The organism is Flavobacterium sangjuense (assembly GCF_004797125.1).
In the GTDB taxonomy this organism is placed as follows: Bacteria; Bacteroidota; Bacteroidia; order Flavobacteriales; family Flavobacteriaceae; genus Flavobacterium; species Flavobacterium sangjuense.
On the sequence record NZ_CP038810.1, the window covers coordinates 2710556 to 2825898 of the forward strand.

At 35.5% G+C, this 115343-nt stretch carries 66 protein-coding genes (2 of these 66 running past the window's edge); 30 read left to right on the top strand and 36 right to left on the bottom strand.

All coding sequences use genetic code 11. The features are described from left to right. Together GS03_RS11800 and GS03_RS11805 are read right to left on the bottom strand one after the other, a co-directional pair. A protein-coding gene (locus GS03_RS11800; protein ID WP_136152746.1) for an Eco57I restriction-modification methylase domain-containing protein crosses the window boundary here: on the bottom strand, nucleotides 1–154 show its start. It extends 2321 nt beyond the left edge of the window; the window shows 154 of its 2475 coding nt (coding positions 1–154); its start codon is at nucleotides 152–154; the stop codon falls past the left edge of the window. Beyond that, complete coding sequence (locus GS03_RS11805; protein ID WP_136152747.1) at nucleotides 147–2777, bottom strand: Eco57I restriction-modification methylase domain-containing protein; 2631 nt, start codon at nucleotides 2775–2777, stop codon at nucleotides 147–149. Before GS03_RS11805 ends, GS03_RS11800 begins: the two co-directional genes overlap by 8 nt. A 412-nt stretch (nucleotides 2778–3189) precedes the next feature. On the opposite strand from GS03_RS11805, the gene GS03_RS11810 reads away from it, so the two are divergent. Together GS03_RS11810 and GS03_RS11815 are read left to right on the top strand one after the other, a co-directional pair. After that, nucleotides 3190–4437: a phospholipase D-like domain-containing protein gene (locus GS03_RS11810; protein WP_136152748.1), complete on the top strand. Its 1248-nt coding sequence runs from the start codon at nucleotides 3190–3192 to the stop codon at nucleotides 4435–4437. Between the two features lie 29 nt (nucleotides 4438–4466). Beyond that, nucleotides 4467–5330 carry a DUF4238 domain-containing protein gene (locus tag GS03_RS11815; protein ID WP_136152749.1) on the top strand — a complete coding sequence of 288 codons (864 nt, stop codon included), beginning with the start codon at nucleotides 4467–4469 and terminating at the stop codon, nucleotides 5328–5330. Between the two features lie 347 nt (nucleotides 5331–5677). Here GS03_RS11815 and GS03_RS11820 read toward each other — a convergent pair whose 3' ends face one another. From GS03_RS11820 to GS03_RS11830, 3 genes are read right to left on the bottom strand one after another with little or no spacing between them, the layout of a single operon-like run. Then, nucleotides 5678–6496 carry an ImmA/IrrE family metallo-endopeptidase gene (locus GS03_RS11820; protein ID WP_136152750.1) on the bottom strand — a complete coding sequence of 273 codons (819 nt, stop codon included), beginning with the start codon at nucleotides 6494–6496 and terminating at the stop codon, nucleotides 5678–5680. Further along, the gene (locus tag GS03_RS11825) at nucleotides 6471–6815 is read right to left on the bottom strand and encodes a hypothetical protein (RefSeq protein WP_136152751.1); all 345 of its coding nucleotides are present in this window, start codon (nucleotides 6813–6815) and stop codon (nucleotides 6471–6473) included. Before GS03_RS11825 ends, GS03_RS11820 begins: the two co-directional genes overlap by 26 nt. Beyond that, nucleotides 6802–7470, bottom strand: coding sequence for a hypothetical protein (locus tag GS03_RS11830; RefSeq protein WP_136152752.1), 669 nt, complete (start codon nucleotides 7468–7470; stop codon nucleotides 6802–6804). Before GS03_RS11830 ends, GS03_RS11825 begins: the two co-directional genes overlap by 14 nt. 220 nt (nucleotides 7471–7690) lie before the next feature. Here GS03_RS11830 and GS03_RS11835 point away from each other — a divergent pair, with 220 nt between their 5' ends. The 13 genes from GS03_RS11835 (at nucleotide 7691) to GS03_RS11895 (ending at nucleotide 27803) form a co-directional block, all read left to right on the top strand. After that, nucleotides 7691–8674: a CBASS oligonucleotide cyclase gene (locus tag GS03_RS11835; RefSeq protein ID WP_136152753.1), complete on the top strand. Its 984-nt coding sequence runs from the start codon at nucleotides 7691–7693 to the stop codon at nucleotides 8672–8674. Nucleotides 8675–8685: 11 nt separating this feature from the next. Beyond that, nucleotides 8686–9201 (top strand): HORMA-1 domain-containing protein, encoded by a 516-nt coding sequence (locus GS03_RS11840; protein ID WP_136152754.1) that lies wholly within the window; start codon nucleotides 8686–8688, stop codon nucleotides 9199–9201. Continuing rightward, nucleotides 9201–10085, top strand: coding sequence for an AAA family ATPase (locus GS03_RS11845; protein ID WP_136152755.1), 885 nt, complete (start codon nucleotides 9201–9203; stop codon nucleotides 10083–10085). The genes GS03_RS11840 and GS03_RS11845 overlap by 1 nt, the downstream gene beginning before the upstream one ends. Continuing rightward, nucleotides 10082–10927 (top strand): SMODS-associated NUDIX domain-containing protein, encoded by an 846-nt coding sequence (locus tag GS03_RS11850; protein WP_136152756.1) that lies wholly within the window; start codon nucleotides 10082–10084, stop codon nucleotides 10925–10927. The genes GS03_RS11845 and GS03_RS11850 overlap by 4 nt, the downstream gene beginning before the upstream one ends. Before the next feature lie 39 nt (nucleotides 10928–10966). After that, a complete protein-coding gene (locus GS03_RS11855; protein ID WP_246034080.1) occupies nucleotides 10967–11851 on the top strand; it encodes a DUF5677 domain-containing protein in 885 nt (294 codons plus the stop codon). A 267-nt stretch (nucleotides 11852–12118) separates the two neighbouring features. Continuing rightward, nucleotides 12119–13489 carry a hypothetical protein gene (locus GS03_RS11860; protein WP_136152757.1) on the top strand — a complete coding sequence of 457 codons (1371 nt, stop codon included), beginning with the start codon at nucleotides 12119–12121 and terminating at the stop codon, nucleotides 13487–13489. After that, entirely contained in the window at nucleotides 13462–14139 is a 678-nt protein-coding gene (locus GS03_RS11865; protein ID WP_136152758.1) for a condensin complex protein MksE, read from the top strand. The genes GS03_RS11860 and GS03_RS11865 overlap by 28 nt, the downstream gene beginning before the upstream one ends. Then, complete coding sequence (locus tag GS03_RS11870; RefSeq protein ID WP_136152759.1) at nucleotides 14136–17288, top strand: hypothetical protein; 3153 nt, start codon at nucleotides 14136–14138, stop codon at nucleotides 17286–17288. Before GS03_RS11865 ends, GS03_RS11870 begins: the two co-directional genes overlap by 4 nt. After that, nucleotides 17285–18199 (top strand): Wadjet anti-phage system protein JetD domain-containing protein, encoded by a 915-nt coding sequence (locus GS03_RS11875; RefSeq protein ID WP_136152760.1) that lies wholly within the window; start codon nucleotides 17285–17287, stop codon nucleotides 18197–18199. The genes GS03_RS11870 and GS03_RS11875 overlap by 4 nt, the downstream gene beginning before the upstream one ends. 504 nt (nucleotides 18200–18703) lie before the next feature. Then, complete coding sequence (locus tag GS03_RS11880; protein WP_136152761.1) at nucleotides 18704–20386, top strand: T9SS type A sorting domain-containing protein; 1683 nt, start codon at nucleotides 18704–18706, stop codon at nucleotides 20384–20386. A gap of 51 nt (nucleotides 20387–20437) precedes the next feature. After that, the gene (locus GS03_RS11885; protein ID WP_136152762.1) at nucleotides 20438–23812 is read left to right on the top strand and encodes an RHS repeat protein; all 3375 of its coding nucleotides are present in this window, start codon (nucleotides 20438–20440) and stop codon (nucleotides 23810–23812) included. A 5-nt stretch (nucleotides 23813–23817) separates the two neighbouring features. Next, on the top strand, nucleotides 23818–27345 hold the full coding sequence (locus GS03_RS11890; RefSeq protein ID WP_136152763.1) for a DUF6443 domain-containing protein: 3528 nt from the start codon (nucleotides 23818–23820) through the stop codon (nucleotides 27343–27345). After that, a complete protein-coding gene (locus GS03_RS11895) occupies nucleotides 27342–27803 on the top strand; it encodes a hypothetical protein (protein WP_136152764.1) in 462 nt (153 codons plus the stop codon). Before GS03_RS11890 ends, GS03_RS11895 begins: the two co-directional genes overlap by 4 nt. A gap of 693 nt (nucleotides 27804–28496) precedes the next feature. Here the strand turns inward: GS03_RS11895 and GS03_RS11900 are convergent. From GS03_RS11900 to GS03_RS11925, 6 genes are read right to left on the bottom strand one after another with little or no spacing between them, the layout of a single operon-like run. Next, the gene (locus GS03_RS11900; protein ID WP_136152765.1) at nucleotides 28497–29225 is read right to left on the bottom strand and encodes a rhamnogalacturonan acetylesterase; all 729 of its coding nucleotides are present in this window, start codon (nucleotides 29223–29225) and stop codon (nucleotides 28497–28499) included. Nucleotides 29226–29235: 10 nt separating this feature from the next. Then, nucleotides 29236–30600, bottom strand: coding sequence for a glycoside hydrolase family 28 protein (locus GS03_RS11905; protein ID WP_136152766.1), 1365 nt, complete (start codon nucleotides 30598–30600; stop codon nucleotides 29236–29238). 2 nt (nucleotides 30601–30602) lie between these two features. Next, nucleotides 30603–31607, bottom strand: a complete 1005-nt coding sequence (locus GS03_RS11910; protein ID WP_136152767.1) for a pectinesterase family protein — start codon at nucleotides 31605–31607, stop codon at nucleotides 30603–30605. Nucleotides 31608–31610: 3 nt separating this feature from the next. Then, nucleotides 31611–32786, bottom strand: a complete 1176-nt coding sequence (locus GS03_RS11915; RefSeq protein ID WP_136152768.1) for a glycoside hydrolase family 88/105 protein — start codon at nucleotides 32784–32786, stop codon at nucleotides 31611–31613. Nucleotides 32787–32800: 14 nt separating this feature from the next. After that, the gene (locus GS03_RS11920) at nucleotides 32801–33772 is read right to left on the bottom strand and encodes a DUF4861 family protein (RefSeq protein WP_136152769.1); all 972 of its coding nucleotides are present in this window, start codon (nucleotides 33770–33772) and stop codon (nucleotides 32801–32803) included. 13 nt (nucleotides 33773–33785) lie between these two features. Continuing rightward, nucleotides 33786–34721 carry an alpha/beta hydrolase family protein gene (locus tag GS03_RS11925; protein WP_136152770.1) on the bottom strand — a complete coding sequence of 312 codons (936 nt, stop codon included), beginning with the start codon at nucleotides 34719–34721 and terminating at the stop codon, nucleotides 33786–33788. A 310-nt stretch (nucleotides 34722–35031) separates the two neighbouring features. Here GS03_RS11925 and GS03_RS11930 point away from each other — a divergent pair, with 310 nt between their 5' ends. Then, entirely contained in the window at nucleotides 35032–37509 is a 2478-nt protein-coding gene (locus GS03_RS11930) for a pectate lyase family protein (RefSeq protein ID WP_136152771.1), read from the top strand. 71 nt (nucleotides 37510–37580) lie between these two features. Beyond that, on the top strand, nucleotides 37581–39116 hold the full coding sequence (locus tag GS03_RS11935; RefSeq protein ID WP_168710303.1) for a right-handed parallel beta-helix repeat-containing protein: 1536 nt from the start codon (nucleotides 37581–37583) through the stop codon (nucleotides 39114–39116). An 84-nt stretch (nucleotides 39117–39200) separates the two neighbouring features. On the opposite strand, the gene GS03_RS11940 is transcribed toward GS03_RS11935, so the two are convergent. From GS03_RS11940 to GS03_RS11980, 9 genes are all read right to left on the bottom strand, one after another. After that, the gene (locus GS03_RS11940; protein ID WP_168710304.1) at nucleotides 39201–40031 is read right to left on the bottom strand and encodes a T9SS type A sorting domain-containing protein; all 831 of its coding nucleotides are present in this window, start codon (nucleotides 40029–40031) and stop codon (nucleotides 39201–39203) included. A gap of 320 nt (nucleotides 40032–40351) precedes the next feature. Continuing rightward, nucleotides 40352–41689, bottom strand: a complete 1338-nt coding sequence (locus GS03_RS11945) for a pectate lyase family protein (RefSeq protein ID WP_136152773.1) — start codon at nucleotides 41687–41689, stop codon at nucleotides 40352–40354. Between the two features lie 89 nt (nucleotides 41690–41778). After that, the gene (locus GS03_RS11950; RefSeq protein ID WP_136152774.1) at nucleotides 41779–45438 is read right to left on the bottom strand and encodes a T9SS type A sorting domain-containing protein; all 3660 of its coding nucleotides are present in this window, start codon (nucleotides 45436–45438) and stop codon (nucleotides 41779–41781) included. Between the two features lie 76 nt (nucleotides 45439–45514). Next, nucleotides 45515–46624 (bottom strand): pectate lyase, encoded by a 1110-nt coding sequence (gene pelA, locus GS03_RS11955; protein WP_136152775.1) that lies wholly within the window; start codon nucleotides 46622–46624, stop codon nucleotides 45515–45517. A gap of 3 nt (nucleotides 46625–46627) precedes the next feature. After that, on the bottom strand, nucleotides 46628–48253 hold the full coding sequence (locus tag GS03_RS11960; RefSeq protein ID WP_246034082.1) for a glycoside hydrolase family 43 protein: 1626 nt from the start codon (nucleotides 48251–48253) through the stop codon (nucleotides 46628–46630). An 18-nt stretch (nucleotides 48254–48271) separates the two neighbouring features. After that, nucleotides 48272–49486 carry a glycoside hydrolase family 88/105 protein gene (locus GS03_RS11965; RefSeq protein WP_136152777.1) on the bottom strand — a complete coding sequence of 405 codons (1215 nt, stop codon included), beginning with the start codon at nucleotides 49484–49486 and terminating at the stop codon, nucleotides 48272–48274. 98 nt (nucleotides 49487–49584) lie between these two features. Beyond that, nucleotides 49585–51393, bottom strand: a complete 1809-nt coding sequence (locus tag GS03_RS11970; RefSeq protein WP_136152778.1) for a RagB/SusD family nutrient uptake outer membrane protein — start codon at nucleotides 51391–51393, stop codon at nucleotides 49585–49587. Between the two features lie 19 nt (nucleotides 51394–51412). Continuing rightward, entirely contained in the window at nucleotides 51413–54592 is a 3180-nt protein-coding gene (locus GS03_RS11975; protein WP_246034084.1) for a SusC/RagA family TonB-linked outer membrane protein, read from the bottom strand. Between the two features lie 71 nt (nucleotides 54593–54663). Further along, complete coding sequence (locus GS03_RS11980; protein WP_136152780.1) at nucleotides 54664–56085, bottom strand: glycoside hydrolase family 28 protein; 1422 nt, start codon at nucleotides 56083–56085, stop codon at nucleotides 54664–54666. Between the two features lie 318 nt (nucleotides 56086–56403). Between GS03_RS11980 and GS03_RS11985 the strand changes: the two genes are divergently transcribed. Next, nucleotides 56404–57432 (top strand): LacI family DNA-binding transcriptional regulator, encoded by a 1029-nt coding sequence (locus GS03_RS11985; RefSeq protein ID WP_136152781.1) that lies wholly within the window; start codon nucleotides 56404–56406, stop codon nucleotides 57430–57432. Nucleotides 57433–57466: 34 nt separating this feature from the next. Here GS03_RS11985 and GS03_RS11990 read toward each other — a convergent pair whose 3' ends face one another. The 11 genes from GS03_RS11990 to GS03_RS12040 are packed head-to-tail and all read right to left on the bottom strand — an operon-like array spanning nucleotide 57467 to nucleotide 68667. Then, complete coding sequence (locus tag GS03_RS11990) at nucleotides 57467–59080, bottom strand: UxaA family hydrolase (protein ID WP_136152782.1); 1614 nt, start codon at nucleotides 59078–59080, stop codon at nucleotides 57467–57469. A 10-nt stretch (nucleotides 59081–59090) separates the two neighbouring features. Continuing rightward, a complete protein-coding gene (locus GS03_RS11995) occupies nucleotides 59091–60539 on the bottom strand; it encodes a tagaturonate reductase (protein WP_136152783.1) in 1449 nt (482 codons plus the stop codon). A gap of 28 nt (nucleotides 60540–60567) precedes the next feature. Further along, nucleotides 60568–61227, bottom strand: a complete 660-nt coding sequence (locus GS03_RS12000) for a beta/alpha barrel domain-containing protein (protein WP_136152784.1) — start codon at nucleotides 61225–61227, stop codon at nucleotides 60568–60570. A 3-nt stretch (nucleotides 61228–61230) separates the two neighbouring features. Further along, nucleotides 61231–61680 carry a YhcH/YjgK/YiaL family protein gene (locus GS03_RS12005; RefSeq protein ID WP_136152785.1) on the bottom strand — a complete coding sequence of 150 codons (450 nt, stop codon included), beginning with the start codon at nucleotides 61678–61680 and terminating at the stop codon, nucleotides 61231–61233. Between the two features lie 6 nt (nucleotides 61681–61686). Next, the gene (locus tag GS03_RS12010; RefSeq protein WP_136152786.1) at nucleotides 61687–62736 is read right to left on the bottom strand and encodes a sugar kinase; all 1050 of its coding nucleotides are present in this window, start codon (nucleotides 62734–62736) and stop codon (nucleotides 61687–61689) included. Between the two features lie 45 nt (nucleotides 62737–62781). Next, nucleotides 62782–63786: a sugar kinase gene (locus GS03_RS12015; RefSeq protein ID WP_136152787.1), complete on the bottom strand. Its 1005-nt coding sequence runs from the start codon at nucleotides 63784–63786 to the stop codon at nucleotides 62782–62784. 11 nt (nucleotides 63787–63797) lie between these two features. Further along, nucleotides 63798–64136: a cupin domain-containing protein gene (locus tag GS03_RS12020; protein ID WP_136152788.1), complete on the bottom strand. Its 339-nt coding sequence runs from the start codon at nucleotides 64134–64136 to the stop codon at nucleotides 63798–63800. A 3-nt stretch (nucleotides 64137–64139) separates the two neighbouring features. Further along, nucleotides 64140–65540 (bottom strand): glucuronate isomerase, encoded by a 1401-nt coding sequence (gene uxaC / locus GS03_RS12025; protein ID WP_136152789.1) that lies wholly within the window; start codon nucleotides 65538–65540, stop codon nucleotides 64140–64142. Between the two features lie 12 nt (nucleotides 65541–65552). Beyond that, on the bottom strand, nucleotides 65553–66338 hold the full coding sequence (locus GS03_RS12030) for a gluconate 5-dehydrogenase (RefSeq protein ID WP_136152790.1): 786 nt from the start codon (nucleotides 66336–66338) through the stop codon (nucleotides 65553–65555). A gap of 4 nt (nucleotides 66339–66342) precedes the next feature. Further along, nucleotides 66343–67182: a 5-dehydro-4-deoxy-D-glucuronate isomerase gene (gene kduI / locus GS03_RS12035; RefSeq protein WP_136152791.1), complete on the bottom strand. Its 840-nt coding sequence runs from the start codon at nucleotides 67180–67182 to the stop codon at nucleotides 66343–66345. 39 nt (nucleotides 67183–67221) lie between these two features. Further along, a complete protein-coding gene (locus tag GS03_RS12040) occupies nucleotides 67222–68667 on the bottom strand; it encodes an MFS transporter (protein WP_136152792.1) in 1446 nt (481 codons plus the stop codon). A 186-nt stretch (nucleotides 68668–68853) separates the two neighbouring features. On the opposite strand from GS03_RS12040, the gene GS03_RS12045 reads away from it, so the two are divergent. The 11 genes from GS03_RS12045 to GS03_RS12095 all read left to right on the top strand — a co-directional run bounded on the left by GS03_RS12045 (nucleotide 68854) and on the right by GS03_RS12095 (nucleotide 89820). After that, nucleotides 68854–69792, top strand: coding sequence for an alpha/beta hydrolase (locus tag GS03_RS12045; protein WP_136152793.1), 939 nt, complete (start codon nucleotides 68854–68856; stop codon nucleotides 69790–69792). 459 nt (nucleotides 69793–70251) lie between these two features. Then, the gene (locus GS03_RS12050) at nucleotides 70252–71799 is read left to right on the top strand and encodes a T9SS type A sorting domain-containing protein (protein ID WP_136152794.1); all 1548 of its coding nucleotides are present in this window, start codon (nucleotides 70252–70254) and stop codon (nucleotides 71797–71799) included. A gap of 196 nt (nucleotides 71800–71995) precedes the next feature. After that, nucleotides 71996–74815 (top strand): triple tyrosine motif-containing protein, encoded by a 2820-nt coding sequence (locus GS03_RS12055; RefSeq protein WP_168710305.1) that lies wholly within the window; start codon nucleotides 71996–71998, stop codon nucleotides 74813–74815. Nucleotides 74816–75102: 287 nt separating this feature from the next. After that, nucleotides 75103–78234 carry a glycoside hydrolase family 2 TIM barrel-domain containing protein gene (locus GS03_RS12060; RefSeq protein ID WP_136152795.1) on the top strand — a complete coding sequence of 1044 codons (3132 nt, stop codon included), beginning with the start codon at nucleotides 75103–75105 and terminating at the stop codon, nucleotides 78232–78234. 23 nt (nucleotides 78235–78257) lie between these two features. Then, nucleotides 78258–80123, top strand: coding sequence for a glycosyl hydrolase family 16 (locus GS03_RS12065; RefSeq protein ID WP_210726615.1), 1866 nt, complete (start codon nucleotides 78258–78260; stop codon nucleotides 80121–80123). Nucleotides 80124–80196: 73 nt separating this feature from the next. Then, nucleotides 80197–81033, top strand: a complete 837-nt coding sequence (locus GS03_RS12070; RefSeq protein ID WP_136152796.1) for a glycoside hydrolase family 16 protein — start codon at nucleotides 80197–80199, stop codon at nucleotides 81031–81033. A gap of 91 nt (nucleotides 81034–81124) precedes the next feature. Beyond that, nucleotides 81125–82630 carry a glycoside hydrolase family 30 protein gene (locus GS03_RS12075; RefSeq protein ID WP_394346354.1) on the top strand — a complete coding sequence of 502 codons (1506 nt, stop codon included), beginning with the start codon at nucleotides 81125–81127 and terminating at the stop codon, nucleotides 82628–82630. 28 nt (nucleotides 82631–82658) lie between these two features. Continuing rightward, a complete protein-coding gene (locus tag GS03_RS12080) occupies nucleotides 82659–86084 on the top strand; it encodes a hypothetical protein (RefSeq protein ID WP_136152798.1) in 3426 nt (1141 codons plus the stop codon). Nucleotides 86085–86088: 4 nt separating this feature from the next. Next, nucleotides 86089–87363 (top strand): glycosyl hydrolase family 17 protein, encoded by a 1275-nt coding sequence (locus tag GS03_RS12085; RefSeq protein WP_136152799.1) that lies wholly within the window; start codon nucleotides 86089–86091, stop codon nucleotides 87361–87363. A gap of 55 nt (nucleotides 87364–87418) precedes the next feature. Then, nucleotides 87419–88864, top strand: coding sequence for an MFS transporter (locus tag GS03_RS12090; RefSeq protein WP_136152800.1), 1446 nt, complete (start codon nucleotides 87419–87421; stop codon nucleotides 88862–88864). A 17-nt stretch (nucleotides 88865–88881) separates the two neighbouring features. Then, nucleotides 88882–89820, top strand: coding sequence for a glycoside hydrolase family 17 protein (locus GS03_RS12095; protein WP_136152801.1), 939 nt, complete (start codon nucleotides 88882–88884; stop codon nucleotides 89818–89820). Nucleotides 89821–89965: 145 nt separating this feature from the next. Here GS03_RS12095 and GS03_RS12100 read toward each other — a convergent pair whose 3' ends face one another. Beyond that, nucleotides 89966–94333 carry a T9SS type A sorting domain-containing protein gene (locus GS03_RS12100; RefSeq protein ID WP_136152802.1) on the bottom strand — a complete coding sequence of 1456 codons (4368 nt, stop codon included), beginning with the start codon at nucleotides 94331–94333 and terminating at the stop codon, nucleotides 89966–89968. Between the two features lie 284 nt (nucleotides 94334–94617). Between GS03_RS12100 and lysA the strand changes: the two genes are divergently transcribed. After that, a complete protein-coding gene (gene lysA / locus GS03_RS12105) occupies nucleotides 94618–95823 on the top strand; it encodes a diaminopimelate decarboxylase (RefSeq protein ID WP_136152803.1) in 1206 nt (401 codons plus the stop codon). Between the two features lie 314 nt (nucleotides 95824–96137). Here lysA and GS03_RS12110 read toward each other — a convergent pair whose 3' ends face one another. From GS03_RS12110 to GS03_RS12125, 4 genes are all read right to left on the bottom strand, one after another. Continuing rightward, on the bottom strand, nucleotides 96138–104147 hold the full coding sequence (locus GS03_RS12110; RefSeq protein WP_136152804.1) for a T9SS type B sorting domain-containing protein: 8010 nt from the start codon (nucleotides 104145–104147) through the stop codon (nucleotides 96138–96140). Nucleotides 104148–104276: 129 nt separating this feature from the next. Further along, nucleotides 104277–106160, bottom strand: a complete 1884-nt coding sequence (locus GS03_RS12115; RefSeq protein ID WP_136152805.1) for an OmpA family protein — start codon at nucleotides 106158–106160, stop codon at nucleotides 104277–104279. Nucleotides 106161–106170: 10 nt separating this feature from the next. Continuing rightward, nucleotides 106171–107106, bottom strand: a complete 936-nt coding sequence (locus tag GS03_RS12120) for a PorP/SprF family type IX secretion system membrane protein (protein WP_136152806.1) — start codon at nucleotides 107104–107106, stop codon at nucleotides 106171–106173. A gap of 44 nt (nucleotides 107107–107150) precedes the next feature. Then, nucleotides 107151–115343, bottom strand: partial view of a choice-of-anchor J domain-containing protein gene (locus GS03_RS12125; RefSeq protein WP_136152807.1) — the 3' portion only. It continues 582 nt past the right edge of the window; 8193 of the gene's 8775 nt are visible here — the last part of the coding sequence; its start codon lies off the right edge, out of view; the stop codon is at nucleotides 107151–107153.

The following is a 115343-nucleotide window of genomic DNA, read 5'->3' on the forward strand; positions in this document are numbered from 1 at the left end:
GGTTTTTCAGGAAAAATAGAGCAGCAGTAAAAAGCGCCTTCACCTTAAACCGTTCTTTGTTAAGTTCAATAGGATTAACATTCTCCTTATTGGCAAAACAGTTTGAAAGATAGGCTTTTAAAACGTTCGAATATATTACTAATGCCTTATCCATGGTGAGCCTGTCCTACAGTTAATGAGTCATTACAATAAGAAACTAAGGGTTTATTGAAGAAACTGCTTTTATGATGTATTTGAAGAATCCAGATAACTCGTTCACTCAAATTATCATAATCCCTCAAAAAAGCATATTTAGACTGTAATAATGCGATCAAATTTGATAACATGATAATATCAAACTTATAAATCGATATTTTCTTTACCCCTATCTCATTCAGGATTATTTTATGAAGCAGATCATTGAAATATTTATCCTTGGTATTTTTAAATTGGGAAATGTTTAAGGTAATAAATTCAAATAAAGCTTTTGGATTAACATTAAGCTTATACGATAAATCTTCAAAAATACTTTCGCTTCCAACAGAATAACCGTTTATCGCCCTGCTGGTCGAAAGGCAGTTCCAGTCAATACTGGCAGAAATGAGTAAATCCATTGCTTCAGCAGTACATTTAAAAGATTTTTTAGTATTAAAAAAAGGAGACTCTCCAACAACACTTTGCAATTCCTTCAATTCAGTCGCATTAAAATTGTAGTGCTTTCTAATTTCCTTTTCAATTTTAGATTCAAGAAACAAGCGCTTATAGTCACTTTCCATATCCGCAATAATTAAATTTTCAATATGGGATGCTATATTTTTGATACTCAAATAATCATAATGTTGAAACTCAAAGTTCGGTAATTTATTCTTCAGATACTTTTCCTTTAATTCCAGACATTCTTTACTAATCTTAGCAATGAATTTTGAATCCAAAATATTAGTTGCAACTGGGATTTTAGAAATATAACCGGCACTAATTGTAAATTTAGGATTGATTAGTTTTAAAAGAAAAGTTGCTACCCTCGAATTCAAAAAAGCAAGGTGCGCATACTTATCCCCATTTAATACTTGAATACCTGGGCCTGAAGCAATAAAAACTTGATTCTCTATAAGGATTCTCACATTTAATCCCAAGGTACCTGTATCACTGTACACAAGTTGAGTGGATGGTATTTTGTCAATATTTCTTAAGGCACTTCCTTTGTTGGCTTTTATTATTTCCGCGTTCTCTCCCCAGTGCACCTTGTAATAATTAAGACCCGCCCATTTGCTGAATCCACCGCCTTTGCTGACTAATTTCCAGTCCGGGCTTCCATTTACTTCCCATGCATATTTTACAAATTCTGAGTTGTTTCCGGTTGAGGTTCCCTGCATTGGCTTTCCAAACGCTGAATAAAGTGGGAGTCCTTCAATATTTTCAAAACGATGCTCCAATTGATAATTAAATTCAAGATGGCTGTTTTTTAAAAACTGGTTTTGATTCAGTTCAAACGTTAATTCAGGTGAAATATTTTTTTGCAATATGGAGTACTTTTTTTCAGAAATATTTCTATACTTCAAATTATAAAATCGTGAAGTCTTTATTTCAGAATTTCCTATAACGCATAAGGCAACATTGGTTTTTTCGCCATTGATATCTTCAAAGGCATTAGTCCCTAAATCAATACATTCTTTAAGGGTTTGTTTAGCTAAAAATAACTTTCTAAATTCCTTAAGTGACGATAAATACATCCAACTATTTTGTGCAACTAGCCCTAAAACATCATTCTCATTCATAAGCTGTATCGCTCTTTGAATAAATGAAACACACAAATCACCCCTGCTTTCAGGATAGTTTTTGATTAAATAAGACTTCAACGCGGTATCCATATCTCTTTTACCCATAAATGGTGGATTAGTGACAAATACCTTTGTTTTTTCCTCCTTTTTAATCTTAGATAATTGAGATTTAAATGTTGATTTATGAATTGTATTGGAGGTAACATCCGGATTTAAAAAACCTAAAGTATCATCAGGAATACCACCATATATTTTAATTGAAGTTGTTGCACTAGGAATAGCATAGCCGCAGGCTTTCACAAACAAAGACAATGAAGCAATTTTAGAAAGGTTACTATCTAAATCATATCCAATAATGGCATTAGTAAGGATACAGTCAACAATTTCGGTGTCAGACCAATTAGGGAATTTCTTTTTATAAATCCTAAATAAACATTCAAACGAATAATTTAGAAAATTTCCTCCTCCCGATGCAGGATCAATTATCACAATACTATCAATATTCGTATGGTTAAAATCAGACAAGCATTCATTTACCAAATACTTAACCATATAGTTATCAGTAAAAAACTGGGTAGTATATAATAAATCTGAATTTTGAATTTTGACATTGTCTTTCCCAATCTTACTGAAGGCAGCTTTCTCTAAATCTTTTTTCAAAAATTGGTACGCCCAGGAAATAATGTTATCAAAATCATCGTCTTCATCATCAAACACAAATTTTAATTTTTCTATAATAGTGCGGAATAATTCAGGATTTATATGGGATTCCGTTACATGTAATGCAACAACTAAGTCAGGAAAACGTTTCTTTATAATTTCAAGTTCTGGGCTAAATGCAGTGTAATATTCCGAAAATGTTCTAAACTCTTCTAAAGATGTAGTCCGTCTTTTTTTTAATATAAAACTAGCTAATAAAATAGAGAAAAAAAGGCTCAGGTTTTGCACTGATATCTTCTTTTCAGTTGGGCTAAATTCATTAATGAAATAAGTAAGAAGACTTTTGAGTTTCTGTTTCACAAGTATTTTTTATATTATTTTAATGCCACTACACTTTTCTAAATTAAAGAAACATTTAGCAAATTATTCAGCAAATTTAGGTTTATTATAAACAAATTCTAGGCACTTGGAATTCTTTATTTCTCTCTCTAATAGTGTCTGTCTGAAAGGATTTTATAACAAGCTGACAGTAAGCAATGTTGAAAAGTAAGTAGATTAATTTTATAAAATTGATGATGGAACTGCTATAGGGCACAAAGAACTTCACAAGAATTATCGAATGAATTATTCAATTCCTGAATCCTAGGCTATCTTATGTAAATAAAAGTATAGTTTAGTTATTTTAAACAAATCTGCATAATATAAATATCTTACATATCTTTGATTGTGTATGAGGAAAAGTCTTTATCAAAAATTATAAATCCCAAAAAACATGATTATACATTCCAACGTTAAGGAGAGCATTAAAAAGGAGTTGGTCAACGCAAAATCTATATGGGTAGCTTCCGCAATGATTAGTTATAAAGGTTGGTTATTTCTGCAGCAAAATCTACCAAAAGAGGCAAGCCAAAATTATTTAATAGGGATTGATCTTGCTACTGACCCAAAAGTATTTGAAGCTATTTATACTGATACCAATCTAAATGCCCGGGTTTATGAAACAAAATATACTTTTCATCCAAAAGTGTATTTAATTCAAAAAACAGATAATTCTTTTACCGCCTTTATTGGGTCATCCAATACGACAAATTGGGGTTTGGAAAAAAATGTTGAAATGAATTTTCAAATTAATGATGTAGCAGAATGTCAGAAATTGTTAGTATGGTTCAAAAACCTATATTTAAAAGGTCACATGATCGATCAAAAATTTATCAACGAATATAAAATCAAATTTAAAAAGGCAGCGGGTAAGGCTAAGGAAATTGAAAGAGAGATTAACAATATAAAAGCAGGTTTTTTTAATGACGGAGAAATGTTTTTTTCAAAAAATCAGCATGAAATATTTAATGGTAGATACCACCGTGTTAATACTCCTGACATTAAAAAAATCAGGCGGGAAGTCAGGGAAAAATTCCTCAAATTACATCAACTGATCTACCCTCAGTTTAAAGCTTACGGATTATCAGACTTGTATAGTCATCATCAATCCAGAGAAATAGTCAGTAGGCATTTCTTTAATCCCTGGAGCGGGAACTATATTAATGCAATGTGGTTGCATTACGGAAAATCATTAAATCACTTAAAAACATATACAACAAAAGATAAGTCAATAAATAAGCCGGATTCCTTTATCAATAACATTCGGATGCAGGTAATAATCCATGAAGATGATATAGGGATATGGTTAGTTTTGGGTAGAAACAATGGCAGCAGGAAAGACAGGGAACATTTCAGGCAGCAAATGCAAAACAAAGTTTTTCAGCAAAAATTTTTCGACGCTTTAAAAAAACTAGGGAACGAATATTGGATTAATGTACCTGATGCTCCTGCTATACAAAATTTCAAGACTCCTGCTGACTTGGTTAAAGAGACTAATAAAGAAACACTGGAACAATACTTCATCATTGGCTGTAACATTCATTTGCAGGACAAAAGACTTTCTACAGAGAATATTTCGTCTACTGTACTTAAGGAATTTAGTAAACTGTATCTTTTGTATGAGATGATGAGGCATGTATAAGACTAAGCATACTCGCAAATAAAGATAAAATGGAAACATCAAAAAGACACCATTACATCCCACAATTTTTGATAAAGAATTTCAGCGATGACGACAACAAATTATGGGTTTATAACAAAGAAGAAAAAAGGATCTTAAAAAGTAAACAAAGCCCAAAAGCAATATTTTTCGATTGGGAAAGGAATCTGTTTGATATCAATGGAACACCCGGAGATAACATAGAGAAAATGTATAGGGATGTTGATGATTTATTAGCCAAGACATTAGAAAAAATCCTATCAACATTAACAATGACAGGAAGAGAACAGACACTGATGCTTTTTTTAGTTTCATTAATGAAATGGAGAATACCTAAAGTAGATGATAATTTTTATGACTTGGTAAAAGGAGTTCCTATTGAAAATTTAGGTTTTGCCTTTCGCCATATAGATCCTGCCACAAAAATTAGCACTGATGAAATAAATAGAATCAACGATCTCGAAATCATAAAAGAAACAAAGCGTCTGCTTTTACCCATACAACCTCTAATTAATGAAGAAACAGTTTCTGAAATCCATAAAAATTGTTTTTTAGTTTCACACGACGGATATCCTGCATTACTGGGAGATTGTCCCATTATTGAATCCCAAAACTCTGATTTTAAAATGCTCGAGGATTTTATATTCCCACTGAGTTCAAAAGAAACCTTTATTTGCAAAAGAGGAGCCGAAAAATCTATATTAAGTCCTCTTTTTTATATTCAAAAAGACTTAACAATTTTTCATTTATCAAAAAAATATGTGGCGTGCAAAAGTCGGGAACACTTAGAGAATATCGTTAATATATATACTAAGCTAGAGATCGAAAATAAAACGCATTTATTGACAAAATATGTTTTTGAATTTATTAAATAATAGTTTCTACACATTCTATTAATGATGCTCTAAGTGAAGCTGTAAAAATAATAGCATCTAATCCTGAAGGTGTGTCTATGAATCATATAATGAGAGGAACAGAAAAATCAAGTGCAACAGTAAAAAGTCATTTACAAATACTAAGACGACTTTATTTTATTAAATTCAATGCTGCCAAAACAGGCAAATATATTGTAATACAACAAAAGAATAAATTAAATAAAAGAAAGTAAATTCAACTAGTAACTTGAAAAATACACTTTTATTTTTAACCAATTAAGATATATAAATATTTAAAAGAGCTATTTAAAAAATATTGGTTGGAAAAATAGGAAAAGAATAGTCCGTTATTTAAACCATAAAAGGCTAATCACATAACTGTAATTATCTGAATAAAAACATTGTTCATACATTGTTCTATTAGCACGATTATCATTGTCAAATGGATAAAACCAATCATCAGATGAAAGTTCTTGAATAGCAGTGTGCTTACTATCGACTGTTGTGAAAAATTCACTGGCTACAGTAGTTCTTGGTAAAGCACCTCCCACTTTAAATTTAAATGGCCATTGCGGAAAATCATCACTTCGTAAAAACCATTTTGCAATATTATCTTGCGAGATAACTGCAAAAATTTCATGAGTCCCAATCTTACTGAATCTAATCAATGTAGCAATGATACTAGTTTGAAATGCTTCCGACAATTTAAAAATGGTATCAAATGAAAAGTTTTTACCTCCTGAAACATTTCTGAATTTCTCCCTTGGCATTAATAAAACACTGGCAAAATAATCTGCTTCTAGTTCCATTAAATTTTTCTGATTGATATTATGAAAGGAGGCATGAGGTTCAAGTAAACCATATTTTAATCCTAGCCTATGCTGCTCAATGAAAAAATGCCCTAATTCATGTGCAAAAGTGTAGCGACCCCGTTTGGAGAATTGATTATTCCCATTATCGATATTTATATGTATATGGAAATTTAAATCTTCAGTGTCGTAAAGTAACATTCCATCAAAAGCATCTTCATAATGGTCGAAATAATGTGAAACATCCTCGTCCTTTGCGATTTCTTCCAAAAGAGTAAGATTTCCATTTGAAAAGTCACTCGCTATAAATTCTGCAAGTTTTTCTATTTCATTAATCCGATGATTTGGTATCACCATTTTTTTTGGAATTGTTTTGATTATTCTTTATTTTATTCAAAATATGTTCTGGCAACTTACTCCCATTACGAGCAACCATTCTATATTCCGTAAGCTCTTCAGGTTTTACAGATTCGGGAATCTGAATACTTTTTGGGCTTTCCTCTCCTCTAATGATTTTTGCTGGGTCAATTTCTAATCCGGTTAAACCATAGTCAATATGTCCAAAAAGCGTCTCGAACCTAGACAACTCAACTTCATTTCTTGGAAAAAGAAATCCGGTTGACGCTAACCATTCGGTAACATTTTCTGGTGTTATATGTTTTTTACTTTGAGCCATATAATTTCAAATAAGTGTCCACAATATCAAATGAATCTTTTTTATAGCTTCTAATAGTTGCCTGAGATAAATCAAGTTCGCTTCTTAAACTTTCAAGTAATTTCCTCGGAAGCTTATAACCGTCTTTTTCATGCATCTTGTACGTTAAATAAATTATTTTATGTTTAGGCGATAATCTGTCAAGTGCATTTTGTATAATCTCTTGAATTCTTTTTAATTCTCTTAGTTTTGAAGGCTGCATATTAGATTGCTCCATATCTGGAAAATCTTTTATAATTTCTTCATCACCTATATAAGGGCTTAAATCATTTCCAAGTATTTCATTTTTAAAACCTGGCAGAAGATTCTGCGCAATTCTAAAAAGAAAAAAAAGAACACAGGTGTCAATTTCTTTATTACACTTATCCTTATTAAAACTTCCTGCGTATTTTCTAAATCTATCGAATACCTTTTCTCCAAGTTGAACAGTATAATCTTGATCTAAATTCCACTGTTTACAAATAGGAATTAATTTTTTTAACAGTTGAAGCTGAAACCTAAAACAAAATACCATAAAAGCGTCATCAGCCGTGCTTGAATAAGCTGGATCGCTTGACCATTGAATATATTCAATGAGATTTTCGGTAGATTCATTTTGTAATTTCTGCCACGCCATGTATTGCTTCTGTATAATACTACCTAAAACCGTGGTAACGATTTTAGTAGTAATAGTAGAACACAAAGTTATAAATTAAAATGAGCCTAACTATGATAATTATCAATAAATTACTTACAGATAAAATAAATGCTCCTTAAAATAAAGATGTTATGTCAGTATGGCAGATTACAATATAAGGAATAATATTTGAATAAACTTTTAACATAAAATTAATAAGATGAAATATACAAACGACGATTTAGGGTTCTTTGTTGATAAAATTAAGCTAAAACCTGAGGATATGCCAAAATATAGGACTCAGATAAATAATCTTAAAGAAAAATTGGAGAACAGAATTAAAAATGATGACAGTCACGGATTAAAAGTGACTAAATATATTTTAGCGGGCTCTTGGAAAAAACATACGATTTTAAAACCAACCGGAGATTATCCAATAGATATTGATTTGGTTTTATTTGTTGGCGGTGATGATAACATTCAAAATGATTTAAACAAACTTTTCGAATACATCATTACTTATCTGGAAGAAATCTATCCCCAAAAAGATATAAGAAAAGTAGTTGATGCGAAGGGAAACACTAAATCTATTACAATTATTTTTAGCGGTTCTGGCTTAGAGGTGGATATTGTTCCTGTGGTTCCAATTTCTTCACCTGCTGAATATGTTTGGCAACCTTCTAGAAGAGGAGGTTCAAAATACATAACAAGTATTTCAAAACAGTTAGATTTCTCTGTAAACAACAGAAAAAACAATCCTTCTTACACTAGTATTGTTAGGGCTCTAAAATGGTGGAGGAATGAAAAGGAACTAAAACCAACAGATGATGAGCCAGGATTATCTTCTTATGTTGTCGAATTGATAGTTGCCTACCTGGATATAAATCATGGAGTAGAAAGCAATATCGAAGAAGCAATAATTAGATTCTTTCAATTTCTGAGTGGCCGCAGTTTTCCGGTAATTTCTTTTAAGAATGCAATTAATACCGTTCCGGCATATTACACATCAAGTATTTATGTTGGAGATGATACCAATAACGAAAATAATGTCTCAAAAAGGATGACTGATGCTAAGTGGAAAGAAATTGTTGATGAAGCTTCCGATGCGTTTGATTCTTTGAATATTGCACAGTCCAAACGAAATGAAGGAGATACCTTGACTGAATGGAAACATGTTTTCGGTTCAAGTTTTAATATTAAGTAAAAAAGGAAAATATGTACGGAACAAATACAATAACAGGAACTTATACCGTAATCGATATAAGAAAAACGTTTGAAGGCTGTGAGGCTGACATCAGAACGATTGCTAGAAGAACAGATAAATGGTCGATGGCATACGTGGATAACTTATTCCATGATATTATTGAACTTGCTGAAAACGGTTATTTAGAGACGGTTACAATAACCTTGAATAATACGACTACCGGAACAGCAATAAGAGCTGCAAAATTTACTGTAAACTCAAATGGCACCGCTACATCAAGCGAAAGAGCTGGAAGTAATAATGATTGGGAAAATTTAAGTAATACAAATTTATCAGTCATTTTATCGTACACTTCAAAGTGGCATAATTTATCGGCTATTGAGCAAAATAGTTTTCAGAAAACCCACTCTTTTAAAATTGGGTGGGTTTCATCCAATGTAAATACAAACTTCCCGCATTTAAATAGTAATAACGCGCAACTATATGCCAGTAAAGGGTATGAACTGCAAAAAACAAATTTTAAATAATGGCTTCAATCTTTGATAACGCAACGGTTCTTCCTAGTGCTTCAATACAGGAAAAGACAAAAAATCTAGTTGGATTTGAAAAAAAATTTAATCGGATTTACACCAATCTTAAATTATTGCTAGACCAAGAGGGATTAATAACTTGGAGTAAAAAATTTCATAATGTTCAATTACCTGTAATTGATCAGATAAAAGATAAATATCCATTGATTATTTTAGCCGGAGACGCCGGTACAGGAAAAACAATTGCAGCAGAATCTATTGCTGACAGAATGGTAAGAGAGCTTAATAAAGAGGGCCATTTCCTAAAACTGAGTACTAGGGTGCGTGGTGAAGGTTTACATGGTCAAATGGGAAATTTGGTAAATGATGCATTTGCCGAATTAAAAACTCAGGCTGGTAAAAAAAGATTGGCATTTTTACTCATTGACGAGGCTGATGCAATTGCAACAACACGTTCAACTATGCAAATGCATCAAGAAGAAAAAGCAGCAGTAAACACACTAATTCAAAAGATTGATGAAATTAGAGAATTGGATGGTAGAGCTATTGTATTTATGTCTACAAACAGGTTACATTTTCTTGATGAAGCAATTCTAAGAAGAGCTGCAATAATTTTAGAATTTGAAAGACCGGATAAAGAGGAAAGAATTGCATTATTTGAAATGGGTTTAAAAGGAATTGACTTTTCAAAAGAACAGTTAGAATCATTAGCTAATTTGACTGGGCCAGAACAAAATGATGGATTAGGACATTCTTTCTCTGATATAAGATTACGCGTCTTACCGGAGGCTTTAGCAAATTCGTTTCCTGATAAAGCCTTAACTTACGAAATTTTAAGCGAAACAATAACCAAGATACAACCAAGTCCAAAAATAATATGATGCGATATATAATTAAATTTTGTTTAGGTGTAGTATTGATAATTGTCGGATACTATTTTGTATCCGACAATTTACAACCGGAAATTATCGGAGCTGGAATTCTTTTGTTGGTTGACTTACTAATTTTAGATGCTTTTTATGATTTAATTATTAATTGGAAAAGAATCTTTTTAGTGCTAAAGTGTAAATATTTGGGTTTTAGCAATCAATATATAAGATTTTCAATGTCATACCTATATCGGATTAAAGTCAATGATAAATACCTATTAGTTAAAAGTTCAAATTTTCCTCATTATCAACTTGTGGGTGGTAAATACAAAAGACTGAAGAGTACTCAAAGTTTATTACGAAAAGAGTTTGATGCTAAAGATGATATAAAACTGGCAACTAGTGGCCTTATGAAACATGATTATGCTTTATTTGTACCTGCAAAAAAAGCAATTAAATTTCTTGATTGGTTCAATACCAAACAAGACAGGGAGATTTCACATTGGCGAGAATTTTATGAGGAATTGGTTGATGGAAAAGGAAAAATCCTTTCAAGAGAAAATTTTCCATATGTGAATTATAATTATGTTGGTACAATAACAACTCCTATTAAACGGACTCCTGGGTGGAATTGTTACGAGATATTACAATATGATATTTTAGATTTAATTCCAAATAGTAAACAAAAAAAAGAACTTGAAGCTCTTTTAGAAAAAGGTGATACAGACTATATAAAATGGGCGGACACTGAATTAATAAATTCTTTAGGGCATTGTAATAAAACACAAAAATTACTTTATAAAATTGGAGGTCATACAAAGTGGGCGTTAAATATGAAATGGTCCAAAGATTAGATTAAATATACATTTATAAAGGTTATTAACCAAAAACATATGGACATCAATGAACTATTGTATCATAATCCGCTCACATTTTATGAGCACATATTATTAGGTCCGCTGACTCATGTCTACTATGGAAAAAAGCAAACCAATGTCCCAAGTTGGATGAATTATTCGAATCTGTTAATTGATAAATTTGCTATTCATTCGTCGTCATTTTTTCATTTATCAGAAGGAATTATTGAACACAAAGGTTCTACTGATAAGATTAAAATCAAAGGCTACGATTTATTTACTGTAAATTCAGTGTTCAGAGTAATGATAGAAACTTACATTACTTTCAATCATATTTTTGTTGAATCTAAATCAGAGTATGAAAAACAATTTCGATTTTACCTATGGAAAATTGATGGTCTGTTTGAAAAAAAGAAGTTCAAAATCGACTATGAAAGCCTACCTGAACTAAAACCGGTTCAAGAAAAAGACAAACAGGAACTTTCAGAAATGCTAGAATTAGTAAAGAAAAATCCATTTTATAATTCATTAGAACCTTCAGAACTGGCAAAAATATATGATCCTGAAAAACGAAAATCATTATGGAAATTCGCAATCGCTGAAAATAACAAAATAAGACCTTTGAAAATTATTGAGCTTGTCGAGCAAATTTGTAAAACAGATGCTTTTATTAATGCTTATAAATACTCCTCAGTTCATTCACATTCTGGTTTTATTTCAATAGAACATTTTGAAAAAACAAGAAGTAAACCAATTTCAGACAAATATACAGATCCCTTAACCAGATTGGCGATATATTTAACAGCACTCATAATTGAAGATATTTGCATAATTGATGAAAATGCCAGAATTCAATTTTTATCGTTACCGGCATTTTTTCAGGATTTTATAACGGGTATAAATAAAAGCATTAGAGCCTAAGTTGTTTTTAATGCATGGGCACTATAATCATTTTACCTCTATAACCCACAAAAAATAATTTTCAGTTGAAATATAAAAATAGCCTTTGTTTATTTTAACACTTTTTCCCTACTTTTGAGATAATAAAGTTTTATTATTTCATTTAAGACAATACCACTTCAGTCTTTGGAAACTCGGGTTGCATTATGCAACTCATTTTTAATTGATTATTCAATAATAAATAAACAAGTAAACCATACCTTATTTAATTGTTTTCAGAAAATAGAAATGAATCAAAATCTGCAAAATATTCTTCAATCCTATGATATCCTTCTTCCTTCCAAAGAGGACGGCATGATTATATTTATGTTAGATCAAAAGATTAAGGAACAAGAAATAGCTGAGCAATTTTCATACAATGACTTTAAACAAACCGTAAAAGAACTAGCTGAATTTGCATTGGGTGCAGTGCCGCATTCTGAAGCTATACTTAAGAACTTACTTAATAATTTTATAGAACGTCCACCAGATCAAAAACACACTTACAAATTGACTGAATACGCTATGAAATTTATTAGTTTGGTTGATCAGAAACTTAACAACCCATATAGAAAGTTTCCTCTTCGAGAAAGTTTTGAGAAGTATACCAATTTTCAAGCGAAGGACATACAGATTATTGATCAATTCGAAAGTTGGTTTCAGCAAGGATTTAACAATACTACTAAACAGAATATTATTGATCATCTTGAAGCGTTAAAAGATGACGTTAATCAGTCAATAAGAGAGCTCAACCAACTGTTATATGAGGAAAATAGCGATATCCTGCAAACAATCTCAAAATTTACAGAGATATTCAAAGGCCTGACTGAAAAGACAGAAGAAATTCGTGATACACTTCGTCTAGGTAATAATCTTGAAAGGGAGATTGACAAGGTAGTGACCCATTTTTACGATATCTCTGACAACGTTGATAGGATAACACCAGATATTCAAAGTCAGTATAAGCAGTTGTTACAAGACTATAATAAATCAGTTTCAATACATAAAGAGGTTAGAAATTTTTTTATCGTTATCGATTCAAAAATAGGTCAGCTAAGGGAAAAAATTGTTTTTGCCAGTAATAAACTCAACGACCTGCAGCATAATTTCCGTTATCAAAGCAATTACAAGATTAACATAAAACGTTTTATGGAATTAGTATTGTCAGAATGCCAATATCACAAAGAGGGACCAATTTTACCAGTAGAATTTCCTATCAAAACGATTCCGAGCGAATCCTTTAAATACACGGCTGTGCCCTATGTAGAGACATTTTTTCCTATAAAAAAAATGGTTCAAAATGTGTCAGTGGACGGGCCATACCAACAATCAGAAAAAGAAAAAATTGAAAAAGAAATTTCACAGCAACAGCGAATTACTGCACTTGTGAGCCATTACAAGGAATTACTTTCAAAAGAAAAAGAAATGGATTTTACTCAACAATTTCACCTTATTCTAGAACGCGATCAAGATATAGAGATAGCGCTGAATGTTAGCTACGAATTATTAATTTTTGCACACCACTCCGACGAATACAGGTTGGTCATTGACCCTAAATTGCTGAAAGAATCAACTAAAACCAAGATATACTCATGGCAGACGAACATAATTCAAAAGTAGATTTTTCCTTCTTAGCAGAGGAGTCAGCTCAAAATCATTTTGGGGACCTCAATATTGAACTCCTAAGAGGAGCTCATATACAAATGGATGCATTTTATCTTTATCAACTATTGCAAGATAAAGAAATTGAATTGCGATTTTACTATAGTTCTCTTTATGGATTGGAACTGAAGCGTGATGTAAGTGGCAATGAAGTTTATTATTATCTTGATTTTTCAGATCAAGGCAAAGGAAAACTTTCAAAACAGGAAAGGTATCGAGAACTCTCTCCTTTAAATATTGTTATGGGTATTTTGCTATTGAAAACTTATTATGATAAATATTTCGATCATCAGAAAATCATCCATTTGTCCGATATTGAACAACAAATTAACGATTCCGAATACAGCAGTCTGCTAAAATCAATGTTTTTTGAAGAAGAACGTGAATTTTATTCCGAGGCAGAATGGTTAGTAGTAAAGAAAAATATAGTAAGATGCCTTAGGGAATTTGAGATTTTGGGTTGGATTTCACGTGTTCCTATCCAAGGCCAAGAGATATTATCGTTCTGCATTAGGGAAAGTATACATCGTTTCGCAAAACTTTATGAGAAAGAGTTAGTACATTTTGAAGAATTTGTTAGGGCATATAAAAAACAATCAGGAAAATGAATTATCCAAAAATATACTCACTCTCCACAGTAGGAATTGTTAAACATTATAATCAGGATTATCTATTCCATCCTGAAAGGACCGACTTTACCGGTAACAATGGAGTAGGTAAATCAATACTCGCCGATTTAATTCAATTGATATTTATCTCTGATGACCATTTGATAGAATTCGGAACAGAAAGTATGGACAAGGAAGGAAGGAGTGCCTATACGCTTCCAAAAGACACAAATGAAGCGTATGCATTTATGAATATTGAGGTGGAAAAAGATGCTTTTGTCACTATTGGTGTTTGTATTCCCAATAAAAGAAGTAAGAGACTCAAACCTTTTATCATTTTGAAAGATCTTAATCTTGATAAATCTATTGAACAATTATCATTCCCCGCTACAAAACTTCCTTCCCATAAAACATTTATACACGAGGGACAATTTCTTGGGATTGAAGAACTCACAAGGCATTTTAGAGACAGGCATTCACTCTGCCTTCAATATTTTGTACATAATGAAGACAAGGACCGCTATTATTCTTTTTTGTACAAAAAGGAAATACTTTCAATAAATCTTAGTATTAAAAGCAACCTGAAATCATTTGCAAAAATAATTCAATCGTTCTCAAGGGCTAAATCACTCAACATAAAGAATTCGCAGAATCTTAAGGATTTTCTTTTCGAAGAATCCGAAAAGGATTATCACGAAATGTTCGCTATCCACAAAACTGAACTTGAAAAACAACTTTTTGATTACAAAAATCTTGAAAGTGAAATCGCTCAGCTGGAAGGTAAACAATTGCTCTTAGCAGAACTAAAACAAATGGAAGAGAGAGCAAAAGTCTCGCACTTGGCTTATTTGGGTTATTGCATTCGTTTTGGAGAAAAACATATCAAAACTCTTCAGTTAAAACATGATTCTGGACAACAAATCCTTTTGAGTTATCAGGAAGAATTACAAAATCTAGAGAAGCGTTCTCCTCGCTTGAAAGCAGTACTTTACCAGATGGAGGACGACATTACAAAACTAAAGAAAACAAACTTAGCCCTAAGAAAATTCATGGAATATCAGCAAAGCATTGACAACTTGGTGATTGAAAGGGATAAACTTGCTAACTGCAAAGCTCCAGATGTTGGACAAATTGAAAAGAATGGCATAAGCATAAATGAATTCCATACCGAAGAATTGCTTAAGAGGATAGAAGAATTTAAGGTTGTGTTTGATAAATATCATTCCCTTAAAGCCATGAATGATAAGGTAACCCAACAGAAAAAAATAATTCAAGATTGTCAAAACGATTTTTGCCAAGAGATTAAACGAAATAAAGAAATTCTTGCCCTAATTAAACATAATAAAAAAGACAGCTTATTTTCAAAAGTTTTGGAGCAAAACCAGCCCTTAACTGAGATGCAGGAAGCAGTACTCTTCCATCTTTTATCTACTTCATGGGGCAAACCCAAAGACCCACAGAATCTAGACGATTATACAGAAAATCTTGACTTGATTAGTGAAAACAATATCACAACAGATAATCTCGCTTTAGGATACTGGTTAAAGACTGGACATCTCAACCGTTTTATACCAAAGCTAAATCAATCGCCTCTACTTAACGATCCGGGAAAATTAGCTGAGGCTTTTGCCAAAAGGCAGGCAGAAATTGAATCAGTTATATCGGGGCACGAAAGACAATTGTTAGAGCTGGAGAAATTCGAGAAAGGACAATCTTTCGATAAAAAAATTATCCAGAACGATTATCAATTGGATTCGCAACTAAAAGACTATACTGCATTTCAGCAATTTGAGAGAACAGCTCAATTGATTGCTAACTTAGGAATACGCATTGAAACAATAACAGCCGAGATAAATCAGCTCAAAGAAAAACAGGATGAGCTCAAGCTTTCTGCTCAGATTACAGAACGAGGAAATTCAGATTATTACGATAAATGGATTGAAATAAAGACAAACAACATTACATTCTGCATGACACAGATAGCCAAAGAGGAATCGAGAATAATGTCACTAAAAGATGAGCTAATTCCAATAAAAATTTCAGCTAATGAAGGAGATCACAAAAATCTTGAAATTGCTGTCGAGAAATATGATTCCACATGGTTAGATTTCTACAAAATTTATACAGATGAAGATTTTTCAACAACTGACTATCTGGTTATTTCCGCCCAAGAAGAGACGGAAACTTTTGCCGATTCGTATAGAAAACTTTGGGGGAATTATACCAGTGAATATAAACTAACGGCATCAAAATTTGATGATGCTGCAAATAGCAATATTGAGATTAAAGAACAAATTCGTGATGAAAAGTTCAGCTTTCATTTTTTAGAACAAGCACTACTCGGCCCTAAGATCAAGTATCTGGACAATATTGGGGAAAATGTCCGAGAATTAAATCGTGTTAGGTTAAGCATTGTAGACGCCATTTTCGAGACAATGTTGAAGATATTTATGCAAACGAAAGATAAATATGAGCATTATAGAAAAACTGTAAGAGACCTAAATACCTTTTTCAAAGGAACAAAAATAAGCAAAAAACACTATTTTCAAATCCACTTTGTACAACAGAAGGATTTTTCAATCGACTGGATTTATCAATTACAGAATTACAGCACAGCAGCTCATAAAACGGGTGAGCTGCCATTTTCAGATATTACAGTTGAAGATTTCGTGGAAGATTTTTTTAGAAAAGCAACAGGTTATCGGCGTAAAATCAACTTTGGGGAACTACTCGATCCAAAGACTTATTTCAACCTTGAAGCAAAACTTGAAAATGAAAATGGTGATAAAGAAACACCTGGAAGTACTGGAGAAACCTATGCTGCAGTTGTTTTACTTGGAATAGGCAGGTTATCTAAAGTACAAACTAGCACACGTAAAGGATTACGATTTATTATATTGGAGGAAACAGCAAACCTTGATGCAACCAACTTCAGTACATTTCCCGATTTGGCTAAAGAGCATGGGTATCAAATCATAACTATGACACCAAAACCATATGGTTCAGTCTCTGATGGGAGTTGGATTTTACACCATCTTATACCTGGTCTTGAGGATAATGACATCAATTTCCCTATTTCCAACAGTTATTTTAAAACTAATACCGATTCCACCTCTTTGGACCAATTTCTAACAAATTCTTTGCTATGAACTGGACAGTATTGAAATCGCTTAACGAAATTTACGAAACAGGAAAAACAAAAAAAAAGATTTCACTCATTGATAATCCTGATGTTCGACATCTTATCAAGAACACAAAAGAGCTTGGAGAATTCAAAGATGATATTGTAAAGCTTGAAGGTTTTGATACTCTTTATCAGATGAAATTTCTTTTAAATTATAATAATTATTTAAATTTTCTAAAATCAAATAATTTACTCAAACCTCAGACACGTTTCCACGAGAGTGATATTAATGTGCTTATGGACTTAGATGATCGGATGAAAAATAGGGAACTTGAAGTGATAAGAGACCAAATTATCTCCAACGAAGAAACGGTGCGAGGAGTCTCGCAAATGTTTTTTCGGGATGAAAAATATTTGGAAGGCAAGTTGTCACTGGTTGGTGCGGTCAAGCAGATTTTGCAAATAGAATCATTGGCTAACGATAAGGACCAGCAATACCTTTATGTACTCGGGTGTAAAGCACCTGAAAGAATTGTATTATGTGAAAATCTAGATTTTCTTAAACGACCAACTTTACCGCGGGCAAATAATATTGAATTATGGTATGCCGGAGGAAAAAACATTGCTAAACTTGATCACATTGATGCTAGAGGATTGCCAATATATTATTCAGGAGATTGGGATTATGATGGTTTAAAAATTTTCGAGGCAGTAAAACAGAAATTGCCTGAGATTAAACTATTAATCCCAAACGGCTTACCCAGAGAAATATCGACAACCAACCACTTGAGCTTATGGAAAAACACATATCTTTCTGGGCTTGACAAGAATTTATTTGTTGGTGCTGCTGAAAAACTAATCACTAGACTAATCGAAAATGATCAATGGATTATTGAGGAATCGAATGATCTTTTAAGGATGTTAGGCTTAAGATAAATTTTGGTTTTTAGGATATTTTAAGGCTCTATATGAAAATATGTACTCCGAAAGATTTAAATTCAAAAAAGTTAGGTTACCCTATAACTACCCCTAATCAAAACCACTCAACACTAACCCTTGCAAATACTTCAATAATCTCAAAGGTTCCGGAGTGCTTTCATCTATATTTTCTTTGAGTTAATGAATCACATTTAAAGTATGATTGGGTAAAAATTCGAATTGTAATCAAATATGTACTCAAATATTTTTTTATTCCATTTTATTATATATTTTCGTGTTAAATAAAACCAAATACCACTCATGGTTTTATCCCCCTATTTTTTTGACCAGTTTAATTACCGGAAATGCTCGTGCGATTACAGGGGAATATAATTTCTAATTATCAGATTTAAGATTTTTGCTAATAAAAAAGAATGTAAAAAATGTACACTTTTAGTGTACTTAGTTTTACAATCTCTTATTTATTTTTATTCAAATTATTTACCACCAAAATCAATTTTTATGAAACATCCCACAGTATTACTTAAACAACTCGCTATCTACGGCCTCCTTTTTTGCAATTTTTTATCTGTTTCTGCCCAAGATATTCTCTGGGAAAAGAGCTATGGTGGTAAACACGCTGATTATTTATTTGATGTTATTCCAACTCCTGATTATGGATTTATTCTGGCGGGTAGTTCCTTGTCTAAAAAAACAGGAAACAAGACTGAAGACAATCGAGGTGATTTGGATTATTGGGTTTGGAAGATGGATGAAAAGGGAGAACTTGATTGGCAGAAGAGTTTAGGTGGTTCGGGACAAGATATGCTGCAATGTATTTTACTGACTAACGATGGTGGTTTTCTTTTAGCCGGTTCGTCAGAATCAGGTGAAGAGTTGGATAAAAAAGCGAAAGCAAGAGGTGAAAGTGATTTTTGGATTATAAAACTCAATGCCAAAGGCGGTGAAGAATGGCAGAAAACTATTGGCGGGTTGCGGCAGGATGAAATTAATGGCGTAGTCAGAACTAAAGATGGAGGATTTGTTTTGGCAGGCTCATCTAATTCACAAGCCTCTGGAGAAAAAATTACTACCAATTATGGCGGGATGGATTATTGGGTAATAAAAATTGACTCAAAAGGAGCAATTGTCTGGCAAAATACTTTTGGTGGAATTTATAACGACCAGTTACGAAGCATTATTACAACAAAAGATGGGGGTTACCTTTTAGGAGGTAGTTCTAATTCACCTGACGGTGGAACTAAAACACAAAAGAATATTGGTCAATCGGATTACTGGATTATTAAAATTGACGAAAAGGGTCAAGAGCAATGGCAAAAAACTATTGGTGGCAAGGGAGATGATAAGTTAGCTATTGCTTGTGAAACAAATGATGGGAATTTTATCCTAGGCGGTAACTCTAATTCAGAGAGTGGAGGTGATAAAAGAAGTAGTAATGAAAGCGGAACGGATTTTTGGGTGCTTAAAATCGAAAAGGATACAAAAGAAATCCTATGGCAGGAAACCTATAATGTTGCTAAAGCAGACATTTTGACTTCCTTGGTTGAGAATAATGATAAAACGATTTTACTTGGAGGCTATGCACAGGGAGAAATGGAAAAGAAAAAAGCACCTATAAAACAGGCAAAAGCTATAAAAGGTAAGTCATCAGTTATAAACGAAGACCCTAAAATGAAAAAAGGGACAGATGATTATGTTGCCATTAAGATAAGTGAAAAGGGAGAAGAGTTGTGGCGTAAGGATGTAGGTAGTGATGGTCAGGATATTTTGATAAAAGCGATTGAAACAAGGGATGGTGGTTATTTGATGGCAGGAACCAGTAAAGCAATTCTAACTAGTGATGGAGGTATAAAAGCAACAGGCAATAAAAGTAGCGGTAATGGGAGTAATGATTTTTGGGTAGTAAAACTAAAAGATAAAGACAAACCAAAAGAAGCTAAAAAACCTGTAGAAGCAATACCAAATCCTGCTATGGATTATACCAATGTGATTGTGGGTTATGATTTTACAAAAGGAACTGCTACGCTGGTTGACATGGCGGGACGTGTTCTACAGCAGTTTGCCATTACTGAGAGGACTATACCCATAGAACTGCATGGCCTACCCGAAGGAATATATGTCGTCAATATCAAGACGGATAAAGGTAACGACGGAGTGAAAGTGATTAAGCAGAGAAAGAGATAGACAAACTCACGAGGACAAATTAGAAATAGTGAAAAATATAAAGATAATAGTATGAGAAAATATATAACGTTAGTAATTGTTCTTTTTTATAAAATGACATGTTTGGCACAAGAGATGCCGAAAGTTATACCACCATCACCAGAAGCGGCTTCTGTATTTAAATTTAGTGAAGTACCAGTATCATTGTACACTGGATTACCAAACATAAGTATTCCATTATTTGAAATTGAATCGGGCGGAGTCAAAGTACCTATAAGTCTTAGCTATCATGCACGTGGCATTAAAGTGGCTGAAATATCTTCGCGAGTGGGATTGGGTTGGACACTAAATGCAGGAGGTATGATTTCAAGACAGATAAGATGTCAACCTGATGGAGAAGGATACCCAGCCCCCCCCTACAACGCAAGTTTTGATTTTTCTAAATCACTCGCGTTAAGAAATTATATTTGGAATTCGTTTACCGGAAGAGAAGAGGATTGGGTTGATTTCATACCAGATCAATATTTTTTTAATACCGGAACCGGTTTAAGCGGAAAATTTATCCATGATTATGCTGACAATCAAATTCTTCCTCAGAATTATAGTAACGTTAAAGTCCACTCAGTTGGTAGAATAACGGACGACAAAGGGAATGAATACTTCTTTGAAGAAGGCGATTCGGAAATTGTAAATGAGAATCTTGCCATGGAACAAGGAGCTTATGCATCAACTAATCCCACCAACCCAAGTTCACATATTAATACCTGGTATCTTTATCAAATTAAGACTCCAACCGGACAGGAAATCAATTTTACTTATGAGAACGAGAATATCAATTATTTAAGACGCTCTTATGACAAATATGAGCATGCTTACACTATCCATAATACTGGTGGTGGAGATGTTGAAATTCCGGGTGGATACAAAAGTTATTCCAATAGAATACAAAGTTATCAAAAACGTATCAGAGAAATTTCCTTTGATAAAGGAAGTGTGGTTTTTGAATATGGTACAGAAAGCCGATTGGATTTTGGTGGGAAATATTTGAAAAATGTAACACTATACGATAATGCCGGAGCTATTATTCAACAGAAGGTTTTAGATTACGAATATACCAATAGTGATGATATTGACAGTATTGCTAATATGAACTGGAATCTAATGCAAATGGATCAGAATGCGGCTAATAGATTATTTTTAAAATCAGTCCAGACAAAATACACTGATGAACATACTTTACCGCCTTATCAATTTGAATATGATACCAATAAATTACCTAGTAGACATTCAAATTCAGTAGACGCGTGGGGATATTACAATGGCAAGCAAAATGGCCAGTTTTTTCCAGAGTCTTATATGAATGGAGGAGGAAGAGTTGTCGACACTATAAAATCGGGTGCCGGATTGTTAAAAAAAATAATTTATCCTGAAGGTGGCAGCGCCAATTTTTATTATGAACCAAACAGGGTTTTTTCTAAATTTCCTAAAAGTACTGTGTACATGGACAGCAGCAGTCCCTTACTGAAGAAAGAATTTACACTTTCCCCCCTAGATCATGAGTTTACAGATTCGATTCGGAATCAACCTATTTATACACTACCATCAAAAATATTCAGAAAAGCGTTTACTATTCGAAACACTGTGATTAGTAACTTTCAATATAGTAGTATAATGGGCGACGAAACTTGTGATAGTACTCACCCCAATCATTGTAATTTTAGAGTTTCAATCCGAAAACTGGAGGATGACACTCCCATTTGTAATTTATTCCCAACTAACGATGGTCAGCATCATGCAATGAGGAGGTTATCCCCAGGTAATTATGTTCTAGTTGTAGAGCCAACCCACCCAGCTACTTTTAATCCCGTAAATGTGATGGAAACAGATGAGAATTTTTTTATGGTTCATCTACAATGGCTTGAAGAAGTAGCCGGATTTGATGACCCCATTTTTGCAGGAGGTAAACGTATACATAAAATTGAATACCAAGATACCCAAGGGAATACAGGATTAACTAAAACCTATGATTATACGGATCCTGACACTGGTAAATCAAGTGGACAGTTATTTGGATTAGCTAATTTTTTGGGGATAAAAGAAGTAGTAACCACAGTTGGTGGGCAGACATTTAATCTCCTTCAACCGCATGGGAACATCCCGGGAGCTCCTTTAAGTACCTATCAGGAAGCCAGTTTGGGGTATGGAGTAGTAACAGAATATATAGGTGAAGGAAATAATACTATTGGTAAATCAGTTTATAGGTACACGATGACTCCCGAATCGGGCGATTACTATACTTTTCCATTTCATCCGCCGCCGGATCATGAATGGTTAAGGGGTAAAGAGCTTAGTGTTGTTCATTACAGAAAAAATGATGATGAAACCTATTCCCCTGTTAAAAAAACGGAGAATAAATATTTATATGGAGGAGAAACTTATGACGTAGGATTTGGAGAAGAATCTAGTCCAAGCTGTTTTTATTCACTGCCTTATAGAAAATTATGGGAGGAGAACTTAAATTGTGATTTTGGCAGTGGGGAACCAGTAGAACTATATTGTACTCATTCGGGATACAAAAAAAATAATAAAATGTTCAGATTGCCTTTAGCTGCGATATATATCGATACAGATGCTCATACCTCTGCCTCGTGGCTGATGTATAAAGTATATCACTTAACCGGAGGTACTGTAGATTTATGGAAAACCAAAACAACCGACTATTCTATGAATGGAAATGAAATAATCAACACTACAGACTATCACTATCGTCATGATTATAATTACAATGTATCGGTTGCAACCCAGTCGACAAGTGATGAGAATCCAATTGTTACCCGATATTATTACGCTACAGATCCTGAAATGGAAAATGAACCTATTGTAGATTCTTTAAAAAGTAAAAATATGATTGATACACCCTTAACCATCAAAACCTATAAAAACCACATAAAACTGTCAGAAAACAAGACAATATACAGTAATTGGGGGAGCTCTTTATTTTTACCGGAAATCATTCAAACTTCTAAAGGCAATGCCGATTTGGAGAATAGGGTTCGCTATAACCGATATGATACGTCAGGCAATCCTCTAGAGGTACAGATGGAAAATGGAATGCTTGTTTCATATATTTGGGGCTATAATAAAACTCAACCTATTGCTAAGATAGAAAATGCGACTAATGCAGAAATAGCTTCAGTACTTGGGATGGATGTCACAACTGCAGATGAATCCAATCTTTCCTTAATTGACAACCTACGGGACACACTGCCAAATGCGATGATAACGACCTTAACTTATAGACCATTGATTGGGGTGACTACCATAACCGACCCAAAAGGTTATAAAACAACTTATACTTACGACAACTTTGGCAGGTTAAGTTCCGTTATGGATCATGAAGGCAATACAATCTCGGAGAATGAATACCATTACAGAAATCAAAACTAATAGCTATGAAAAAGATAATAGTATTCATTTCAATAGTAGTCCCTTTTATTGTTTTAGGACAAAGTACGGACCAGAATTATGTTAAAAGTACTGTATATAAAACACCAACAGACAGAAGTATCCTTAATCCAATACCTGAACAAGTTACCCAAAATGTTACTTATTTTGACGGCTTAGGAAGGCCAATTCAGAAAATAGCGCATAAACAATCAGGAAAAGGGGATGATATTGTAACACATATCGAGTATGATGCGTTTGGAAGACAAACGAAAGAGTACCTGCCAATAGTCAATGGACACACCTTGGAATATCATAATATTGATAACACTGCTGTACAAAGTTATTATAGCCCCCCTGCTTTTTCGGGTTTGGAATACACTGATTATCCTTATAGCGAGAAACTTCTTGAGTCTTCACCACTTAATCGGGTGATGAAGCAAGCTGCTCCGGGTGATGACTGGCATATGGGTGGCGGTCATGAAGTAAAATTTGATTATCAGACTAATGATAAATATGAAGTGAAACTTTATACAGCCAGTTCTGATTTTGTTGCCAATACCATTACTTTAGGAAATGGCGGTGGCGGTGTGTTTTATGAAGTCAACGAATTATACAAAACCATTACAACTGACGAGAACAATAATGACACGCAGGAGTTTAAGGATAAGGAAGGACGTGTGGTGTTGAAAAGAGTATATGGCACTTCGGTAGTTGGCAGCACAGAAACACAGGTGTGGCATGAAACTTATTATGTCTATGACCAGTATGGTAACCTTACTTTTGTCATTCCACCGTTGGTGAATGATGCAGGAAGCCAGTTGGAGGTTTTATGCTACCAGTACAAATATGATTACAGAAATAGGTTGATAGAAAAAAAGATACCAGGAAAACAATGGGAATATATTGCTTATAATAGCCAAAATATGCCTGTTGCTACAGGGCCGGTTAAAAACCCGTGGGGAAGCAATACGTGGGGGTGGTTAGTTACCAAATATGATGTTTTTGGAAGAGTAGTCTATACTGGATGGGTTGAGGGTACTGATTTTAAAGAGGAAAGAGTAACCATCGAGTCATATTTAAATGCTACTGAATGGTTTGAGAATTTTACAAGTGAACCAACAACAATCGATGATATTCCGGTTAATTATTCAAACCAAACTAAACCTCTAAATATGAAATTACTTACTATAAATTACTATGATAATTATTCTTATGTTGGAGCACCAACACTACCGTCTGGTGTAGAAGGCGTAGATGTTTTACCAAGTGTAAAATCATTAGCCACCGGAAATTGGGTCCGAATATTAGATAATCCAAACAATACTAATAGCGAGTTGTCTTATTCATTGTATGATTCTAAAGGCAGAGCGATAAGAACTCACAAAACCAATTATTTGGGCGGATATACTACCGTTGATAGTAAATTAGATTTTGTAGGTAAACCAATTTATACCAATACTTATCATAAGAGAGTTGCTACCAGCAATGAGGTTGTTGTAAAAGATACTTATGAATACACGCCAGAAGACAGGCTGCTTAGTCATACACATCAGATAAACGCTGGTGGTATTGAAGAGCTCATTGCCAAGAATGATTATGATGATTTAGGACGACTAATTATAAAACAAGTTGGTGGTCAGGATATTACTAACTATGTTGGTTTGCAAAAAGTAGATTATGGCTACAACATAAGAGGATGGCTAACAGACATTAACTATGTTGATGGTTTGACACCCCATGAAGGGACTGCTGATTTGTTTGCTTTTAAAATTAATTACAACACAGTTGAAAACAATGTAAGTAACCAGGTAAAAGCATTGTATAATGGTAATATTTCTGAAACTTTTTGGCGAAGCAGTACAGATAATGTACTTAGAAAATATGGGTATCAGTATGATAATCTGAATAGATTAAAGAATTCTTTTTATCAGAAACCGAATAACGTTGTACCGGTTACTAATATGTTTAATGAGCAAATGAGTTATGATAAAAACGGAAATATTCAAACCCTGCTACGCAATGGTGATTTTGATTCCGATTTTTATGGTGCTATACAGATTGATAATTTGAGTTATGTTTATGACCCAGACAAGAAAAATCAATTACTAAAAGTAACAGACGCTACCAATAGTCCAAAGGGTTTTAGAGATGACAGTAATGGTACTAATGACGTTAATGATGATTATATGTATGATATAAATGGTAATTTAATTAGAGATGAAAATAAGTTTATTAACAACATTACATACAATCACTTAAACCTACCGGTTCTAATATTTTTTGGGAATGGTGATAGAATTGATTATCTTTATGACGCTACAGGGCAAAAGAAAAGCAAGAAAGTAACACGTGAACTTAGTGAAGCAATAACAGATTATATAGATGGCTATCAGTATACCGATACAATCTTAAATTTTTTTCCACATGCTGAGGGTTACGTAAATGTTACCCCTTGTGCTGAATGCGAGAATCAAATGCGGTTTAATTATGTGTACCAGTATAAGGATCATTTGGGCAATATTAGAGTAAGTTATGGTTATGACGAAGTAGATGAAGAAATAAAAATTATTGAAGAAAACCATTATTATCCTTTTGGATTAAAACATACCAAATATAACTCGGAAAAGAATGAATATGTACTGGATGAAGAGTATCCTGAGAGAACAAAAATAGTAGAGTTACCTCCAGGTGAGAAGGAGATATATAAGTATAAATACAATGGTAAGGAATGGCAGGATGAGCTAGGGCTTAACATGTACGACTATGGTGCACGGAATTATGACCCTGCATTAGGGCGATGGATGAATATGGACCCATTGGCTGAACAGTACAGAAGATGGTCACCCTACACCTACGCTATGGATAACCCTGTGTATTTCATTGACCCTGATGGGATGAGGACGACCGCTGCTTCGGCCAAGAACGATGATGCTGCGACTGACAATGGAGAAGCAAGGGATTTACAAGAATGGGTAGCAAGAGCTGGTAAACGTGGCAAGCCTGGTTTTGTTTATAATGGTTGGGATGAAGGGAATGGAAATCCCCCTAAAAAAGATGAAAATGGAAATCCCCCTAAAAAAGGTAAAAAGGGAAATATTTTAAATTGGTTTACATCAGAGGCAGGTGCATTATATGATGTTGCCGAGGATGATGAAACAAATATCGATGGAGTTGTAATTGTGTATGCTCATGCTAGTCCTAACCTTATTGTTGGACCCTATGGGACGATTGAGACTCCCGAAGCCTTTGATGAAATTTTAAAAGAGCAAAGTCCAGCGTGGAAAAATTTTAGGGAAAATGGAGGTAAATTGACATTAGTAATAAAAGGATGCAGTACAGGTGTAGAAGGAGGAATAGCACAACAATTCTCAGATTTTTTCGAAGGTCTGACAGTTATCGGAGCTACTAATAGATATTCAGCTAAATCCTTTGCGGGTGTAATAAGTTGGGAAACAGGCGTTATAAATGGAGGAAATTGGAATGTTTATTATAATAATACATTAGTTAATACATTTAAAGGAATTAAAAAATGAAAAAAGTAATTATTTTATTATCGTTAATTATAATTGGTTGCACCCAAAAAAACGATGGTAAGTTAACCGAAGATGAAATCAAAGGATTAAGAAACAAGGCTATAAATTTAGGAGATAAGAATTCTTACGCTCAACTAATTGCATACTATCAAAATAGTAAAAGTTATGATTTACTTCCATATTCATTTATTATGGCAAAAAAGTACAATAATCCAGATGCTTTTCTGGCAATATATCAGGACTTAATAAAACTGGAAAATAATGGAAAATTTAATGAATCATTGATTTCAAATTTAAAAAAGGAAGAGATAAATTATATATTGTCACTTTTAAAAAGAGGTGCCGAATTAAATGACATAGATTGTAAGGTTTTTTTAGCTCGTCATTATAGAAATGGTTTTGGTGTACCAAAAAATGAAAAAATTGCAGATAGTCTTATGAATAGTATTAATAAGTAATGTTCTAAAATTAGAGTAATGTTCCAAAGTTATTGATGGCGCTTTTTTAATGAGCTAACTAATTGAAAAACAATAAAAATTAAGCGCAAAAAAAGAGGCGAGCTATTTAGCTCGTCTTTATTTATGTTTGTTAATATCTTAAAACGAATAAAATGATTAAAAATGCAACCTAGTGTTTCAAAGTTAGTGGTGCTTTACTAACATTTACAAAAAAAGGAAATGAATATTTATAAAACAATAATTATTTTACAAGACAATAATTGTAATATAAAATAATCAATAAAAATTGAAACAACCTATTGTTAAATTTACTATTTTTAGCCTGCTTATTTCAAAGCGATTTAAAAGCAGTGGACCTATAGGTGTACCTGTAAAAATCGACCCCTGATAAGCCTTGAAAATACTGACGTCATCTAAAGAATAGCGGAGCCTCTTTCTCCGCAAAGGAAACCCGAAACGAAAGTTTCGGGTTTTTTTATTTCCCAACCGCGCCAAAAGCTCGCTTTTGCAAGCGGCTGGGAAATAAAAAAACAATGCCTTTGAAAAAGGCATTAGGGTTTCCTTTGCTCAGGATTCCCCGGAATGGGATCACGGTAGTAATCCCCTATCAAAACTTCACTTTTCCTTCGCCAGTCGCTAACGCTCGTGTCCTCTCAGGGCTCAACGAAGCTAATCCCATATCAAACACTGGCTTTACTTAATATACTCAACTAAAAGCTTCATCTTCTTCAACTCCCTTATCACTATCTCAGAAATTTCAATAGCCCCTTTTTTACTCAGGTGGGTATCGTCTGATTTGCCTTCGGGATAATAAGGTACTTCGCCGGGTTTATAATGCAGATGCAGTGCTGCCGATTTTTCGGGACCGTATGCTTTTTCTAATTCTTCCGAATAATATTCCAAATCGATAAATGGCACCTGGTATTCCTGCGCTACCAATCGGGCTTCCTGAGGATATTCGCCATGAGTGCTGATTAAAACGCCTTTTTCATTGAAATTTCTTCTGGCAATGGAGGAAAATAAAATAGGAATAGCTCCCTTTTCACGTGCTTCAGTTATGAATTTGATTAAATTATGGCGGTAAGCGGTATGTGGATTGGTGTATCTGGTAGAGTCTTCCACTTTTGCATCATTATGTCCAAATTGAATAAAAACATAATCGCGTGGTTTGAGTACTTTATAAATGGAATCCCAACGTCCCTGATCAATAAAACTCTTGGTGCTTCTGCCATTAACCGCTTTATTAACTACTTTAATCTTATTGTTTAAAAATGCCGGAAATACTTGTAACCAACCGTGCTCCGGGTTTTCATTTGGCTTAACTTTATTGGCCATGGTGGAATCACCAATACCGTAAAGTTTTACTTCTTGGGCTGATGCAGTTACTACTAAAAATAATAATATAAGGAAGCTGTATTTCATGGTGCCGGATTTAGTGTTTAAGCGAATTGCTTACCGATGTCGGTACTGTTGCTTTTTGTCCGATGATAACCTCATTTACAGTTACATTTTCTGTATGCTGAAGTGTCATTCCGTTCTTGGCTGATTTTATTTCGATGTTATTCAAAAATACATTACGAACTTTCTTCAAAGGATATCCCTGAATAATCAGCGCCGTTTCACGGGCTTTGTTACACGTAATATCAGACAAATAAATATCAGACACGGCTGAAGGAAACTCAGTACCTTCTCCCATATAATTCGCTGTGATATAAATGCAGTCTTCCACCTCATCAAGCTGAATATTTCTGATAAAAATATTTTTGATGAATCCACCTCTATCTGCATTGGTTTTGAAATAGATACCGCGCTTTAGGTAGCCCGTCGTTTTGCAGTTCTCAACATAAATATTTTTGATTCCAGCCGACATCTCGCTGCCTAAAACAACGCCATGCAACCCTTTGAATCTGCAATTTCTGACCACAATATTTTGGCTTGAAAAATCCGAATTCGCTCTCCCTTCATGGTCTCTTCCTGCTTTGATGGCAATGTTATCATCGGCGTTGTTAAAGTCGATGTTCTCAATCAAAACATCTTTGGAATATTCCGGATCAACTCCGTCGTTATTCGCATTGAAAGCATTGTATTTCAATCCGCGGACAGTAATGCTTTCTGACTTTAGCAAATGAATACACCAAAAAGGCGAGTCTTCAATGGTGACATTTTCAACCAAAATGTTTTTACAATCTAAAAACTGAATCAATTGTGGTCTTAAAAAATGTCCGGCGCCAAACTTTCTCTCAATTACGGGAACACCTTTATGATTCATTTCACGCGTCAGCTTTTTGTCTGCTCCTTCTTTGCTTTTGAAACTGTTCCAAATATCGTGTCCTTCTCCATCAATCGTACCTTCACCGCTTATGCAAATATTGCTGCAGTTGTTGGCATAAATAAGCGGACTGTAATTGTAAATCATTGTGCCTTCCCAACTCGTTAAAACCATAGGCAAATAATGATTCGGATTATCGCTGAAGCGGATTTTGGCACCTTTTTCCAGCTGAAGTTTTACGTTGCTTACAAAATGAATTGGGCCGTTTAGCGTATAAATTCCTTTTGGGACAATAATAATTCCGCCTTTTTTCTTTTTACACAACGCCATAGCTTTATCAAAAGCAGGTTTATCATTGCTGATGGAATCGCCTTTAGCACCTAATTTGGAAACAGTAATGGTATAATCGGGAATTTTCGGCAGCTGAATTCGGTTGACAATGGCATTTACAGAATCTGTTGGAAACGGATTTTGCTGCGCAACGGCAGTTAATGAAATCAACAAAAAGGCTATGATTCTAATTCCCATATTTATTTTTTTACCTGTGATTCCCATTGGTGGATATCTTTCAGAAAGTCGGTTCCAATAACATTTTCGGCCTTATATTTTTTGGCTTGTGATTTAGTTAACTGATGAGACCAAGGCACTCTTGTTGCCGGAGAATAACCTTCTCCCGTACATTTATATTCGGCATAAAAGCTGTTCTTTTCGGCATCGGGTTTTGACCAATTGTGCCAGCCTTCGGGTAAAATATGCTTACCCAAAGTACAGCTTACGAAAACTGTTTTGGCATAAATTCGCCATGGTCTTCCTAAATAAACTTTTGAAGTAGCGGCATTTGAAGTCAAATTACAATTTTTAAAAACATAACCAAAATCAGCACCTTCCGGAGTTGAAGCAGCTGTGATGTAAGAATCTTTTTTGGAGTGGATTTCGCAATCTTCAAACCAAGCCGTAGCACTTCCGAAAATGAAATCGGTTGTTCCTTCAATATAGCAGTTTTTAAAGTATTGACATCCTTTTCCGGAAGCATAAAGCGTATCTTGATTTCCTAGAATTCGGCAATCGATAACCGCTACCCTATTTGAAAAAACAGATAGCGCCACTGCTTGTCCAACATCGCCTGAAGCGTTTTCAATCGTAAGATTTTTGAGCAGCACATCATTTGCCTCAACCAACAAAGTATAGGTGTAAAACGTACTGTTTATACCCAAATTAACTTTGTTGAAGTAATCATCAAATGTTATAATCGTATTTTCTTTGCTTTCGCCAATCAAAGACAGATTGGTATTCCACTCATGGATTTTTAATTTCTCTTTATAGGTTCCGTTTTTGATAAAAATGGTTATTCTTTGATACGGAAAAGATTTGGAATCGTTAATGGCAGCCTGAATGGTAGTGTAATCACCGGAACCGTCCTGAGCTACAATTTTATAAAAAGCTGCCTCTGTTTTGCCTGCAGTTTGTGAAACAACATTTGAAAATGAAATAAAAACAATTGCAAAAGTGAATACTATTTTCTTAAGGTTTTTCATTTTTTATCTGTTTAATTCCAATGCGGCTAAAATAAAGGCTCCGACTCCAACAGAATTGTCAATGTTCTTCTTGGAATCTGCATAATATTTATTGGAACCATCTCTGAATGGATTTCCACCCAAACCAATTCCCTGGCTGATCTGGCTTAAATGAACTTCATCATCTTTGACCGTTACCAATTCTTTTAAAAGGCCGTCAAAAGCTTTGTTCGCAATTTTTTTAAAACGCTTTGGAAGATATCCTTTGTTAACGCCTTTGGCAAAAGTATAGGCAAACATAGCCGTTCCTGATGCTTCTAAATAATTTCCGTCGGTGTTTCCTTTATCTGTTATTTGGTACCACAAACCCGATGCGTCCTGCTGCTTTTCTAGTGCCTTAGCAGCTTCATTTAAATAGGCTGCCAGTTCTTTGTATTTTGGATGATTCTTAGGAAAATAATCCAATGCATCTACTAATGCCATGACATACCAGCCAACACCTCTTGACCAAATGGTTGGCGAATTTCCTGTTTCCTTATTTGCCCAAGCGATTTCCTTACTTTCATCCCAGGCATGATAAGGCAGTTTTGCAATCGGATCAAACGAATGATTGTGAATCAGCTCAAATTGGTTTACAACATCATCGAGATTTTTTCCGTTTTCGAATGTTGTAGTATAGTGTGTGTAAAATGGAGCTCCCATATAAATTCCGTCCAGCCACATTTGGTTTGGATAGATTTTTTTGTGCCAAAAGCCTCCTGATGGTGTTCGTGGCTGCTCTTCGATTTGCTTTTTTAAGGTTTGAATCGCCTTAAGATAGCGGCTGTCCTTAGTGTTGTCGTACAAATCAAAAAGAAGATTTCCAATTGTTAAGTGATCAATGTTGAACTCTTTACTTTCATAATGAGAAATTTCACCTGTGCTGTCTATAAAAAGATCAGCGTATTCTTTGGCGTAATTGTCGTATTTAGTATTCTTGGTTTTTTTATACAGACTTTCAAAAGCTATCAGAACGAAGGTTGGCTTATAATCTAATTTTGGTTTTTCCTGTTTGTCAATCTGCCAGACTTTTGGATGACGCTTCATTATGGAAAGAGCCATCCGTTCCGACCATTTTAAGCTGTCATTATTGACAATAGTTACAGCAGCAACTAAATTTATGCTTGATACAAAAACTAATGCTACTAGTATTCTTTTCATTGCTATTGCAAAAATTAGATTTTATTTTTACTATTCAGTACTGCCAACTTAGCGTCTAAGTAGTTGTAAAATTCCGCTTCAGTTTTGATTCCGTCTTTTTCCTGTTCCCAAGCGCCAAGTAAATAGAACGAAACCGGTTTTGTTGTTGGTTTGAATAGCAACAAATGGTCAAATTCTCCTTCAGTTTGTTTGTCTACAGTTGCTACTTCATAGAAAATAGCCATCCCTAAATTATCCGGCACTGGTGCTAATGTTTGTTTGCCATAGGTTGCAATATACGCCCATTTTTTATTGGCACTTTCTTTTTTAACCAAAGGGATTTCTTTAAAGCTAACAATCCCGGTACAAATACCTTCAATTTTTGCTGAAGCTTTGATAGTGTGTTTGGTATAACGCTCGTTTGGTTTTATCGATAGTTTAGATTCAAAATTAATTTTGTCATTAGCTGTTTTCCAACCATCGTATTTTACGGTTACAGAAGAACACTTCGCATTATTTTCGACTTTAGCAAAAGTAGAATCTACTTCTTTAAAATGGAGCACATCTTTTCCATCGAATCTTCCAATGGAACCAATCCCCAATGATTTTCCTGCTTTAAGAATATCCATTCCCCATGGACTCATATGATGATAGGATTCAAATCCGTCTTGTCCTACTTTAGACAAAACCAAGGTATCAGTCACTTTCCCAAAAATATCAATACAGTTTCTCCAATCCAAATACAATCGATATCCAACTTTACTGGATTCCCAACCCGGACCTTCATATCGGATAAAGAAAGAATGATCCCAATGTGATTTTGGCACTTTCAAGCTGGTCACATTCTTAAATGTTCCGCCTTCGTATTTTTGTCCGGTCCATGTTCCTCCTTCTTTTATAGAAAGCTCAGCATAAGTCTGGTTATTTTTTTTAACTTTTTTGTCCTGAGCATTTGCAGTTAGTTGAGAAACCAATAGGATTGCAGCAACGATTTTTAATGTTTTCATGAGTATAAATATATTATTTCTGTTTAAAAATTTTATCTAAAAATTGTGTTGAATTCTGAACAATCTCATCAAACCAAGGTTCAAAAAACCAAAATGAATGAGGTGAATTGGGCAATGCTTTTACTTCGTTGTAAATGGCATACTTATTCAGTCTTTCAATCATATCATTCTGTCCTGCATGAAATCGAGGCAGACTACTATTAATAAACAAAATGGGTGGTGTATGCTCATCGGTCTGATTCAGTGCTGATGCCTGATCCCAAACTTGAGGATTCTCTTCATAAGTTCCATTCAGCCATAATGCCGCAGCTTTTCCTTCTTGCGATTCCGGATGATGAAAAGCTAAAATGCCATCCATATCAATAATCGCCTGAACATTTGCATTTTGTTTGCTAGTATTTTTCTCTTCAAAAGCTGAATTCCCATTAGTTGTACCTATTAACGCTGCCATTTGTCCACCGGACGAGCAGCCCAGAACAGCAACTTTTGCCGGGTCAACATTAAATGTAAGCGCATTGGTTTTAATGTATTTTATAGCTTCCTTTACGTCTTTGATTGATGCCGGATACTTTGCTTCAGCCGTTAATCTGTATTCGACACTAAAGCAGGCATAACCCTTCGAAGCTATTTCTTGTGCGATATACTGCATTTGCGATTTATTGCCTGAACTCCATCCGCCTCCATGAATCAAAATCACTGCAGGCTGCAATGCTGATTGCTTTTTAAAGTAAGCGTCTAAATGCAATTCTCTTGAATTTATGCTTCTATAGACTACCTCTTTTAACCTGGTAATTTCTTTATTTTCCGGTTTTTGTACTATTTTAATGAACGGGAACTTCTTTACTTCTTTATTGTATGTACTCCATACAGTATAAGAAGTATCTACTTGAGTTTGTGAAAACAATTCAGATACTGTTAAACAGAAAAAAATAAGAAGTAAATTCTTCATGCAAAAAAACGATTATTAATGTAATCGATTACGCAAACCTAAATATTAATAAAGATACCACAAAAAAATTATACTTAAAGTTATATTAAATCTATAAGCATATAACTTTATTAGTATAAATAATACAAGTAAAAATTAATGATTTACATAATGTAAAAAAAAAGCGTAAAAATTACAGTAACAACAATATAAACACAAGATATTTAGCAGATCATTACTTGTTTTATGTTAAAACAGTTGCGCAAGAGAAAAAGAGTCATACATTTGTGCAATCGATTACATCATTAAAGGAATAAACTATTACGGAATTATGAAAAGACTATTTTACATCACATTTTTGTTCATGTCATTAAATATGGCAGCTCAGGTAACTATTACTCAGGCCACCGGATGGAAGGAATGTGCCTATGTAAAATGGGAACCACTTGAAGGTGTTGATTTCTATAGAGTGTATTATACCTGTGGTGCTTTGACCGATCAAATAATTGACACCCAACTTATCAGAAGTTATGGCAGTTATTTCCGTGCTGATGTTTTAGGGCTTGCTCCCGGCACCTATACAATGAAAGTTGTACCTGTTACAGCTGGTGTTGAAGGTACTCCTGCAGTATCGAGCAGCGTAACCGTAACGGCTCATGACAGAAATGGTTTTGCACATGAAGGCGGAAAAGTTCCCGGTGCTTACAATCTTGATGGTACTTTAAAAACCAATGCTGTTGTTTTATATATAACACAAAATACAAAGAACACCTGTTCTATGACTGTAACGGGTGCTACTGCAAATCCATGTGTAGGTTTACAGACTATACTTGACGGATTCAAAAAAGGAAATGATCTTCGTCCATTAGCTGTTAGGTTAATTGGAAATATTACTGATTTAAGTAATATGCTAAATGGAGATATCGTAATTGAAAATAAAAATACAGCCGGTAGTTCAATCACTTTTGAAGGTGTTGGTTCTGATGCATATTGCAATGGATGGGGAGTTCGTGTAAAAAGTGCTTCAAACATTGAAATCCGTAATCTTGGTTTTATGCTTACCAATGCAGCTGAAGGCGATAATATTGGACTACAACAAGACAATGACCATGTCTGGATTCACAATAATGATATGTTTTATGGTGCTGCCGGTGGCGACGCTGATCAGGCTAAAGGTGACGGTGCATTGGACTGCAAAAGATCAACTTATGTAACCATGTCATACAATCACTTTTGGGATAGCGGAAAATGCAATCTTTTGGGATTAAGTGAGGCTACAACTACTGATTTATACGTTACTTATCACCACAATTGGTATGATCATTCTGACTCACGTCATCCACGTGTTCGTTATTATTCTGCTCATATTTATAATAATTATTTTGATGGAAATTCAAAATATGGTTCGGGATCAACTTTAGGTTCTTCATTGTTTGTGGAAGGTAATTACTTCCGTAACTGTAAATATCCAATGCTTACTTCACAACAAGGTACAGATATCTATAATAGTCCGGAAGGCACTTTTTCGGGAGAAGACGGAGGAACAATTAAAGCTTTCAACAACAGCATGAGTGGCCAAACAAGATTTGTTGCCTATGATGCCGTTAATTTCCCGGTTCAGTTTGATGCTTATGTAGCTACCACCAGAAATGAAACGATACCAAGTAGTATCACTTCCCGTCTTGGCGGAAATAGCTATAACAACTTTGACACTAACCCGGCTTTATATGTTAACTCATTGGTTGTTGAAGATCCAACTACGGCAAGAGATAATGTAATTGCTTATTCAGGTCGTGTTGGTGCAGGTGATTTAACCTGGACATTTAACAATGGTGCTGATGACACTTCATCTGCCGTAAATACAGGATTAGCTGCTGCATTGGCTGGCTATACTTCCAGTTTAGTATATATTCAGGGTGAAGCTGTTGTAATTCCAAATACGCAAACATTAAACGTTCCTAACAACAATGATCAAATCGTTTTGAGTGGTCCTATGGCTGATATGGTATTTACCTGGGGAGGATCTGCAACAGATGCTACAGTAAACGGATTACCTGCGTCCGGAATTGACTATGTAAAAGATACCGTTGCCAAAACAATTACAGTATCCGGAACTCCTACTGCTGATGTGTCGTTTACAGTTACAACTAGTGGCCCTACAGGAACACCGGTAACTGGATCCGGAACGATTACAACAAATAATATCCCTACCGGAGATGAAATACATAATTTCACTTTACAAACATTGAATAGTTCTTTCTATACATTTACGTCTTGCAATATGAATAGTACGCCTGGTTCGGCAACCTATGATGGTTTGACATTGACAGCACGTTTAAAAATGGAAACAGCTACTTCTATTACCTATACAACGCCAGCCATTTCGACTTTAACTTTGGTATGTGATCCAACATTTAATGGACCTATTAAACTTGATAATGTAAATTATACAACTTCAGGTGGAATTGTTGTTATACCTTCAGTTCCTGCCGGTGCTCATACAATTTCAAAAGGAAGTACTACAAATCTTTATTATATTAAAACAGAATACACACTTGGTTTAGGAGAAAATCCAAATCAGCAAAAATTAGTACTGTACCCAAATCCGGTAACAAACACATTAAATATTGCTGCTTCCGATTCTGAGGTAATACAAGAAATAGCGGTATACAACATTATCGGTCAGCAAGTGAAAAATGTCAAAGGAGATATTAGATTGATCGACATGAGTGACTTAAGAAACGGAACTTATTTAGTAAAAGTGCAAACAGATCACGGTATATTCAATGGAAAAATAGTTAAAAATTAGGTTATAATTAGTGCAGTAAAAGACCTTCTTAGTAATTAAGAAGGTTTTTTTTCAATTTAAATTATAAAAAAATGAAATGTCTTTTCACAATTATAGTACTACTCCCTTTTTATACTTTTTCTCAACTGTATGTTTCCCCAACAGGTTTATCGGGTAATAGTGGCACCATTGGTAGTCCTACCACTTTACAAAATGCATTGAGTATAGTTAGCCCAGGTCAAACTATTTATATGCGAGGTGGTACCTATAATTTCAATAGTACTATTGTGATTGCCAGAACAAACAGCGGGACTGCCGGAAACCTTAAACGAATAGAAGCATATACTGATGAAACTCCAATTCTTAACTTTTCAGCACAAGCAGAAGCAAGTGGAAACCGAGGTATTGTATTGGATGGTTTATATTGGTACATCAAAGGGATTACCATTAAAAGAGCCGGAGATAACGGCATGTTGCTTTCCGGAAACTTCAATACAATAGATAATTGTGTTTTTGAAAAAAACAGAGATACAGGACTTCAAATAAGCAGATACAACAGTGCTTACACCACCATAAGTCAATGGCCATCAAATAACTTGATTTTGAATTGTGAGGCGTTTGACAACAAAGATGTTTTAGCTGAAAATGCAGATGGTTTTGCAGCTAAACTTACCTGTGGATCAGGCAATGTTTTTCGTGGATGCATCGCTCATAATAACATTGATGATGGTTGGGATTTATTCACAAATACTGCTACCGGACCAATTGGAGTAGTATCCTTTGAAAACTGCGTTGCCTATAACAATGGAACACTGACAGATGGAACTACATCTGTTAATGGAGATAAAAACGGCTTTAAACTTGGCGGAAGTGGCATCCCTGTAAATCACATTGTAAGACGCTGTATTGCTTTTGGTAACGGGCAACATGGCTTTACCGACAACAATAATTTAGGGTCTATTGAAGTGACAAATAATACTTCTTTCAATAATACCAATTCCAATTATAATTTTCGCGCAGGCGGAACTCATCAATTCAGGAATAATGTTTCTTATAATTCGGGAAGCAATGATGTAACAACCGGAACTAATGTTGGGGCTTCTAATGTTTGGTTTGTAAATCAACTAAGCACCAACGGAAGAACACCTCCAATCGTTTCCAGTGCTGCTGACTTCATCTCTCTAATGCCTCCAACGGTAATGAAAAACGCTGATGGAAGTCCAAATTTGGGTAATTTCGTTGCCTTAAACTTAAGTAGTGATTTTATAAATGCAGGAGTTACAACCACCGGAATTTTATTTAATGGAAGCGCACCGGATTTAGGAGCAAGAGAAACAGGCGCTCCTTTATCAACAATATTTCCGGAAAGTCAACATTTTGAAGCCAAGATATTCCCTAATCCGACAACGAATGCAGCTATTCATTTGAATGTAATTAGTCCAGAAGCAATAGAAACTACGATTACATTATTTTCTATTAATGGGCAAATTTTATCAACATTGAAAAAAGAAGTAGCTATAGGAGAAAATGAAATTGAAATTAATAATGCTCTACTTTCTAAAGGTTTGTATTTTCTAACTATTCAATCCGATAGCTTTAGTACAACTTTGAAAGTTATAGTTAAATAAGAGCATAATCGTTTATAAAAAAAAGCGGTCTCGTTAGGAAACGAGACCGCTTTTTTTATGTAACTAATTAAACTGAAGTTCTAATTATTGTACTACTACTTTAACCGATTTTTGACCTTCTTCTGATTTAATTTTTAGAATGTAAACACCAGCATTTAAAACATCAAAACTAGTATCTGCCTCTGTATTGATAGTTCTAATTAAAGCTCCCGTTACTGAGTAAACTTCAACTTGAGTTTTTGACAATACATTAGACAAATGAATTTGACGACCATTTGTATATGCTTTTACAGGTGATGTAGTTTGAAAATCATTGTTAGCAAGAACAGTATTTACAGTTGCTCCTACAACACTAACTTTATAAAGGTTACATGCAGCATCAGCATAGATATAATATCTACCGGCAGCAGTAGCATTTGCAGTAACAATTACTAAATCTGCATTACCCCCTGAATTTGAAGCACCAGAACCTACAGTAGCAGTACCATCAGTAACATACACTGTTCTCACAGTACCGTTACTTCCTGTTTTAAACCATACTTTTACAGTACATGCACCATTCACATCAAAAAAGATATAACGTTGTGTTGGCATAGGAATGAATCCACCGGCAGAAGGATATCCTGCACCATTCAATTGAAATCTATTCACAGCCGTAAATCCATCTGAAAATGATGCGGCACTTGCATTGATTGAACCGAAGTTTACAATATCTCCTGATGCACTTGGGTCATTAGAAAATAATCCTAAGTTATCTATGACAGCCTGAGTGTCTGCACCAATAGTTCCAACTCCCGAACCAGTTACAGGCCATGTTGTTGTGTCATTTCCAAAATCCCATATTTTGGTCTGTGCTTTTGTGATACTAGTAAAAAGCACCATCATTAAAGTAATTGAAAGTAATTTTGTTTTCATTTTAAAGAGTTTTTTGTTATTATTATTTATTTTTAAGTTAATTGTAATCGATTGCATAAAAGTAATATAATTTTTTGATTTCAAAAAAAATATCCTTTTTTTTTTATCATTATTATAATTTATCCAAATACTTTGTCAATAATTGATTATAATAACAAGCTTTTGGCTTCAAAAATCTATTTTTAAAGAAGGCTGTAATAGTTTTATACATTATCCTAACAAATTTAATTAATAAATGAACACTATGCGAAAATATTTTACTCATGCTATTTATTTTCACTGTTTTACAATGTTGTCGTTTGCTTTTAATTATATAATTATTATTTAACAAACTTCAAATTGGTTGTTTTGTTGTCTATTTCAATCTTACATATATAAACCCCTTTCTGTAAGCTTTCCATATTAAACTCAACTGTTTCATCAGAAGAGATATATTTTGAAAAATTGAAAACTTTTTGACCGCTCATAGAGTAAATATCAATTTTACCTTCTCCGGCGATATTGTTTAAAAAGTGGATTTTTAATGTATCATCAATCAAATTAGAAGAAATTTTAATTTTTGTATCAGAAACATTTTCATTAATTCCCAACGTACAGTTCGTTGGCGAAATTACGCCACCGGAAGTAACTTGTAACGTTGCTCCTGCACCACAAGTAGCATCCGTTAAAAAGGCTGACACTTCATTAACAGGCATTGCTGTTATTGTATATGTAGGTGTAGGTACTGTTCCAACATTACTACCTCCACTCAGGCAATTAGTGAATTTAATTCCGACTGTTCCACCATCCGAACTAACATAACTAGTATATACAGATCCTATGCTCGCAAAGTGTGTTTTTTCAACATAACAAGTAGAGTTGTTAGCCCCTCCACCTAAACCAATCGCTCTGGCACCTGATACGTTGGTACTATAATAGCAGTTGAGTATATGAAGTTCTGCATTTCTGGCTCTCGGCATTCTTTCTTTACATCCGTTTGCCCAATAACAATTTTTAAATGTAATACTGTAATGTCCATCTGCCGGAGCATCATTTTGATCTGATCCAATAAGATTTGAAAAACGATGGTCGTTTGATCCTCCTGAACCTCCTGCCACGGCAGCTTTCAAATAGGTGAATTTACACCAGGAAATCGTTACATTGTCTGCCAATCCTTTATTGTCAAAATTACCATCAATTCCGTCTTGAAACTCACAATGGTCTACCCAAACATTTGTCCCTTCATTGGTAAGATTATCTCTTCCATCAACATCATAAGCACCCGGACCTTCAAAAATAAGATTTCTTATAATTACGTTGTTAGAACCTGGTTTTATATTAAGTATTCCCGAATTAGCAGCCGAAGTTGTTGAATTACCCACAGTTATCTGCAAATTTCTAAGTCTTGCTCCGGGCAAACCTATGATGGTTTTATTATTCAATGTTACACTAGTATAAATACAATCAATAGTTCCTGAAACCAAAATCACTGCGTTAGCAGCTGATGTTGATTGAAGTGCATTTTTAAAAGTAGTATAAGTGCTTACCGTTACCGGAGTAGCATTACCTCCACCAGTGGCAGTGGCACCAAATCCTTCAGGAGCTGGCATATAATAGTTTTGCCCAAACGCCTTTATCATCGTCAAAAAGAAAAAGGCAATAATTAATTTTTTACTCATTTTTATTTATATTTTATTTTATGTCATTTAGTTAATACACCTACTCTATTTTTTTAATTATTATAGGATTGTATAAAAACTTTCAAATATTAAAACGTTAATAATTTAACTGATTTTTGTCCATCTTCTGCTTTTACATGCACTATCCACAAACCTTTACTTAAATTAAATTCAGTATCCGTATCGGTTTTGAATGATTTAACTAACGAACCGTTCATAGCATAAACTGCTACACTTGTATTCGATTTTACATTAGAAATAACAACAGTATTTTTAAAAGCATATACATTAACACCTGAATTAGGTTGAAAATCATTATTCCCCAGCGAATCATCCAAAATCAATTGCGGAAATGGATCCCAACTATCATTTCCTTGTGTGAAATTAAAAGTTGTAATAGGGCTACCATCATTTAAAATTGGATTGGTTAAAGAAGTGGACCATGAAGCTCTTGATGGCGTATTATTAACTCCTGAAATCTCAGTAGTACCATATTCATACATTCCACTTGAAGTACCTCCTAAAGTATTTTGCCACCCTAGAGGAACAATCAATGAATTACCAATGAATCCCGGATAATTTGAAGTTTCAATTGTAGTATTGTAGAAAACAACTTCACTAGTATTTGCTTGCCATGGACGTCCAAAATAACCTGGTTTTGCGCGGTAAACAGAAGCTGTTTCTATCAATGGTTCAGCCGAAGTAATAGTGCATTCATACATTAAAAAACCTCTTCCTGTTGTTTGTTGCGCTGCTGTTATATAGGCTTGGTCATTAGCCTGATCACTTACATTCATACTCAATTTAGACTGATAAAAGACTACATCCATTCCTCCAAAAATATAATCTACTGCACCCATGTAGTCTCCTTTATATACCGCAACTCTTGAACCTGTTCCTCCAAAAAATGAATCTTGGCGTCCAACAACTCTACACTTATTCAAAATTACTTTTTGAATATTATTTTTTATTGCTATCGCAGCTGCTCTTTCTACCATTGTTCTGTTTTGAACATTAGTATTACCTACATTTGTAGGTCTCACTCCCGGACTACCAACTGTCCATGCCAAAACGGTGTCTTGAGATTCTTTATTAGAAATATATTGGTTAAACGAATTTTCAAAAATAATTCCGTCAGCTTCAAAACCATCTGCACCAACTACTACAGTAGCATTCCAATAAGAACCATTAGTAGTTCCCGCTCCAACATTTTGATAAGATGCATATCCATTTGCTGTATTCACATTCAATACATCTTGGTGCCATTTTTGGTCCGAAGACATACTAAAATAGGTATATCCATGTCCGTAATACGAAGTAATTCTAACCGCATTGGCATCAATACTAACACCTCCATTTAAAAGAGCAGTACTAGGTGTAGTGGAAGCATTTTTTAATTTAACTAAAGGCTGATTAATTACTAACATTTCTTCATAATTACCCGGATCAATCATTATAGTTACTCTATCTGTACTTGTACGTATCATATTAGAAACAGCATCTAAAGCAGCGTTAATGGTTTGATAATCTTTATCAGTACCAACCGTAATTACCGGACTATAAGGAATACTTCCTCCAATTTTTATTTCGGTAAAATATGAAGTTGCACTAACGGCAATGTTTACATATCCCGCGGTAGATCCTGTATAAGTGTATTCAGTAATATCTATAAGTGAAGTCGTTCCCGTTGAGTTTACCGTTGTAATGGTTGCTCCTCCTTCAATTGAAAAACCTGCTGAATAATAATAGGTCACAGAAACTTTTTCTCCAGGATTTACCGGAACCTGAATTGTTCCGCCTGGTTGTCCAATCAAGTGACCTTGACTAATTGAATTGGATATATTACCTGTAAAAAGCATTCCTTTATAAGCAGATGTTGCAGTTGTGATAATCTTGTCATCAAATGACCAAACTGTAACCGGAACAAAATTTAACGTTTTTGAAGTACCAACACCATTTACTACTAAATTTGAAGTCAGTGCCAATTGAACGGGATAATTATCTAAACCAGAAGCTGACACAGAATAAGTCCCGTCTCGTAAAGCAATTCCTGAAATAGTAGTAAAATTATAGATATAACCACTTTCGTTCAAGTTTGTAAATGTCAAGTGTAGATTACTTTGTTGTGTAGGAGTTAATCCAGTAGTATTTATAGTTACATTATAAACTGGTTTTGCCGTAAAAGTAATATCAGAAGTTGTATCAGAAGTTGGAATAGTAATCGTATTCGTATCAATTTGATAGTCATTTACTCCATTTGCAGTAATAGTATAAGAAACATTTGCTTCTAACTGAACCGTATAAGTTCCATTAATTGCGTTGACAACCGGTGTTGGAGTATACACGGTTGCCGGATTAGCAACATAAGCTAAACTTAAGTTTGAAATGGCAGTCCCTAAACCCGTAATTGCGCCACTAACCTGATATAACGTAACCTGCAAAATAGTGATATCATGATTAAATGTTGAAGTTAGTACTGCAGTTAAATCTAAAGTAGTTCCATTGGTAATTATATATCCATTCGCATTAACCAAACTTATTGTATACGAATAACCTATTGGCAAGTTTGCATTATAAGTTCCATCCATATTCATTTGAGCTGTCCAAGACTTTCCGGCAGCATTGGTAAATACAACAGCATAATTACCTGGAATTCCTGCCGCTTGTGAAAGATCAATATCTCCAGAAACATTAGTATAAATTGCAGGTTTTCTCAATATTCTGTAAAAACTTGCTTTACCGTTAGCGGAATATATTTTAAATGTACTTGCATTTTTGGCAACAAATTTAGCCTCTGTAACACTCCCACTTGCAAAAGTAACATCTAACAAATCTGACTGTAACACTGGATTATTTTCATCTACAAAATTAAAAGCACCTGCAGCATCTGTTCTACAAATCACTGTTACTTGATCGTCTTCATTAAGCGTCATTCTCATAAATCTATTGGTTGGAACACCCGCAGATAAATTAGGTGTACCATTACAATAAACTCTTCCATTATGCGTAGTCACACTGGCAACATTAGCATCAAAACGAGTAAGATTGGTATTGATTGTTCTTAATCTATCGCCACTATTTCCAACCCAAGACAATGCTCCTGAAGTAAAACTAACCGGGAAATTAACTCCTGCTGTTCCGGGTACAGTTGCTCCATACCAAGAATTGATTACTGTTTCGTTTAATAAATTATTGTAATTACTAGTATCTAATTGAGTTGCTCCAAAATCCCAAACATCTGTAAGAACAACAGTTACCGGAAGATTGGTGACTTGTATTGCTGGTGTATACGCATTACTTCCACTAAACGTGAAGTACAATGTAGTTGCTCCACCAACATAATTAAATTCATAATACCCTGTTTGATCAGCCATGCCTGGATGTGCGTCTATATCAACATTTATAGAACCTAAATCACTTCCTGCTAGTACCGAACCTCCATTCATAGTACCGGCACTATAGACTGAACCATAAAAACGAATCGTATTGCTCCCACTTAAGACATCTATTTCTAAAGAATTTCCATTTTGAAAAACAACTCCATAACCAGTACTGTGCCATTTAGTTGTAGCTGCTTGCGTTCTTACTTTGCCATCCGGACTTGTAGTTGACGTAACAGAATCCCATTGAGTTCCTGTGTTTGTAAATGTAGATTGATTACCTAAATTATAAGTTGTTGTAGTTTGCCCACTAACAACAACAGATATCAAAAATAAAGGCATCAATAAATAAATGTTAATTTTTTTCATAATAAAAAATTTAATATTAAATAATTTGTAATCGATTGCATAATTAAAATAGGTTTTCCAAAGCTTAAATGGCAAACTAATTCTTTAATTTGTCTTTCCATTTCGGATAGTTCTTTAAAACTTCTTTTGGTTCATTAGTATACCAAGCATATCCATTTCTTCGCTCGTATCCAATTTCTGCTAAAGTTGCTTTTTTAATCCCATCTCTGTCACAAAAAAACGGAATGTTAGTGTCCAAATCCATAAAGCGCGCCCATAATGGTTCTGCATCAGGGCTATTCACAACAACTCTGTCTTTTTTATCACCATCACCTGTTGGCACATTTTCGATTTTAATTCCGGTGATTTTCACTTTTTCAAACCAGTTATAAGCAGCATCTACAGCATCTACAATTTCTTTAGATGGATTTTCTATCGACATCAAAAGCAAGGTAATTTTTGCTGATTCCTTTCCACTTAAAGAAGCCAATTCAAACGCTCTGGCGTCAGCAGGAAGCAGCGTAACCTCATCGTGTTGCGCACACCAGGACGTTAATGTTCCTTTTTGCTTGTATTGTGTTTTTAGGATACAGTCAATCCCTTTATCAAAAGCGCTCTGTGCCATCGACACTATTTCTGCTGGAGGTGTAAATGAATAATAGCCTGAGTTGTCTTTAATTTCCTTAAATAATTTCAGCACATTGACCATCGCATCATCATTGTAGGTGATGTGTTTCGCATATCCCTTTTTTACCGGGAAGAATTGAGGATAACCTCCATTGCCATATTGAGCAGAAATCAAATACATCAACCCTCTAAGGAAAGCAATTTTGTACTTTTCATTCGGCTGCTGCTTATTGATTTTAGATAAAAAAAGCATTTCCTGAACCGTGGCTCCATTATCAATAGTACAGCCATTAGGATCAGATTTCAAATCTAAAAGCTGTCTCTTTTCACTTTCAGATAATGGATTTTGCATTTGGGTATTTTTTGGCCAACCCCCAAAATCGCGTTGGTACAATAAAACGTTTTCGGCTACATTTTGTGCTTCTTCTGTTGCAAACCAAGCATCATCTTTGGATACAATAAATTTGTTCCAATCTGTTATCTTAGTGTGTTCCTTATTTTCAGCTTTTTTATCCTGTGCTACCGATTTACAGGAAACTGTAAAAAACACAAGTGCCAAAATTGTCGCTGTTTTTATCATCCTTTATATTTTATTAAATCTTATCCAATCTATTTTTACATTTCCGGCATTATTAATAAACCCATTGCGTTGCGCCACAAAGCCTACTTTTGAACCAATCCATTTCCCTTCTCTGGCTTTAAAAGGAATTCCGATGTTTTTAAAATCGGTTCCGTCTTCACTGTAAAGAAATGTACAAATTCCGTCTGCAAGAGCTTTAACCTGTAGGTAGACAATATTACCTTTTAATAAAACTGTAGCAGCTTCGCTTTCTGCCTGATTTTTATCTGCATTTAAGCATATCATTTGAGATAAATACAACTTACTCTCTGTCTGTTTTATCCTTAATAAGCAATAATCCAAGCCCATTACCAAAAATCCTGCCTCTTCTTCATCAAAATTAAAATTGACATTCAGTTTTGTAGTCGCTGTAAACTCTTCAGATGGGAATTTTTGCAGAAGCAAATTCGGTACATCAAAAAGATTCACTGCCTTTTTTGGTTTTGGAATACAATTCAGCATATAGTATCCGTAACTGCTTGGGAAACCCCAATTAATTTGAGGGTTGGCATGCCATTGCCATTGTAAATCTAACTTTGGTTTGCTAAATTCATCCGATTCTTTCTGGTAAACAACCGGATAGGATTTGCCAACATTTGGTTTTTTATAAGTCGAAACAGGCTCACCGATTCCATCACCATTCGTATCTATTCCAATTATAGGCCAATCGTTAATCCATTTCATTGGCTGCAGATGAACCACTCTTCCGATTATACCTTTGTCCTGAAAATGAATAAACCAATCTTCACCTGATTTAGTTTGAATCCATGCGCCTTGATGCGGTCCATTAACTTTAGATGCTCCCTGATCTAAAACTTTTTTATTCTCATAAGGACCATAAATATTTTTTGACCTGAATGCTGTTTGCCAACCTGTAGCTACTCCACCAGCCGGCGCAAAAATATAATAGTACCCATTTTTTTTGTAAATCTTCGGGCCTTCCAGTGTTGGTTCATCCTGATGACCATCAAATAAAAGCACTTCGTCATTATTAGCAACAGTTCCTTCAGCATTCATGGTACATCCAACCAATACGCTTTTGATTCCTGCGCGACTTCCTGCAAAAGCATAAACTAAATACGTTTTTCCATCATCATCCCAAAGTGGCGTTGGATCTATCAGCCCTTTTCCTTTTTTTACCAAAATTGGTTCTGACCATTGACCTTCTGCTTTTGTGGATTTGATCATGTAAATTCCATAATCAGGATCTGGGTAATAGATATAAAATTCTTTGTTATGGTATCGGATGCATGGTGCCCAAACACCTTTCCCATGTTGCGCTTTATTATAAAAATTAGATGGTATTTGCTTTTTTAATCCGTAATTAATCAGTTTCCAGTTGACCAAATCATTGGATTCAAGAATTGGTAGACCGGGAATACAATTGAAAGACGAAGCCGTCATATAAAATTTATCACCCACACGAATCACATCCGGATCAGAATAATCAGCATTTATAATTGGATTGGTGTAAGTTCCATCTCCATTATCCGAAACCCAGACCGATTTAGAAAATGAATCTGCACTCTCCTGTCCAAAAAGGAAAGAGCTAAAGAAGAAGCATAAAAAATAAATACTATTCTTTTTCATTTTCATCTGATGATAAATCTATTTATTCAATTCTAAAGCAGCGAGAATAAAAGAGCCTGTTGCTTTAGGGTCGTTATCTTTTTTCCGTTCATTCACATAATAGGAATAAGACCCGTCTCTGTATGGTTTCCCTCCAAGACCTGCTACAGCGCAAGCCTCAGTGATTGTAATCTCACCATCGGCTTCTGTTTTTATCAATTTTTTTGTCAATCCGTTGAAAGCTTTACAGGCAATTTTTTTAAATTTTTTAGGCAGGTATCCTTTGTTAGCGCCTTTAGCCAAAGCATAGGCAAACATAGAGGAACCTGATGATTCTAAATAATTCCCTTCGCTTCCTCCTTTGTCTGTTACCTGATACCAAAGTCCTGATTTGTCCTGAACTTTTGCTATGGCATTGGCAACGTTATTTAAATAAGTTATTAGTTCATTTCGCTTTGGATGATCTTTTGGGAAGTAATCCAACACATCAACTAATGCCATTATATACCATCCTATTGAGCGTGACCAAAAATTTGGAGAACAACCGGTTTCTTTATCTGCCCATGGCATTTCTTTGCTTTCATCCCAGCCATGATATAACAATCCTGTTTTTTTATCGGTAGCATGAAGCTGAATTAATTCAAATTGTTTGGCAATATCATCAAGGCTTGCTCCATTTTCGTATGTCACAGTATATTGTGCATAGAATGGTTCTCCCATATATAATCCATCGAGCCACATTTGATTAGGATACACTTTTTTGTGCCAAAATCCTCCACTTGCGGTTCTTGGTTGTTCCTGCAATTGTTTTCTGAGTTGTTTTAATACAGTTAAGTATCTTGAATCCTTAGTCGTATCATATAGGTTAAAAAGAATTCTTCCGGCAGTAACCATATCAATATTGTAAGTGTCGAATTTGTATGATTTGACTACGCCATCATTATCGATAGTCGCATCGGCATAACCTTTTATATAATCGTAATATTTTTTATCATTAGTCTTTTTGTATAATTTCTCTATTGAAGTCAAAACTAAACCATGAACGTAATCCCATTTAGGTTCTTTTTTTTCATCAATTTGATAGGCTTCCGGATAACGTTTCATTTCAGACAAAGCCATTCTTTCAGACCATTTTAAATCAGTCGGAATACTATTTGAAACGGGTTCTTTTTGGGCAACTACATTGAATCCAATAAAAACCATTAGAAGATTTAAAACTGTTCTTATTTTAAAAAAAGACATCTTATTTTTCATAATTTAAAATCAATAACTTACAGGAATTCTTAAAAGAATAATTATAGAAAAAGTAAGGCTCATTTATAAATGAGCCTTACTAAAAACTTACTTATTTTCTAATAGCCGTAATCATTTACTAGTAAACCATTACTACCATCAAGGAATACTTGCCATATCGGCCAGAACTGTCTGTTATCAGGATCTGCTCCTGCTTTAACTAAACCATTTATCTTGGCATCTGTCAAATTATTCCAACTGAAAGCGGTGTATGCTGCTCCCGGATTAGTAGTCTCACCATGATTTAATCCATAAACGATTAATGACACATTATCCGTATCGTATTTAAAATATAAGGTAGTCGCTACATCGGCATAATTCCCTGTACGCTGTTGCAACTGAACCATTTTTGCTTTGGCTTCAGTTAATTTTGTTCCCAATAAATTCCAACGAATAAGCGCTTGCTTACGCTCCATTTCACCGGTAAACTCAAACTTATTCTCTTCAATGATTGCATTAAGCATAGCCTCTTTACTAGCTAAGGCATCAACATAAGCATCAACTTTTACGGCGTGAAGTGATGGGTCAAAAGCTCTTCTACGAATTTCTTTTAAATATGGTGCTGCAGCAGCAGGTCCTTGTAGTTCATTAGCTGCTTCTGCAGCCATCAAAAGTACTTCGGCATAACGCATGTAGATTTTATTTACGCCATCATCATTAGTTGATATTACCCTTCTGGTCATCCATTCGTAACGATATTTCCCGAAATACCATCTGTTTAAACCTACTAATGTTTGTTTTGCTGTAGGGAAACCATTTGTTAAGACAGTATTACTTGCTGTTCCATATCTGTAAGGAACACAGGTAACATTTCTGCGGCTATCAGCAACATCATAATCATAAAATACATGTGGAAGTGGCCCGGCAACTCCTCCTCTATTAGATCCATTGGCCTGAAACTGATCGATACTTGTGTGATTTACAGCAAAAGTGAAAAGCATTCTTCCTCTACCGGCACCAAAAGGCAATTCCCATAGTGACTCTCCACCAGCAGCGGTATTTTCCTGATTGTATTTTCTCCAGAATGTTTCAAAAGACGGCTCTAAATGTGCTGAACCACTTTGAATAACTGAAGTACACTCACTTAATGCCAAAGCATACATGTTAGCAACAGAAAGATCCGGATCATTGCTTCTTCTTATTCCATCAGGATATTGTTGGAATCCACTGGCAACTAATGCCAATCTGGCGCGCAGTCCTTTAACAAAAGCCTTATTAATTCTTTGTACGTTTGTAGTTGCAGCATTTCCGTTAGGCCATGGCACTAAATCTGAAGCTTCACCAAGATCTTGAATTAATTGTTTGTAAATTAGGTCTCTACTTGATTTTGCTGCAAATAAAGTTTGAGAATTAATAGGTTCAAAACGAGCCGGTACATCTCCCCAGGCTTTTACTAAATCAGCATAATAAATAGCTCTTAAAGTCAATGCTTCTCCAAGTAAATAACCCATTTCATTTCCTGCAGCAGGGTTACCATAAGTACGGATACCTCTAATACAAAGATTGGCACGCTCAATTCCCTGATACATCATTGCCCAAGCATTATTAGCCGTATTCATTTCTGTGTTATTTGGCTTAGCATCGTAAACACAAAGATCTGATTTATCTCCAGCTGTTTCTGAAGAGTTATACCATTCTGAATCGGTATTAAAACCATACCAAGGAAGAAAACGCCCTCTATATGAATTGGTCTCACCGAATGGTATTTTAATTCCATCTACAGCCCCTTTAGTCAAATCCAAGTTTGAAAAAACAGTTGACTCCTCCAAACTTGATACTGCTTGAGATTCAAGGGCATCATCAAAATTATTACAGGAAGAAAAGAGTCCTGTTATAAAGATTCCGGTAATTAATACTATTTTTTTCATTTTAAAATAAATTATTTAATTAAAAATTAAGGTTTAAACCAAAAACATATTGTCTACTACGAGGATATGGTGATGAATCCACTCCAGGTGTGAAAGGTGTATTTCTTCTTGTAGATACCTCTGGGTCAAGACCTGAATAGTTGGTAAGAACAAAAACATTATTAGCCGTTACATAAAATCTCAATTTAGAAATAGCGAATTTCGACATAAGATCTTTTGGAAGTGTGTATCCAACGGTTAACGTGTTTAGTCTTAAGAAAGAAGCATCTTCAACTGCCCAATCAGAAAAGACATAACGGCTCTGATATGGTGACCACAATGATGTATTAGCGTTAAGTGCTGCAAGTGCTGTAGGATCAGTTACTACTAGTCCAGAAGTAGGATCTATATTGGTCCATCTGTTTCCTCCAGCCATTTCTGTAGATAGGTTTCTATATTGTCCTGTATCATTATTTGAAATCGCTGTAGTGTATTCGACCTTACTTGCATTATATACATCGTTTCCGTAGCTCCAGTTGAACGATGCTGATAAATCAAACCCATAGGCATTGGCGTTGAGTACGAAACCTCCTGTGTGAACTGGATTAGCATCTCCAATAATAGTTTGGTCATCGGAATTTATCACCCCATCTGCATTAAGATCCTTTAATTTCATAGTCCCCGGAACAACTGTCCCAAAAATACCATCAGCATTAGCAACACCTGGTTTCAATACATAGTTTCCAGCAACATAATCAAAATCTGATACTTCATAACGACCATCACTTCTATATCCTTTCATCAACCCTAATGGACTACCAACTCTCACTACATAGTCTGTTCCGATAGCCGTAGAAGCCCAACCACTTGACCATTCAAAGTCATCTAATTCCCCAAGTGAATTAATTCTGTTTTTATTAAAACTAATATTGAACCCAAAACTTAATCCGTAATTTTTCTTTTGTATTGCTGTTACATTTAAAGAAGTTTCTACACCAGTATTTTGATTTTCGCCTAAATTTCTATACTGAAAATTGTATCCACCTCCAAAAAGAGGGTAAGCAAGTAATAAATCTTGAGTAATGTTTTTATACAATTCAACCGAACCACTTACACGACCTTTAAACAATTCATAATCAAGTCCAACATTTTGTGTTATCATAGTTTCCCATTTCAAATCCGGGTTTGCTAAATATTGGGATGCTGCCCAAAAGTTGGTTACTCCATCTATCCAGGCAGATGTAGACGATTGATATGTTTGTATTGTTTGACCTGTTGGAATATTATTATTACCTGCTTGACCATAACTTACTCTAAGTTTTAGTAGGTCCAACCATTTTACGTCTTTCAAAAATTTCTCTTCGGTCAGTTTCCATGCTCCTGCTGCTGATGGGAAATAACCCCAACGGTTAGCTCCTAAAAATTTACTCGAACCGTCTGCACGCATAGTTGCTGTAAATAAATATCGATCTCTAAAATCATAATTTACACGTCCAAAAAAGGATAGTAATTTATCTTCCTGACTAACAAAGTTGTCAACGCTAAATGGCTTTCCTTGAGAAGAAAGATTCATAGCATCTTGAAAAGTAAAGTTCTGTGGAAAAGCATGAATGGTACTTGTTAAGTTAGTAACATTGTAATTTAAAGACTCTTCACCTAAAAGTACTTTTAATTTATGCTTTTTACCAAGAAATTTTTTAAAATCATAATTTAGAGTATTTGCATTTCTAAACTTCTCTTCTTTACGTCCGCGCATAATAAGTGCCGCTAATCCCTGATTTTCAGGTAGAGGAATATTACGTACATAATAAGTAGACCTACCATAAAAACGGTTATCATTATAAAAATAATTGTCAAGCCCTAATTCCGTTTTAAATTGAAGATTTTCAATAATCTTCCATGAAAAACTACCCAAAGTATTATAATTTTTTCTGGTTTGTAAACGGTCATTATCTGCAACAGCAACAAACGGATTAATAAGGTAACTTGAAATGGCCTCATCTGTGTTATCAGTAGTTACACCTGCAAGTGGAATCGGAGCATATCCAACAGCATGTCTCAAACGTGAGTCCGTAGAAGAAACTTCATTTTGCTCATTTGCACCACCACCTGTTATTTCTGTATTTGAGTAACGCATAGTGAATGACAAATCAATTTTATCATTTGCTTTACTTCTTAAATTTAAGGAAAGATTATCTCTGTCAAAAGTAGAACCCAGCATAATGGTTTTTTCATTATATCTGGTAAAATTGAAGTTGTAGTTCAATTTATCTGAACCTCCGCGAATTCCTAAATCATTATTCACTACCTGTCCGGTACGTCCATAAATTTCTTTTTGCCAATTGGTTCCTTTAACACCCGCAAATTGAGTTGGTGACCAAGCCCCACCAAATGGATCTTCATAGGATGGAATATCATTTGTGAGTTGAGCATATTCGTATTCCCAATTGGCAAAATCCTGAGGATTGAGGACACCAATGGTATTAGCTATTTTTTTGGTTGCAATAAAGGAATTATAGCTCACGGTCACTTTTCCGCCGTCTTTCCCTCCTTTTTTTGTGGTTATGATAATTACACCATAAGCTCCTCTTGATCCATAAATTGCAGTAGACGAAGCATCTTTTAAAACAGAAATATTTTCAATATCTGATGGCGAAATATCACTAATACTATTAACAGGAAATCCATCAACAATAAGTAATGGCGAACTATCCTGTGATATAGAACCACCACCTCTAACTTTTAGATTTATATTTGAATCTGGGGACCCTTCTGAAGAGGCAACCTGCAACCCTGCCACACGACCTGTTAAAGTTTCAGCTACACTCGCCGTTGCCAGTTTTTTAAGATCCTCTCCTGACACAGAAACTACAGAACCCGTCAAATCCGATTTCTTGGAAGTTCCATATCCAATCACAACAACTTCATCCAGTTTGTTAGTTGAACTATTCAATACCGCGTTAACTTGTTTCTTTGTACCTACCGTTATCGTTTGTGTTTCATAACCGATGTAAGTAAAAACCAATTCACTTTTTGCCCCGGCTACTTTTATTGTGAATTTTCCATCAAAATCACTACTTACAGCATTTTTTGTTCCTTTTTCAGTAACTGTTACTCCAGGCAAAGTTAAACCTCCACTATCTATAATCACCCCGGTAACTGTAATGTCACCTTGAGCCATAACCTGAGAACTCATAAATAACATTAGGATAATTGTCATTGCAAAACGATATTTTGCGGCTTTGTTATAAAAACATTTTATACTCATAATAATTATTGGTTTATTAAATTTTATTTAGGTTGTTCTATCTGAATTCCGTTTATTGTAGTGTTTATAAATTGTAAGTTTTCAACATTTTCAACTGAATAATTGGAGCCGATTTTATCAATTGTAACGTTTTTGAATACAATATTTTTAATTGGTGATTCAGCGTGTCCTTTTGCCAAAATCCCATATTTACCACCATTCTTAACAGTAATATTTTCTAAATATATATTCTGAACTTTTGGCATATAATTTCCTGTTTGATTTCCGTGAATAGAATAAAACAAATCTATACCCAGCACAGACTCCTTTACTTCTCCTATTCTTAAGTTTCTCACACATACATTTTCAACAAATCCGCCTCTTCGTGTATTTGATTTGATTCTGATAGCACGGTCAAGTTCAGGGCTATCCATATCACAATTTTCCACATACACATTTCTTACACCTGCTGAAATTTCACTGCCCATAGTTACACCGCCGTGACCATCAAACATTTTACAATTTTGAACAACGATATTTTCACTCGGAATATTCACTCTTCTGCCATCAGTATCTCTACCGGATTTAATGGCAATACAATCATCTCCTGTATTAAAACTGCAATTGCGAATGATTACGTTTCTGGAATATTCGGGATCACAACCGTCATTATTTGGACCGTGACTTATAATATTAACACCATCCACTATAACATTCACTGACTTTATAGGATGAATAATCCAAAATGGAGCGTTAACAATTTTAATATCTTTCAACATTACATTTTTACAATCAAAAAATTCAATAAAATTTGGTCTCAAATAATATCCATCTCCGAACAGACGATCAGCAACAGGAACACTATTATCTCCCATTTCCATTAATCGCTTAACGTTTTGAATTGGATCACCTTTTTTCCATCCGTATACATCTTTCCCACACCAAGACCACCAATTTTGATTTCCGGCCTGACCATTTATAGTCCCTTTTCCGGTAACTGCAACATTGCTTTTTTGATAGGCATAAATCAAAGGAGAATAATTCATTAATTCTACACCTTCAAAAGAGGTGTGTACTATTGGATAATCTTTCGTATTTGTGCTAAACAAAAGTTCTGCTCCTTCTTCCAAATGAAGATTGACATTACTTTGTAAATGAATTGGACCGGTAAAATATTTTCCGTAAGAAACAGAAACAATACCACCACCATTAGCAGAACAAGTTTCTATAGCTTTCTTAAAAGCCTGGGTATTATCAAAAACACCATCTGCTACAGCGCCAAAATCAGAAACTAAATAGGTTTTATTTTGAAAAACAGGCTCTTTAACACTATTTATAATATCCTTCATTTTAGTCCAATCTGCTTTGTAAGCAGTTGGTTTATCATGTTTTGGAGCACACGAAAAAAAGAATACTGATAGTAAGGATAAAGTAATAGCAATTTTAAGATTATTCTGTCTTGACATTTGATTTATATTAACTCATTTGGTATCGATTCCGGTTCTTTTTAGCATTAAAAGGCAACTAGTGCAATCGATTACACAAACGTAAATATTAATTTTCAGTTTACCAAAAAAATATAGTTAAAAAACAATAAATATAAAAATACCGTGAAATTTTTATATATATCTTAATAATCCCGCTAATTTAAGAAAATTTTAAATATTAACCGTACAAAATGAGAGTCAAAAACCATTAACTTATAATAATTTGTGCAATCGATAGCACAAAATTCTGTTTATAAATAAATTTTGCTACTTTTACCTTCATAAAAGCACTTTATAATGAGTCCAAAAGCAACAATTTACGACATAGCCAAAGAGTTAAATATCTCTGCAGCTACTGTTTCAAGAGCATTAAACAACAACCCAAAAATCAGTAAAAGCACCTGTGATCTTGTTATGGCTACTGCCACCAAGATGAATTACAAACAGAATAAATTGGCACAGGCGCTTAAAAGTGGAAAAAGTCATAACATTGGTGTTATCGTCCCTCGTATTAACACTAATTTTTTTGCTTCTGTTATTCGTGGAATTGAAGAAGAATTGTATTCTCATAAATATAATGTAATCATTTGTCAAACACACGAAGATGAAAAAAGAGAAATCGAGAACATTAACATGCTGTTAAACGCTCAAGTTGATGGTATTTTAATGTCTGTTTCTAATATGACTTCTGAAAATGACCGCGTGATTGAAAAAGCACTTGAAAAAAGGGTTCCTGTAGTATTCTTTGACCGTAAAAAAAATATTGAAGGGGTCAGTACTGTTACTATTAACGATTTTGGGGCTGCTTATACTACAACAAAGCATATCATAGAACAAGGATGTTCTAAAATTGCCTATTTAACCGGTGACCGCTCTTTAGAAATTTATGAAAATCGTTTTAATGGTTATAAACAAGCGCTTATAGATAACGGCATAGAATTTAAGGATGAATATGTGATAAAAATTAAAAGTAGTGTTGAAGACGGACATTCAGCTGCAAAAAAATTATTAAAGCTAAAGGTTAAACCAGACGCAATATTTTCTGCTTCTGACTTTGCTGCATTAGGAGCCATTAAAGAACTTAAGGAGCAAGGTTATAAAATTCCTGAAGATGTTTGTGTGGTTGGTTTTGGAAACGAACCTTTTACCGAATTTATGGAATTATCCATTTCATCTGTTGACCAATGCAGTGTTGCAATGGGTAAAGCTGCTGCTCAAGTCTTTCTGGAGCAAGTAAAAAACAAAGACGGTGCTAAAATTGAAAAAAAGGTAGTTTTAAATGGTGAATTATTAATTCGAAATTCATCTTCAAAAATAAAATCATAAAAAAAAGAGTGAATTTAATTCACTCTTTTTTGTTTTATAATGATACTCCTCTTTTCCAGGGAATAAAAACATCTTGTTTCAGCTGATCTGCTTTTGTTTCTATATTTCCGCTCGCTAATTCAATAATATAATCTACTATTTCTGCTCCAACTTCGGCAATAGTTTTTTCACCAGTAATCACAGTTCCGGCATTTACATCTATAATATCTGACATTCTATTAATTAATGTCGAATTAGACGAAATTTTAACCACAGGTGCAATCGGATTTCCCATCGGATTTCCCAAACCTGTAGTAAATAAAACAACGGTTGCCCCTGCTCCAACCAATCCTGTGGTACATTCGGCGTCATTTCCTGGTGTATTCAAAAGATTTAAACCTGGTTTTGAAATATATTCACCGTAATCTAAAACATCTACAACCGGAGAAGTTCCTCCTTTTTTAGCCGCTCCTGCCGATTTCATGGCATCGGTAATTAATCCGTCTTTAATATTTCCCGGTGACGGATTCATATCAAATCCTGAACCTGCATCCACAACCGATTTCTCAAAAGCTCTCATTAGGGATAAAAACTTATTTGCTTTTTCTTCGTCAACACATCGGTCCATCAACTCTTGTTCAACACCACAAAGTTCAGGAAACTCTGCCAAAATGGTTTTCCCACCCAAAGCTGCAAAAATATCTGAAACAACTCCCAATGCAGGATTTGCCGATATTCCTGAAAACCCGTCTGAACCACCACATTCCAAACCAATATTTAGTTTTGAAAGCGGTGCAGGTTTACGTTTAATTTGGTTGGCTCTTTTAATGGCTTCATAAGAATCTTTAATCACCATTTGGAACATTTGGTCGGTAGTTCCAATTTGTTGTTGCTCATAAATCAAAATTTCTTTATCATTATTCGGGCTCATTTCTTTTAAAGCATCTTTAAAAATACTAATCTGCAAATTTTGGCACCCCAAACTTAAAACCGTAGCACCTGCAACATTCGGATTGTTTACATATCCCGCAAGCAATTTCGCCAACAATTCCGAATCTTGTCGAATTCCACCACAACCACCCTGATGGTTGATGAATTTTACTTCAATATTATCTAAAAGATTTTCATTTGGAGATTTATCTACAACTTCTTCGACGCTTTTTTCTTCAATTAAAGAGCGTAATAAATTTTTATAAGAAACATCTTTTTTGGGCATTAATTCGTTTTCGAAAATCTCTTTTAGTTTCTCAATATTTTTGTTTTCACAAAAAACTAATGGAAAAAATAACCAGACATTCTTGGTTCCTACTTGTCCATCAGCCCGATGATATCCGTTGAAAGTTTTGTCTTTCCAACGATCTACATTTGGCGGAGTCCAACCTAAGTTTCCGTTTTTACCAAAAACTTCTTCACTTTTATGTTTTACATTTTCGGTAGTAATTACTTCTCCTTTTGCCACAGGCTTTGAAGCTCTCCCTACCAAAACGCCATACATTATAATATCATCACCAATTTCAAAATCTGTCTCTGCAATTTTATGTTTTGCTTTAACATCAGTTGTTGGTGAAACAGTAGTTCCTTCAAATGCAATTTGTTCACCTTGCACCAAATCGGTTAGGGCAACAATTACATTGTCGGCAGGATTTACTTTTATTAATTTCTTTTGCATGATAAATTCTTTACGATTGATATTGCTTGTTAAAATTTAAATATCCTTTTTCCAAGCCATTAGTCATAATTTCAGACAAAGCAAAAGCGATATCCTGGCTCAAGCCATTTACTTTTGTTAAATCTTCTCCCCAAAACTCTTCATTAGATAACACACTATTTACAACCAAATCAAGATCTGATAATTCCCAAGCTGATTTAAATTGCTCAACGATTTCCGATGAGTCTTTGATTGGTAATTCCTTTCCGTTCCAAGTTCCTTTGTAAAATTGGATTAAACAAGCAAATGAAAAAGTCAAATTAGTTGGCAGTTGCTGATTTTCGGCATAATACTGAAGCAAGCTTGGTAAAACACGCACTTTAAATTTCGAAATAGAATTTAAGGCAATGTCAGATAATAAATGTTTAATAAATGGATTTCTGAAACGATCCATTACTTCATCTGAGTACGCTAAAACCTCCTCTTTATCAAATGGTAATGTACCATTAATTTCAGAAATAATGCTATTTACAAATTTCCCGGTAAAATCACCATCAACGGTTTGTTTTACCGTTTCGTTTCCGTATAACAACGAAAACGGAACCATAGCCGTATGTGCACCATTCAGTATACGAACTTTTAAGGTTCGGAACGGCTGCATATCATCCACAATTTTCACATTTAAATCTGTTTTGTGGAATGGCAATTTTTTCTTTAAATCCTCTCCGCCTTCAATTACCCAAAGGAAAAAAGGCTCTGCAGTAACAATCAGATTATCCTGGTAATCCAACTTGCTGTTGTACTCTTCAATTTCGTTTCTTGGATAGCCAGGAACAATTCGATCTACTAATGTATTGTGAAAAGTACAACTTTCTAATAGCCAAGTTTTAAATGCATTGTCATAACTCCATAAGTCACAATATTTGAATATAATTTCTTTTAGAGTGTCGGCATTATGATTTATTAATTCACATGGAATAATAGTCAATCCTTTAGAAGCATCGCCTTTAAAATGCTTAAATCTTTCATGTAACAAGACCGTTAATCTTGCCGGAAAAGCCACTGGTGGCTGCATATCAGGCGTATCTGAATCAATGTATTCAATACCGGCTTCTGTGGTATTTGAAATAATGAACTGAAGTTCTTCTTCTTTGGCTAAATCTAAATAATCGGCATAATCCTTATAAGGATTTATACCTTTTACAACATTCGTAATTAGGTCAATTTCCTGGATTTTTTCACCTTTTTTGATTCCGTTTAAAAAGAGTGTATAAAGTCCGTCCTGGTCATTAATCATATTAATCATACCATTCTCTAGCGGTTGCACCATGGCAATACCGGCATTGAAATCGAGTTCATTATTTAGTCTTTGAAAAGCATAATCAACGAAAGCCCTTAAGAAATTACCCTCACCAAATTGTACCACTTTTATTGGAAACTTCTTTTCTAATCCCTGGTTTTTTCTATTTAATTTTTCCATTTTATTGCTAATTACTTAATGTTCTTACTTATTTTATTGTTTGGATTAATTCCAAAACTTTTCTTGTTTCTGTTTCGATTGTGGCATAATCTTTATCTGCCATCAATTGCTTGCTAATGAGTTTGCTTCCCATTCCAACTGCAGAAACACCGGCTTTGTACCATCCTTCGATATTTTCTCTAGTCGTATCTACTCCGCCTGTTGGCATGAATAATAACTTTGGAAAAATATCTTTGATTCCGCTTAAAAATTCCGGACCTAACATATTTCCTGGGAATAATTTAATGAATTTCACTCCGGCATTTTCTGCTGCTATAATTTCTGAAGGCGTCATACAACCCGGGCTGTACAATACTTCTTTGCTTCTTAAATACGCTGCCACTTCAGGAACAAAACCCGGACTGATGTAAAAATCTGCGCCAACTGCGAAATATTCTTCGGCTTGCTGCAAGTTTTTTATAGTACCAATTCCTAATAATAAATCGGGCATTTCAGCATTTCGTACTTCAACCATTTTTTTGAAATTGCTCAATGCAGCATCTCCACGGCTTGTATATTCTACTGCTTTTACTCCTGCTTTGTAAATGGCTCTTAAAACTTCTATAGTTACATTTTCATCAGCATTGAAATATAAAGGAAGCATTCCTTGTTTTACAATGGCATCCGTTACTTTTTGTATGTTACTCATTTTTTAAATTTTAACTTTAAATACTAATTTTTTTATGGCTCCTTCACCAATCATCGGCGCATGAACATCTTCCGGATAAAAAATAACAAATTGATTGTTTGTCAATTGAAAAAACATATCAGGTTCATCACTAAAAAAGCGCACATCTTTCTCCGTATTATAATCTCCGTTTGGGATGTTGCATTTTTCTCTTGGTTTCCATCCAATAGTTTCTAATCCGCTTACACAGATTTGGATGTCAATATTTAGATCATGGCATTCAAATTTTTCCAAACTGGTTGCTGCCGTTTTCCCGTTTCCGTTGCTTACAATAAGCTTTAATCCTTCGGCAATATCATGCTTTCCATCTTCCAGATTTTGCAAATCTTTACCTTTTAGAAAATCGAACGCTGTTGCAAACAAAGGATGCAAGCTATTGTATTTTGACGCGTTATTGAGTGTATCTACTACCATCTTAAATTATCTTGCAACTCTACCGGAAGCATCACCTCCCATTAATTTATTAACCTCATCAACCGTTACCAAGTTAGCATCACCTTTGATAGTGTGTTTCAGACAAGATGCTGCTACTGCAAAATCCAATGCGTTTTGATCATCATCAGGATAGGTTAATAATCCGTAGATTAATCCACCCATAAAACTATCACCACCACCAACACGGTCAACGATATCGGTAATTTGGTATTGACGTGTTTGCAGCATTTGTTTTCCATCGTATAAAACTCCTGCCCAAGTATTGTGTGAAGCAGAGATAGAACCTCTTAACGTTGTAATTACTTTTTTAGCTCTTGGGAATTTTTTCATCATTTGTTGACAAACCGATAAGAAAGCTTCCGCTTTAACATCGTGACCATGCGTTTGAACCGCTGCACCTTCCGGTTTGATTCCAAAGTGCATTTCTGCATCTTCTTCGTTTCCTAAAACTACATCGCAATAAGAAGTTAATTCGGTCATGATTTCTTCTCTTTTTGCTGCGTCGCAGTATTTCCAAAGTTTAGCACGGTAATTCAAATCGGTTGAAATCGTTACGCCTAATTTGCTTGCTGCTTTTACAGCTTCCAAACAAACATCGGCAGAACTTTGCGAAATTGCAGGTGTAATTCCCGTCCAGTGAAACCATTGCACATCTTTAAAAACTTCTTCCCAGTTAATCATACCGGATTGGATAGTAGACATTGAAGAATAGGCTCTATCGTATACTACTTTACTTCCTCTTGATACCGCTCCTGTTTCCAGAAAATAGATACCTAAACGCTCACCACCCCAAACAATTTTATCTACACCAACTCCTCTTTTACGCATTTCCATCATCGCACATTCTCCGATATCATTTTTAGGTAAACGGGTTACAAAATCAACCGGAATTCCATAATTTGCTAATGAAACAGCTACATTCGATTCTCCACCTCCATAAACTACTTCGAAGTTATCAGCTTGTGAAAATCTTAAAAATCCTTGTGGTGCTAATCTTAACATTATCTCACCAAATGTTACTACTTTTTTCGACATTGTCATTTAATTTTATTATGTTATTATATTTATTTCAATTCATTTTTATCTTGAAACTCTACCTCCACCAAAACCGTGCATTAAGGCTTCTACTTCTTTCACTGTTGCCAAATTAATATCTCCCGAAATGGAATGTTTTAAACAGGCAGCGGCAACAGCAAACTCTAAGGCTGTTTGGTAATCTTCTTCGTATGTCAATAATCCGTATATTATTCCTGCCATAAATGCATCTCCCGCTCCAATTCTGTCAATAATATGAGAGACATTGTATTTTCTGGATTGCAGCATATTTTTTCCATCCCAAAACGAAGCACTTATACCATTGGAAGATGCATTTGCCTGAATCCTTTGGGTTGTGACAATGTTTTTCAGCTTTGGAAAAGTTTTCATCCAACTCGCAAAAATGGCTTCCTGAGTATCATTTTCATTATATTCAATTCCCAAAACCTTTTCAGTTTCATCTGCTCCTCCTAATAATAAGTCGCAGTATTTTACCAAATTCGGCATGACCTGATTGGCATTTTTTCCGTATTTCCATAATGTAGGTCGATAATTGAGATCGGCTGAAATTGTCAATCCCATTTTATCTGCTACCAGTAAAGCTTCTTCACACAACTCTGCTAAATCTAGCGAAAGCGAAGGTGTTATTCCAGACCAATGAAACCAATCGGCATCCTTAAATATCGATTCCCAGTCAATCATTCCTTTTCTTAAAAGTGAAAATGACGAATCTTCTCGGTCATAAACCACTTTTCCCGGTCTTTCGGAAGCACCTTGTTCAAAATAATAAATCCCCAATCTTTTTCCTTGGGTAATAACAACCGGTTCTACTCCAAAAGAGCGTATCATACTTATGGAAGATTCTCCTAATTCATTTGGTGGAACGGCTGTAATAAATTTTACAGGAATTCCAAATTTTGCCAATGATGCCGCTACGTTAGCCTCTGCACATCCATAATATAAATCGAAGGAAGTTGCCTGCGTTAATCTTAAATGACTTGGCGGCGACAACCTTAATAATATTTCTCCGAATGTGACGACTTTACTCATCTATTGCTTCTTTATTGTATAAAATCTTCCCGCATCGGGCTGAAAACATCTACCAACATACCGGCTTCCAGACAAACTACTCCATGATTTACCTCAGACGGAACATGAAAAGAATCTCCTTTTTCCAATACGGTTGTTTCTTCCCCAATGGTCACTTCAAATTTCCCTTCGGAAATATGCGTAACCTGAGAATGAGGATGGTTGTGTAAAGCACCAACTCCACCTTTTTCAAAACGTACATTCACCATCATCACTTTATCATCAAAACCTACAATCTGTCTTTGAATTTTATCATCAACAGATTCCCATTCGGTTTTTAAATACTTAAAAAAAACATCGCTTGCCAACATAACTTAAAAATTAAAATATTCTTTTGCATTATTATAACTGATATCCGCTACCATTTTTCCAATCCATTCCATATCATTTGGTAATTCACCTCTTTGGATTTCGTCTCCCAAAAGATTGCAAAGAATACGTCTGAAATATTCATGTCTAGGGAACGACAAGAAGCTTCGTGAGTCGGTTAACATTCCAACAAAACAGCTTATTAATCCCATATTGGACAAGGCATTTAACTGCTTCGTCATACCGTCTTTTTGGTCTAAAAACCACCAACCCGAACCAAACTGTACTTTTCCTTTTACGCTTCCATCATTGAAATTTCCAATCATGGTTGCCATAACTTCGTTATCTGCCGGATTCAGATTATAAATAATTGTTTTTGTCAATTTATCTTTGCTATCCAAAGCATTTAAAAAAGCTGATAATTTTTGTGCCTGCGAGTAATCTCCAATAGAATCCCAACCTGTATCCGGACCTAAAACGCGGTGCATACGGGCATTATTATTTCTCAAAGCGCCTAAGTGAAATTGTTGCACCCAACCGAATTCATGATAGGTTTCAGACAAAAACAATAAAACCGCACTTTGGAATTTCAAGGCTTCTTCAGAACTCAATTCCTTATTTTCTCTCTTTTTTTTGAAGATGGTATTGATTTCGCTTTCGGTAAAGTTTTCAAAATAAATATGCTCCAAACCGTGATCAGAAAGTCTGCTGCCATTGGCATGGAAATATTCAATTCTGTTTTTTAAAGCCGACTGTAAATCTGAATACGTATTGATTGAAACTCCGGCAACTTCGCCTAAAGTATCAATGTATGCGTTGTAGCCATCATTTGAAATCAAGATTGCTTTATCAGGTCGGAAAGCGGTACTTACTTTTACTCCGAAATTACTTGACGCTAATTGCTTGTGATAAGCCAAGTCATCAATTGGATCTTCGGTAGTACAAACTAATTTGGCATTGACTTTTTTAAGTAAATTTTGTGTACTGAATTCAGCAGAATTTACTTTGGCAGATGCTTGTTCATAAATGGATTCAGCTGATTTTTCGTTTAATAAATCATAGATGTCAAAATAACGGGCTAACTCTAAATGAGTCCAGTGATACAAAGGATTACGCATGGTATACGGAACCGTTTTCCCCCATTGCAAAAACTTATCTTTATCGGTCGCATTCCCGGTAATAAACTGCTCATTTATTCCTAAAGTTCGCATTGCACGCCATTTGTAATGGTCGCCATTAATCCAAACCTTTGTGATGTTATCAAAAATCGTATTCTCTGCAATATGCTGAGGCGATAAGTGATTGTGATAATCTATAATAGGTTGATTTTTAGAATAATTATGGTATAATTCTTCTGCGTATTTATTTTCTAATAAAAAATTATCGTGTATAAAATGTGTACTCATGGTTGTAAAAAATTATTCTTCGTTTGAAGGTTTACCTATGGTTGCCAAAATGCCACCATCAACATATACAATCTGTCCGTTAACAAAATCACTCGCTTTTGAAGCTAAAAAAATCGTTGCTCCGGCTAAGTCTTCAGGATTTCCCCAACGTGCTGCCGGTGTTCTGCTAATGATGAATTCGTTGAACGGATGACCATCAACACGGATTGGTGCTGTTTGCGATGTGGCAAAATAACCCGGACCGATTCCGTTAACCTGAATATTATGTTTAGCCCATTCAGTCGCTAAGTTTTTGGTCAGCATTTTCAATCCGCCTTTTGCTGCAGCATAAGCAGAAACCGTATTTCTTCCTAATTCACTCATCATAGAACAGATGTTGATAATCTTTCCTTCTTTTCTTTCGATCATTTGTTTTGCTATCAATTGAGACATGATAAAAGGTCCAACTAAATCGACATCTATGACTTGTCTGAAATCGGCAACAGGCATTGATATAGCAGGTTCTCTTTTTATAATTCCCGCATTATTTACCAGTATATGGATATCTCCGAGTTCTTTAGTAATTAAAGCAACATTTTCAGCAGCAGCTATCTCATTGGTAACATCAAACAAATATCCTGAAGCTTTGAATCCTTTACTCGCGTAATAATCCAATGCTTCTTTCATTTTTGAAGGTGTCGTTCCGGTAATTACAAGCTCAGCTCCGGCACTGGCCAAACCTTCAGCCATAGCCATTCCGAGACCGTGAGTTCCTCCGGTTATTAGCGCTCTTTTACCTTTTAAATTGAATAAATCCATGCTATTATTTTAATTCATTTGGAGCCACAATATCCATATCGCCATAATCTAAATTCTCTCCGGCCATTCCCCAGATAAAGGAATAGTTTGCTGTTCCCGCACCTGAATGTATTGACCATTCCGGAGATAAAACTGCCTGATTATTTTGCATAAAAATGTGTCTTGTATTTTGTGGTTCACCCATAAAATGGCAGATGGTTTGCGGAGCTTCCAAGTCAAAATAGAAATAAGCCTCCATGCGTCTGTTGTGAGTGTGAGACGGCATAGTATTCCAAATATTGCCTTCTAAAAGCTCCGTTAATCCCATTTGCAGTTGACAGGTTTCAACAACACTGTTTACTATTAATTTATTTATAATTCTTTTGTTGGCGAACTTCTCTTCGCCCAAGTGAACAATTTCTGCATTTTCTTTTGTTACTCTTTTGTTTGGAAAATGTTTATGCGCTGGTGCTGAATTGATATAAAACAAAGCAGGATTAGCAGCATCAGTGCTTGAGAACAAAACTTCTTTTGCGCCTTTACCTACATATAGTGCTTCCTTTTTATCCAATACATACACTTCTCCATCTACACTCACTGTTCCTTTACCACCTACATTGATTACACCAAGTTCTCTTCTGTCCAGAAAATTTTCTGATTTTAGATAGGGAATTGTTTCCAATGGTAAACTTTTGCCAACAGGCATCGCTCCACCAACTATATATCTGTCGTACATAGAATAGGTCAGTTGGATTTGATTCTCAACAAACAGTTTATCAATTAAGAACTGTTCTCTTAATTCTTCTGTATTATATTTAGCTGCATCTTTTGGATTGGATGCATATCTGAATTCAAAATTTGTCATTTGTAATTATTTATTCTTTTTTATTTTTAAATCTTAAATCTATAAATCAGTTATTGGGCTATATTTTGGAACTAAAGTCTTCATTACAGACCAACCGATTAAATAACAAACTGCACAAATAGAAAAGATGATAAAGTATCCTGCTTCAATACCGTGAAAGCCCATAAAGTTCATATCAGTATCCTTACTGTAATCAAATAATACTCCTGAGCCTTTGTTAATTAGTGTCGACCCAAGACCACCTGCTAAACCTCCAATTCCAGTAATTGTAGCGATTGCTTTTTTAGGAAACATATCACCTACTGTTGTGAAGATATTAGCTGACCAGGATTGATGTGCAGCACCTGCAATACCAATTATTATTACCGGTATCCAATAGGTATAGTGTCCCAATGGTTGCGCTATTAAAGCCAATAATGGGAAAAATGCAAAAATCAACATGGCTTTCATTCTGCCCTCATAAGGATTCATTCCTTTTTTCTCAACGAAATAGGTCGGAAGCCAACCTCCTATGATAGAAAGTAATGTAATTGCATATAAAACAAACAATGGTAATGCGGCTTGTGTAGAATCCATATTGTAAACAGAGCTTAAATAAGCCGGCGTCCAGAATAAGAAGAACCACCACACACCATCTGTCATGAACTTCCCAAAAGCGAAAGCCCAGGTTTGTTTGTATTTAAAACAAGCTGCGAAAGACACTTTATCAGCAGTTTCAGGAACATATCCTTCAATTTTACTATCTGCTAAAATATCTTGTTGGATATAAGCCAATTCTTCTGCGCTCACTTTTGAATGTTTTTCCGGTTTATCATACATAAAAACCCAAAATCCCATCCAAACAAAACCTAAAGCACCAATAATAATAAACGACATTTCCCAACCATATGCTTCTGCTATAAACGGAATAGACAATGGCGCTAACAATGCACCAACAGTAGCACCGGCATTAAAGATACTGGTAGAAAAAGCTCTGTCTTTTTTTGGAAAATATTCTGCTGTTGTTTTAATTGCTGCGGGAAAATTTCCTGCTTCACCAACCGCCAAAATAAAACGGGCAAAGATAAACAAGGTCACACTGACAGAAATTACCATTCCTGTATCGTTAACAGTACCTATAATATCTTTAGCTCCTTCAAAGCTCACAAACCAATCCCCTGAAATGTAACCAGCCGTTGCGATACCACAAAAAGCGTGTAAGCAAGCTCCTACTGACCAAACTCCAATAGCCCAAAGAAATCCTTTTTTAGTATCTAATACATCTACAAACCTTCCTGCAAACAATAAAGATATCGCATAGAAAATTGAAAATAAGGCTGTGATATTTCCATAATCGTTATTAGTCCAGTGAAATTCAGGAGAAATAAAATCTTTCCAAGTCAATGATAATACCTGTCTGTCCAAGTAATTAATTGTAGTTGCAAAAAATAATAAAGAGCAAATTGCCCATCTATAGTTACCATTAACTTTATTTGTTTCTTTCATTAGAATAATGTTTTATTGAAAAGTACTTTTATATTTACAACCGAATTAATGTAATCGATTGCACAAATATAAATTTTATTATAATTATAACACAAATTATTTAATAATAATTTTAAATTTATTAGCAAAAAAAACACATATCTTAAAAAAATAACATCTAAATTACAGATTTACAAAAATTTTGACATGAACAGCAAGCTGATAAACAACTATTTATTACATTTTATAACTGTAGTTTTTACCCTAAGTGTAAATATGAATAGTATGGCGCAAGACAAAGTTATTCCATTATGGACAACTGCCATTCCGGGTGAAATTAAGAATACTGAATATAAGGAAAACAAAGTTTATAAAGATAGCATTCTTCAAAGTGTCAGCAACGTTTCCGTACCAACGTTAACTGTTTACCAACCAAAAAACGCAAATGGAACAGCAATACTAATTTTTCCAGGTGGCGGTTATGATCATCTATCGATTTTGAAAGAAGGTAAGAAAATTGCCAAATGGTTAAATACATTAGAGATAACTGTTTTTGTTTTAAAGTACCGATTGCCAAATGATAAAATCATGAAAGACAAAAGCATTGGACCTTTGCAGGATGCGCAGGAAGCTATGAGACTTATCAGACGGAATGCAACTTCTTGGAATATTAATCCAAATAAAATTGGAGTAATCGGATTTTCCGCAGGAGGACATTTAGCTGCATTACTATCAACACATTATGCTGAGAAAATCTATCCTGAAAATGATACCGTAAGTGCCCGACCAGATTTTTCATTGCTGATTTATCCTGTAATTAGTATGAAAAATGAAATCGCACATAAAGGATCCCGTAATTATTTATTAGGGGAGAATCCAACAGAAGATGCTATTCAAAAATTTTCAAACGAACTTTCTGTGAATAAAGAGACTCCTTCTACCTTTCTTGTTCATGCTGCCGATGACAAATCGGTTACTGTGGAAAACAGCATCGTTTATTTTTTAGCCTTAAAAAAGAATAATGTTCCTGCAGAAATGCATGTTTATGAAAAAGGTGGTCACGGATTTGGTTTGGGTGTTGAAGGCACAAGCGCTCATTGGACTGAAGATTGCATTCGCTGGCTGAAGAGTTGCCACTATTTGTAAACCTTACTTTTTAAATTACCACAGCCATCATACAGAAAAATTAACACAATCTGTTTGGTGCTGCAATTCTATATTTTGGCTTTTGCACTTTAATACCATGCGCAATTGTTAATCTAAACAAGAGATTCAAAAGAGATAAAAACTATTTTTAAGAATTGATTTCTAAAAAAACTATAGTTTTTTTACATTCAGTAAAAATTTTATGTTAATAATTTGAAATAACTACAATAAATCCATCCTCAATTGTAGTTATCATTTCATTTTGCCACAACATCAACACAACAAATAGTGTTTTTTGCTTTAAATTAAACGACGTTTAAAAAAAAGCACACCAGCCCTAGCCCTTTATTACAAACGATTGAGAAAGTTTTTGACTTGTATAGTTTTTATATAGTTAAACAAAAAATCATTAGTCTGATTATCAAATACATTTGTAATGAACTTATAAATCAAATTATTATGAAAAAAATTACTCTTCTCTTTTCTCTGTTCTGCATTGCATTAGCGCAAGCACAAGTTCCCTCTTCAGCAGCACCAACACCACCTGTAAGAAATGCAGCTGATGTTATTTCTATTTATGGATCAGCTTACAGCAATATTGCGGGAGTTAATACGAACCCGTTTTGGGGTCAGTCAACGGTTGTAACTGAAATACAAGTTGCTAGTGACAATATGCTTCAATATGCCAATTTCAATTACCAAGGTACAGATTGGGCTGGAAATGCTCAAAATATTTCTACCATGGAATATCTACACGTTGACGTATGGACGAACAATCAATCACCAAATGTATTTGCAATTAGTACCGGTCCGGAAATAGCGCATCCTATTAGTAGTGTTGCTGGTTCTTGGCAGTCTTTAGATTTTCCTTTAGCCGGTTTTACAGGTAATTTAAGCAATGTCATTCAGTTTAAATTTGACGGTGGCACAGGCGGAACAATATATTTAGACAATTTATATTTTTGGAAAGCTCCGGTTGCTGCAGGTACAGATGCTACTTTAAGCGATCTGAGAGTTGACGGTACAACTGTTAGTGGTTTTGCTTCTAACATCATCTCTTACACCAAAGGAATTCCGTTTGGAACTCCAACAACTCCACAAATTACGCTAGCAACTACAACAGATCCGGGAGCAACAACAGTAATCACTCAAGCTAGTGGTGTTCCGGGAAGCGCTACCGTAGTTGTTACCTCTCAAAATACGCTTGTAACTAAAACTTATACCGTATCGTTCGTTTATACCGGACCAACTTCTGCAGCGCCAACACCTCCAAACAGAAATGCAAGTGACGTTATTTCACTTTTCAGTAATGCCTATACCAATACAACTATAGAGACTTGGTCGGCAGTTTGGGATGATTCAGATGTTACTGATATGCAGGTTGCGGGTGACGATGTAAAGAAAATATCATTCGGTAATTTTATTGGTGTCGAATTTGTAAATAATAGAATTGACGCATCAACATTCACTAATTTCCACATGGATTTTTGGACTGATAATGCTGATTTGATTGGAAAAGTATTCAATTCTAAATTCTCACAATGGGGAGGCGGAGCAGGTGAAGTCTCTGCATTAGAATTAAACATTAATACAGGTACTACACCCGCAATTGTAACTGGTGCTTGGGTTTCAATTGACGTCCCTTTTTCAAGTTGGAGTAATAATCTAACTAGAAATGATTTAGCACAATTTTTAATTACGTCTAATTTAGGTGTAGTTTATGTTGACAATATCTACATTTATAAAGGAATTCCACTTGCAACAAATGATTTTGTTAAATCATCTTTAAGAATGTATCCAAATCCTGCTAATGAAGTATTGAATATTTCAAGTGAATCAACTATTGATACTATCACAGTTTATAATACTTTGGGGCAAATAGTTTCAAAACAATCTGCATCTGCTAACGAAGCAACTATCAATGTAAGTAGCTTATCTAAAGGAGTTTATATTCTAACCGCACAAGTTGGAAATGAATTAATAAGAAAACAATTTATAAAAGAGTAAGTTTTTTAGTTTATTAGCCTGAAGAGCACGGAAGCAATTTCGTGCTCTTCTTTATTTATACATATAGTATTTTTTAAGTAAATAGTCATGGATAAACGATTGTTAAATTTAACATTTTTTAAAGGTTAGTGTTATCATATCGATAAATAATCTATATCTTTAATTTACATAATTATAAAAATACGCTACTCTAAAAATGCATATCTGTAAAAGTTTCGCAAAATTCCTATCCTTTTTTGTTGCCTTTACTTTTTTTGGCTTTGCCCAGGAATTACCACCAATCGTAAAATATTCACAAAATGTGTATTCCGCCGGAATTCAAAATTGGATGATTGCACAAGATGCCAACCATTTTTTGTTTTTTGCCAATAATGAAGGGTTATTAGAATTCAATGGTTCGTCTTGGACACTTTATCCATCTCCAAATGAAACCATTATGCGTTCAGTAAGAGTTGTTGGAAATAGAATTTATACTGGGTGCTACATGGAATTTGGCTACTGGACCAGACAGGCGAATAATCAACTTAAATATCATTCATTAAGTAAAAAAATAAAACACAGAATTAAAGATGATGAACAGTTTTGGAATATTCTAAATTATGAACAATGGATTATATTTCAATCTTTAGATCAAATTTATATTTATGATACTAAGACAACTAAGTTCTCAATAATAACTCCAAAAAACCATATTCTAAAAGCCTTTGAAGCTAATAGCTCACTTTATTTTCAAGTTGAAAATGAAGGTTTGTTTGAAATTGAAAACGGTAAAAGCAAATTGGTTTCAAACAGTCCGGTTATACTAAACAATAAAATTGTTGCCATTTTTGCTATAGATGCAGGTTTGCTTCTGGAAACTCAATCCAATGGTTTTTACACTTTTATCGATGCAAAATTCAACCCGTTTTTTTCTGATGTAGATGCTCAAATTGCTTCCAGTAGTGTGTATAGTTGCAAACAACTGTCCGATAAAAGCTTTGCAATTGGAACTGTTTCTGACGGTATTTTCATAATCTCAGAAACCGGAAAACTTAAATATCATATCAGTCAAAATAAAGGAATTAGCAACAATACTGTTTTGTCATTATTTGAAGATATCGATAAGAATTTATGGATTGGTTTGGACAACGGAATCAATTGCATCAATCTGCAATCACCAATTAGAAGTTATTTTGACAATACCGGTTTTTTAGGAACAGTTTATACATCGCTATTATATAACGATAAACTCTATATTGGTACCAATCAAGGTTTGTTTTATAAAAATTATGATTCAGAAGATTCATTTCAGTTTATAAAAGGAACAAAAGGCCAGGTTTGGTCTATTTTTGAATATCAAGGAACTTTATTTTGCGGACATGATTCGGGAACATTTATCATTGTAAATGGAAGTGCGAAGCAAATTTATGCTTCTTCTGGAACCTGGAAGTTTGAAACCGTTCCGGGCAGAAAGGATTTATTGTTACAAGGAAATTATTATGGAATTTCAGTACTTCAAAAAATTAATAATCAGTGGACGTTCAGAAATAAAATTGAAGGCTTTAACTATTCATCAAAATACTTTGAAATTACAAATGCCCATCAAATATACGTTAGCCACGAATACAAAGGTGTTTTTAGATTTCACTTGGATAATACTTTTACCAAATCTTCAGATTTTACAACATATAAAACTCCTACCAAAGGAAAGAATGCCAGTTTGATAAAATTCAATAATGTCATTTATTATGCCAACAAGGAAGGGATTTATAAGTTAGACGAAAGCAGCAAGACCTTTAATAAAGATAGAGCATTAAGTCCTGTTTTTGGAAAAGACGAATACACTTCAGGGAAATTAATTGTTGACAATTCCAACAAGTTGTGGTTGTTCACAAAAAACTATATTAACTATTTCACATTAAGCAAACTTAACAACCAACTAAAAATTCATGCCATCCCTATTTCATCAGCATTGACAAACTCTATGTTAGGCTATGAAAACATTACACAATTATCTAATTCAACCTATTTAATCGGTACAACTGACGGATATTATACCATCAACATTAACGATCTAAGTTTTAAAAACAACAGCGTTTCCATATCGGGTATAACCATTAACAAATTAGACCAAAAATCAATCAACTGTTCCGTCAAAGATCCCGGTGAATTCAAACATGATGAAAACAACGTTATAATCAATTATACGGTTCCCGAATACAACAAATATATTTATACAGAATACCAATATTTACTGGAAGGTTTACAGGAAAAATGGAGTCAATGGTCAGCAAAAACCGCAGCTAATTATAAAAATTTACCTCCGGGAGATTATGTTTTTAAAGTAAGGGCAAAGATTGCCAACTCCACTCCCGAAAATATTGCAACCTATAGTTTTACCATAAAGAAACCATGGTACGCAACTAATTTAGCCGTGATTATCTATTTTGTATTGGGCTTTTTATTGGCTGTATATATACACAAAACCTATAAAAGATATTATCGCCAAAAAGAACAAAAGCTTATTGAAGAAAACAATCTTTTACTTGAAATTGCGGCTCTAGAAAGTGAACAGCAATTAATGAAGCTTAAAAACGAGCAACTATCCAGCGATATGGATACTAAGAATCGGGAATTAGCTGTTTCAACTATGAGTTTGATTAAAAAGAATGAGCTGTTGGCTTTGATAAAAGAAGATTTAAAACACACTTCTGTAGATAACAGTAATAAAAGCATCAAATCGGTTATTTCAACCATTACCAAAAACATTAGCGAAGAAGATACCTGGACAGTTTTTAAAGAAGCATTTGATAATGCTGATAATGATTTTTTAAAGAAAGTAAAACAAGCGCATCCTTCTTTAACTCCAAATGATTTGCGCCTTTGTGCCTATTTGCGATTGAATTTATCTTCCAAAGAAATTGCTCCATTACTTAATATTTCTGTTCGAAGTGTTGAAATAAAACGATATCGTTTACGCAAAAAGATGGATTTGCCACACGAACAAGGCTTGGTAGAGTATATATTGTACATCTAGCCTTTACATGATGATATGTTTTACCTATACATAAGCACAACAATAACCTTGTAGTTTGATTTTTTAATCGTAATAACAATAAATTATCACCTCTTAATTTATTGCTAATTAATCTGTTTTTCTATAAAAATGACAAATAACATGCAAAAATATTGCGATGTATGTTTTTTGTTGTGGTTGTTTTTGATTTTGTTATAATTTATAAATCTATTTTTATAATGAAAATTTTAAGACTCAACCCCAAAACCAATTTTAACAATTTCAAAACCAATAATCAATAATAACAAATGAGAAAAATTATTTTACTTCTAATCTTTTGGAGTTTTTCTTCAACTATTTATGCTCAAGCGGATATTGTTTCACTTGAAAAAAATGCTCAAGGAACAAAACTAGTTGTCAACGGTAAAGATTTTATGGTCAACGGTATGAACTGGGATTATATTCCAATTGGCAATAATTACAACTACAGTTTGTGGAAACAATCTGATGATGTTATTAAAGCTGCTCTGGATACCGAGATGTCTTTGCTAAAAAATATGGGGGTTAATGTCATCAGACAGTATACCGGAATTCAACCAAAATGGATTCAATATATACATGACAAATATGGTATTTATACAATGTTGAATCATTCATTTGGCAGATATGGTTTAACCTTAAATGGAACCTGGGTTCCTAATACCGAATACTCAAACCCATTAACTCGGGAATTACTACTCAAAGAGACTAAAGAAATGGTTGAAGAGTATAAAAATACTCCCGGTGTTTTATTGTTTCTGTTAGGTAATGAAAATAACTATGGTTTGTTTTGGGATGGTGCTGAAACAGAGAATATTCCAATGGAAGACAGAAAATCTACTATCAGATCTAAAGACATGTATAAACTGTTTAATGATGCTGTAGTTGCTATGAAGAATGTCGACAAATCGCATCCTATTGCAATTTGTAATGGAGATCTACTCTTCTTAGATATCATTGCTGAAGAATGTAAAGACATTGATATTTTGGGTCTTAATATGTATCGTGGAGTATCTTTTGGCGATGCCTTTCAAAAAGTTAAAGAAAAAATAGATAAACCAATATTGTTTACTGAATTTGGCGCTGATGCTTTTAATGTATTAGAAAATGCTGAAGACCAAAAATCACAGGCTTACTATATGGTTGGCAACTGGAAAGAAATATATGAAAATGCTGCAGGTATTGGTAAAGTTGGTAATTCAATTGGAGGTTTTACTTTTCAATTTAGTGATGGTTGGTGGAAATACGGACAAACAAAAAATTTAGATATACATGATGATAATGCTTCGTGGTCTAATGGTGGTTATATAAATGACTTTATTAAAGGTCAAAATAATATGAACGAAGAATGGTTTGGAATTTGTGCAAAAGGGCCAACGAATGCCAGAGGTTTGTATGATTTATATCCGCGTGCAGCCTATTATGCCTTAAAAGAAGCTCACAGAGTTAATCCGTATGAACCAGGAACTACAAGTGAAACGATAAACAGAGCTTTCAATAATGTTAATTTAATGGATGCAGTTTTAAAAGCAAGAGGAGATAAAGCTGCCTTAGGCGGTAATGATAATGAAATCCTGAAAATCAGTAATTTAAGAGCTGAGTTTACCACTTTTAGCACTGGAGGTAGTTTAATTACTACTCCAAAAGAAGCTGATCCTGAAGCAAATACCTATCCAAATAAATTAGGCTTTGATCATATGCAATCTTATTTTGTTGGTGTTGAAGGAAATCCAGCACCAAATATGAAAGCTAATGTAAATGTGAATATTTTAGGGCGTGTGGCAGAAAATCCAATAAATGAAATATTTTATGAAAATAGAGGTCGTACCCAAACAGTTAGTACTCCTGATGGACCGGTTGAAATAAGTGACAACAACAGAGTTCAAATTTATAATGCTTCTTACTCTTGGAATGAAAAAGATTTTGATTTAAGAGGTTTTTACAGAACGGGACATTATCATTGGGGATATGAAGGTGATTTCTTTGCCTTGTACCCTGAAGCAAATTACGGTCCGAATTTGGACATTTATAACGGCGAAACTCTTGGATTAGAAATAGACGGAAAAAGAAGTTTAAATGGTCTTAAAGCTGCTTTTGGTCCACAACTTTGGTGGGGAGCAAACCCAGCATTGTTGTTGAAATATAGTAAAAAAATCGGTGCTTTTGATGCCACTGCAGTGTATCATGAAGATCTTGCAAATGCGGGTGCGGCTCTAACATCTATCGCTATTCCATTACCAAAAACCAGAAGAGCCACTTTGCATCTTAAAACTAAAGTTGGTTCGCTGGGCATTGAGTTTGGAGGTATTTGGGGAGGACAACCCTTGAATGGCAGAGTTTTTCAATATGCTGAAGAAACTACACCCGGAAACTACACAGTTTATAATGACAAAGTTAATAACAAAGACAATTGGGGAGGAAAAGCTAAATTAACTTTATCAAAAGGAAAGTTTAATATCTATACACAAGGAGCAATTATGGGATTAGTTGCAAATGGTGGTGCAGATAATGTTCAAACTTTCACAGGGTGGAGATTAAAAGATACCGGAAGCGGAAATCAAATGAATTTCTTAACCGGATTTACATATAACGTTAATTCAAACTTTCAAATTGCACCAAATTTTTTATGGCAAAAACCACTAGTTGAAGCCATGCCAAATGATGTAAGTTCGCCCGGAAGATTACGTAATATTCAAGATGATCCATTTGTGGTCAGAGCTAACAGGGAAACTGTTGGAGGAGAATTATTATTAACCTACGACCCTACTCCTGCAACATGGATGTATGAATGGAACAACGATATGGTTGAAGATGCAAAATTTGCCGTAAGCACAGGTTTTGTTTACAGAAATTTACCTACAACACAAGATGCCGCAATTGGATTCCTAAGTAATCGTACTGCTTTTGCATTTGCTAAATCAGCACCTGCTCAAAATTTATGGGAATCGAATACGAGAATAGTTTCAAAATTAACTCCGGATCTTGGAGTTATCGCAAATATGTATTTTGGAAATGGTCAGGCAAATGGGGATTCCGAAAGAACAATTAACAGAGCTGGTGGTGATATTAGATTAATTTACAGAAAAATTAAACTAACAAGTTCCATCAAATTCAACGATTGGGGACCATTTGATTACCATCGTGACTTTAATTTAACATACCCACTCCAACTGATGTTAGATTTATCAACATCTGTGGGAAAACCGAATTGGTATGTTTTACCAAACACAAAAATTGGAATAATGGGTACTTGGCGTTCTTTAGACCAGTATTCTCCTCGTTATAGTCCAAATCAAACCTCCGGACCATTTGTAACAGAGCCTATTGTGAGTCCGGTTGGATTTCCTAACGGTAGTGAATGGGAAATCAGAACATATGTTCATATTAACATTGGAAAATAAAATAACAATATAATAAAATGGAAATGAAAACAAGAAAATTTATTTATTTAAAAATCACGCTCCTGGTAGGATTGATTTTCAATTTAGTTGTAGGTTGTGATAGAGAACCTTCCGATGATTCGGTGCTCGCAACATATCCAAAAACTGCCGAGGTATTCATAGATGCATTCAGCCCGGGTTTAGAATACGGAGCATTTGGTAATACCTTACTAACGGGTTTTAATGTTGATACTGACGTAAAATACAAAGGAACTGCTTCTATGAGATTTGATGTTCCAAATGTTGGAGATCCGGAAGGCGCCTATGTAGGTGGTGTTTTTATAGATGGCGGTGGACGTGATCTTTCTGGCTATGATGCGCTAACTTTTTGGGCAAAAGGTTCGCAATCAGCGACCATCAATGAACTAGGTTTTGGAAATGATTTTAACCAAAACAAATACCTGGTAACAATGACAAATGTTCCTTTAGCTACGTATTGGAAAAAATACATTATTCCTATTCCTGATGCTTCTAAATTAACATATGAAAAAGGTATGTTTTGGTATGCAGAAGGACCCGAAAATGGACAAGGATATACCTTTTGGATTGATGAAGTAAAATATGAAAAATTAGGTACAATTGCGCATCCGATACCGACTATTTATGATGGTATCAATAAAGTGGAAGATAGTTTTATTGGTATGAATACAACTATAACGGGCTTATCACAAACTTTTAATTTGGGTAATGGTGATAACCAAACCGTTTCTGTAGCTCCATCATATTATACTTTTATATCCTCCAATCCTGCTGTTGCAACAGTGAGTGAATTAGGTGTAATTAATGTAGTTGGCGCAGGTACAACTGTCATAACTGCAAAATTAGGAGATGTGGATGCATTGGGTTCGTTTACAATTAATTCATTAGGAGTCTTTACACCGGCACCAACTCCAACTCGTGACCCTGCAAATGTAATTTCCATTTTTAGTAATGCTTACACTAATGTACCTGTTGAATATTACAATGGTTATTATGCTCCATATCAAACCACGCAAGGGCAAGACGATATTCATATAAATGGTGATGATATTATTCGATATACACAACTTAATTTTGTTGGAACTCAGTTTTCTCAACCTACCGTTAATGCAACTTCAATGACTCATTTTCATGTGGATATTCAAGTGCAGGAAGCAATGACAGCAGGAGACCATATCAGAATTCAATTAGGTGATTTTGGTGCAAATGCAGTTTTCGGAGGCGGAGATGATACAAACGGATCAGTTAATTACACTAATGCCAGTTTTACAAATGGAAGCTGGGTAGGTTTTGATATTCCACTTGCCAATTTTACAGGATTATCCAGTAGAAGTCATTTAGCACAGATATTATTTATTTCTGATGGAACTATTTCTAATATTCTTGTCGATAATATGTATTTCTACGCGCAACCTAATGCACCAACAACTGCAGCTCCAACGCCTACAGTTCCTGCTGCAAATGTAATTTCTGTATTCAGTGATGCTTATACTAATATTGCCGGAACTAATTTAAATCCTAATTGGGGCCAGGCTACTGTAGTAACACAACCACTTATTGCCGGGAATACAACACTAAAATATGCTGGATTGAATTATCAGGGAATTCAATTGGGCAGTAGTCAGAATGTCTCCGGAATGAGTTTTCTGCATATTGACTATTGGACTGCTAACTCTACATCTCTCAAAACATATTTAATAAGTACTGGTCCGGTAGAGACCCCAAAAGTTTTAACTGTGCCCACATCTGGATGGCAAAGTATAGAAATTCCACTCAGCAATTTTTCTCCTGTTAATCTTGCAGATGTAATACAACTTAAGTTTGATGGCAATGGGGATATTTATTTAGACAACATCTATTTTCATAACTAGAAAAATGGTTTTAAACACTTATAAAATTTAAAAAATGTATCAGAAAAATCAATTTAATAAAATAGACAAAAGTATGTCAAATGAAAGTTTTAACACTAAATGGTATGGGCTAAGTTTAGCAAAAAGCTTTCTTATAACTACTTTATTGCTTGTAGTTTTTGGTTGTTCAAATGATGAAAATCAAAAAGTTACAACCATGAACAAACTGGTTATGCAGGATGAGTTTAACACTGATGGAGCGCCTAACAGCGCGATTTGGAATTATGATATTGGTACAGGTAGTAACGGCTGGGGAAATAATGAGTTGGAATACTACACTAATAGTTCTGAAAACATCAAAGTTGTTGATGGCATGCTACAGATAACTGCCAAAAAAGAAGCGTTTTTGGGTTCTCAATATACTTCTGCCAGAATATTAACCAAAGGATTATTTGAACAAAAATATGGTCGATTTGAAGCGCGAATTAAAATGCCATGGGGACAAGGTCTTTGGCCTGCATTTTGGCTATTAGGATCTGATTCCGATACTGTGAATTGGCCTCTGTGTGGTGAAATTGATATTATGGAGTATAAAGGTCAGGAACCAACCATAACACATGGAACTGTTCATGGTCCGGGCTATTCAGGTGCTACTGCTATTACTAAAAGTTATGATTTGATTAATAATCGCTTCGATACTGATTTTCACATCTTTGGTATTGAGTGGGGGAAAAATTACATCAACTTCTATGTAGATGACGTTTTATACAATCAAATTACTCCTGATAAAGTTACTGGTGAATGGGTATATGACAAACCTTTTTATATCATACTTAATCTTGCTGTTGGAGGCAATTATGTTGGTTCTCCTAATACCGAAACAATTTTTCCTCAAACCATGTATGTTGACTACGTGAGAGTTTATCAATAACTATTAGAGTCATGAAATAAGGTTAATCATAGTTTACGATTGACCTTATTTTTAAAATATCATAAAGATTATAAAACATAACATGCAATTAATGAACCTATATTTTAATATAAAAACAATTCAGTTTATTGGGTTGTTATTATTCATTTGTTGCATGCCAATAAAAGGAATTAGCCATACCTCTCAGGAACATAATATTAGTAAAGTTTTAAACTTGAAATCGATAAAAACAGCTGTTTATACCACCGCACATCATTCTGATTTAAAATTAACCGTTACTGATTCATTAAAATTTCAAGAACTGAAACAACCTCTTGAAACTGCTGCTTCTATAATTGTTGATTCGAGTAAAGAATTTCAAACTTTTCTAGGTATTGGAGGAGCATTAACCGATGCTTCTGCTGAAACTTTTTACAAACTATCAAAAAGTAATCAGAAAAGGTTTTTAGAAGCATATTATAATCAGGAAAAAGGAATAGGGTATTCATTAGCCCGAACTTCTATACATAGTTGTGATTTTTCAACATCGAGTTACACCTATATTGATGAAGGCGATAGTGCGCTTGCTACCTTTTCTATTGAACACGATAAAAAATACCGCATCCCATTCATAAAAAAAGCTATTGAAGCAGCCGGAGGAAAACTAACCTTGTATGCCAGTCCGTGGAGTCCACCCGCATTTATGAAATCAAACAAGAGTATGCTCAATGGTGGAAAGCTGCTTCCTGAATTTTATCAATCTTGGGCTAATTATTATGTAAAATTTATCAAATCCTATGAAGCTGAAGGCATTCCTGTTTGGGGCTTAACCATCCAAAATGAACCACTAGCTGTACAACGATGGGAGTCTTGTATTTATACGGCCGAAGAAGAACGCGACTTTTTAAAAAACTATTTAGGACCAACTTTACAAAAAGAAGGTTTAGGAAGCATAAAAAACATTGTTTGGGACCATAACAGAGACCTATTATTTCAGCGTGCCAATGTGATTTTAAACGATCCTAAAGCGGCAAAATATGCCTGGGGCATTGGTTTTCATTGGTATGAAGATTGGAAAGATGGTGTGCCAATGTATGATGCTGTTAAGTATGTTAAAGAAGCTTATCCCGATAAAAATTTAATTTTTACTGAAGGCTGTAATGAAAGTTATAATCTGGAAAGAATAAAAAATGAAGACCCAAAATTAGCCGAGCGCTACGGAAAATCAATGATAAACGATTTTAACAATGGTGTTGTAGCATGGACAGACTGGAATATTCTTCTTGATGAAACCGGAGGACCAAATCATGTTGGAAATCTTTGTTTTTCACCTGTTCATGGCAATACCAAAACCGATGAAATTACGTTTACCAATTCGTATTATTATATAGGACATTTTTCAAAATTTATTCGTCCGGGAGCAAAAAAAATTGCCAGTGTTTCCAGTAGCAATGCTTTATTAACAACTGCTTTTAAAAATACCGATGGAAGCCTGGCCATTGTTGTCATGAATTCAAGTGATAAAAATCTGGATTACAGCCTAACTCTTCAATCAAATTCAGCTTATCTAAAAGCACTGCCTCATTCAATTCAAACAATTTTAATAAGTAACAAATAGAAAATAAATTTTAAGTAAACTGGTTTCAATGGAAGGAAAGAATAGTAAAGTGGAATGGGTAACTTTCGAAAACGAAAAGTTTTATAAAATCGCAAACAGTGATGTGATGCGACCATTTTTTATGAGCATCGTTAGCGATTCCAATCATTGGATGTTTATTTCCAGTAACGGTGGTTTAACGGCCGGTAGAAAGGACAGCAACAATGCTTTGTTTCCGTATTACACCGATGATAAAATAACTGAAAATGCTGAAGTTACGGGCAGTAAGAGCATTTTTCAAATCCATTTAGGTTCTAAAACTATAATTTGGGAACCGTTCTCAATAAGACAAATGGGAGTTTATAAAACAACCCAAAATCTGTATAAAAACAATTATGGCAATAAAATAATTTTTGAGGAAATTAATGAGGATTTAAATTTAACCTACCGCTATCAATGGAATTCCAGTCATAAATATGGGTTTATCAAAAAGGCAGCTTTAATAAATAACTCTGAAAATAATCTTGAGATAACGCTACTGGACGGTATGCAAAACATTTTGCCAAATGGTGTAAATGAGGATTTGCAAAGTAGCAAAAGTAATCTTGTTGATGCTTATAAAAAAAGTGAATTACTCGCTAATGTTGGAATGGGAATTTACTCTTTAAGTGCCATCATTGTTGATAAAGCAGAACCAAGCGAATGTTTAAAAACCAATATCGTCTGGTCATTTGGAATTGAATCTCCAACTTACTTAATCTCGTCTTTACAACTTGATAATTTTAGAAAAGGAAATCGCGTTAAACAAGAAGCTGATATCAAGGCGGAAAGAGGTGCTTACTTTGTTAGTTCTACCATTAAATTAGGAGCAAAATCAGAAAAAAATTGGTTTTTTGTAGCCGATGTAAATCAGACCATTTCCAAAGTAACAGCCTTAGCAGAGTTTCTTTTTATTACTACTGAAAAAGACTTAGCTGATAGTATTGAGCAGGATGTGGAATTGGGCACCAAAAAACTAATTGCATTGACAGCAGCATCTGATGGATTACAAATAACGCAAGATGAGCTAACCAATACCAGACATTTTTCAAATACACTTTTTAACATCATGCGTGGTGGTATATTTGATGATGGGTATACTATTGAAAAGCAAGATTTCATAACGTATTTAGAAAAGGCCAACAAAAATGTTTTCAATGCTAATCAAGCTATACTTACCGGTCTACCCAACAATTTTACTTTAGAAGAGCTAAAAAATAGCGCTGATACTATTGAAGACAGCAATTTTAAACGTCTTTGTTTTGAATACCTTCCGCTTAAATTTAGTCGTCGTCATGGTGACCCAAGCCGACCTTGGAATAAATTTTCGATTAATACTCAAAGTGAAACCGATGGTTCTAAAATACTCGATTATGAAGGAAACTGGAGAGATATTTTCCAGAACTGGGAAGCATTAGCACATTCTTTTCCGGAGTTTATAGAAAGTATGATTCATAAATTTCTGAACGCTACAACCTTTGACGGATACAATCCATACCGTGTTACCAAAGACGGTTTTGATTGGGAAGCTATCGAAGAACACGATCCCTGGTCATACATTGGTTATTGGGGCGATCACCAGATTATTTATTTACTCAAGTTTCTGGAATTTATTGAAAATCACTATCCAAACCTTTTAGAAAAACGATTTACCCAAAACATTTTTGTGTATGCCAATGTGCCGTACAAAATAAAAAGCTATCAGGATACACTTTCAAACCCAAAAGACACTATCGATTTTGATTACAAATTAGATGGGAAAATTAGACAATTGAGAAACGAAATGGGTTCTGATGGAACGCTTATAATGGATGGTAAATCCACTATTTATAAAGTAAACCTAACGGAAAAATTATTAGTCACTCTATTAGCGAAAGTATCCAACTTTATTCCCGAAGGTGGCATTTGGATGAACACCCAACGTCCGGAATGGAATGACGCAAACAACGCTTTAGTTGGAAATGGTGTTTCGATGGTGACACTTTGTTATTTGAATCGATTTATACTTTTTTATGAAAAAGTGATTCTGAAATCTGCTGTTGACAGAGTTGAATTGTCAGAAGAATTGGCTGATTTTTTCAATGAAGTTGTTGCAACACTTGCTAATAACAAACATTTACTATCTGATAAAATATCCGATAAAGACAGAAAAACGGTATTAGATGGACTAGGAAATGCAGGAAGTAACTACCGCTTATCTATTTATAAAAATGGATTTAAAGGTTCTAAAATAACCATCTCTAAAAACGAACTTTTAACATTTTTTGAAGTGCTTAAAGAATTTTTAGCGCACACCATAACCGCAAACAAAAGGGATGATGCCATGTATCATGCCTACAACTTAATGACTGTCAAAAATGAAAAAGAAATAACTATTTCCTATCTGCCGGAAATGTTAGAAGGACAAGTTGCCGTTTTAAGTTCGGGAATGTTATCACCAAAAGAAGCATTAAAAGTACTTGACGGACTAAAAAGCAGTGCTTTATTCAGAGAAGATCAATACAGTTATATTTTATACCCAAACAAAGAGTTACCTCGATTTGATAAAAAGAACAATATTTCGTCAGAAAGAATTCAAAAATCTGAATTGCTTATCCAATTACTAAAAGACGGAAATACTCAAATCGTAGAAAAAGATGTTTTAGGAAACTATCATTTTAATGGAAATTTTAATAATGCTAATACTTTAAAAACAGCTTTATCCAATTTAAATCAAGTAAAATACAAAACGTTAATTGAAAAAGATTCAGCCTTACTGTTAGAAATGTATGAGGAAGTTTTTAATCATAAAGCATTTACAGGTCGTTCAGGAACATTCTACGGCTATGAAGGTTTAGGCTCAATTTATTGGCACATGGTTTCTAAATTGTTACTGGCCGTTCAGGAAAATTGTTTACTAGCCATAAATTCAAAAGAAGATGAAGTAACCATTGGAAAACTTTTGGACCATTACTATGAAATAAATGCGGGAATTGGCGTGCACAAATCGCCTGAATTATACGGCGCATTCCCAACCGATCCCTATTCTCATACGCCTGCCGGAAAAGGTGCACAACAACCCGGAATGACAGGACAGGTTAAAGAAGATATACTAAGTCGAATCGGTGAAGTTGGCGTTTTTGTTACTGACGGAAAAATTATTTTTAATCCTCGATTGTTGCGAAAAAACGAGTTTTTACAATCGCCGAAAGCATTTAATTATATCACAAAAGAAAATAAAGAAGCCCAAATTCAGCTAGAGCCAAATTCGCTGTGTTTTACGTATTGCCAAATTCCAATCGTATATAAACTTACTGATAAAGAAAGCTTAGAAGTCGTTTATAACAATAATGAATCAAGTTTTTTTGAAAATTTAAGCTTAGATAAAGCAACTTCAAAACTAGTTTTTGGAAGAAAAAACAATATCAGTCAAATCATTGTTTCAATAATAAAATAACCAAATGAAAAACATCCAAAATATATTTTTACTAGTTCCAATTCTATTGGTACTGTTTGGATGTGGAAGTATGAAAGCGCAAAAAAAAGAAAGTAAACCGATGCCAGATAAAAATCTTACTGCTGCCGATATATTAGGCAATCCAAAATATTTAGCAATATCATATGGTGGTTTCAGACAGACTTCAAGAGATATTGAGCCTACAATTCCTGAACTTAAAGAGGATATGAGAATTCTCTCGGCTATGGGTATCAAAGTTTTGAGAACTTATAATGTTCATTTAAAAGAAGCCGCCAATCTTCTGGAAGTTATTCGTAAACTCAAAAAAGAAGATAAAAACTTTGAAATGTATGTAATGTTAGGCGCATGGATAGATTGCCAAAATGCATGGACTGACCTGGCTCCCAATCATGATGTTGAAAGTGAAGCCAATGCAACAGAAATTGCCAGAGCAGTTGAATTAGCAAATGAATACCCAGAAATTGTAAAAATTATTGCCGTTGGAAACGAGGCTATGGTAAAATGGGCAACCAGTTATTTTGTGCAACCTGGTGTGATTTTAAAATGGGTCAATCATTTACAAGAACTAAAAAAATCAGGAAAATTGCCCAATGATTTATGGATTACCAGTTCCGATAATTTTGCTTCTTGGGGTGGAGGCGATAGTCAATATCATGTTCCCGATTTAGAAAAATTAATAAAAGCCGTAGATTATATCTCCATGCACACCTACCCTATGCATGACACTCATTACAATCCTGCTTTTTGGGGTGTGCTAGAAAAAGAAAGCCATTTGACCGACATAGAAAAGATAAATGCTGCTATGCTTCGCGCCAAAGAATATGCCATCTCACAATATGAGGCTGTTTCTAAATATATGAAAAGCCTGGGTGTAAATAAACCCATTCATATTGGTGAAACCGGTTGGGCAAGTTTATCAAATGAGCATTATGGCAATGAAGGCTCTAAAGCTACCGATGAATATAAAGAAGCCTTATTTTATAATCACATGAGAGATTGGACAAATAAAGTGGGCATGTCCTGTTTTTACTTTGAAGCTTTTGATGAACAATGGAAAGACGCGAAGAATCCATCTGGTTCTGAAAATCATTTTGGCTTATTTACCTTAAACGGACAAGCAAAATATGCATTATGGAAATTGGTTGATAAAGGTGTATTCAAAGGATTGACCAGAAATGGAAATAAAATAACTAAAACATACAACGGAAATGAACAAGCGTTGATGAAAGATGTATTAGTGCCAAAAGATTTACATTAAAATAAGGAAAGTGAACAATTCAAATACTGTTTATAAAATCTCAAAAAATAATATTATGACAGAATTACAAACAAACAATCCGGTTCCTTCTATTAAAAGAGATAGAGTACCTGTTGGACAAAAAGCAGCATTTGGAGCAGGACATTTGGTAAATAATTTATTTCCAGGTGCTTTAGGTGTGTTTTCATTCTTTCTCTTAACAGCTTTTGGGATGGATCCAATATATGCCGGAATACTAGGAGGTTTGCCTCGAATTTATGACGCTATAATTGACCCAATTATTGGCCATCTTTCTGATAATTCCAATTCAAGATGGGGACGAAGAAGACCATTTATATTTGTTGGAGCAATTTTAAGTGGTTTATTTTTTATCATATTATGGCAGCTTGACCCAAACGACTCACAAACATATAATTTTTGGTATTTCCTTATATTTTCACTTGTCTTTCTAACGGGTAATGCATTATTTGCTACGCCACTTATCGGGCTGGGTTATGAAATGACCTCAGATTATAAAGAGCGAACCAGATTAATGGGATTTTCTCAAACTATTGGCCAAATTGCCTGGATGATAGTGCCTTGGTTTTGGGTTATTATTGCAGATCCAACAATATTCAAAACACAAGCAGAAGGCGTTCATAAATTATCTGTAATTGTAGGCATAATATGCATGCTTTTGGGAATTTTACCGGCATTATTTTGTAAAGAAATGGATCAGACCAATTTGCAAAACAGAGAAAAAAGTAATAAAAGTATATTTAGCGAACTACTTGGGCTTTTTAAAAGTATCGGACTAATTTCAAAAAATAAATCTTTTATGAAGCTATGTGCAGCAACATTTCTTGTTTTCAATGGCTTTCAGATGGTAGCATCATTTAGTTATTTTATCATTGTTTTTTACATGTTTAATGGCGATTATGGCTTGGCTGGTTCCTGGCCTGCTTGGTTTTCAACAATTACTGCTATTCTTACTGCTTTTTTGATTATTCCTATAGTAACCATGATTTCGACTAAATATGGCAAAAAGAACGCTTTTATTATCACTACTCTCCTATCTATTATTGGATATGGTTTAAAATGGTGGGGATTTAGTCCGGGAAATCCTTGGTTAATGTTTATTCCAGTACCATTGATTGCTTTTGGCTTAGGTGGTTTATTTACTTTAATGATGAGTATGACTGCTGATGTTTGTGACTTAGATGAATTAGAAAACGGAATGCCCAGAAAAGAAGGAACTTTTGGCGCAATATATTGGTGGATGGTTAAGTTAGGCCAAGGTATTGCATTAGTATTAGCAGGTTGGGTTTTGGAAGTTATTGGTTTCGATGCAGGAAAACCCAGTCAAAGTGTAGAGACTATGACTAGTTTAAGACTATTCGATATATTCATTCCAATTATTACTGCTGCGATTGCGATTTGGGTAATGAAAAATTATAGTCTTTCAGAAGATAAAGCAAAAGAAATAAAAGCACAATTAATTGCCCGAAGAGGTGAATTATAACACTAAAAAATTTACTTATGTCATATAGAAAAGATCATCAGTCTTCAATAAATGAAAACGACTATACACAATACGCAGGTAACTATATTCAACATGCAGGTATTGATTTCAGTGCTGTACCAACAAAAAAAATGGAGCAACTCTGGCGAGACACTCTGGAAAAAGGGATGCATGGTTTATGTTTTAGCATGTATGAAGATGGACAAAAACCGGGCGATATTATTAGCAAAGAACAAGTAAACAGAAGAATTCAAATCATAAAACGATATACCAAATGGATTCGTTCTTTTTCTTGTGTAGAAGGTAACGAACATATTCCTCGAATCGCACATCAAAATGGACTTAAAACGTTAGTCGGTGCCTGGTTAGGCAATGATAAGACTATGAATGATGCAGAAATTAAAGGCCTTATTTCCTTAGCAAAAGAAGGGTGTGTCGATATAGCGGCTGTTGGTAACGAAGTAATGTACCGTGGCGATTTAACTGAGGATGAATTATTAAATTATATTAATCAGGTAAAAGAAGCCTTACCGGGAATTCCTGTTGGCTATGTCGATGCGTATTATGAATTCTCTCATCGACCTAGAATCACTGAGGCCTGTGATGTAATTCTTTCTAATTGTTACCCTTATTGGGAAGGCTGTGATATAAATCATTCATTAGCACATATGCAAGCCATGTTCGGACAGGCGACACATGCTGGCAACGGTAAAAAAGTGATTATTACAGAAACAGGATGGCCAAGCGAAGGTGGTAATTTAAAAGGTGCCTTCTCATCTAGAGAAAATGCCATGAAATATTTTATCAATGCCCAACTCTGGTCGGCTAATGACAACATTGATATGTTTTATTTTTCCTCATTTGATGAATCATGGAAAGTAGGTGCCGAAGGAGACGTTGGAGCTTATTGGGGATTATGGGATAAAGACGAAAAATTAAAATTCATTGACGACTAAATTATAAATGAGTTAATCAGGCATTCATATAATTCAGTTTGGTCAAATGAGTTTGATACAAACACAAGTTATATATAATGAAAATTAAAAAAACCGACTAGTTCCCTAATCGGTCTTTTCACTATAAAAATTGGCTGGGTGGCGGTTATTTTTTAATCACATGAAGTGCTTTGGTTTTATTTTCTTGTGTTACAACTACATTGTAAACTCCGGAAGGATAACCTGAACCTATTTCCATCTGTGATAGTTTTTCAAAACCAGTCACTTTATGCTCAAGTATTCTTCCGAGCATATCATAAACTTTTACATCAACATCAGCAGTATTATTCGTTTGAATAGCCAATTTAAATGTATTTGAATACGGATTTGGATAAGCAACAACTTTTGTCAACAAATTCGCAATTGGATTAACTCCTAAGTCACATTCTTCAGCTGTTTGTACTGTTGCTGTTACCGCTACTCTTGCAGAAGAACATACTTCAGTAATATCCCAATCAAAGAAAAAGTAGTAGCTATAATCACTTAAGAATCCATTATCCATACCTCCGGTTATAGAAACCGGACCATTAGTAACAGGGAATGGACTTGGAAACGGACTTACATAAGCTAAAGCATTATCGTATGTTATACCAGCTGTTGCTTCAAGAGAATAATTATCTCCGGCAGGTAATGCATAATTAAGAGTAACTGTTTGAGCAGTTGTAGTTGGTGACCAATCTGATGCTACATCTGGAGTAAAAATAACATCAGCCGTTCCCGGCACCTGAACACCATTTTGCAATACTTTTATCGTAATTGGTGATGGACCAGTTCCACTAGGGCTTTGTTGAGGATAAACTTTAACCGAATTTAAGATAATTGAATTGGATAAATTAAATGCCAAACCTTTGTTCGTTCCTCCCGTTCCGTATCCATCATTAGTGTAGACTAAACCAGCAGTACCGTCCGAAGTAGTTTCTGTTCCTGCATAGAATGTTGTAGTTGTTGTAATTGCCGGAGTTGTAAATGAATTTCCGGTTCCGATAGAAGCTCCACCAGTTTGTGTTTGATACCATTTAACATCTCCACTTGATGAAGTTGCTAATAAAACAGCGGTGTCAGCAGGCATGCAAATAGTTGCCGGTGTAGTAGTAAGTATAGTGTTATTTAAAGTAATTTGGATTGCTGATGAAGCCACTGTTGATGAACTAAAAGAACATGTAACATTACAACGATAGTAAGTGTTTTCAACCGGAGTAACAGCACAAGTTGTAGCTTCTTCTCCACTTATGTCTGTATAGCTTGTTCCATCTGTTGAACTTTGCCATTGATAGGTAATACCTTCTCCAACAATTACATTTTCCAAACTTAAAGTCACCGATTTTCCTCCGCAAATTGCAGTTTCAGAAGCCACTGTATTTCCCGGAGTTACAACCGAACATTCTGCTTGTCTTGCTGTAGAAAAATAACCGTTAAAGCTGGCAAATGGCAATGGGTCACTCGTAGAAGTTAAGGTATTTGGTGTACCTGCTGTAAATGTTGCTGTTATTCCAAAATCATTATCATAAACTCCGGCAGCAGTTGGTGCCTGAACAATAATATAACTGTCGTCTACTGAAGCATCAGCAGCAACTTTAATGTTGAAATCGGTTACAGTTCCGGCTGTTTTAGAAACTTCCCATCTGTTTTGATTTAAATGAGCAATATTGGCTGATGCTGTTCCCGAATTCGTTTCAAAAGCTTCTACATTAAAGTTGGCACCCGGACTTCCAAAACCTCCTGAAGGTGTTGTGGCTCCAACCCATATTGGTGAATAAGTTGATTTTCCTACCGGGAAAAAGAACGCGCTGTCAAAACCTGAACCATTATTTATGTTATCTGCGTTTTGACCACCTCCAATGTCTTTTGACATCGGACCATCAATATAACAATTATCTCCAAAGTTTCCTGTAACACTTCCTGTAAATGACATTGCAGGCGCTCCGATTTTCAACAAACTTGAAGATGAAGTATGAATAATTCCATTATCCATAACTAATCCACTAATCACATTAAAAGGAACATTAAATGTTACTCCAGCCGCACTCGTATTATTAACTTTTAATTGATTTACGGAACCGGTATTATCAGGAGTATTAAGTGATAAATCAGTTTGAGCATTAAATGTTCCAGTACCTGAAATTGTTTGTGGGTTTGCTGTTGCAGTATAAGAACCATCAATATAATTTCCTAAAACAGTTGTATTAAACACAAATAATTCTCCGTTATTAACTACGTTTCCTCCATAATAAGCATCAACTCCGGAACCTTTTACTTTTCCATGTACAATTGTGAAATCATTTTGGACATTCATTATAACTGTGCTGAAATTGATATTATTATTATCCAAATTGATAAATCTATCTGTAGCATCTAAAGCATCAATAATTAGATTATTCAAAGACAAGGTTCCGTCTGCAGCTCTAAAATTACAATTGAAACCGTTTGTAGTTACTACACTTTTTTCTGTTGAAATTCCATCCCCAATTTGCAAAGTATGACCTGAACCGGCAGCATAATTAGTATTTGATTCATAAACAAAAGCAGAAACAGAATTGCTTACATTATAAAACGATACACTTAATGGCAAGCTTAATCCTGTAGCTGGCAAACTAGGATTTGTGTTAATTGAACCGTCAAAATTTATACCCGCTATTGTTGTTCCTGCCGGAATACCTGCACCAACGATAACCTGACCAATTGACAAATCAGCTGTTGAATCTAAAAATATATCGCTTGAAAACCAACAGAAAAATCCAGTACATGGAACTATGCTTGTAATTGTATGCGTAGTCGCTAAACTTGCGCTAACAACCGGTGGATCAACAATGGTTATTTTCCCGCCTGTCAGGTTTAATGTGGTGTTTTCTATTTTGAAAAGCGTTTGATTAATACTGGTTGCAGCATCACCATTATGATTACCATCTACAATAACATCTCCCGCTATTTGATTGAATGTGCTTCCGTTAATATGTGAAACATTACCATTAACAATAAGAGAACCACCATTAATAGTATAAGTTCCTTTGTTTGAAAAAGTAGCGTTATTATTACTACAACCTACAGTTAAGCTTGAAGAATCACTAATTAAAATAGCTCCGGCATTAATATTTACTCCGGCTACAGAACTAACTGAATTAACAGTTATGGTGTGACCTGAAAGAATAGTTACGGTATCGGCACAAGTTGGCACCGAATTGCTACTCCATGTCGAAGCATCATTAAAATTCCCTGATTGAACCGAAGTTACCGGAGTATCTAAAATCGCGTTGTATCCGACAAGGAATGCGTTATCTAAATCGGTATCTGAAAGTCCGATTCTTTGCGCAAATGGCGTTGTTGTTCCAGTTTGGTGAGTTCCAACCGTAGTTTCATCAGCCTTAATAATTCTGGAATTTCCGTTTTTAATCAAATAAGCATCCTCAATTGAAAAAGCTATCGCATGATTTCCTAATGGAAATAAATAATTTGCATCTTTTTCTATAATCCATGCACCTTCATATATATCGGTTACTGTATACGCGCCATCCGGAACTGTAAAACCAGTAGAAACAGTTGACGCATCATAATAACTTACCGAAAGTTCTCCGGAAACTGCCAAATTGGTTGTATCATTTGGTCTTGAAATAAATGCCGCTCTGTTTTTACCATTAGCACTAATAAAAGGAAATAAAGTTCTAACATTATTATAATCGGAACCTGGTGTTATTGGTGCAAAAGTATCATATGCACCATACCATCTTCCAATAGTTCCGCTTAAAAAGCCACTACCAGATGAACAAGTAACATTAGCACTCCCATAATTTCCGATAGACATTTTGTTTGTAACTAAATCTATTTTAGCATTTGTCAGCACTAAAGCACTTCTGATTTTAATATTATTAAATCCCCATATAATATTTGGAGATGCAGTACTAGAGTTATCAACGATTAATTGATTAATTACCGCACCTGTATTACTATTGTCTGTACTATAAACTGTACCGCCAAAGGTACCTAAACCACTAACTGTTTGTAAAGTCGTTCCGTTTAAGTTTAATACGCCTTCAGGGCTATAACTGGAACCTTCAGACAAATCAATTCTACCATTGTTTACAATGTTACCTGCTACAGAAATCTTTATTCCGATATTATATCCAAACGAACCTGCATCATAAAAATAAATACCTTTAAACAATCCACCCAAATTAACCGTTAAATTGCCTTCTACAGTATACTCCCAGGAAGCTGCAGTACATTCTAATGTACCGCTAACAGTAACATTTTGTGCAGTCAGCACATCATCAAGAGTTACTGTATGACCTGTGCTGATTACTACATGGTCATCCGAAGTCGGAGCCGTAGCAGTTCCCCATGTTGCAGGGTCAGTATAATTCCCGGATTGTACAGAAGTAAACGTAGTTTGCGATTGCATACTCGCGATACTAAAAAACAGCATCACAAAGAAAACCTTTTTCAGATTTGGGGAATGTTTTAGAATGTAATTTAAACACATAAGCTATAAGTTAAAATTGATTAATAGTAGCCGAAATGTAATTACTTATATCCTATTTATTTTATACGACACTTTCAAAATTACTGAATTTAGAAAGCTAAAATCTTATTTTCAAAAACAACATTCAACCTTATAAAAATTAGAAACAATAAGTTTAGTCAGCGAATACAAAGGTTTTTCTTTTACTATTTAATTTCATTCCTGTTTTTAAAAAAGGATGAATTTCGATATTTAAACAATTGCAAATCCTTTTGAAGAAGTATAGCTTTGTTAAAAAATTAGATATGCAGCCAGCAGAATTACTTTCACTATCCAAAGAATTTGGAAACCCTCTCTATGTTTATGACGCTGATAAAATTGAGGTTCAGTACAACCGCTTAACTAATGCTTTCGCTAAAGTAGAAAAGCTTCGCATCAATTATGCGATGAAAGCCTTATCGAATATTTCCATACTAAAGCTGCTCAGGAATTTGGGTTCCGGATTGGATACCGTTTCTATACAAGAAGTGCAGCTCGGACTTCATGCAGGTTTTACTCCCGATAAAATCATTTTTACACCAAACGGCGTTTCTTTTGAAGAGATTGAGGAAGTTGCCAAATTGGGAGTTCAAATTAATATTGATAACCTTTCTGTTTTAGAACATTTTGGTGCCAAGTATCCTAAAACTCCGGTTTGCATTAGAATTAACCCACACGTGATGGCTGGTGGAAATGAGAATATTTCTGTTGGACATATTGACAGCAAATTCGGGATTTCTATTTATCAGATTCCGCATGTTTTAAGAATTGTTGAAAATACTAAGATGAACATCAACGGAATCCATATGCATACGGGTTCTGACATTTTGGATATCGAAGTATTTCTATACGCTTCTGAAATCCTGTTTGATACTGCAAAACAATTTAAAGATTTAGAATTCCTTGATTTTGGTTCAGGTTTTAAAGTGCCTTATAAAAAAGGTGATATCGAAACTAATATTGAAGAATTAGGAAAAAAACTAACCAAGCGTTTCCTTGCTTTTGAAAAAGAATATGGCCGCGAATTGACTTTAGCTTTTGAACCAGGAAAATTTCTGGTAAGTGAAGCAGGTTATTTTTTGGCGAAAGTAAATGTAATCAAACAAACAACATCTACCGTTTTTGCCGGAATTGATAGTGGATTTAACCATTTAATCCGACCTATGTTTTATGGATCACAACACAACATTGAAAACATTTCTAATCCAAAAGGAAAAGAGCGTTTTTATACTGTTGTGGGTTATATCTGCGAAACGGATACATTTGCCAACAACCGAAGAATTCCTGAAATTCACGAAGGCGACACACTTTGTTTCAGAAACGCCGGCGCCTACTGTTTCTCTATGGCATCCAACTATAATTCGCGCTTCAAACCTGCAGAAGTGTTATGGAAAGATGGAAAAGGTCATTTGATACGCGAGCGTGAAACTTTTGAGAACCTGCTACAAAATCAAATTATGATTGAACTGTAATTTACTCTTTTTGCCCTTAATTTATATTCGAGAAATCCTGTCTTGTTTGAAACGAGACGGGATTTTCTTTTTTAGGAGCAAGAACTTCTCCACATCACTACACTACTGTTCCTGCTATCCGTTGCAATCTTTTTTTTAATTACCACGGGTTTAAACCCGTGGAAAAAAAAAGGATTTCCACTGCACACGAGCGTAGCGACTGCCGAAGGAATCGGGGCTATAATCACGAATTGTTTTTCTATCACATAAAAAAAGCCCTGGCTAAACCAGGGCTTTTTAACTTATAATTTATAACTCATAATTCATAACTCAAACTATCGCTTCATAGCGAAGTGCGATTTAAATTGTTTCATTACGCCGCCTTCCACAAAATCAACCGTAAACCAGTAATCATCCGATGGTAACAGATGCCCGTTATAGGTTCCATTCCAACCTTGTCCTGTTGGACTGATTTGTTTGAGCAGTTTGCCATAACGGTCAAAAATGAAGATTTTTGCAGATTCATCCAATCCAACAACATTCCATGTATCATGGATTCCATCGCCATTCGGAGTAAAGTAATGAGGATAATCAATGATATAAACCTCGTTTATAATTAACTCCTCACAACTGTATGCTATGTCACCTTTGGCATCCCAAACATGGATGATGTGTGTGCCCATGCTGACACCTTCAAACACATTGCTATCCTGTCTCGGTCCGTCATCCAAACTGTACTGATAATCCGGTGCGCCATAACCTTCTACAGTCACAGTAATAATTTGTGACGAACTAAAGGCGCCCGTTACCGTGTATCCTACTGTTCCTGCCGCTATAACTGCCTGTCCTGATTGTACCACAGGGAAAGATGCCGATGTAGTCTGGCATGCCAGTGGACTGGCACTGGTAACCCTTACCGTATACTCTCTGGTGGCTCCTGCTACTGCCGGTGTGTCAACGGTATATGTTGGTCCCGTTGCTCCCGGTATTGGTGTCGTAGATGCATCTTCAAACCATTCATAAGTATAGTTGTTTGGATTCACAACACCACTGTTCAGCGTAAGTGGTCTTACCACCTGATTCGTAATAAAGTCAACACAGATAGTCGTTACATTATTTGCTGTATTTATAACCGGATTTGGATAACGCTCCACTTTAATATCTATTGTAGTGATAGCATAACATACCGGAGTAATCAGATTGCTGCTGTTCTCTACCTTAACCCAAATCGTATCGGTATCCGCATCGGTTTGATACGCCTGTGCCTGTGCCAAAGTCAAGGCATTGGTTCCTGCTACTGCATTGGCTAAGCTGGTGTAATAACTAACTATAAATATAGCAGCATCCTGTCCGTCTAATATATCCGCTGCATAACTCGTTAAATCAACAAGGCCAACCCCATCATACGGATTACCGTCATTATCACATTCGTTAAACTGCTGTGGACCTACAGCTCTGGCATACGCCTCTACTACAAGTGGCAGCACTCCTGTGTTAACACAACTTGTAGCATTGTTAACCACTCTGACGTAAATATCCTGAGCATTCGGAGTTACATTGGTATAACTGTTCGGTAGTGTCGGAGTCCCTGCTGTGGCTGCTGCCTGCGATGGGTGATAACTAATGGCATAATCTGCCGGTAATTGAGTAGGGCCTAATATCGCCTCAGCCAAATCAGGATTAGTCAAATCAAATACAGCGATGCCATCAGCATTATCATCACATGCTCTGTATGGTGCCAGTGGCTGAACAACAATCGGTAATGGATTTACCGTTAATGCTTGTTCTACTATTACATAACAGTTCTCACCTTGGTAGTCTACCCTGTTGTTCTCTACTCTAATCCAAACATTGTCGCCTACTAAAGCTGCTGTGGCCGGAATTAATTCGCTTACGTTGTCAACAGCATTGTCCCGCGTAGCAAAATAATGGAATGTAAGGTTCGGATCTCCATTTGCTATGTATGCTTCATTAACCGTTAAATCAAACACCTCCATCATATCGCCCGGATTGTTGTCATCACATTTCGGCGCCAGTGGTGTTGGGTTTCTATTTGGTGTTGGTATTGGCAACACTCTGATATCTAAAGTCGTAATACTTTTACATCCTGCTGCTGTTGTCACTACTACTCCAAGTGTCTGCACCGCCGGATGTGCCGGAACGTTTTGGTAAGCGGTTGGCGTAGTAATAACATTAGTGTTATTTTGGGCATCCGTCAGACTTGGATAATACGTTACCGTATACCCTGTACCCTGATTGATCTCAGTGTTTTTTATGGTTAAATCAAACACATGGAACTGATTGTTTGGAGTATCATCGGCATCACAAACACTCAGCGGGGCTGGTGTGGTAAGTAATAACGGGGTATCAATCTCTATTTGGAACGAACCAACGTTAAAACAACCGGTCGTTTTATGCTCTACCCTAACCCATATTGTTGTACCATCACTAACAATATAGCTGGTATCATTTATAATTGGTGAGTTGCCTTGTTCTGCTAATAATTGCGTGGTGTAATACTCCACGGTATAATCAGCAGCAGCTCCGGTTTGTTGGGCTAAAACAGCGGCTGTTGTCTGGGTTAAATCTACAGTTGTACTGGCACTTTGTGGACTACTGTCCTGATCACATACCGTTATTGGGTCCAGATTTACAGGAGCAATCGGACTTGGGTCAGCATTTAACTCTATTGGAAGAACGCTATAACAATGGGTCACATTATCCTCGGCTCTTACATAGAGGATTTGTACAAACGGATCGATACTAAAGTAAGGCACACTTGTATCTATATCGTTGTCACCCGAATTCGCATCGTCTATTGTCTCATGGAAAGTTATCGTATACGTGGTCATACCATTTAACAATCCCGGTAGTAAAGTCGTTAAATCAAAATTGGCAAAACCATCCTGATTCTCATCACAAACTGTGTAAGGTGCTGGTGGCGGAATTGGTGTTGGCAATGGCTCCACTCTGATATCCATCGTAGAGATAACATAACAGTCTGTGTCAGTATTCGTTATACGGATACCTAACGTCTGAACGTAAATTACAGCGTTAGTGTATTGTAAATTGGTAATGGCATTACTGTTTGATTGTGCCTCGCCTAAACTCGGATAAAAAGTAACAGCCATACCGGTTTGTCCCAATAATATAGCACTTACCTGTGAGGCTAAATCAAAGGTCTCAAAGCCCACTAAACCAGTCGTATCACAAAGTGAATACTGCGGATAGTTCGGCTGGGTAGCATTCGGTAACGGATTTACAATTAACTGCAAAGTCACAATATCATAACAACCCGTAGCTGTAGTTTCTACTCTGACATAAATCGTCTGGGTATTAATGGTGCCATTGGTATAACTCGTCGGATTGGTGATGTTACCTGTTCCCAATTCTGCTGCTGCCTGAGTGGTGTAAAAAGTTACCGTGTGGGTAAGTGGATTTATAGTACCCAGTATATCAGAAATGGTGCTCGTTAAATCAAAGGTCTCATAACCTGCTGCTCCGGTATAATCACATAGCTGATAATCATCAGGCTCGGTAGCAACCGGAGTCGGATCAACAATTAGCTGAAGATTTACATAATTAGCACAGCCTGTCAGCGTGTAAAATACGCGAACATAAATAGTTTGTGTATTTATGGTAATATTATAATATGGACTTGGCTTTGGATTAGCTCCGGTTTGTGAATCCGTTAAAGTTTCATGGAAGGTAACAGAAACTCCCGCTGGCAGCGGTGAGCCCGGAGGTGTGCCGGTTATCTCATTAATAGTACTGCTCAAATCAAACACACCAAAGCCGTCATTATTCGGATCACAGTAATGTAATGGCAATGGAGTGATTGCCGTCGGTCCCTGAGTCACTCTGAGCAGTTGCGTTGTCGTAGCATAACATCCTGTAGCTATGTTCTCTACACGAATGTAAACTGTTTCGTTGTCATTTCCAATGTAAGCTGACGGTGAACCGATTATTGTAGGCGAACCATTCTGTGCAGCTGCCAAAGTATTGTAATACGTAACAATCATACCCGTAACGCCATTGGTCACTGTGCCTTCGTTTACCGTTAGGTCAAACTCTGCCGTAGTTGACGAACCGATGCTGCACTCATTTAAGTCAGGTGCTACAGTTACTGCAGGCAATGGATTTACAATCAAATTAAAGGAACTTGTCGTATTACAGCCTGTAGCATTGTCTCTTATATTTATCCATATCTGCTGTGGATTGCTCGTGTTTGGATACAAATTAGGCAACGGACTGGTTTGAGTTTGTGCATCGGCTAAAGTCGCATAATAAGTTACCGTTACTCCGGTTTGTCCATTAGCGATTTCTGTAGTTTTTGTCCCCAAATTAAATACCTCAATTCCATCTCCCGGATTGTTATAATCACACAACTCATAATCCGTAATTACAGGATTTGGCAGCGGAATTGGGTTGACAATTAAGTGGAAGGATGTCGTTGAGTAACATGCAGCTGCTCCCGCAAAAGAAGCTCTGACATAGATTATCTGGTCGAATGGATTAAGATTACAGTATGAAGTTGGTGTCGTTATTGTAGTACCGCCAATATCAGCATCTGTTTGTGTTTCGTGATAGGTAATTACAACTGTTGGGTCTGAAGTTATCTCAGTATTTTTAGTTGTCAAATCAAATCCACAGTAAAAACCGGTATTGTCTAAACTATCATCACAAACTACATACGCAGTCGGAGTGTTGATAATTGGTGCTGTGTTTACAGTTACTACCGCAGAACCTGTCTGGGCTTGTGAGCAGGCCGGAGCAGCTGCATCCTGAACACTCACTAAAGCATAAGTGTAAGTTCCTTGTGGTGTCGTTGGAACATTCACCGAAACGCTGTTTCCGCTTGTAGTTGAAACCGGCGGTTGCACTACTGTATTAATTGAATACGTGAAAGTATAAGGTGCGGTACCGTTTGCACCGGTAAATATAATTTGCGGCGACGGATCATTCAAACATACCGTTGTAGTTCCGAAAATTGTCGCAGTTGGTAATGGGTTTATAGTTACAGTTGCAATGCTGCTAACATTAATACATGGTGCAGTTCCGGTTAAAGTATAGGTAAAGGTTGAAGTGGTAACTCCAAGAGCTGGCACAAATGTTCCTGCAGCGGCATTGAAAGTTCCTCCTGTTCCTGTGGTTCTTGTCCAAGTTCCTCCGGCTTGTTCACCTGTAATTAAAGTATACAAATTAATAAGGGCAGCATTATTTTCACAAATGGTTGTCCCTCCATCAGTTCCCGCTATAGGTTGTGGATTAATGGTAATGGTAGCCAAACTGCTGTCATTGATACACGGGGCTGTTCCGATTAAAGTATACGTAAAAGTCGAAGTGGTTGCACCAACTGCAGGGGTATATGTTCCGGCTACTCCATTAAAAGTCCCTCCGGTTCCCGAAGTTTGTGTCCAAACTCCACCTGTTTGTTCTCCGCTTATTAAACTGAATAAATCTACAGCTGTTGTACTGGTTTCGCAGACAACTGTGCCTCCGTCAACACCGGCATTAGGTTGTGGATTTATGGTAACAGTAGCTAAACTTGTATCATTAATACATGGTGCTGTTCCGTTTACTGTATAAGTAAAAGTTGAAGTAGTAGCTCCGGCCGCAGGGGTATATGTTCCGGCTACTGCATTGAAAGTTCCTCCGGTTCCCGAAGTTTGTGTCCAAACTCCACCAGCCTGCTCACCAGTAATTAAACTGAATAAATTGATGGCTGTAACACTCGTATCACAAACAATAGTTCCACCATCAACACCCGCTGTAGGTTGTGCATTTATAGTTATTGTAGCCACACTACTGTCAGTTGTACAAGGAGCCGTTCCTGTTACAGTATAAGTAAATGTTGAACTAGTGGCTCCAACTACAGGTGTATAAGTTCCGGCAGCAGCATTAAAAGTCCCTCCGGTACCTGTTGTTCTTACCCACGTTCCACCAGCTGCTTCGCCAGTAATCAAACTAAATAAGTCTACGGCAACGGTGCTGTTTTCACAAACAGCAGTACCTCCGTCAACACCAGCTGTAGGTTGTGGGCTTATGGTTACTGTTCCCGAAACTGGTAATGATGAACAACCAAGTCCTGTTATAGAAACCGCATCAATAAAATTACCAACGGTTAAATCACCTGAACCCGAACTAATAGAAACGAAACGGATAGTATAGTTAGTGACACCATCATTTGGAAATATATAAGAAATAGTATTAAACACCCATGCGGCTGGTGTAGCAGAAAAGCTGCCTAAACTGGTATAAGGTCCACCAACTGGTCCTATTTGAACTTGTAAAACATCTGTTCCGGAAAAACGTCCTCTGTGCGCAAATGATATTATTGCAGTAGTCCCTGGAACAACCGTAAGGTTTTGGTAAAGTGTTGAAACTTGATTTGCATTTAATTCAACGAATTGTGTTCCGGAATATGAAGGTGTCGATTGAAAACCACTAGACCAAACTTCAATTATACCATCTGTTGCAGTTGTACGCCAACATGGAAAACTTGCTTGATTAACAAAAGCCATACCTCCAGATGGAACTCCCACTGGACTATCAAAGCCTGCATTACAAAACGAATTGGTCTGACTAATAACAACCGTATAAGTACCAGATGTGGTTGTAGTAAATGAAGCTACATTTCCCGGATTTGGAAAACCAGCAGGTACTGTCCATGCATAATTATAAGTTCCTGCAAGAGTTGGTGTTGCTGTTACTGTAGCTATCCCACTTGAACAAATTGCTGAACTATTCACAGTTACACCTATAAGAGGATTAACAATAATAGTAATATTCACAGGCGAAGCACATTGTCCTGGATTCGGCGTAAAAGTATAGGTCGTTGTAGTTGTATTATCTAATGCTGGAGACCAAGTCCCTGTAATACTGTTATTTGATGTTGTCGGTAATGCTGCTAATGTTACTCCACTACAAATTGGTGCAATAGGATTAAATGTCGGTGTGGTAAATGTAAGTACAGTAACTGTTGCTGAACCTGTTTGAGACTGACTACAAACAGGAGTGCCCGAAGTAGCAACACTTACCAAATTATAAGTGCTATTCATAGTCAACAATGGTGTCGTTATTGTCGCAGTTCCTGAACCATCCAAAAGAATTGTCTGATTTGGACCGCTGCCAACGGTATAAGTCACTGTTGCATTTGGTGTACCACTGAAAGTAATTACAGCCGATGTTCCTGAGCAAATAGTTGTTGTTCCTGATATTGTTGCTGTAGGCAACTGCGTAACCGCTACTGAAACCGTTTGATTTAAAGGTTGAGTACACAACGTATTTCCTGAACCATCAACTATTCTGACATTAGTCAACGTATAGGAACTGGCAAGTGTAGGTGATGTTGTAATTGTAAAAATCCCCGCAGCATTTAAAACAGCGGATTGAACCGGGCCGCTATCAACTGTATAACTGATATTGGCATTTGGCGTTCCGGTAAAAGTAACCGTAACCGGACTTCCAGTACAAATAGAAGTGTTGGAAATACTTACCGAGGCATTTGGCACTAAATTCACTACCAAATTAAAACAAACAATAGAATAACAACCCGCTATATTATCGGTAACCCTAGCACAAATCGTTTGCGGATTGGAAGTATTAGAATAGATGTTCGGTAAAGCATTAACACCATCATTTGCATCAGCTGTTGAAGTGTGATAAGTAATGGTATTACCTGTTGTATCTGAGTTTATCGAACTACTGAGGGCGCTAAGATCAAAAATCCCAACGTTTGGTGTGTTGCTACAGGTTAACACATCGGGAATGGCATTAGCCGAAGGTGGTGAAGGAAAAGCTCCTGTTCCTAAAGTTGCAGTTCCTGTCCACTGAATTTGAAATCCACCATCACCGATAGGTCTGTCAATAGCAATATAATAAGTTTGCCCCGGAGTTACCGTTAACCATCTAACATAACCATTCCCATCTGAACCCGGACCTGTTTGTGTAAGCAAAGTCGAGCCATTCATTCCGGTAAGATTATTGCTTAATCCTGCTTCAAACGGATTTGTTGTGGCACAACGTAACGGACTGCCTAAAGCACCACAAACACGATTAGGCCCATAGACCCAAAAATCATAATCTACATTTATATCCGGATCATCGGGAATCAAATTAAAACCTAGTGTTCCTGCTTGAACAATATTTACTTCAAGCCAAATCGAATTATTCTCAAATCCACCACATGAATTGATTTCCTGAACAGTCCCCGAACCGGTAGCATTAGAGGAAAAAGCTCCGTTACCGCAGACTATCAGCGCAGTAGCACAATCATTTGGTTCTTGTGCAAAAGCTAAATTTGACAAAAATAACAGAAAAAATACTTTAAAAACATTCTTCATTTAACCATCATATTTATTATGCATAATAGCCAATCTCAATTTTAATCGAGATTAGCTATTACCTACAATCATCACTTAATTAACTTAAACTTTAAACCTAATTTTTATCTAACAATGATTGCATTTTTTTTACTTTTCAATACTTTTTTTCACAATCAAAAACTCTGAACGTCTGTTTTGTGCATCTTGTTCCTGAGTACAATTGGTTCCGCATTTAACTTTTTGTTGCGAACTTCCAAATCCTTGTCCAGAAATACGTGCTGCTGTAATTCCTTTAGAAATTAAATACTGAACTGTTGATTGTGCTCTTTTTTCAGATAAATTTAAGTTATATGCCGCTGAACCTTTAGAATCTGTATGTGATCTTACAAAGATAACCATTGTAGGATAATCGTTCATTACTTTAATCAATTTATCTAATTCAACTGCACCTTGAGCTGTGATATTGCTCTTATCATATTCAAAATAAACCGGATTCAAAATCACTTCGGTGTCAGTTATGATTACAGTTGTTGGAACCAAAGCAACATCAACTACCGTTTCACCGGCTTTAGCAGGTTTCACTGCTGATGTGGCATTTTCGAAATTTTGTGCCGATACTTTTAGTCCATAACCTACATTACATTCGATATCGTAGCTTACTTTTCCTTGCGCATTGGTTTGTTTGGTTTCGATAACATTTCCTTTTGCATCTGATATAGAAACAGAAGCATTCGCTAAAACAGCATTGGTTTTACTGTTTGTAACAACAATAGTTGCTTCAGCTTTACAAACCGGCGTTGCTGCATAAATGGCATCTGAACCATTTCTGTTTGAAGAGAAATAACCAACATTAGCATTCTTATTGAAACTAAATGAAAAATCATCTTTTTCGGTATTTACCGGTTTGCCCAAATTTTGAGGCTTTTCAGCAGCATTAAGATTAATTCTGAATACATCAAAACCTCCCAATCCCTGATGACTCGTTGAAGCAAAATACAATGTATTATCTTCTGTGATAAAAGGGAAATTCTCTCTGTCTGCCGTGTTGACATTCGGACCTAAATTTTGTGGTTTTCCATAAGTACTGCCATCTATAGCCACTTTCCAAATGTCTGATTCACCTAAACCTCCGGGCATGTTTGAAGCAAAATATAATGTTGCTCCATCTTTGCTCAAACTCGGATTGGTAACCGAATAACTCGTACTATTAAATGGCAAGGCCTCTATATTAGACCATTTTCCATCAACTTTAGTCGCTTTGTAAATTCCCTGTTGCCCAACTTTAATATTGCTCTTTTTACTCTTTTCATATTGTCCTTCGCTGTGACCGTCACGGGCAAAAAACATGGTGTTGCCATCTGCACTAATTGTCAGCGGACCATCGTGAAATGGCGTATTCAATTCTCTTACCGGAGATGGTTCAGAAAAACTTCCGTTGCTATCTCTGTTTGATTGGTAAATGTCCAGATAAGGCTGGTCTATCCATTTATCTGTTTTATTCGAACTGTTTCTGGTGCTCGCAAAATAAAATTTATTATCATTCGTCAATAACGCTCCAAAATCACTTTGTCCTTTGTTTTTGATATTGGTATCGGTAACATCAAATAACTTGGCATTATTAGTCAGACTTGGAATATAATTCGGATTTGCCAAATGTTCTTTAGCTCTTTCATCTTTAGGCATCATTTTAGCAAAAACATCCATTTGTTTATTGGCTTCCTGATAATTTCCTAAGATTTTCAATGTTTGCGCATAGCGATAATACGTTTCAGCAGCTACCTTTCCTTTCACAGCTTTGGCATACCATTTTGATGCATTTTGAGAATCAAAAACATTATAATAGCTTTCTGCCAATTGCGTATAAACATATTCATTGGCGCTTTTGTTTTCGGCTAATTTCAGATATTCCTCAATAGCAGCTACGTACTGATAGCTTTCAAAAAGTTTGTCTGCTTTAGCAGTAGCGCTATTTTGTCCGTATCCGACAGCAATAAGCAAGAACATGCTAATGGTGATATATATTTTTTTCATAGTTGTAGTTTTAGAAAAATCTTGGTGAAACAGATACTTTTTTAGACAAATTTAAATCAAATAATAACATAAACTCATGAGATGCCGGAGCAGTTCCTCTTATTTCTGAAGTGACATGATCATAGGCATATCCAATGCGGATTGATGGTGTTACTGCAAAGTTAACCATTGCTCCAAAAGAATCATCCAATCTGTATGTTGCTCCAATTTCATATTTTTCGAAAAGTAAGAAATTTGCTGAACAATCTAACGAAGTAGGTGCATTAAATGCTGACTTCAACATAAAAGAAGGTTTGAATTTTGTATTCGGAGATAAATCAAACACATAACCACTAGTCAAGAAATAGTGTTCTGTTTCGCTTCCAAATTTCAATTCCTGCCCACTTCGCGTTATATCAAGATGCTTACTTTTTATCATATTCGGAACCGATAAAGCAGCATAAAATTTATTGGTATAATAAAACAAACCGGTACCAATGTTTAATTTTATATTGTTCGAATTTTCGCTGAAGGCGTTATCGTTAGGTTGTTGTGTATAGCCATTCCCGATTTCACTAAACAAACCTACTTTTTGAAAAGTAGCGCCTGTTTTTAATCCGAAAGCCAATTTGCTTGCACTTCCTAGATTGATAGTATATGAGAAATCGCCGTAAATGTTGTTTTCCTCTACAGGACCAATTTTATCCGAAATAATAGAAAGACCCAATCCGACATTTTTACCAACCGGACTGTGTATTGCAAAAGTTCCGGTTGTTGGAGCTCCATATAAACCAACCCATTGTTGTCTGTAAAGCAATCCTCCTGATATGCTTTCTTTTGAACCTGCATATGCCGGATTCATAACATTCATATTATACATATATTGTGTATAATGTGGATCCTGCTGGGCGGATACTTTTATAGAAATGATTGAAAATAGTGCTAGTGCGATATATCCTTTTTTCATTAGGCTTGTCGTTTTATTTAGTAATTGACACATACTCAATTTAATTAATACTCTCTGTTAATATATACCCAACCTGTTTTGGTAGCTCCTTCTGTAGTATGGATGCTGTAGAAATAAGTTCCATCCGGCAATTCTTGTCCGCTATCAGATTGACCTTTCCATTGATTTGTATAGTTTCCTGAGAAAGAGTAAACTATCGTTCCATATCGGTTGAAAATCGTAATCTCTTTCACTCCATAATCCGACAAATCGAAAGTATCATTCACCTGATCGTTGTTTGGAGAAATTCCTCTTGGTATGAGTAAACAAGGATTATTTTCTATGGTAATGTTTTGACTTGTCGTACAACCATTTACACCAACCGAAACTCCAAAGGTTAACGGTAGGCTTAGTGATGGATTTTGGGACAAATACTCATCAATATTTAATGTTGCATTAGTTCCAATAGTACTGCTCCCTTGTGTCCATGTATAACTTGCAGTGCTTGCATCAAAGTTGGTATCTATCAGTTGAAGTGTCAAGCTACTATTCTGGCAGAAATCATCAATAGTGAAAGCCAAATCAGGAGTAATCGTAATGGTAAAATTAGTTGAACCACCAATATTACATGTTGCAGCATCAGCTGCAACGGCATACGTAATTACATAAGTTCCCGGATTACTTTGCGCAATATTAATTTCACCTGTTGCTGGGTTTATGATTAAACCTGCACCAGCACTAAATACACCTCCAGTAGTAAAGTTTGCCGAAAGTGTTGGCAAATCATTAGCAGCATCGGCACAATAACTTATATCATAACCAAATCCTGTAACCGGAGTAATACTTGCTACAATAGTAATGCTTGCTGTAAATACGCCACCATCTGTACAAGTTGACGAATTAGCTCCTAAAGTATAAGTGATTTGATGCGTTCCTACTGCAGCAGTTGATAAAGTAACTGCTCCTGTCGCCGAATTTACTGTCACTGTTGATGAACTAAATACACCACCTGTAGCAAAATTAGCTGTCAATATCGGAAGTGGATTTGAAGTAGCATTGCTACACGTCTGCGCATAACTGAAAGTCACATTTGGCGTTGTCAATTGATTTACAGTTATTACTGCTGAACCTGTTACTGTCTGACTACAAGCAGGACTTCCGGCAGAAGTTACACTTACCAAAGTATAGGTTGCACCTGCTGTTAATGCTGCAGTTGTAATTGAAGCTAATCCTACACCATCTAAAACGATTGTTTGAGGTGTTCCGCTATCTACAGTGTAGGTAACTGTTGCATTTGCTGTTCCGCTGAAAGAAATTGTTGCAGTTGAACCAGTACAAATTGTTGTAGTTCCTGAAATAGTTGCAGTTGGTAATGCATTCACCGTTACTACGGCAGAACCTGTCTGAGCTTGTGAACAAGAAGACAAACCTGCACTTGAAACACTTACTAAGTTATAAGTGAACACTCCGACAGTTGCTGTTGGTACACTGATTGAAACACTGTTCCCTGTAGTTGTTGTTATAGTTTGGTTAGCTCCACTATTGATAGTATAGGTGAACGTATATGGTGCAGCACCATTAGCACCTGTAAATGTAATTGTTGGATTAACAGCGCTTTGACAAACTGTAGTTGTTCCTGAAATTGTAGCGGTTGGCAATGCTCCCACAGTAATTACTGCGGAACCGGTAACTGCCTGACTACATAAAGTCACACCTGCTGAAACACTTACCAAAGTATAAGTAGAATTTATGGTCAATGCCGGAGTCGTAACAGTTGCATTACCTGTTGCATCCAATGTTATAGTTTGATTTGAACCACTATCGACAGTATAAGTCACTGTTGCATTTGGTGTACCTGTAAATGTAATCGTTGCAGTTGCTCCCGAACAAATTGAAGTTGTTCCTGAAATAGTTACGTTTGGCAATGCATTCACAGTTATTGTTGCTGAACCTGATAATGTCTGACTACAAGCTAATGTTCCGGTTGCAGTAATGCTTATCAATGTATAGGTGCTATTAACAGTTAATATCGGAGTAGTAATACTCGCTAATCCAGCACTATCTAATACAATTGTTTGATTGCTTCCACTATCTACAGTATAAGTAACAGTCGCATTTGCTGTTCCGGTAAAAGTAACTGAAGCTGTTGTCCCTTCACAAATTGCAGGAGTTGCTGAGATTGTAGCTGTCGGTAAAGTTTCTACTGTAACCAACACACTTCCTGTTAAAGGCTGACTACAAGTCGAAGTTCCTGCTGAAGTTGCACTTACTAAATCGTAAGTTGCATTAGCTGTCAAAGCTGATGTTGTTAGAGTTGCAATTCCGGTTCCGTCTAAAACAATGGTTTGAGGTGATCCACTATTTACAGTATAGGTAACTGTTGCGTTTGGAGTACCGTTAAAAGTAATGGTAGCTGTTGCACCTCCACAAATAGTTGTTGTTCCCGAAATAGTTGCAGTAGGAAGTGTAATTACCTGTACCACAATTTCAGTACGAGCTCCTTCACAGCCGCCTGAACCCACAACACTAACATAGTAGCTGGTTGTTCCTGCTGTTGCAGTTTGTGGTGTAGGAGCTGTAGTTGAACCTGTTCCACCTGTTGGCGTAGTATACCATATTAAACTATCACCAGGGTTTGGTGTTGTCGCAGTTAAAGCTGTTGCTGTTGTACCTTGGCAGTAAGTAACCGGAGTTGTTACTACTGGTACATCTGTTGTTCCTTGTTTAGTAATTGTTATTGATTTTTCACAATATTGGCTATTCCAATGAAAAGTATACGTTCCCGGTGTAGTAAATCCTGAAACATTTGTTAATCCGCTATTTGGATTTGCAATAGTTGTTGTTGCCGGATTACCAGCATCTGCAACCCATTGTCCTACTCCATTTGCATCAAAAGACATTGAAGTTGTTGTACAGTCTAATGTTGTATTGGCTGTATTTATTGTGATATCTACATTGGCCTTGAAATTAGCTGCATCTAAAATATGTCCGATAGCATTTCCAACTGTACGGAAAATAAACCGTGTTGTCGTTTGCCCACTCGGAATGTTATAACTGCCCTGAATCAAGTCCCAATTCGAACTATTCGCAAAATCTTCAGCAATTACCGTAAATGGTCCTGAAGGTGGTCCGGCAAATAATTGCAGCGTAGAACCTGTACCATTGGCTTGTCTCGTGGCACTGGCAAAGCTAAAATCCATTAGTGTAATTTGAGAAGTATCGAAATCTTTGTATAATCCTTTAATGTTAGGATCACTCGGATCCCATTCATCTGTTCCATCCTGAGTTAATTGAATACATTGACCACCTTCATACGGCGCAACACCGATATTGTTTCCTTCAAGGAAGAACATAGTTCCCCAATCGGTATTGGTTCTCCAACCCGGTATAACTCTTGAATTAAGAATAGTTGAGATTCCTGACACATACTGCATCGGCAGTTTCTCAAAACTATAATTAAAGGCGTCCATATCACACAAATCTTCCGGTGTGGTTACACAGATGTGGAATGTTTTATCAGTTATCATTGGATCATTTAAAGTCAATCTGATTTTATAAGTATTCCCAACTACTAATTCGCTTGTATACTTAGCCACAAATGAATTGTTGTTACTGCATCCCTTTTCAACAAGAGACCCATCACCTTGCACTTCATATAAAGACATCATAATTTGAGGCCAAGCGCCTACATAGCCTCCTGTATAATAAGTTCCCGGAGCAAAATCACTTAATTCAACTACATGAACTTTTGAAGTGGCTACAAAGTCGTACCAAATATCACCGCCGTTCACTCCCGGACAAGAAGTTGGAACAGTAGAAGCTGTTGCTGAAATAAAAGAAGCATCTGCTCCTGAAAGTTCACAGGTTGATCCGGTATTTACTTGTAAACGAACTGCATTTACCGGCTCATCATTTCTGATAAATACTTTTGGCCCAGACCAGTAACTTTTATCTGTAGGACCACAAACGGCACGAACTAAATATTCATAAGTACCGTCTGCTGCATTCATAAAGTCTGCTGCTACCGGAGTATAAGATGGTGTATTTACTATAGTTCCTGATTGCGGAATCGTCCCTTGTCCATAAGGTTGTACAAAAACTTCCCATTGGGTTTCTGAGCCGCCCGGTGTCCATGAAAAGACACCTTGTGGGCTTACGGCTAAATTGGTTGGTTGTGGACAAGTCACTACGCCACAACTCGCAACACTTGAAAATAGCGTTGTGTTTACTGTACCTAATCCCAAAGGACTAGTCCAAACAATATTGTTTGATTCATCTCTGATAACAATTTGTGCTTCTGAATATTGTGTGCCACTACCGAATCCATTCCAATATAAAGAAAATTGAACACCTGAACATAAGAATACCTGATAATCTATAACAGGCGGCTGACCGAATCCCGGGAATTCTAATGCCTGCATTACAGAACCGTTTTGCATAACGGTAACGTTATCGGTAACTGTTCCAGTATTTCCATTGGTAACTGACATGGTATACATACATACGTTTGCATAATCACATTTTGTCAAAATTTCAAATGGCCCAACCCATTCGCTTTGTGATGAACCGCTACAAACTGCTCTAACATAATATTGGTAGAGCGTAGATGGTGTTAATCCTGTAACCGTATACGGATGCGTGTTAGCAGTGTAAAGATAAGCTGGTAAAGTATCTCCTGTTGGTGCCGGAGTACCATAAGGCTGAACCGAGATTTCCCAAGATGTTTCTGTACCTACAGTTTCCCAATTAACACGGGCTGATACATCAAGAATATTAGAAGTTGAAACATTAATAACTTCAGGACAAGCCGGAATATCTTCTACAATTACGTTGTCAATAAAAGTATATTGACCTCTGTAATTCCATGGATTTGGTGGAAAAAACGGTGTATGGAAACCAATGTTGATGTTGGTGTCGGTTGTAATACCGGTCAAGTCTATAACTTTCTCCCTCGTAGTAGTACCAGTTATAATTTCATGAACAAATGTAATGTCTAAAGGACCTGCAAGAGTTGAATAAGCACCTTGTGATATTGTTACCGTCAATCCATTGATGGCAGTAACTGTTGCGCCAAATGGAATTTGCCAGGCAAGATCGGCTCTGTCTCCTATTCTAACGCCTGCAACAGAAGTTAAGGTTAAGGTATTAGAACCCTCAACTATTCCTGTAGCATCCGTAGGACGAACAACATTATTTTCATATAAAATAGTTGAAAACTGATTGGCAGCTAGGCCATTTGTAGAAAGCATCACTTTTAAATCCTCTTCGAAATCTCCGTTGCTGTATGTTTTATAGTAAAAACGCAATCTTTGTCCTGCATGTGCCGTAATTGTTGGTGTAATTAACCAATCATTGTTGGCACCGTTCGTTCCCGTAAATAAAGCAGCCATCTGATTACCAAACATCGGTTGTACTGTTTGATTCAGATTCCAAGTGTTACCATCTGCTGCGTTATTATAAATTGTCCAACAAGTTTCTGTTTGTGAATTACTGTCAAAAGTTTCAATAAACGGAGTTGGCAAAGGATTGCAAATACTTCTGAAAGGGAATGGCCCTACCCATTCGCTGCTTTCTGTAGCATTACAAACCGCTCTTACATAATATTCGTAAGCCGTGTTTTCTGTAAGCGTTGCATGGTAAGTTGGTGTTGTGTTTACAGTGATTCCTGAACCAGTCGGAATGCCTGACAATGGTGCCTGAACAACTACTTCCCATTGTGTTTCAGTATATCCCGGTGTCCAGGATAAATCGGCAGACGTTGGCGTTATGTTAGCCGCGGTTAAACTAGCTAAATTTGGATTCGGGCAAGCCGGTGCATCTTCAATTACAAAATCGTCGATTGTCACGATACCCGTTTGAGTTGGATTAGGCATATTAGAAGGAAGACGGAAGGCAATATAGGTAGTACCTGTCCCTGTAAATAATACCGAATCTTCTATAAAGCTGTCATTGGTAAAATCGTGCAACGGAATCAAAGTAGTATAAGTAGCAAAATTAGCTGTTGATGACATCAATACTTCAAAATTCCCTCTTGGGTATAGCGGGATAGGACCTGCTCCGGCTGTTACTCTATAATTAAAACGCAGTCTTTTAGGACCAACGGCATTAACAGGTACACTAATTAAATAATCATCATAAGAAACAAAAGGGTCGAAAAAGCTAATCGGTTGTGGTCGTATGTTTGCATCAGTTCCATTGATTATCCATTCGGCATTATCGTTATTAGCGTTGTTCGTTGTCCAACAAAATTTCTTAGTATTAGGGTCAACAGTATTAAAACTTTCATAATACGGAGTAGGCTGTTCAATACATACTGTATTAAAGTTGATAGGTCCTACCCAAATACTTTGCTCAGTGGCATTGCAATACGCTCTCATATAGAACTCATATCGCGTAGATGGTGTTAATCCTGTTACTGTATAAGGATTAGTGCTCACAATGTTCCATACAGCACCCGGAGCTGGCGTTGCTGTCGGAACTCCTGTTCCTAATGGTTGTGCTACGAGTTGCCATTGTGTATTTGCGTATCCGTTGGTCCAGGAAATTTCTGCCGAAGTTGATGTTATAGATCCTGGTGTAACTACAGGATATGCAGGCTCCGAACAAGCCGGTAAATCTTCTACATATACATCATCAATATATAACCAGTTTCCAGTTTGTAAAGCTCCTGGTGGCACTATCCAGGCAATATTAATATCACCCGTAATATTAGGAATAGGAACAATCATTTCAATAAAATTGTATGCCGTAGTGTAAGATGCTAAAGGAACTATCGTTGTAGTAAAATTAGTAGCACCCACTCCCGTTGTAGAAAGTTTCACTTCAAATGAGCCCGGTCCACCAGTTGGGTTATCAACAATAAGACCCCAGTTGCCATAAATATTATATTTGAATCTAAGTCTTTTTTGTGTCACTCCGTCTAAATGGAACTTTGGCGTCACCAGGATGTCATTATTTTGACCTTCTGTTGATGTTCTCAATTTTGCTACTGGCTCACTAAACGCATTTGGACCATAATGAAAAGCATTCAAATCGTTGTTCAAATTCAAAGAAGTCCAGCATGGTTCCGGAATTCCATTTGCAGTGTTAGCACCAGTAAACCCGGTGTAATAAGGCAATGGCTGAATGTCACATTGTGTAGTAAAAGCTCTCGGAGCCGACCAAGATCCCAGAGTTCCACAAATAGACCGTACATATAAATTATAGCTAAAACCTGGTGTAAGCCCTGATATTGGATTGTTTATATTTGTTGTAGTAGGTGTCCCTGCTTGAGCAGCTGTTGGTGCCGGAGATGTAGCCGGTAAAACCAAATACTCCCATGCACTAACTAAATTGGCAACATTGTCCCATGAAGCCACAGCCGTAGTTTGTTGCAAATTATCAATAATCATTGACGGTTGAGAAGGAGAAGGACAAGTTGAACCACTAACAGTAAAAGTAAAACACATTCCCGCTCCCGGATTGGTATGCTGATATGGTGATGAGATTACAAATAAATAGGTATGCCCTGCTTGCGCGTAAAAATTTGGAATTTGTACAGGTGCAGTACTTGTAGTTGCTAATGCACCTAGACAACCCGCTGATGTTCCGACACCGGCACATCCATCAAACATAAAAACACTTGAAAGGGAATTGTAACAATTAGCAGCACCACCAGAGGTACTACTGATAGCTTGGGTAATATTGATTAATCCTGAAGTCGTAGGAGTATAAGAAAGATACACATGATTTCCTGATAATAGATTCATGGTCTGACCTACCGGCTGACAACTCATTCCCTGACTATTCATCTCAACATAAGTGGTACCATCATAATACTGATCCAGATTATTACTTAAGGTATAAGGCGTTGTGGTAACATCCGGTGGAATGACTATTGGTGTTGCACATGTTAATCCAACCATTGAGGTTGTAAATTGAAACGGTCCAGCCCAAGTGCTGGATGTTGATCCATCACAATTTGTTATGATATAAACATCATAGGTAGTATTAGGCGTCAATGTTGATGGTGTAGTATACGTAGTTCCTGAAACCGGAATACCTGTTGCTCCGTGACCTGCCCCTGCAGCTACTACTTCAATTCCGAAATTTGTAGCTGTTGGATGTGTCCAGTTTATTGTTGCGCTATCTGATGCTACTGTCGAAGTAATACCAGTCACAGGAGGGCAACTTGAAATTACTCTGGCGTTATCTACAAACCAGCTATCTCCTGCAGTTGATGATACTCCGGTCTGATTTGTTACTGCTACGAAAGCAAT

Excerpts from the sequence above, each read along its gene's own strand:
- GS03_RS11810 (WP_136152748.1), top strand. The coding sequence starts at position 3,190 with ATGATTATACATTCCAACGTTAAGGAGAGCATTAAAAAGGAGTTGGTC.
- GS03_RS12075 (WP_394346354.1), top strand. The coding sequence starts at position 81,125 with ATGAACCTATATTTTAATATAAAAACAATTCAGTTTATTGGGTTGTTA.
- GS03_RS11920 (WP_136152769.1), bottom strand. The coding sequence starts at position 33,772 with ATGAAAACATTAAAAATCGTTGCTGCAATCCTATTGGTTTCTCAACTA.
- GS03_RS11990 (WP_136152782.1), bottom strand. The coding sequence starts at position 59,080 with ATGCAAAAGAAATTAATAAAAGTAAATCCTGCCGACAATGTAATTGTT.
- GS03_RS12095 (WP_136152801.1), top strand. The coding sequence starts at position 88,882 with ATGTCATATAGAAAAGATCATCAGTCTTCAATAAATGAAAACGACTAT.
- GS03_RS11895 (WP_136152764.1), top strand. The coding sequence starts at position 27,342 with ATGAAAAAAGTAATTATTTTATTATCGTTAATTATAATTGGTTGCACC.
- GS03_RS11820 (WP_136152750.1), bottom strand. The coding sequence starts at position 6,496 with ATGGTGATACCAAATCATCGGATTAATGAAATAGAAAAACTTGCAGAA.
- GS03_RS12100 (WP_136152802.1), bottom strand. The coding sequence starts at position 94,333 with ATGTGTTTAAATTACATTCTAAAACATTCCCCAAATCTGAAAAAGGTT.
- GS03_RS12005 (WP_136152785.1), bottom strand. The coding sequence starts at position 61,680 with ATGGTAGTAGATACACTCAATAACGCGTCAAAATACAATAGCTTGCAT.
- lysA (WP_136152803.1), top strand. The coding sequence starts at position 94,618 with ATGCAGCCAGCAGAATTACTTTCACTATCCAAAGAATTTGGAAACCCT.
- GS03_RS11945 (WP_136152773.1), bottom strand. The coding sequence starts at position 41,689 with ATGAGTAAAAAATTAATTATTGCCTTTTTCTTTTTGACGATGATAAAG.
- GS03_RS11905 (WP_136152766.1), bottom strand. The coding sequence starts at position 30,600 with ATGGGAATTAGAATCATAGCCTTTTTGTTGATTTCATTAACTGCCGTT.
- GS03_RS12060 (WP_136152795.1), top strand. The coding sequence starts at position 75,103 with ATGAGAAAAATTATTTTACTTCTAATCTTTTGGAGTTTTTCTTCAACT.
- GS03_RS12050 (WP_136152794.1), top strand. The coding sequence starts at position 70,252 with ATGAAAAAAATTACTCTTCTCTTTTCTCTGTTCTGCATTGCATTAGCG.
- GS03_RS12115 (WP_136152805.1), bottom strand. The coding sequence starts at position 106,160 with ATGAAAAAAATATATATCACCATTAGCATGTTCTTGCTTATTGCTGTC.
- GS03_RS11825 (WP_136152751.1), bottom strand. The coding sequence starts at position 6,815 with ATGGCTCAAAGTAAAAAACATATAACACCAGAAAATGTTACCGAATGG.
- GS03_RS11835 (WP_136152753.1), top strand. The coding sequence starts at position 7,691 with ATGAAATATACAAACGACGATTTAGGGTTCTTTGTTGATAAAATTAAG.
- GS03_RS11910 (WP_136152767.1), bottom strand. The coding sequence starts at position 31,607 with ATGAAAAACCTTAAGAAAATAGTATTCACTTTTGCAATTGTTTTTATT.
- GS03_RS11875 (WP_136152760.1), top strand. The coding sequence starts at position 17,285 with ATGAACTGGACAGTATTGAAATCGCTTAACGAAATTTACGAAACAGGA.
- GS03_RS11845 (WP_136152755.1), top strand. The coding sequence starts at position 9,201 with ATGGCTTCAATCTTTGATAACGCAACGGTTCTTCCTAGTGCTTCAATA.
- GS03_RS12085 (WP_136152799.1), top strand. The coding sequence starts at position 86,089 with ATGAAAAACATCCAAAATATATTTTTACTAGTTCCAATTCTATTGGTA.
- GS03_RS11885 (WP_136152762.1), top strand. The coding sequence starts at position 20,438 with ATGAGAAAATATATAACGTTAGTAATTGTTCTTTTTTATAAAATGACA.
- GS03_RS12020 (WP_136152788.1), bottom strand. The coding sequence starts at position 64,136 with ATGTTGGCAAGCGATGTTTTTTTTAAGTATTTAAAAACCGAATGGGAA.
- GS03_RS11940 (WP_168710304.1), bottom strand. The coding sequence starts at position 40,031 with ATGAAAACAAAATTACTTTCAATTACTTTAATGATGGTGCTTTTTACT.
- GS03_RS12010 (WP_136152786.1), bottom strand. The coding sequence starts at position 62,736 with ATGTCGAAAAAAGTAGTAACATTTGGTGAGATAATGTTAAGATTAGCA.
- GS03_RS11915 (WP_136152768.1), bottom strand. The coding sequence starts at position 32,786 with ATGAAAAGAATACTAGTAGCATTAGTTTTTGTATCAAGCATAAATTTA.
- GS03_RS12070 (WP_136152796.1), top strand. The coding sequence starts at position 80,197 with ATGTCAAATGAAAGTTTTAACACTAAATGGTATGGGCTAAGTTTAGCA.
- GS03_RS12110 (WP_136152804.1), bottom strand. The coding sequence starts at position 104,147 with ATGAAGAATGTTTTTAAAGTATTTTTTCTGTTATTTTTGTCAAATTTA.
- GS03_RS12015 (WP_136152787.1), bottom strand. The coding sequence starts at position 63,786 with ATGAGTAAAGTCGTCACATTCGGAGAAATATTATTAAGGTTGTCGCCG.
- GS03_RS12040 (WP_136152792.1), bottom strand. The coding sequence starts at position 68,667 with ATGAAAGAAACAAATAAAGTTAATGGTAACTATAGATGGGCAATTTGC.
- GS03_RS11860 (WP_136152757.1), top strand. The coding sequence starts at position 12,119 with ATGAATCAAAATCTGCAAAATATTCTTCAATCCTATGATATCCTTCTT.
- GS03_RS11815 (WP_136152749.1), top strand. The coding sequence starts at position 4,467 with ATGGAAACATCAAAAAGACACCATTACATCCCACAATTTTTGATAAAG.
- GS03_RS12055 (WP_168710305.1), top strand. The coding sequence starts at position 71,996 with ATGCATATCTGTAAAAGTTTCGCAAAATTCCTATCCTTTTTTGTTGCC.
- GS03_RS11995 (WP_136152783.1), bottom strand. The coding sequence starts at position 60,539 with ATGGAAAAATTAAATAGAAAAAACCAGGGATTAGAAAAGAAGTTTCCA.
- GS03_RS11830 (WP_136152752.1), bottom strand. The coding sequence starts at position 7,470 with ATGGCGTGGCAGAAATTACAAAATGAATCTACCGAAAATCTCATTGAA.
- GS03_RS11975 (WP_246034084.1), bottom strand. The coding sequence starts at position 54,592 with ATGACAATTATCCTAATGTTATTTATGAGTTCTCAGGTTATGGCTCAA.
- uxaC (WP_136152789.1), bottom strand. The coding sequence starts at position 65,540 with ATGAGTACACATTTTATACACGATAATTTTTTATTAGAAAATAAATAC.
- GS03_RS12030 (WP_136152790.1), bottom strand. The coding sequence starts at position 66,338 with ATGGATTTATTCAATTTAAAAGGTAAAAGAGCGCTAATAACCGGAGGA.
- GS03_RS11900 (WP_136152765.1), bottom strand. The coding sequence starts at position 29,225 with ATGAAATACAGCTTCCTTATATTATTATTTTTAGTAGTAACTGCATCA.
- GS03_RS12120 (WP_136152806.1), bottom strand. The coding sequence starts at position 107,106 with ATGAAAAAAGGATATATCGCACTAGCACTATTTTCAATCATTTCTATA.
- GS03_RS11890 (WP_136152763.1), top strand. The coding sequence starts at position 23,818 with ATGAAAAAGATAATAGTATTCATTTCAATAGTAGTCCCTTTTATTGTT.
- GS03_RS11925 (WP_136152770.1), bottom strand. The coding sequence starts at position 34,721 with ATGAAGAATTTACTTCTTATTTTTTTCTGTTTAACAGTATCTGAATTG.
- GS03_RS11960 (WP_246034082.1), bottom strand. The coding sequence starts at position 48,253 with ATGAAAAAGAATAGTATTTATTTTTTATGCTTCTTCTTTAGCTCTTTC.
- GS03_RS11840 (WP_136152754.1), top strand. The coding sequence starts at position 8,686 with ATGTACGGAACAAATACAATAACAGGAACTTATACCGTAATCGATATA.
- GS03_RS11930 (WP_136152771.1), top strand. The coding sequence starts at position 35,032 with ATGAAAAGACTATTTTACATCACATTTTTGTTCATGTCATTAAATATG.
- GS03_RS11865 (WP_136152758.1), top strand. The coding sequence starts at position 13,462 with ATGGCAGACGAACATAATTCAAAAGTAGATTTTTCCTTCTTAGCAGAG.
- kduI (WP_136152791.1), bottom strand. The coding sequence starts at position 67,182 with ATGACAAATTTTGAATTCAGATATGCATCCAATCCAAAAGATGCAGCT.
- GS03_RS11935 (WP_168710303.1), top strand. The coding sequence starts at position 37,581 with ATGAAATGTCTTTTCACAATTATAGTACTACTCCCTTTTTATACTTTT.
- GS03_RS11855 (WP_246034080.1), top strand. The coding sequence starts at position 10,967 with ATGGACATCAATGAACTATTGTATCATAATCCGCTCACATTTTATGAG.
- GS03_RS12045 (WP_136152793.1), top strand. The coding sequence starts at position 68,854 with ATGAACAGCAAGCTGATAAACAACTATTTATTACATTTTATAACTGTA.
- GS03_RS11985 (WP_136152781.1), top strand. The coding sequence starts at position 56,404 with ATGAGTCCAAAAGCAACAATTTACGACATAGCCAAAGAGTTAAATATC.
- pelA (WP_136152775.1), bottom strand. The coding sequence starts at position 46,624 with ATGATAAAAACAGCGACAATTTTGGCACTTGTGTTTTTTACAGTTTCC.
- GS03_RS11970 (WP_136152778.1), bottom strand. The coding sequence starts at position 51,393 with ATGAAAAAAATAGTATTAATTACCGGAATCTTTATAACAGGACTCTTT.
- GS03_RS11965 (WP_136152777.1), bottom strand. The coding sequence starts at position 49,486 with ATGAAAAATAAGATGTCTTTTTTTAAAATAAGAACAGTTTTAAATCTT.
- GS03_RS11850 (WP_136152756.1), top strand. The coding sequence starts at position 10,082 with ATGATGCGATATATAATTAAATTTTGTTTAGGTGTAGTATTGATAATT.
- GS03_RS12000 (WP_136152784.1), bottom strand. The coding sequence starts at position 61,227 with ATGAGTAACATACAAAAAGTAACGGATGCCATTGTAAAACAAGGAATG.
- GS03_RS11980 (WP_136152780.1), bottom strand. The coding sequence starts at position 56,085 with ATGTCAAGACAGAATAATCTTAAAATTGCTATTACTTTATCCTTACTA.
- GS03_RS11870 (WP_136152759.1), top strand. The coding sequence starts at position 14,136 with ATGAATTATCCAAAAATATACTCACTCTCCACAGTAGGAATTGTTAAA.
- GS03_RS11950 (WP_136152774.1), bottom strand. The coding sequence starts at position 45,438 with ATGAAAAAAATTAACATTTATTTATTGATGCCTTTATTTTTGATATCT.
- GS03_RS12065 (WP_210726615.1), top strand. The coding sequence starts at position 78,258 with ATGAAAACAAGAAAATTTATTTATTTAAAAATCACGCTCCTGGTAGGA.
- GS03_RS12090 (WP_136152800.1), top strand. The coding sequence starts at position 87,419 with ATGACAGAATTACAAACAAACAATCCGGTTCCTTCTATTAAAAGAGAT.
- GS03_RS12080 (WP_136152798.1), top strand. The coding sequence starts at position 82,659 with ATGGAAGGAAAGAATAGTAAAGTGGAATGGGTAACTTTCGAAAACGAA.
- GS03_RS11880 (WP_136152761.1), top strand. The coding sequence starts at position 18,704 with ATGAAACATCCCACAGTATTACTTAAACAACTCGCTATCTACGGCCTC.